This is a genomic window from Oscillatoria nigro-viridis PCC 7112 (assembly GCF_000317475.1).
In the GTDB taxonomy this organism is placed as follows: domain Bacteria; phylum Cyanobacteriota; class Cyanobacteriia; order Cyanobacteriales; family Microcoleaceae; genus Microcoleus; species Microcoleus nigroviridis.
The window spans coordinates 2071959-2186551 of record NC_019729.1 but is presented as its reverse complement, the minus strand read 5'-3'; the positions used below and the strand labels follow the sequence as shown (position 1 = coordinate 2186551).

116 protein-coding genes, 1 tRNA gene and 2 pseudogenes (1 of these 119 only partly in view) are annotated in these 114593 nt (G+C 45.6%); 52 read left to right on the top strand and 67 right to left on the bottom strand.

Features of this window, described 5'->3' with window-relative positions:
* The 6 genes from OSC7112_RS40880 to OSC7112_RS09415 form a co-directional block, all read right to left on the bottom strand.
* Positions 1–1604: the 5' portion of a hypothetical protein gene (locus OSC7112_RS40880; RefSeq protein ID WP_015175689.1), read on the bottom strand. Its footprint begins 7 nt before the window's first position; the window shows 1604 of its 1611 coding nt (coding positions 1–1604); its start codon is at positions 1602–1604; its stop codon lies off the left edge, out of view.
* 90 nt (positions 1605–1694) lie between these two features.
* Positions 1695–2894 carry a histidine kinase gene (locus OSC7112_RS09435; RefSeq protein ID WP_223300798.1) on the bottom strand — a complete coding sequence of 400 codons (1200 nt, stop codon included), beginning with the start codon at positions 2892–2894 and terminating at the stop codon, positions 1695–1697.
* Positions 2895–3176: 282 nt separating this feature from the next.
* Entirely contained in the window at positions 3177–4001 is an 825-nt protein-coding gene (locus OSC7112_RS09430) for a hypothetical protein (protein ID WP_190274356.1), read from the bottom strand.
* A gap of 315 nt (positions 4002–4316) precedes the next feature.
* Complete coding sequence (locus tag OSC7112_RS09425; RefSeq protein WP_223300797.1) at positions 4317–5525, bottom strand: histidine kinase; 1209 nt, start codon at positions 5523–5525, stop codon at positions 4317–4319.
* 439 nt (positions 5526–5964) lie between these two features.
* The gene (locus OSC7112_RS09420; RefSeq protein ID WP_015175685.1) at positions 5965–7287 is read right to left on the bottom strand and encodes a four-carbon acid sugar kinase family protein; all 1323 of its coding nucleotides are present in this window, start codon (positions 7285–7287) and stop codon (positions 5965–5967) included.
* A 215-nt stretch (positions 7288–7502) separates the two neighbouring features.
* Positions 7503–8171, bottom strand: a complete 669-nt coding sequence (locus OSC7112_RS09415; protein WP_015175684.1) for a hypothetical protein — start codon at positions 8169–8171, stop codon at positions 7503–7505.
* 96 nt (positions 8172–8267) lie between these two features.
* Between OSC7112_RS09415 and OSC7112_RS09410 the strand changes: the two genes are divergently transcribed.
* Positions 8268–9440 carry an IscS subfamily cysteine desulfurase gene (locus OSC7112_RS09410; RefSeq protein WP_015175683.1) on the top strand — a complete coding sequence of 391 codons (1173 nt, stop codon included), beginning with the start codon at positions 8268–8270 and terminating at the stop codon, positions 9438–9440.
* A 125-nt stretch (positions 9441–9565) separates the two neighbouring features.
* Here OSC7112_RS09410 and OSC7112_RS09405 read toward each other — a convergent pair whose 3' ends face one another.
* Together OSC7112_RS09405 and OSC7112_RS09400 are read right to left on the bottom strand one after the other, a co-directional pair.
* Positions 9566–10570 carry a glycosyltransferase family 2 protein gene (locus OSC7112_RS09405; protein ID WP_015175682.1) on the bottom strand — a complete coding sequence of 335 codons (1005 nt, stop codon included), beginning with the start codon at positions 10568–10570 and terminating at the stop codon, positions 9566–9568.
* Positions 10571–10677: 107 nt separating this feature from the next.
* The gene (locus OSC7112_RS09400) at positions 10678–11484 is read right to left on the bottom strand and encodes a C40 family peptidase (protein ID WP_015175681.1); all 807 of its coding nucleotides are present in this window, start codon (positions 11482–11484) and stop codon (positions 10678–10680) included.
* A 108-nt stretch (positions 11485–11592) separates the two neighbouring features.
* On the opposite strand from OSC7112_RS09400, the gene OSC7112_RS09395 reads away from it, so the two are divergent.
* On the top strand, positions 11593–12531 hold the full coding sequence (locus OSC7112_RS09395) for a serine hydrolase (protein WP_015175680.1): 939 nt from the start codon (positions 11593–11595) through the stop codon (positions 12529–12531).
* Between the two features lie 140 nt (positions 12532–12671).
* Here the strand turns inward: OSC7112_RS09395 and tnpA are convergent, their stop codons facing one another.
* Positions 12672–13085, bottom strand: a complete 414-nt coding sequence (gene tnpA / locus OSC7112_RS09390) for an IS200/IS605 family transposase (protein WP_015175269.1) — start codon at positions 13083–13085, stop codon at positions 12672–12674.
* 45 nt (positions 13086–13130) lie between these two features.
* On the opposite strand from tnpA, the gene OSC7112_RS09385 reads away from it, so the two are divergent.
* The 4 genes from OSC7112_RS09385 to OSC7112_RS09370 all read left to right on the top strand — a co-directional run bounded on the left by OSC7112_RS09385 (position 13131) and on the right by OSC7112_RS09370 (position 18488).
* Positions 13131–14534: an RNA-guided endonuclease InsQ/TnpB family protein gene (locus OSC7112_RS09385; RefSeq protein WP_015175679.1), complete on the top strand. Its 1404-nt coding sequence runs from the start codon at positions 13131–13133 to the stop codon at positions 14532–14534.
* A gap of 260 nt (positions 14535–14794) precedes the next feature.
* The gene (locus tag OSC7112_RS09380; protein ID WP_015175678.1) at positions 14795–16006 is read left to right on the top strand and encodes an RNA-guided endonuclease InsQ/TnpB family protein; all 1212 of its coding nucleotides are present in this window, start codon (positions 14795–14797) and stop codon (positions 16004–16006) included.
* A 465-nt stretch (positions 16007–16471) separates the two neighbouring features.
* Complete coding sequence (locus OSC7112_RS09375) at positions 16472–16924, top strand: hypothetical protein (RefSeq protein WP_015175677.1); 453 nt, start codon at positions 16472–16474, stop codon at positions 16922–16924.
* 337 nt (positions 16925–17261) lie between these two features.
* Positions 17262–18488 carry an alpha-1,2-fucosyltransferase gene (locus OSC7112_RS09370; RefSeq protein ID WP_015175676.1) on the top strand — a complete coding sequence of 409 codons (1227 nt, stop codon included), beginning with the start codon at positions 17262–17264 and terminating at the stop codon, positions 18486–18488.
* A 101-nt stretch (positions 18489–18589) separates the two neighbouring features.
* On the opposite strand, the gene OSC7112_RS09365 is transcribed toward OSC7112_RS09370, so the two are convergent.
* The 4 genes from OSC7112_RS09365 to alr form a co-directional block, all read right to left on the bottom strand.
* Positions 18590–18678 (bottom strand) — tRNA-Ser (locus OSC7112_RS09365).
* A 97-nt stretch (positions 18679–18775) separates the two neighbouring features.
* The gene (locus OSC7112_RS09360; protein ID WP_015175675.1) at positions 18776–19915 is read right to left on the bottom strand and encodes a patatin-like phospholipase family protein; all 1140 of its coding nucleotides are present in this window, start codon (positions 19913–19915) and stop codon (positions 18776–18778) included.
* 47 nt (positions 19916–19962) lie between these two features.
* The gene (locus OSC7112_RS09355; RefSeq protein ID WP_015175674.1) at positions 19963–20811 is read right to left on the bottom strand and encodes a mechanosensitive ion channel family protein; all 849 of its coding nucleotides are present in this window, start codon (positions 20809–20811) and stop codon (positions 19963–19965) included.
* A 297-nt stretch (positions 20812–21108) separates the two neighbouring features.
* Positions 21109–22311, bottom strand: a complete 1203-nt coding sequence (alr, locus tag OSC7112_RS09350; RefSeq protein ID WP_015175673.1) for an alanine racemase — start codon at positions 22309–22311, stop codon at positions 21109–21111.
* Between the two features lie 237 nt (positions 22312–22548).
* Here alr and OSC7112_RS09345 point away from each other — a divergent pair, with 237 nt between their 5' ends.
* A complete protein-coding gene (locus OSC7112_RS09345; RefSeq protein ID WP_015175672.1) occupies positions 22549–24129 on the top strand; it encodes a peptidoglycan-binding protein in 1581 nt (526 codons plus the stop codon).
* A gap of 95 nt (positions 24130–24224) precedes the next feature.
* Here OSC7112_RS09345 and OSC7112_RS09340 read toward each other — a convergent pair whose 3' ends face one another.
* The 4 genes from OSC7112_RS09340 to OSC7112_RS09325 all read right to left on the bottom strand — a co-directional run bounded on the left by OSC7112_RS09340 (position 24225) and on the right by OSC7112_RS09325 (position 28059).
* Positions 24225–25283, bottom strand: coding sequence for an S-layer homology domain-containing protein (locus OSC7112_RS09340; protein WP_015175671.1), 1059 nt, complete (start codon positions 25281–25283; stop codon positions 24225–24227).
* Positions 25284–25462: 179 nt separating this feature from the next.
* Positions 25463–26344 (bottom strand): hypothetical protein, encoded by an 882-nt coding sequence (locus OSC7112_RS09335; RefSeq protein WP_015175670.1) that lies wholly within the window; start codon positions 26342–26344, stop codon positions 25463–25465.
* A 97-nt stretch (positions 26345–26441) separates the two neighbouring features.
* Positions 26442–27047: a DUF1517 domain-containing protein gene (locus OSC7112_RS09330; protein WP_015175669.1), complete on the bottom strand. Its 606-nt coding sequence runs from the start codon at positions 27045–27047 to the stop codon at positions 26442–26444.
* Between the two features lie 466 nt (positions 27048–27513).
* Positions 27514–28059, bottom strand: a complete 546-nt coding sequence (locus OSC7112_RS09325) for a hypothetical protein (protein ID WP_015175668.1) — start codon at positions 28057–28059, stop codon at positions 27514–27516.
* A 357-nt stretch (positions 28060–28416) separates the two neighbouring features.
* Here OSC7112_RS09325 and rfbB point away from each other — a divergent pair, with 357 nt between their 5' ends.
* The 4 genes from rfbB (at position 28417) to hpsJ-A (ending at position 32280) form a co-directional block, all read left to right on the top strand.
* The gene (rfbB, locus tag OSC7112_RS09320; protein ID WP_015175667.1) at positions 28417–29523 is read left to right on the top strand and encodes a dTDP-glucose 4,6-dehydratase; all 1107 of its coding nucleotides are present in this window, start codon (positions 28417–28419) and stop codon (positions 29521–29523) included.
* A 381-nt stretch (positions 29524–29904) separates the two neighbouring features.
* Positions 29905–30756, top strand: coding sequence for a cyanoexosortase A (gene crtA, locus OSC7112_RS09315; RefSeq protein ID WP_015175666.1), 852 nt, complete (start codon positions 29905–29907; stop codon positions 30754–30756).
* On the top strand, positions 30756–31424 hold the full coding sequence (locus OSC7112_RS09310; protein WP_015175665.1) for a cyanoexosortase A system-associated protein: 669 nt from the start codon (positions 30756–30758) through the stop codon (positions 31422–31424). The genes crtA and OSC7112_RS09310 overlap by 1 nt, the downstream gene beginning before the upstream one ends.
* Positions 31425–31602: 178 nt before the next feature.
* Positions 31603–32280 (top strand): HpsJ-like protein, cyanoexosortase A-associated, encoded by a 678-nt coding sequence (gene hpsJ-A, locus OSC7112_RS09305; RefSeq protein WP_015175664.1) that lies wholly within the window; start codon positions 31603–31605, stop codon positions 32278–32280.
* A gap of 320 nt (positions 32281–32600) precedes the next feature.
* Here hpsJ-A and OSC7112_RS09300 read toward each other — a convergent pair whose 3' ends face one another.
* Together OSC7112_RS09300 and rpaB are read right to left on the bottom strand one after the other, a co-directional pair.
* Positions 32601–33242: a cofactor assembly of complex C subunit B gene (locus OSC7112_RS09300; protein WP_015175663.1), complete on the bottom strand. Its 642-nt coding sequence runs from the start codon at positions 33240–33242 to the stop codon at positions 32601–32603.
* A gap of 118 nt (positions 33243–33360) precedes the next feature.
* Positions 33361–34092, bottom strand: coding sequence for a response regulator transcription factor RpaB (gene rpaB, locus OSC7112_RS09295; protein WP_071587789.1), 732 nt, complete (start codon positions 34090–34092; stop codon positions 33361–33363).
* A gap of 165 nt (positions 34093–34257) precedes the next feature.
* Here rpaB and radA point away from each other — a divergent pair, with 165 nt between their 5' ends.
* The 10 genes from radA (at position 34258) to OSC7112_RS09250 (ending at position 39659) form a co-directional block, all read left to right on the top strand.
* Positions 34258–35814 (top strand): DNA repair protein RadA, encoded by a 1557-nt coding sequence (gene radA / locus OSC7112_RS09290; protein WP_015175662.1) that lies wholly within the window; start codon positions 34258–34260, stop codon positions 35812–35814.
* Positions 35815–35856: 42 nt separating this feature from the next.
* Complete coding sequence (locus tag OSC7112_RS09285; RefSeq protein WP_015175661.1) at positions 35857–36090, top strand: type II toxin-antitoxin system Phd/YefM family antitoxin; 234 nt, start codon at positions 35857–35859, stop codon at positions 36088–36090.
* Between the two features lie 102 nt (positions 36091–36192).
* Positions 36193–36369 carry a hypothetical protein gene (locus OSC7112_RS09280; RefSeq protein WP_015175660.1) on the top strand — a complete coding sequence of 59 codons (177 nt, stop codon included), beginning with the start codon at positions 36193–36195 and terminating at the stop codon, positions 36367–36369.
* An 87-nt stretch (positions 36370–36456) separates the two neighbouring features.
* On the top strand, positions 36457–36696 hold the full coding sequence (locus tag OSC7112_RS09275; protein ID WP_015175659.1) for a DUF2283 domain-containing protein: 240 nt from the start codon (positions 36457–36459) through the stop codon (positions 36694–36696).
* Between the two features lie 60 nt (positions 36697–36756).
* Positions 36757–37572 carry a WD40 repeat domain-containing protein gene (locus OSC7112_RS09270; RefSeq protein ID WP_051041501.1) on the top strand — a complete coding sequence of 272 codons (816 nt, stop codon included), beginning with the start codon at positions 36757–36759 and terminating at the stop codon, positions 37570–37572.
* Positions 37554–37706, top strand: a complete 153-nt coding sequence (locus OSC7112_RS42345; RefSeq protein ID WP_083888139.1) for a WD40 repeat domain-containing protein — start codon at positions 37554–37556, stop codon at positions 37704–37706. The genes OSC7112_RS09270 and OSC7112_RS42345 overlap by 19 nt, the downstream gene beginning before the upstream one ends.
* A gap of 86 nt (positions 37707–37792) precedes the next feature.
* Positions 37793–38014 carry a hypothetical protein gene (locus tag OSC7112_RS09265; protein WP_015175658.1) on the top strand — a complete coding sequence of 74 codons (222 nt, stop codon included), beginning with the start codon at positions 37793–37795 and terminating at the stop codon, positions 38012–38014.
* Between the two features lie 3 nt (positions 38015–38017).
* On the top strand, positions 38018–38347 hold the full coding sequence (locus OSC7112_RS09260; protein ID WP_015175657.1) for a type II toxin-antitoxin system PemK/MazF family toxin: 330 nt from the start codon (positions 38018–38020) through the stop codon (positions 38345–38347).
* A 56-nt stretch (positions 38348–38403) separates the two neighbouring features.
* A complete protein-coding gene (locus OSC7112_RS09255) occupies positions 38404–39258 on the top strand; it encodes a TIGR02587 family membrane protein (RefSeq protein WP_015175656.1) in 855 nt (284 codons plus the stop codon).
* Positions 39255–39659 (top strand): TIGR02588 family protein, encoded by a 405-nt coding sequence (locus OSC7112_RS09250; protein ID WP_015175655.1) that lies wholly within the window; start codon positions 39255–39257, stop codon positions 39657–39659. The genes OSC7112_RS09255 and OSC7112_RS09250 overlap by 4 nt, the downstream gene beginning before the upstream one ends.
* Positions 39660–39879: 220 nt before the next feature.
* On the opposite strand, the gene OSC7112_RS09245 is transcribed toward OSC7112_RS09250, so the two are convergent.
* From OSC7112_RS09245 to OSC7112_RS09220, 6 genes are all read right to left on the bottom strand, one after another.
* Complete coding sequence (locus OSC7112_RS09245) at positions 39880–40473, bottom strand: CPBP family intramembrane glutamic endopeptidase (protein ID WP_015175654.1); 594 nt, start codon at positions 40471–40473, stop codon at positions 39880–39882.
* Positions 40474–40519: 46 nt separating this feature from the next.
* Complete coding sequence (locus OSC7112_RS40875; RefSeq protein ID WP_015175653.1) at positions 40520–41779, bottom strand: DUF3326 domain-containing protein; 1260 nt, start codon at positions 41777–41779, stop codon at positions 40520–40522.
* A complete protein-coding gene (locus OSC7112_RS09235) occupies positions 41776–41967 on the bottom strand; it encodes a DUF8621 family protein (RefSeq protein WP_015175652.1) in 192 nt (63 codons plus the stop codon). The genes OSC7112_RS40875 and OSC7112_RS09235 overlap by 4 nt, the downstream gene beginning before the upstream one ends.
* Before the next feature lie 57 nt (positions 41968–42024).
* Positions 42025–42342, bottom strand: a complete 318-nt coding sequence (locus OSC7112_RS09230) for a 2Fe-2S iron-sulfur cluster-binding protein (RefSeq protein WP_015175651.1) — start codon at positions 42340–42342, stop codon at positions 42025–42027.
* Positions 42343–42610: 268 nt separating this feature from the next.
* Positions 42611–43156, bottom strand: coding sequence for a Uma2 family endonuclease (locus OSC7112_RS09225; RefSeq protein ID WP_015175650.1), 546 nt, complete (start codon positions 43154–43156; stop codon positions 42611–42613).
* Positions 43157–43427: 271 nt separating this feature from the next.
* Positions 43428–43838 carry a hypothetical protein gene (locus OSC7112_RS09220; RefSeq protein ID WP_041622448.1) on the bottom strand — a complete coding sequence of 137 codons (411 nt, stop codon included), beginning with the start codon at positions 43836–43838 and terminating at the stop codon, positions 43428–43430.
* 598 nt (positions 43839–44436) lie between these two features.
* Between OSC7112_RS09220 and ltrA the strand changes: the two genes are divergently transcribed.
* Positions 44437–46254, top strand: a complete 1818-nt coding sequence (ltrA, locus tag OSC7112_RS09215; protein WP_015174099.1) for a group II intron reverse transcriptase/maturase — start codon at positions 44437–44439, stop codon at positions 46252–46254.
* Between the two features lie 43 nt (positions 46255–46297).
* On the opposite strand, the gene OSC7112_RS09210 is transcribed toward ltrA, so the two are convergent.
* The 3 genes from OSC7112_RS09210 to OSC7112_RS09200 all read right to left on the bottom strand — a co-directional run bounded on the left by OSC7112_RS09210 (position 46298) and on the right by OSC7112_RS09200 (position 49074).
* Complete coding sequence (locus tag OSC7112_RS09210; protein WP_223300796.1) at positions 46298–47185, bottom strand: GTPase family protein; 888 nt, start codon at positions 47183–47185, stop codon at positions 46298–46300.
* 136 nt (positions 47186–47321) lie between these two features.
* Positions 47322–47861 carry a Uma2 family endonuclease gene (locus OSC7112_RS09205; protein ID WP_015175649.1) on the bottom strand — a complete coding sequence of 180 codons (540 nt, stop codon included), beginning with the start codon at positions 47859–47861 and terminating at the stop codon, positions 47322–47324.
* A 769-nt stretch (positions 47862–48630) separates the two neighbouring features.
* On the bottom strand, positions 48631–49074 hold the full coding sequence (locus tag OSC7112_RS09200) for a hypothetical protein (RefSeq protein ID WP_015175648.1): 444 nt from the start codon (positions 49072–49074) through the stop codon (positions 48631–48633).
* 144 nt (positions 49075–49218) lie between these two features.
* On the opposite strand from OSC7112_RS09200, the gene OSC7112_RS09195 reads away from it, so the two are divergent.
* The 3 genes and pseudogenes from OSC7112_RS09195 (at position 49219) to OSC7112_RS09190 (ending at position 50036) form a co-directional block, all read left to right on the top strand.
* Positions 49219–49431 carry a helix-turn-helix domain-containing protein gene (locus OSC7112_RS09195; RefSeq protein WP_006631112.1) on the top strand — a complete coding sequence of 71 codons (213 nt, stop codon included), beginning with the start codon at positions 49219–49221 and terminating at the stop codon, positions 49429–49431.
* 57 nt (positions 49432–49488) lie between these two features.
* Positions 49489–49701: pseudogene (locus OSC7112_RS35495) on the top strand (helix-turn-helix domain-containing protein).
* 26 nt (positions 49702–49727) lie between these two features.
* Entirely contained in the window at positions 49728–50036 is a 309-nt protein-coding gene (locus tag OSC7112_RS09190; protein WP_015175647.1) for a DUF2442 domain-containing protein, read from the top strand.
* Positions 50037–50250: 214 nt separating this feature from the next.
* Here OSC7112_RS09190 and OSC7112_RS09185 read toward each other — a convergent pair whose 3' ends face one another.
* The 9 genes from OSC7112_RS09185 to OSC7112_RS09135 all read right to left on the bottom strand — a co-directional run bounded on the left by OSC7112_RS09185 (position 50251) and on the right by OSC7112_RS09135 (position 58051).
* On the bottom strand, positions 50251–51204 hold the full coding sequence (locus tag OSC7112_RS09185; protein WP_015175646.1) for a F0F1 ATP synthase subunit gamma: 954 nt from the start codon (positions 51202–51204) through the stop codon (positions 50251–50253).
* 323 nt (positions 51205–51527) lie between these two features.
* Entirely contained in the window at positions 51528–53045 is a 1518-nt protein-coding gene (atpA, locus tag OSC7112_RS09180) for a F0F1 ATP synthase subunit alpha (RefSeq protein ID WP_015175645.1), read from the bottom strand.
* A gap of 118 nt (positions 53046–53163) precedes the next feature.
* Positions 53164–53709, bottom strand: coding sequence for an ATP synthase F1 subunit delta (gene atpH / locus OSC7112_RS09175; protein ID WP_015175644.1), 546 nt, complete (start codon positions 53707–53709; stop codon positions 53164–53166).
* A 3-nt stretch (positions 53710–53712) separates the two neighbouring features.
* Positions 53713–54240, bottom strand: a complete 528-nt coding sequence (locus OSC7112_RS09170; RefSeq protein ID WP_015175643.1) for a F0F1 ATP synthase subunit B — start codon at positions 54238–54240, stop codon at positions 53713–53715.
* A gap of 87 nt (positions 54241–54327) precedes the next feature.
* The gene (locus tag OSC7112_RS09165) at positions 54328–54795 is read right to left on the bottom strand and encodes a F0F1 ATP synthase subunit B' (RefSeq protein WP_015175642.1); all 468 of its coding nucleotides are present in this window, start codon (positions 54793–54795) and stop codon (positions 54328–54330) included.
* Between the two features lie 26 nt (positions 54796–54821).
* Positions 54822–55067 (bottom strand): ATP synthase F0 subunit C, encoded by a 246-nt coding sequence (gene atpE / locus OSC7112_RS09160; RefSeq protein WP_015175641.1) that lies wholly within the window; start codon positions 55065–55067, stop codon positions 54822–54824.
* Between the two features lie 140 nt (positions 55068–55207).
* On the bottom strand, positions 55208–55963 hold the full coding sequence (gene atpB / locus OSC7112_RS09155) for a F0F1 ATP synthase subunit A (protein ID WP_015175640.1): 756 nt from the start codon (positions 55961–55963) through the stop codon (positions 55208–55210).
* A 26-nt stretch (positions 55964–55989) separates the two neighbouring features.
* Positions 55990–56445 (bottom strand): ATP synthase subunit I, encoded by a 456-nt coding sequence (locus tag OSC7112_RS09150; RefSeq protein ID WP_041622446.1) that lies wholly within the window; start codon positions 56443–56445, stop codon positions 55990–55992.
* Between the two features lie 1156 nt (positions 56446–57601).
* Entirely contained in the window at positions 57602–58051 is a 450-nt protein-coding gene (locus tag OSC7112_RS09135; protein WP_015175636.1) for a nitrate reductase associated protein, read from the bottom strand.
* Positions 58052–58304: 253 nt separating this feature from the next.
* Between OSC7112_RS09135 and moaA the strand changes: the two genes are divergently transcribed.
* Positions 58305–59294: a GTP 3',8-cyclase MoaA gene (gene moaA / locus OSC7112_RS09130; RefSeq protein ID WP_015175635.1), complete on the top strand. Its 990-nt coding sequence runs from the start codon at positions 58305–58307 to the stop codon at positions 59292–59294.
* Between the two features lie 558 nt (positions 59295–59852).
* Here moaA and OSC7112_RS35490 read toward each other — a convergent pair.
* From OSC7112_RS35490 to OSC7112_RS09100, 5 genes are all read right to left on the bottom strand, one after another.
* Positions 59853–60026: a type II toxin-antitoxin system HicB family antitoxin gene (locus OSC7112_RS35490; RefSeq protein ID WP_071883977.1), complete on the bottom strand. Its 174-nt coding sequence runs from the start codon at positions 60024–60026 to the stop codon at positions 59853–59855.
* Positions 60027–60141: 115 nt separating this feature from the next.
* Positions 60142–60546, bottom strand: coding sequence for a DOPA 4,5-dioxygenase family protein (locus tag OSC7112_RS09120; RefSeq protein WP_015175633.1), 405 nt, complete (start codon positions 60544–60546; stop codon positions 60142–60144).
* Between the two features lie 261 nt (positions 60547–60807).
* Positions 60808–61029: a DUF5615 family PIN-like protein gene (locus OSC7112_RS40870; RefSeq protein WP_223300795.1), complete on the bottom strand. Its 222-nt coding sequence runs from the start codon at positions 61027–61029 to the stop codon at positions 60808–60810.
* A 310-nt stretch (positions 61030–61339) separates the two neighbouring features.
* The gene (locus OSC7112_RS09110) at positions 61340–61894 is read right to left on the bottom strand and encodes a hypothetical protein (protein ID WP_015175632.1); all 555 of its coding nucleotides are present in this window, start codon (positions 61892–61894) and stop codon (positions 61340–61342) included.
* A 678-nt stretch (positions 61895–62572) separates the two neighbouring features.
* Entirely contained in the window at positions 62573–62818 is a 246-nt protein-coding gene (locus OSC7112_RS09100) for a hypothetical protein (protein WP_015175631.1), read from the bottom strand.
* An 883-nt stretch (positions 62819–63701) separates the two neighbouring features.
* Between OSC7112_RS09100 and OSC7112_RS09095 the strand changes: the two genes are divergently transcribed.
* Together OSC7112_RS09095 and OSC7112_RS09090 are read left to right on the top strand one after the other, a co-directional pair.
* Entirely contained in the window at positions 63702–63983 is a 282-nt protein-coding gene (locus OSC7112_RS09095; protein WP_015175630.1) for a hypothetical protein, read from the top strand.
* Entirely contained in the window at positions 63984–64427 is a 444-nt protein-coding gene (locus OSC7112_RS09090) for a type II toxin-antitoxin system VapC family toxin (protein ID WP_015175629.1), read from the top strand.
* Positions 64428–64540: 113 nt separating this feature from the next.
* On the opposite strand, the gene OSC7112_RS09085 is transcribed toward OSC7112_RS09090, so the two are convergent.
* On the bottom strand, positions 64541–65812 hold the full coding sequence (locus tag OSC7112_RS09085) for a class I SAM-dependent methyltransferase (protein WP_015175628.1): 1272 nt from the start codon (positions 65810–65812) through the stop codon (positions 64541–64543).
* A gap of 60 nt (positions 65813–65872) precedes the next feature.
* The gene (locus tag OSC7112_RS39545; protein ID WP_015175627.1) at positions 65873–66028 is read right to left on the bottom strand and encodes a hypothetical protein; all 156 of its coding nucleotides are present in this window, start codon (positions 66026–66028) and stop codon (positions 65873–65875) included.
* A 668-nt stretch (positions 66029–66696) separates the two neighbouring features.
* On the opposite strand from OSC7112_RS39545, the gene OSC7112_RS09075 reads away from it, so the two are divergent.
* From OSC7112_RS09075 to arr, 3 genes are all read left to right on the top strand, one after another.
* On the top strand, positions 66697–69471 hold the full coding sequence (locus OSC7112_RS09075) for a phycobilisome rod-core linker polypeptide (RefSeq protein WP_015175625.1): 2775 nt from the start codon (positions 66697–66699) through the stop codon (positions 69469–69471).
* A 204-nt stretch (positions 69472–69675) separates the two neighbouring features.
* Positions 69676–69807 (top strand): hypothetical protein, encoded by a 132-nt coding sequence (locus OSC7112_RS41705; RefSeq protein ID WP_263053597.1) that lies wholly within the window; start codon positions 69676–69678, stop codon positions 69805–69807.
* A 27-nt stretch (positions 69808–69834) separates the two neighbouring features.
* Positions 69835–70269, top strand: a complete 435-nt coding sequence (gene arr, locus OSC7112_RS09065) for an NAD(+)--rifampin ADP-ribosyltransferase (RefSeq protein ID WP_015175623.1) — start codon at positions 69835–69837, stop codon at positions 70267–70269.
* Positions 70270–70333: 64 nt separating this feature from the next.
* Here the strand turns inward: arr and OSC7112_RS40865 are convergent, their stop codons facing one another.
* Positions 70334–70807, bottom strand: coding sequence for a substrate-binding domain-containing protein (locus tag OSC7112_RS40865; RefSeq protein ID WP_263053619.1), 474 nt, complete (start codon positions 70805–70807; stop codon positions 70334–70336).
* Positions 70808–70848: 41 nt separating this feature from the next.
* A complete protein-coding gene (locus OSC7112_RS40860) occupies positions 70849–71217 on the bottom strand; it encodes a hypothetical protein (protein ID WP_263053596.1) in 369 nt (122 codons plus the stop codon).
* Positions 71218–71389: 172 nt separating this feature from the next.
* Here OSC7112_RS40860 and OSC7112_RS09055 point away from each other — a divergent pair, with 172 nt between their 5' ends.
* The 4 genes from OSC7112_RS09055 (at position 71390) to OSC7112_RS09040 (ending at position 75655) form a co-directional block, all read left to right on the top strand.
* Positions 71390–72070 (top strand): type 1 glutamine amidotransferase domain-containing protein, encoded by a 681-nt coding sequence (locus OSC7112_RS09055; protein WP_015175622.1) that lies wholly within the window; start codon positions 71390–71392, stop codon positions 72068–72070.
* Between the two features lie 593 nt (positions 72071–72663).
* Positions 72664–74028 carry a P-loop NTPase fold protein gene (locus OSC7112_RS09050; protein WP_015175621.1) on the top strand — a complete coding sequence of 455 codons (1365 nt, stop codon included), beginning with the start codon at positions 72664–72666 and terminating at the stop codon, positions 74026–74028.
* Between the two features lie 116 nt (positions 74029–74144).
* Entirely contained in the window at positions 74145–75116 is a 972-nt protein-coding gene (locus OSC7112_RS09045; protein WP_041623012.1) for a shikimate dehydrogenase, read from the top strand.
* Between the two features lie 107 nt (positions 75117–75223).
* Entirely contained in the window at positions 75224–75655 is a 432-nt protein-coding gene (locus OSC7112_RS09040; RefSeq protein ID WP_015175619.1) for a hypothetical protein, read from the top strand.
* Between the two features lie 348 nt (positions 75656–76003).
* Here OSC7112_RS09040 and OSC7112_RS09035 read toward each other — a convergent pair whose 3' ends face one another.
* The 3 genes from OSC7112_RS09035 to OSC7112_RS09020 all read right to left on the bottom strand — a co-directional run bounded on the left by OSC7112_RS09035 (position 76004) and on the right by OSC7112_RS09020 (position 77448).
* The gene (locus OSC7112_RS09035) at positions 76004–76291 is read right to left on the bottom strand and encodes a YggT family protein (protein WP_006631083.1); all 288 of its coding nucleotides are present in this window, start codon (positions 76289–76291) and stop codon (positions 76004–76006) included.
* Positions 76292–76555: 264 nt separating this feature from the next.
* Positions 76556–76879 carry a ssl2009 family thylakoid membrane protein gene (locus OSC7112_RS09030; RefSeq protein ID WP_015175618.1) on the bottom strand — a complete coding sequence of 108 codons (324 nt, stop codon included), beginning with the start codon at positions 76877–76879 and terminating at the stop codon, positions 76556–76558.
* A 194-nt stretch (positions 76880–77073) separates the two neighbouring features.
* Positions 77074–77448 (bottom strand): YkgJ family cysteine cluster protein, encoded by a 375-nt coding sequence (locus OSC7112_RS09020; RefSeq protein WP_015175617.1) that lies wholly within the window; start codon positions 77446–77448, stop codon positions 77074–77076.
* A 350-nt stretch (positions 77449–77798) separates the two neighbouring features.
* Here OSC7112_RS09020 and psb30 point away from each other — a divergent pair, with 350 nt between their 5' ends.
* The gene (psb30, locus tag OSC7112_RS09015; RefSeq protein WP_015175616.1) at positions 77799–77939 is read left to right on the top strand and encodes a photosystem II reaction center protein Ycf12/Psb30; all 141 of its coding nucleotides are present in this window, start codon (positions 77799–77801) and stop codon (positions 77937–77939) included.
* 121 nt (positions 77940–78060) lie between these two features.
* Here psb30 and OSC7112_RS09010 read toward each other — a convergent pair whose 3' ends face one another.
* The gene (locus tag OSC7112_RS09010) at positions 78061–80181 is read right to left on the bottom strand and encodes a single-stranded-DNA-specific exonuclease RecJ (RefSeq protein ID WP_015175615.1); all 2121 of its coding nucleotides are present in this window, start codon (positions 80179–80181) and stop codon (positions 78061–78063) included.
* A 374-nt stretch (positions 80182–80555) separates the two neighbouring features.
* Between OSC7112_RS09010 and OSC7112_RS09000 the strand changes: the two genes are divergently transcribed.
* Complete coding sequence (locus tag OSC7112_RS09000) at positions 80556–81461, top strand: bestrophin family protein (protein WP_015175613.1); 906 nt, start codon at positions 80556–80558, stop codon at positions 81459–81461.
* Positions 81462–81776: 315 nt separating this feature from the next.
* Here the strand turns inward: OSC7112_RS09000 and lnt are convergent, their stop codons facing one another.
* From lnt to OSC7112_RS08985, 3 genes are all read right to left on the bottom strand, one after another.
* The gene (lnt, locus tag OSC7112_RS08995; protein WP_015175612.1) at positions 81777–83570 is read right to left on the bottom strand and encodes an apolipoprotein N-acyltransferase; all 1794 of its coding nucleotides are present in this window, start codon (positions 83568–83570) and stop codon (positions 81777–81779) included.
* Between the two features lie 188 nt (positions 83571–83758).
* Positions 83759–84841: a photosystem II reaction center subunit D1 gene (gene psbA / locus OSC7112_RS08990; RefSeq protein ID WP_015175611.1), complete on the bottom strand. Its 1083-nt coding sequence runs from the start codon at positions 84839–84841 to the stop codon at positions 83759–83761.
* Between the two features lie 550 nt (positions 84842–85391).
* Positions 85392–85739 (bottom strand): histidine triad nucleotide-binding protein, encoded by a 348-nt coding sequence (locus OSC7112_RS08985; RefSeq protein ID WP_015175610.1) that lies wholly within the window; start codon positions 85737–85739, stop codon positions 85392–85394.
* 56 nt (positions 85740–85795) lie between these two features.
* Between OSC7112_RS08985 and OSC7112_RS39540 the strand changes: the two genes are divergently transcribed.
* From OSC7112_RS39540 to OSC7112_RS08965, 3 genes are all read left to right on the top strand, one after another.
* Positions 85796–85954 carry a hypothetical protein gene (locus tag OSC7112_RS39540; RefSeq protein ID WP_190274355.1) on the top strand — a complete coding sequence of 53 codons (159 nt, stop codon included), beginning with the start codon at positions 85796–85798 and terminating at the stop codon, positions 85952–85954.
* Positions 85955–86012: 58 nt separating this feature from the next.
* Entirely contained in the window at positions 86013–87542 is a 1530-nt protein-coding gene (locus OSC7112_RS08980; RefSeq protein ID WP_015175609.1) for a YifB family Mg chelatase-like AAA ATPase, read from the top strand.
* A 1358-nt stretch (positions 87543–88900) separates the two neighbouring features.
* Positions 88901–90286 carry a hypothetical protein gene (locus OSC7112_RS08965; RefSeq protein WP_015175608.1) on the top strand — a complete coding sequence of 462 codons (1386 nt, stop codon included), beginning with the start codon at positions 88901–88903 and terminating at the stop codon, positions 90284–90286.
* Between the two features lie 216 nt (positions 90287–90502).
* On the opposite strand, the gene OSC7112_RS08960 is transcribed toward OSC7112_RS08965, so the two are convergent.
* Both OSC7112_RS08960 and OSC7112_RS08955 read right to left on the bottom strand, forming a co-directional pair.
* The gene (locus OSC7112_RS08960; RefSeq protein WP_015175607.1) at positions 90503–91345 is read right to left on the bottom strand and encodes a hypothetical protein; all 843 of its coding nucleotides are present in this window, start codon (positions 91343–91345) and stop codon (positions 90503–90505) included.
* Positions 91346–92047: 702 nt separating this feature from the next.
* Positions 92048–92446 carry a DUF4342 domain-containing protein gene (locus tag OSC7112_RS08955; RefSeq protein ID WP_015175606.1) on the bottom strand — a complete coding sequence of 133 codons (399 nt, stop codon included), beginning with the start codon at positions 92444–92446 and terminating at the stop codon, positions 92048–92050.
* 715 nt (positions 92447–93161) lie between these two features.
* Between OSC7112_RS08955 and OSC7112_RS41700 the strand changes: the two genes are divergently transcribed.
* Both OSC7112_RS41700 and OSC7112_RS08950 read left to right on the top strand, forming a co-directional pair.
* Positions 93162–93284 carry a hypothetical protein gene (locus OSC7112_RS41700; RefSeq protein ID WP_263053595.1) on the top strand — a complete coding sequence of 41 codons (123 nt, stop codon included), beginning with the start codon at positions 93162–93164 and terminating at the stop codon, positions 93282–93284.
* Positions 93285–93876: 592 nt separating this feature from the next.
* Positions 93877–95361 (top strand): sensor histidine kinase, encoded by a 1485-nt coding sequence (locus tag OSC7112_RS08950; protein ID WP_015175605.1) that lies wholly within the window; start codon positions 93877–93879, stop codon positions 95359–95361.
* 220 nt (positions 95362–95581) lie between these two features.
* Here OSC7112_RS08950 and OSC7112_RS08945 read toward each other — a convergent pair whose 3' ends face one another.
* The 4 genes from OSC7112_RS08945 to OSC7112_RS08930 form a co-directional block, all read right to left on the bottom strand.
* Positions 95582–95962: a hypothetical protein gene (locus OSC7112_RS08945; protein WP_015175604.1), complete on the bottom strand. Its 381-nt coding sequence runs from the start codon at positions 95960–95962 to the stop codon at positions 95582–95584.
* Between the two features lie 137 nt (positions 95963–96099).
* Entirely contained in the window at positions 96100–97068 is a 969-nt protein-coding gene (gene secF, locus OSC7112_RS08940; protein ID WP_015175603.1) for a protein translocase subunit SecF, read from the bottom strand.
* A 116-nt stretch (positions 97069–97184) separates the two neighbouring features.
* Entirely contained in the window at positions 97185–98582 is a 1398-nt protein-coding gene (gene secD, locus OSC7112_RS08935) for a protein translocase subunit SecD (RefSeq protein WP_015175602.1), read from the bottom strand.
* Between the two features lie 144 nt (positions 98583–98726).
* Entirely contained in the window at positions 98727–99710 is a 984-nt protein-coding gene (locus tag OSC7112_RS08930; protein ID WP_015175601.1) for an alpha-ketoacid dehydrogenase subunit beta, read from the bottom strand.
* A 218-nt stretch (positions 99711–99928) separates the two neighbouring features.
* Here OSC7112_RS08930 and OSC7112_RS08925 point away from each other — a divergent pair, with 218 nt between their 5' ends.
* A complete protein-coding gene (locus OSC7112_RS08925; RefSeq protein ID WP_015175600.1) occupies positions 99929–100669 on the top strand; it encodes a Uma2 family endonuclease in 741 nt (246 codons plus the stop codon).
* A gap of 57 nt (positions 100670–100726) precedes the next feature.
* Here the strand turns inward: OSC7112_RS08925 and OSC7112_RS08920 are convergent, their stop codons facing one another.
* Positions 100727–102094, bottom strand: coding sequence for an NACHT domain-containing protein (locus tag OSC7112_RS08920; RefSeq protein WP_015175599.1), 1368 nt, complete (start codon positions 102092–102094; stop codon positions 100727–100729).
* Positions 102095–102342: 248 nt separating this feature from the next.
* Between OSC7112_RS08920 and OSC7112_RS08915 the strand changes: the two genes are divergently transcribed.
* Entirely contained in the window at positions 102343–103185 is an 843-nt protein-coding gene (locus tag OSC7112_RS08915) for an SH3 domain-containing protein (protein ID WP_015175598.1), read from the top strand.
* Between the two features lie 72 nt (positions 103186–103257).
* On the opposite strand, the gene OSC7112_RS08910 is transcribed toward OSC7112_RS08915, so the two are convergent.
* The 3 genes from OSC7112_RS08910 to OSC7112_RS38000 all read right to left on the bottom strand — a co-directional run bounded on the left by OSC7112_RS08910 (position 103258) and on the right by OSC7112_RS38000 (position 105845).
* Positions 103258–103983, bottom strand: a complete 726-nt coding sequence (locus OSC7112_RS08910; RefSeq protein ID WP_015175597.1) for a M15 family metallopeptidase — start codon at positions 103981–103983, stop codon at positions 103258–103260.
* 298 nt (positions 103984–104281) lie between these two features.
* Positions 104282–105577 carry an adenylosuccinate lyase gene (gene purB, locus OSC7112_RS08905; protein WP_041622437.1) on the bottom strand — a complete coding sequence of 432 codons (1296 nt, stop codon included), beginning with the start codon at positions 105575–105577 and terminating at the stop codon, positions 104282–104284.
* Complete coding sequence (locus OSC7112_RS38000; protein ID WP_150111515.1) at positions 105531–105845, bottom strand: hypothetical protein; 315 nt, start codon at positions 105843–105845, stop codon at positions 105531–105533. The genes purB and OSC7112_RS38000 overlap by 47 nt, the downstream gene beginning before the upstream one ends.
* Positions 105846–105897: 52 nt before the next feature.
* On the opposite strand from OSC7112_RS38000, the gene OSC7112_RS08900 reads away from it, so the two are divergent.
* The 3 genes from OSC7112_RS08900 to OSC7112_RS08890 are packed head-to-tail and all read left to right on the top strand — an operon-like array spanning position 105898 to position 107178.
* Positions 105898–106362, top strand: coding sequence for a helix-turn-helix domain-containing protein (locus OSC7112_RS08900; RefSeq protein WP_015175595.1), 465 nt, complete (start codon positions 105898–105900; stop codon positions 106360–106362).
* A gap of 5 nt (positions 106363–106367) precedes the next feature.
* A complete protein-coding gene (locus OSC7112_RS08895; protein ID WP_015175594.1) occupies positions 106368–106934 on the top strand; it encodes a VapC50 family PIN domain-containing toxin in 567 nt (188 codons plus the stop codon).
* A 13-nt stretch (positions 106935–106947) separates the two neighbouring features.
* Complete coding sequence (locus OSC7112_RS08890) at positions 106948–107178, top strand: type II toxin-antitoxin system HicB family antitoxin (protein WP_015175593.1); 231 nt, start codon at positions 106948–106950, stop codon at positions 107176–107178.
* 189 nt (positions 107179–107367) lie between these two features.
* On the opposite strand, the gene OSC7112_RS08885 is transcribed toward OSC7112_RS08890, so the two are convergent.
* Positions 107368–107766, bottom strand: a complete 399-nt coding sequence (locus OSC7112_RS08885) for a DUF1036 domain-containing protein (protein WP_223300864.1) — start codon at positions 107764–107766, stop codon at positions 107368–107370.
* A gap of 131 nt (positions 107767–107897) precedes the next feature.
* On the opposite strand from OSC7112_RS08885, the gene OSC7112_RS39535 reads away from it, so the two are divergent.
* From OSC7112_RS39535 to OSC7112_RS08875, 3 genes are read left to right on the top strand one after another with little or no spacing between them, the layout of a single operon-like run.
* Positions 107898–108038: a hypothetical protein gene (locus OSC7112_RS39535; RefSeq protein ID WP_190274354.1), complete on the top strand. Its 141-nt coding sequence runs from the start codon at positions 107898–107900 to the stop codon at positions 108036–108038.
* Between the two features lie 20 nt (positions 108039–108058).
* Positions 108059–108607, top strand: a complete 549-nt coding sequence (locus OSC7112_RS08880) for a helix-turn-helix domain-containing protein (RefSeq protein WP_015175591.1) — start codon at positions 108059–108061, stop codon at positions 108605–108607.
* A gap of 11 nt (positions 108608–108618) precedes the next feature.
* A complete protein-coding gene (locus OSC7112_RS08875) occupies positions 108619–108843 on the top strand; it encodes a type II toxin-antitoxin system HicB family antitoxin (protein ID WP_015175590.1) in 225 nt (74 codons plus the stop codon).
* On the opposite strand, the gene OSC7112_RS08870 is transcribed toward OSC7112_RS08875, so the two are convergent.
* The 3 genes and pseudogenes from OSC7112_RS08870 to OSC7112_RS08855 all read right to left on the bottom strand — a co-directional run bounded on the left by OSC7112_RS08870 (position 108809) and on the right by OSC7112_RS08855 (position 112360).
* A complete protein-coding gene (locus OSC7112_RS08870) occupies positions 108809–109984 on the bottom strand; it encodes a DNA cytosine methyltransferase (protein ID WP_015175589.1) in 1176 nt (391 codons plus the stop codon). The genes OSC7112_RS08875 and OSC7112_RS08870 overlap by 35 nt on opposite strands.
* 381 nt (positions 109985–110365) lie before the next feature.
* Positions 110366–111179, bottom strand: a pseudogene (locus OSC7112_RS34425) (transposase family protein).
* 320 nt (positions 111180–111499) lie between these two features.
* Positions 111500–112360 carry an FAD-binding domain-containing protein gene (locus tag OSC7112_RS08855; RefSeq protein WP_015175588.1) on the bottom strand — a complete coding sequence of 287 codons (861 nt, stop codon included), beginning with the start codon at positions 112358–112360 and terminating at the stop codon, positions 111500–111502.
* Between the two features lie 193 nt (positions 112361–112553).
* Between OSC7112_RS08855 and ribD the strand changes: the two genes are divergently transcribed.
* Complete coding sequence (ribD, locus tag OSC7112_RS08850) at positions 112554–113729, top strand: bifunctional diaminohydroxyphosphoribosylaminopyrimidine deaminase/5-amino-6-(5-phosphoribosylamino)uracil reductase RibD (protein WP_015175587.1); 1176 nt, start codon at positions 112554–112556, stop codon at positions 113727–113729.
* Between the two features lie 52 nt (positions 113730–113781).
* On the top strand, positions 113782–114393 hold the full coding sequence (locus tag OSC7112_RS08845; RefSeq protein ID WP_015175586.1) for a hypothetical protein: 612 nt from the start codon (positions 113782–113784) through the stop codon (positions 114391–114393).
* Positions 114394–114593 lie beyond the last annotated feature (200 nt).

The window sequence follows — 114593 nt, the reverse complement described above, 5'->3', positions numbered from 1 at the left end:
GCCTGTCGCTTTTTCCGCAAAATATAGCGCATCGCAGCAAACCACAGCAGCATTCCCTTAGCCGCCAAAATACTCCCCGGTTCCGGTACAGCTTCCGCATCAATGGGCTTGGGAATTTGCCGCATCTTGAAACTTCCTTCCCGTTCCTTAAAAGCTAATTGAATTGGAAATGCTGTTTCTGCTGTCGGGCCAAATAATGAATCAATCCCAGTGATTCTAAAATTATCTACTGGATAACCCAACAAAGAAATAAAGTCTAATTTATCTCCCGGACTGAAATTACCGAGAATCGAGTCTCCCACTGCAACAGTAAATTCCTGGTCATCGCCCACAGGGAAATCAAGAATTTCAGTAAATAAAGTGTCTTCCAAAGATTGGAATTCAAAGCCGTAAGTAGTTGGGGGGTCAAACCAGCGGCAGCCGGGAACTTTGTTGAAGACTTGCCAGCCATTTTGGAGAGAATTGGGCAGGATGGGGTTTTGCTGTGTCAGGCCGCGCTTTTCTTTTCCGAAGCCGCCGCCGCCGCTAGTTGCTACGCTAAAATCTGGCGATTCTTGTGGGTCGTAAACATCAACAAACAGCTCGTAATTGCCTGTGTCTTGACCGCGAGCACCTCCACCAGCAGCACGGACATCGAGGTTGATATTCCCACTACTGCCCACAGTACCAGTTAGTGCGGAGGCAAAGCCATTTCCTACAGGGCTACTGTCGTCGTCAAATCCTAGCTGAAAACCTGAGTCATTGTCAGTGCTTAAGAATGTGTTGGGGTTGCAGCGGTTGGAGGGGAGGTCGTTGTTTGTCCAGGCTCTATATTTGGAACCTGGAGTAAGGTCAGAGAGGTTAAAACGGTCTACTTCCAAACCGGAGGCGAGGCTGTCGGAGAACTTTTTAGTGGTTTTAGGACGAGTGAATGTGTTTGTCCATCCCCATGAGATTCCGTTGTAAATTGAGACTTTATTGTCTGCTGTCTTCTCAACCAGATACAGTTCAGCGTCAAAGGTATGACCTATCGAGACATTATTCCTGAATGGATAGTCTTTGAATACACCTGGTTGTAACATTCCTGGAAACTGGAGATCGTAAAATGGATTACCCTGAAAAGATGGAACGTCAATGAAATTATTTGGCTCTCCTTTACGATCGTTTAAAAATTCATAGTTAGTTACCCGTTGAATCCAATGTAGATTGTTAATATTATTGTGAAAGCTGCTGGAAACGCCATTTTCTGCTATCTGGTAAAGGTAATTGAGTTGAAATTTAGCCCCTACGTGAGTAGCTTCGTCTGGGAAGTTAGCCTCTGGTGTGTAGTAAGGCTGATTTTCTACTATCTCAAATCTACCATCTATTGATACCGGATTAAATTCCCATCCTTGAAAAAGGGTTTGGAGGGTCCTCAGAAAGTCACTACTTTGAGCAGGTGGGTCGAGAAGTTTTACCTGTTTTACAGTTATTTTACCTTCAGCCTTAACCGGGTCTTTGTATGAAATGGTTTTAGAGCTAGTGTCACCGCCCAAACTAAAAGAGAATGCACTCGCTCCATAATCCATCAGCCAGAGCAGCAAGCTTGTTGTCAAAAATACCAAGGGATATTGTCGTAATCGCATTTTTTGTAACTCCTTACAAACCACTAATTTTAAAAACTATCAACCAGGGGTGAAATCCTACCTAACAGACAAGTGTGATGTCGTTAAAGTTTAATGCTCGACTAAGTTAAACCCTACAAAAGGCGTAGCTCCCAAGCCTTTCCATGTATCTCCTGAGAGCTCCTGTGTGCAGCTTACTTCTGCTCCAGGGTTGTACCCAATTCTTATCTGATACTTACCGGGCTTGAACTCATCAAAATAGATGAAGCCACCAGAGCGTTCAGAGCGTCCAAGTAAAAGCAAGTTATTTTCCCAGAAGAGTTTGGCATCTAGACTGAAAGTAACATTCTCTCCTGGCTCGACTAACGGACAGTTGTATCCTGCTAGCAAATTTCCTCCGCCGCGTCCTTTCCAACGAAGTTTTTTACCATCTTGTCCTAGAATCTGTAACGTTGTATTTAACTGTTGGAAGCGCAACGAGGTTACAGTTTTATTGGTAATCCGAAGAGCGAGTTTTACAAAAGTTGCAGCATTGGGCTGATTTGAGGGGATTGTCAGGACACGCTCTGGCATGAAAAGTTCAAAGCGAATGCCATCTATTTCAAGTGTATTGCTGTTAATAGATACAGGTTGAACCACTCGAATCGGTATGAAATTCGTAGCTCCCTCACCTTTTCCAAGTCCTTTTACTGTCATAAGCTTCTGCGTTTCTACGTCATAGCATGAAACTTTTCCACCAGGACTGTCATAAATGAATCGAAGCTGATACTCTCCGGGCTTGAGTTCGTCAAAATACCAAAAGTAGCCAAGTCCTGCATCACCTCTGAGTTGAAGCTTATTATTATTCCATGCAAGTCCGCCTGAGCGGAATAATCTTGTTGTTCCTGGCTCCACTAACCAGCACAAATTTCTCATTTTTGACTGTCTATCTCTACTTATTTGTAGTGGCAGCGATCGACCATCTTGCCCTACAAGTTCTGGAATCAATGTGTCGTTGTCAGCTCGAATGAAATTTTGTGTATTGTTGGCAATGCTAACTACAAAAGATAAAGGGCTACTGATATCCAGCTTCTTTTCCGGTATGGGTAAAATAAAGTACGGTACTGAGATATTCATAGAAATGCCTTCCCCTTCAACAGTCTTGCTGTCCGGTAAATCTACGGATTTCAACTCAGTCACCCTGGTTATTCCTATGTCAGAGGGCGCTGTCGCTCCTGCGGACACATGGCTCAGTGCCATTACACCCGAAATGATTAAAGCCAATAAAAACAAGGCAAAATGCTTAATCACATCAATTGGCTTTGCTTTCACAAAGTGACTCATCAATTATTTGGTTATATATTAGGACTAATTCATAAATGTTTTAACCGTAAAAATACTGATTTTTTACGTGATATTTTTCTGGTGCTACAATTAAAAATACTAAACTTCGATGCCTGCAAAAAAAGTATCTTACACTACAATATATAATTTATCAATAAAGTTTCGTAGGTTCATCAATTGTTGCGATAGTTTCATTTTTGACAACTCCTTTGTATGGGGTAGGAAATATCTGTCTCGGCTTGAAATCGAGTAAAAATTGGCTCTTAAGTTCTATTTAGATTCAGACTGAACGACGCGGAACTTCACAAAGGGTGTTACTATCTGACCCGTCCAAATCCCTCGTGTTAATTTGTATTCATATATCTGGGGTTCATCACAGAATAATACTGGTCTAGAATTGACGTATCTCAATCTAAGTTGATAGTTACCAGGCCTAATATCAAAAGTCCATCCGCCACCCAATCCATCATTGCCTCCAAATAGAAGCTGATTGCTCTGCCAAAAAAGTTCGGCTTTCAAGAAAAAGGTTAGACTTTCTCCTGGTTGAACTAAAGGACAAGCCAGTTGCGGAGATTTGCGAAGCATACCTCTACCCCCAGAACGCCGTAATAAATTGCCATCAGCATCCACTATTTCTAATGGAAATATCAGAAGGGGATCGAGTGGAGGAAAGCGAATCGGGTAAGGTGTATTGTTTGTAAGTTGAAAACCGATCCGAACAGGAGTAGTAGCATTTGGCTGATTTTCAGGTATGCGCCACACCCGGTCTGGTACTAAAATTTCCAACCGAATACCATTTCTTTCAACTGCATTGCTATCGATATTGCTATGTGTTGATTCAAAGGATGTCAATTCAGTTGCCCTCCCCAGTTCCGAATCAACAGCCCCAGCTAACAATCTGGGTACATGGCCGAGCGCGATTACACCATTCGTGTCAGGTTGTTTTTTGGGGAGGGTCAATACAGGCTCTGGCATTATGCTTTCAAAGCGGATGCCATCAATTTCAACTGCATTCTTGTTAGTCGCTTCTACAGATGTCAAGTTATATCCCCTCTCACTTTCCACCTCTTCGATCGCAAGAACTTCTCTAGGCACATTACTCAATGCCACTAATCCCGAAAAGATTAAAACAAATAAAAAAAGAAAAAAGTGCTTCATCACATCTATCGGCTTTGCTTTTTTAAAGTGAATCATCAACTACTTGGCTATATATATTAGAACTAATCGATTAATGTTTTAAGCGTAAAAATACTGAATTTTTGCGTTATATTTTCCCTCCCACCTGCATTAAAACCACTAAGTTGCACTCTCATATTAATTTTACAACCGCATATTTACTGATAATGCGTTCCGATCGTTCGACTTAATCAATAACAATTATTAAACCTGTTTATGCTTCCGCTGAAGTCGTTAAGGCTCAATCTCTACTAAGTTAAACTCTACAAAAGGCGTCGCTCCCAAGCCCTTCCACGTATCTCCGGAGAAATTTTGAGTGCAGCTTACTTCTGGAACTCCAGGGCTGTACCCAATTCTTATCTGATATTTACCTGGCTTCAGCTCATCAAAATACCTGAAGCCACCAGAGCGTTCAGAGCGTCCAAGTAAAAGCAAGTTATTTTCCCAGAAGAGTTTGGCATCTAGACTGAAAGTAACACTCTCTCCTGGCTCGACTAACGGACAGTTGTATCCTGCCAGCAAATTCCCTCCCCCGCGTCCTTTCAAACGCAGTTTTTTACCACCTTGCTCTAGAATCTGTAACGTTGTATTTAACTGTTGGAAACGAAACGAAGTTGCCGTTTTATTGGTAATCCGAAGAGCGAGTTTTACAGGAGTTGTAGCATTGGGCTTATTTGAGGGGATTATAAAGACACGCTCTGGCATAAAAATTTCAAAGCGAATGCCATCTACTTCAACTGTATTGCTGTTAATGGATACAGGTTGAACTACGCGAATCGGTATGAAGTTCGTAGCTCCCTGACCTCTTCTAAGTCCTTTTACTGTCATCGGCTTTTGCGTTTCTACGTCATAGCATGAAACTTTTCCACCAGGACTGTCATAAATGAACCGAAGCTGATATTCTCCGGGCTTGAGTTCGTCAAAATACCAGAAGTAGCCAAGCCCGGCATCACCTTTGAGTTGAAGCTTATTATTATTCCATGTAAGTACACCTGAACGGAATAATTTTCTTGTTCCTGGCTCCACTAATCCGCACAAACTTCTCGTATTTGACTGTCTATCTCTAGCTTTTTGTAGTGGCAGCGATCGACCATCTTGCCCTACAAGTTCTGGAATCAATGTGTCGTTGTCAGCTCGAATGAAATTTTGTGTATTGTTGGCAATGCTAACTCCAAAAGATAAAGGGCTACTGAGATCCAGCTTCTTTTCCGGTATGGGTAAAATAAAGTACGGTACTGAGATATTCATAGAAATGCCTTCCCCTTCAACAGTCTTGCTGTCCGGTAAATCTACGGATTTCAACTCCGTCACCCTCGTTATTCCTATGTCAGAGGGCGTTGTCGCTCCTGCGGACGCATGGCTCAGTACCATTACACCCGAAAGAATTAAAGCCAATAAAAACAAGGCAAAATGCTTCATCGCATCAATTAGCTTTGCTTTCACAAAGTGACTCATCAACTACTTGACTATATGTATTAGCACAAATACATAAATGTTTTAACCGTAAAAATACTAATTTTTTACGTGATATTTTTATGATGCTACAATTAAAAATACTAAACTTCTATCGCCTGCAAAAAAAAGTATCTTACACTACAATATATAATAATTTATCAATAAAGTTTCGTATGTTCATCAATTTACTAAGTGTAAGTCCACAAAAGGCATCGCTATCCAACCTGTCCAGACTTTTTCTAATACCTGTTCTTTGATGTTAGTTGCTCTTTGTGCGCCAATGAGGTATCTAAGTCCAAGATGATATGTACCGGGCTTGAGGTCATAAAAATAATAGAAGCCTCCAGCTTGGTATCGATGTTAGAACCCCGACTTCTTAGAGAAGTCGGGGTTCTGGGTGTTCTGTTTTTTGAGCTTAGTCTGCTGGTTACTTGCTAAGCCGCTTGTAAACCGTAGCCAAAGCATGGCTATCCCCCACATTTCCCGGAAACAAAACCACTGGTAAATTGGGAAACAGAGGATGGTCGGCCTCGGTTTTCACCACCGAACAACCTGCGATAATTTGACCGATTTGCCTGACACTTTTCAGCGACAAACCTGTACTCAAAACATCATTAGAAGTAATGCCGCCCTTGCTAATCAAAAACCCGATCGCGGCAGGCAGTCCCCGCACAATATCCATCAATAAAGCAGAAACAGCCTCTCCAAATTTTAACCTAATTTCTGCATTTTCAAATTGTAGTTCCTGGCGGCTGGTATAAATTACAGGCGTTTTACCATCGGCATGAGCAGTGCTGGCTTTTTCGAGAATTTCATCGAGCATTTGGGTGCGATACTCGGGTGAATCTTCTAACAAGTGAGATACATCTATTTCAATGCTAACTGTATTGGGTTCTTTTAACAAGCGCTCCAATTGTTCAGTAGTTTTCTTAACGTGGGAACCAACTATTACTGCACCCGGTTTGCCATCCCTCACGTATTTTGCCATTTCGTCGGCTGCGACTGGCTGCGGGCCGAGGTCAGCTAAGGATGTTAAAATACTCGCTGCGCTGCGGAATAAAAACTTTTTGCCTTGACTGACTGCATTGAGAATGTGTTTGGCAAATGTGTCTAAATCGCCTTGGCTTTGACCGTCAACAACTGCACATTGGTTGTCTTCCATCTCCATCAGTCGATCTAAACTTCCGTAGCGAATGTCTGCGAGTAAAATGCGATCGACTGCATCAGCCCGGATGCGACCTTTGGTTTTTTCTTCTACATAGTCTGGCAGGTAACTGTGACTGTAGCCGAAGACTGAATCTTTGGCAAATTCGGTTTCGTGTACTGGTGTCGGGACGCTGTTAACTATTAGGTAGTGGACGCTGTGGCGGGTAATTCTGCCTCCTTCAAAAAAGGCGGGAATTAGAAAATGGGCGTCGAAAGGGCCAAGTTCTTCGGCGATCGCGTCGGTTTCGATGGGATAGTGACCGCGCAGGGTAGAATCGGAACGGCTAACTATTAGGAAGTCTTCGATTTCTTCGCTGGCGATCGCCCTTTTGAGATTTTGGCACACTTCGCGGGTGACGGAGGCTGCTTTTTCGGGAGTTAGCGATCGAGTATTTGTCAGGATGAAGAAAATCGGACACTTGTCCCGCAGCCCCAAACGCAGGGTGTCTTCGTCCCAACGTGTCAGCAGCAAGCAACTGTGCACGGTTTGAGAACCAGTCGGATCGTCGTCGAGAACTATAATCTTGGGTTTAACAGAAGACATACTGACCTGGTTGTTAACGTCACCTTTCCAAGATATCCTTACCTGTTACGTAACAGGAAAAAATTTACAATAATTATGATATTTTTTCAACAATTCTCCTAATTCATAATTTTAAAAATGTCTTTGAGTTCGAGTGGAACAGGCATCCTGCCTGTTGCGGTTCAGTAAGCTGCATATTGCTACTGGGTAAGAGGCGCACGCAGCCGTGGACGCTACTAACTTTTGCCCTTTTTAAAATTAGCAGCGTTTCGATCTTGCAACTTTTTCATTTCTGCTTGAACTCCCACGGCTACCTGCAAAGCTTCGTTGAGCAATCGTCCCGGCTGGCTCGATCTATCGCTAATTTGCAGGGCATTCAAAGTTCTCAAATTATTGGCAAATAATTCGGAGTTAGTATCGACAAATTTTTTGTTTTCCCTGAGAATTCTCTCGGTTTTCAAAGCTCTAACTAAGTCGTCTCTGATTAGCTGCAAGGCTGCAATAACTTTTGCTCGATCGCCGATTTTGACTCCCGCATTGCCAGCATCTTCTATCCGATCGTTAATGGCAAGCGCTTCGATTATACCATTATAGCGATCCACATCATCAAAAAGATTGATTAAATCTTTGTTTTGCCGACTGCACCGAATTTTCCACGCATCCTCAAAGATTAAACCAACTATCGCAGCGAAGTGCAGGGCGAACCACAACAAATAAGCTCTAGGAAATATCGCAACCAGCAGCCAACAACTGATGAGAACCAAAAAAATTAAACCGACTGTTTTCAAAGCTTCGCGGGCAAACTTAGTCGCTGTCGGCGGCCGGTATACGCGATCGGGCCCGACGCCTGTGAGGTGCTTGAGCTCACCGACAGTAATTTCTAATCCCTGAATGTCAGCTCGCATAAATCTTCACAAATATTGGTTAATTATAAAGTTTTGTAGTAGAACAAGGGGCTCGTCTACAATAAACCTAACACTTTTTTCAACCAAAACAGCACTATGTCCGCACGTCCTATCTACCTCGACAACCACGCCACAACCCCCGTAGATCGACGGGTACTTGATGCGATGCTGCCCTATTTCACCGAACAATTCGGCAACGCAGCCAGTATCAACCACGCCTACGGCTGGGAAGCAGAAGCAGCGGTAAAACAGTCACGACAAATCATAGCAGAAGCGATCAACGCTTCCCCAGAAGAAATTGTTTTTACCAGCGGCGCCAGCGAAGCAAATAACTTAGCGATCAAAGGCATCGCCGAAGCTTATTTCAGTAAAGGAAAGCACATTATCACAGTAAAAACCGAACACAATGCAATTCTCGACCCCTGTACCTATTTGCAAAAATTGGGGTTTGACATTACTGTTTTACCCGTGAAAAGCGACGGGCTGATTGATATGGGCGATTTGATCAAAGCGATTCGGGCAGAGACTATTTTAGTTTCAGTGATGACGGCTAACAACGAAATTGGCGTCATCCAGCCGATCGCAGAAATTGCAGCAATTTGTCGCGGAAATGACATTCTTTTTCACACAGATGCGGCACAGGCGATCGGCAAAATTCCCCTCGACGTACAGGAGATGAATATCGATCTAATGTCCTTGACAGCCCACAAAATTTACGGGCCAAAAGGCATCGGTGCTCTGTACGTGCGCCGCAACAAACCGAGAGTGCAGCTAGCGCCGCAAATGCACGGAGGAGGCCACGAACGGGGAATGCGATCGGGAACTCTCTACCCACCGCAAATAGTCGGGTTTGCCAAAGCAGTGGAATTGGCAATTGCAGAAATGCCGTCGGAAACAGAACGAGTTGTTAATTTGCGGCAGCGTTTGTGGGAAAACTTGAGTGAATTGGGTGATGTTTTTCTCAACGGTCACGCTACGAAGAGATTGCCGGGGAATCTGAATATTAGTGTAGGCGGCGTTGACGGTCAAGCGTTGATGTTGGGTTTGCAAGCGGCGGCGGCAGTTTCTTCGGGATCTGCTTGCACTTCGGCGAAAATATCTCCATCTCATGTTTTAGCAGCGATCGGGCGATCGGACAAATTAGCTTATGCTTCAATTCGGTTTGGTATTGGCCGGTTCAATACCGAAGCAGAAATAGACGCAGTTTCCGAACACGCGATCGCAACTATTCAATCTCTCCGACAAGCTCAAAAAGTCAATCAATTTTAGATTTTAGATTTTAGATTTTAGATGGGAGAATTGAAGTTAGGAAGTAGTTTTGAGTTTTAAGTTAAATCACTTAAAACTCAAAACTTTTCCTCTTTTTACCACCGAGTATAATTGGGATCGATCCCTTATTTAGAACCAAACACCTCGCGCACCCGATAAATAGGTTTTCCCTGCGACTCGTGATAAGTCCGCATCATCACTTCCGCCAGCAAACCAAAACAAAATAACTGCACCCCAGTTAACAGCAAAACCACAGCCAAAATCAGCAAAGGACGGTTCCCAATACTTTCACCAAAACCCAATTTTAAGACTGTCAAATAAATTCCTAAAACCGTTCCCAACGTCATAGAACTCAGTCCCAAAAGTCCAAAAACGTGCATCGGTCGAGTCAGGAACTTTTTCATAAAAGAAATAGTTAACAAATCCATCAACACCCGAAAAGTCCGCCAAATTCCGTACTTACTTTGACCGAAACGGCGGGCGTGGTGTCGCACAGGCAGTTCTGCAATTCTCGCCCCTTCAATAAACGCCAAAGCAGGCAAAAAGCGGTGCAATTCCCCGTACAGATTCAAGTCGGCTACCAACTCGGATCTATAAGCTTTCAAAGAACAGCCGTAGTCGTGCAAATTTACGCCGGTAACGCGACCAATTAACCAGTTCGCAATTTTAGAAGGAATCAACCGACTGATAGTATTGTCCTGCCTATTTTTCCGCCAGCCGCTAACTAAATCGTAGCCTTCATCTAACTTTGCCAACAATAGCGGAATATCAGCCGGGTCATTTTGCAAATCGCCGTCAAGGGTAACAATAGCACGGCCGCGAGCGCGATCGAAACCTGCGGACATGGCAGCAGTTTGCCCGTAATTGCGGCGCAAAATTACAGCACAAAGGTCATCGCGACTGCTGGCTAACTGCTGGAGAAGTTCACCAGAACCGTCCTTAGAACCGTCATCTACACAAATAATTTGATAGCTGAGTCCAGATGGTTGGATAGAAGAGGCGATCGCCTCAATCAAATGAGGCAAACTTTCCACCTCATTATACACCGGTACCACCACCGAAACGTCGAGAACAACCTCAGCCTCAGCTTGCTGTCTCGCCAATTTTTCCAAAAATAATGCAGCGTCCATTTATTTATTCGATAACATTAGTAATCATCGGTCATTAGTCATTAGTCATTAGTCATTAGTCATTAGTTATTGGTTGTCCTATGTTTGTTCTTAGTTGTTGGTTTTAATTACCAATTACCAATTCCCGATGCCCGATGCCCGATGCCCGATGCCCGATGCCCGATGCCCAATTCCCTATTCCTAGGTTGATAACTTGCCACAACTTTACCATATCCCCGCAATTGCTGGTAATAAGCTTGACTGACTTCATCTCCATTCTCCGACAAAACATCGATACCGATACCGTTGCGACCTTGTGCTTGTCCCGAACTGTGAATGTAGCGATTATCTCCGAGATACAATCCTACGTGAGTTGCTTTTTCCGGCGTACCAAAAAATACTAAATCCCCCGGTTCTAAAGCACTGATACTAACAGGTTTAGTAAAAGCTTCCTGCTGATAAGCATCCCTCGGCAACCAGATGCCCGCTGCCACAAAAGCCGCTTGCATCAAGCCCGAACAATCATAATTTGGCCCGACAGTACCGCCCCAAAGATAATAATTGGATTGGTTCATAGCCTCGCGAGCGAAAGTAATTACAATTGGTAATTTTTCCTGGATTTGGGCCTCAGAAAGCACCAGAGGATGATACACGGTTTCTGTCGGATCGAGCAACTCAACATCTCGAATATCCAGCCATCCCGGATAATCATCTTCGCACAGCCGCACCATCACAGCCGTTGTATCCCTCTGAACCACCGAGTCTATGCCATTTATCCCCCCCTTAATAAGGGGGGGCTGGGGGGGGTCAACTACGCGCAACTGTCGCCCCAGCGCTGCTTGAGTTGCCAATCGATCGCACTTGGGGGAATCGTAAATATTTATGTGCGATCGGGCCCGGTACTCCACAACATCAGATAATTGATAATTGGCCATTGCTAATTGCTCATTGTTTGCTGTTAATTGTTCGCATTTATTGTTCGCATTTAACGATAGATTGCCATTAGCTGCTAGCCGTTAACCGTTAACCGTCAGCCATTAACCATGACATTTTTTCACAAAGACGAACAATTAGAAACCCTCGGCAGTAGCATTATAGACTCCGCATTGTCAGAATTTACAGGATTAAGTGGCGATCGTCTAGCCATTACCTGGATAGTCTACGATCCGCCGGTGCGAGTCAATACAGGTGGCGGGCTGAGTGCAGAAGAATTTTGGAAATATCAACCGCGAGGTTTTAGCGCCAGAGCTTCCGAACGAATTTATCCCGCCAGCATCGTCAAATTATTCTACCTCGTTGCCATCTGGGAATGGGCGCAAAAAGGCATGATTAAAACATCGCCAGAATTAGAACGCGCCGTCCGAGATATGATAGTTGATTCCAGCAACGACGCCACCAGTTTAGTAGTAGACGCGCTCACCGGCACCACCAGCGGCCCAGAATTATCACCAGGCCCCTTTGAAACTTGGAAACAGCAGCGAAACATCGTCAACCGTTACTTTCAATCATTAGATTGGCCGGAATTACAAAATATTAACGTCAATCAAAAAACCTGGTGTGACGGCCCCTACGGTCGCGAGCGAGCAGTTCTGGGAGAATTAATGGAAAATAGAAATATGCTGACCACAAATGCAGCGGCGCGTTTGCTGCACAGTATAATCGGCGGCGTAGCTGTTTCTGCCAAAGCATCGCAAGAAATGATGGGTTTAATGAAACGCAGTTTAGACCCAGCAGAATTACAGGCAGATCCCGAAAATCAAGTAACGGGTTTTTTAGGCGGCGGATTGCCAGAATCAGCAAAATTGTGGTCAAAAGCGGGACTGACAAGTCAAGTGCGTCACGATGCTGCTTATATTGAAATATCTGGCTTGCGGCCGTATTTGTTGGTTGTATTTACCGAGGGTAAAGACAATAGCAAGAATGAAGAAATTTTGCCATTTATATCGCGGCAATTTGTCGAAGCGATGAAAGTGCTTAATTAGCTAGACAGACGGGAATCCCCACACCATACCGATCAAGGTTGGTGTGGGATGAAAGGCGCGTGAGACGAGGATTCCATCTGTCCACAATCTCAAGGCGCAGCTTTGAGCGGTGGACAGATGGATGACGAGACGAACAAATCTTATTCTACAGGTCTATCTTGCCCCTCAATATACTTCTTTAATTGCTCAACCGTCACGCCACCACATGAAGCAATAAAATATCCATTTGTCCAAAAAACATCTTTCCAGTAAACTTTTTCAACTTCATCTACAAACTCTTTCCGCAAATAGCGACTAGATACAGTCTTAAGATTGTTGATAAGCTTACTTGGTTCAGTTTGCGGTGTATATTGAAGCAGCAAATGTACGTGGTCACGCTCACCATTAAATTCTACCAATCTTCCTTCCCATTTTTCCATTAAGTTCTTGAAAATTTCCTCAAGCCTAGACAACATTTGATCGGTCAGAACTTTCCGCCGATACTTGGTTGTCAACACTAAATGACACTTGAGATCGGAAACTCCTCTGGCTTTATGGATAAAATCTGTACTCATAGACTTGACACCAAACAACATTCTCTGATAAATTAACACTAATTAATGCGTATCGGCTACGATGCAATGAAAGCGACCTACCAGTACCAGTTCTATCCCGACACTAATCAAAAGTTAACCCTCAACCATTGGCTGAGAATCTGTCGCTATTGGTATAATCGACAGTTAGGTGATCGATTTGATTGGTGGGAGATGAACCGCACTGCTATAAATGCTTGTCCATTGATTGCTAGCATCTCTGCGCCCCGTGCGAAGCCCAACTACTACTCCCAAAAACAACAATTGCCCGTCATTAAGAAAGACCTAGTAAAAGTTTTTCATAGTGGCGAACTTTTGGATTTTAAGCAGGTAGATTCAACCGTACTGCAAGATGTCTCTAAGCGAGTAGACAAAGCTTTCGAGCGGTTTGTCATAGGGGATAGTAAGGGCGGAAGATCGGGTAAACCCCGCTTCAAGACTGAGGCAGACTACCGGACGATGACTTTTTCTACAGCTAACAGCGACTGGATTAAGTTGGTTCGTAAGAATTGGCTTTATATCCGACTGCCAAAGCTAGGCATCATAAAAGTTCGGATGCACCGTCTAATCCCTGATGGGTTTAGCGTCAAGCAAATCAGCGTAACTAGGAAGGCTGACGGTTGGTTCATCCAAATAATGCTTGAAGACGCTTCAGTACCGCAGTTTATTCCTGATAAAATTACCCCAAACTGGAACAACTCGATCGGGTTGGATGCGGTACTGCATGAAGATGTCTACCTGGCATCATCATCGGGCGAAAAGTTGCCTTCGTTAAAACCACTTCGTAAAAACCAATCTAAGTTAGACCGCATTTCAAGGAAGCGGAATAAGCAAAAACGTGGCTCTAAATCTCGACGAAAATTAGCCAAAAAAGAAGCGAGACAACACCAAAAAATAGCGCGTTCTCGCCAAGACTTCCATTACAAAACGGCTCACAAACTTGTCAAGTCTGGAGCTAAGTTTTTCTTTCACGAAGATTTGAACTTAAAGGGCTTAACAAAGCGGAATAAAGTTAAGCAAGACGATGAGGGTAATTACCTTCCGAACGGTCAATCAGCAAAATCAGGATTGAATAAATCTTGGTTGGATGCTGCGTTCGGTCAATTTTTCAAGACGCTGGAATACATAGCCGAAAAAGCTGGATCAGTCGTCGTTTCGCAAAAACCTGCTTATACTTCAATGGTTCTGTGCTATCGGAATGAAATCATTTTTACCGATTGTGGGATACGGAATTATTGGGATGAGCAAAACTCTCTGATGGTTGATCGCGATATTAATGCTGCGATAAATCTAAAGAGACTTGGGTTGGACATTTTCCCAAGTATAAAACGCCGTAGCGGGAATCTTTCTGTGGTGGGAACTATGGATGACCGTACCGTAAAGGAAATCTTGCACACCCTTCATCGGGCTGCTAAGAAGCCCACATCATAACTGTACTCAGTTTGATGTGGGAGTATGTCACAGCGAAACTTACGCAAAAACTGCTTTGCAACACTGTTATAAATAATACCCTGAAAACCCCGCGACTTTAGTCCGGGGATGAAAGGGACAAAGAGGCTTTAGCCTCCCAGTCTATTTTCTGAGCTCTCAGGATGGCGCTGTCAAGTAAAACCATGTAAATCTTTGTGAACAACTAGAGGGATGTTAAGCCGACTCTGGTAGCATAAGACTATCGTGATGAGGTCGAAGTCATGTTAGTTTTTGAGTTCAAAGCATACGGGAAAAAACAGCAATTTGACGCTGTAGATGAAGCGATTAGAACGGTGCAGTTCATCCGAAACAAAGCACTGCGGTTTTGGATGGAAAACGAAAAAGTTGATAAATACGCATTGAACAAGTATAGCGCTGTTTTAGCTAAGGAATTTCCGTTTTGCGATGACTTGAACAGCATGGCTCGACAATCTAGCTCAGAAAGAGCGTGGTCGGCAATCTCCCGATTCTACGACAACTGCAAAAAGAAAGTCCCAGGAAAAAAAGGGTTTCCGCAATTCCAGAAAGACAACCGCTCGGTAGAGTACAAAACTACGGGCTGGCGTCTGGCAGATGACCGGAAATCAATCACTTTTACCGATAAAAAAGGAATCGGCAAACTTAAATTAAAAGGAACCCGCGACTTGCATTTCTACCAGCGCAGTCAAATCAAACGAGTACGCTTGGTGAGACGGGCAGACGGATATTATGTCCAGTTTTGCATTCAAGTTGACCGTTCTGAAAAGATTGAAATCACGGGTAACGCCATCGGGTTAGATGTAGGACTTAAAGAGTTTTACACTGACTCAAATGGTATTGCAGTTGATAACCCGCGTTTCCTCCGCAAGGGAGAACGCAGGTTGAAGAAAGCCCAAAGACGAGTTTCAAAACGAGTTAAGGGTTCGCAAAACAGAAAAAAAGCTAGAGCAATTCTAGGAAAGCGCCACCTCAAAATAAGTAGACAGCGTAAAGATTTTGCCGTGAAGTTGGCAAGATGCGTCATCCAGTCTAACGACTGTGTAGTCTACGAAGATTTGAGGATTAAAAATATGGTGAAGAATCACTGTCTGGCAAAATCGATTAACGACGCTTCTTGGTATACGTTCCGAATTTGGTTGGAATATTTTGGCAAAGTATTCGGAAGAATTACGATTGCCGTACCAGCTAACGGAACAAGTCAAGAATGCTCTAGTTGCGGAACAATTGTTAAGAAAAGTCTCTCAACGCGAACCCACGCTTGTCGGTGTGGATGCGTATTAGATCGTGACTGGAACGCAGCTAAAAATATCCTGAGTCGGGGATTGAGTACGGCGGGGCACGTCGGAACTTGGATCTTAGATCCGAACGCTTGTGGAGAATTGACCGCTACCGATGTTGAAGTAATTCTGCACCGGCAAGTCGATTCTGCGAATCAAGAATCTCCTCGGCTTTAGCCAGGAGAGTGTCAATAGAGGTAAGGTGCGGAGTGCAAAGAACCCTCAAGAGAGAGTTTATGCGTCCAGAAGTAATATTTGCGATCTCACGGGGTGACAACGGCTCTAAAACCTTTATGGACTAGGCTTTGAGGCGATCGCTTGCATCTATTTTTTTGAGCGCGATCAGCTTAAAACCTTGTCAGCGCAAGCCTTTCAAATTGGTTGTCACCTCATGAGATTTGTGAGTCAGTGTTCTAAAAAGGTGATGGATAATACAGAAACTTAAAATGGATTGCAGTAAAACGAAGAATAAATTTTATAGCAATCCTAAATCATTTGTGAATTTCTTACTCCCTCCCCGAACCCGCGGGGAGGGTTGGGGTGGGGTAAAAATTTTACAACTCCTGCAATAATTGCTATATTTTGCAGATAACTCACATACAATAGAAACTGAAAATCCTACCCAAAAATATGAGAAATCTCATGTTACGGAAAGCTTTTATCGGCTTAATTTCTTTCGCACTACTTACCATCATTACTTTGAGCAGTCTGACTTCCCAAGTTAGTGCCATGCCTACTTGCTCAAATGAAACCCTGAAAGGACTTTATGTCCATACCTCTTCGGGTTTTCGTGGTACGGCTGCTCCATTTATTCCCTTGGCAACACTTAGAACTGCTGAGATTCAGAATGGAAAAGTAAAAGGACGCGGTACTTTAAGCCTTGGAGGTGATGTGAAGAATTACCGAGTTGAAGGTACTTATGAGGTTTCTAGCGATTGTACAGTCATTTTTAGTCATTCAGCCATTTCAGATGATGGCAGCATTAGCCAAGCTTCTAAGCACTTTGGGATTATTGTCGATCGTGGTAAGAAGGTGTACTACATCCAGCAAACTCCCGGTATAAATGAGACTGGGATTTATGAAAAGATAAGTTAATGTATCTAAAATTAGGTTGGCTCTCAATGTCGAAAACTGGCAATCTATAGGTCAAGATGATGGGTCATACCTTAAACCCGTTTGAAATTCTGAATTCTACTATCTCGATCACAATTTTTTTATTTAAGTATCGTTCATTAAATTTAAATTGTAAAATTAAAAAATATTAAAACTTTGGTGGTGCGAGCATCTCACACGCCCCAGATTGGTAACTTAATAGGTAAGGTGCGGAGTGCCAGCCTAGTTAGATAAACCTTTTGAATTCATTCACAATACAGCAACCCGAAAATAATATATTCAATTTATCTAACCACCACTAAAATTAATCAGTCAAAACATGACCAATCCTAAATACACAAATCAAAGTGAAACAAAGCGAGTTTTCGATGTTTTGGCAACTTTAGATAAAGATGCTAAGAATATTCAATCTCCCCTAAACATTGATACTGAAATCTCCAGTCAGTCAGTTTTAACTATGTCTTCTTTAGGACAACTGGGACGATTTGGAAACCAAATTTTTCAGTACGCTTTTCTGCGAATCTGTGCCCACAAAACAGGAGCTATAGTCGAATGCCCGCCCTGGATTGGTCAACTTTTATTTGGACATAATGACGCTCCAATTTCCCGTCGGCTAGAGCCGGCAATTGAGCGTAAAGAGGATGAAAAAAATTTATTCGATATAGTCCCAGAATTGGTCCCTTACGTTGAAAAAATTGCCGGAGCAAAGAGTCGTCGTCTTGGCTCAGAAGTCCTTGAAAATGGGATAGAAAATGTCGATTTGTGGGGATTTTTCCAGATATCAACTCGTTTACTTGCCCCCTACCAGGACTATATTCGCTCACTATTTCAACCTGTGAGTGAGTTGAATTTTTCATTGGAAGAAGGTCTAAAGATTCTTCGCTCTAAAGGCAAAACAATTGTGGGAATTCATATTCGCCGAGGTGATTACATTACTCAAGTACGAACAGGATTTACTTTAGTTTTCCCTGAAAGTTGGTATTGTGAATGGTTAGATACAATTTGGAATGATTTGGAAGACCCAATTCTCTTTCTATGTAGCGACGATATAGAGCGAATTCTGCCTGCTTTTGAAAAATTTTCTCCGGTCATAGCGCGAGATTTGCAGGTCAAACTACCTGAAGTAATGCAAGATAAAAACATAGAATTCTACATTGATTTTTTTATCTTGAGTAAATGCGATATCGTTGCTACCAGCAATAGTGTTTTCAGTTTTGCCGCTTGTCTATTGAATGAACATGGTCGAATGTTTGTGCGTCCACACTGGAACTTTTCCTCAAGGTTTATTGTTTTCGAGCCCTGGGACAGCGAACCATTGCTATGGATAGGAGATGGGCAACCGAAATTCTTTAAGAGTTTGCCTGAAGTGGTTTTTACTACATATGCTACCCAAGGTCTCTGGTCAACGCTCAAAAGTTTGTTTTTTTTCGCTCCTAGAAGCTACATAAAGGAGTTGGCAATCCGAGCTTACTTGGGTTACAAAATCCAAGGATTCGTCGGCGTATTTAAAACCTTTGCGTCTATCTTAGGTTGGTACTCCTGGTGAGATAGCTAGTGCAGTCTCAACATTACGTTGCAACGTTAAATTAATTAACGTTCGATCGCTTTCGATCGCGTCAGCCTTGATTAATAAATGATTAAATAGAACGGAGAGGGAGGGATTTGAACCCTCGAAGGATGTTAACACCCTTAACAGATTAGCAATCTGCCGCTTTCGACCACTCAGCCACCTCTCCAAGATGACAGTAACTAACTATAGCACACACATCTTCTTCTTGCCAACCCCTAATTTAAAAATTCCTCAATCCCTTACTCTGTATACTTTTCGCGACCTCAACCTCCAGCCTCTTCCCCAAAGCCCCTAGCCTTCAAGTGCTTCTCCCAACTAAAATTGGAGCTCAAAAAGAACCTCTTAGTATACAAATACCCCAAGCGGTACAGGTGAGCCTTGCGATCGCCATCGAGATTAAAGTCCGTTGTCGTCACCCCAGCTTCAGTCACATCAATATTAATCACCCTGCCCTTATCCATTTCTCGCTGGTGATAGCGGTCTCTTGCTTTCATCATCGTTCTGAACATCGCCGCCAGCATCGACAGGGGAGTATCAATCTTAACTTTACTCTCAATTCCAGTATCGACTAATCGAAACCCAAAGGTAAACCAGCGGGGCGCCACCGGAGTCGAACCGACGGATTGTTTGTCATAAATCCACAGGGGGAAATTGCTCAAAATTCCGCCATCTACAATTAAGTCATCGCCGAGTTTTCCCGGTTCAAAAAATAGGGGAATACTCATCGACAACCGAACGGCTTCAGCCACACTAAAATCTTCAGCGCTTTTGAGTCGCAACTGCTCGTACAAAGAATCGGAATCCGTCGATTCGCGTCTGTGTAAGTCGTCGGGCAGCACCAACATTTCACCGCGAGTGAGGTTGGATATTACTACTTTTAATTCCCGGTCTTTTACGATTTGTTTGACATCGGCAAAAGTGTGCAAGTTACCTCGACCGAGCATTGTTTCCAGCCACTGCCGGAACGGCTGCGCCGAATATTCTCCCATCTGACGGCTAATTGTGAGAAAAAGCAGCGTCCAAGCAGGAGATTGCAAGTCGTCGGCGGGGTCGCCGTTTAAAATTAGAGGACTGTTTTTTTGAGTTAAAAATATGCTGTAATCGAGCTGTCCTAAAATTTCCTCTAAATCATCAATTGACAAGTCGGTTGCCAATACTGCGGCAGTAATTGCACCTGCCGAAGTGCCGGCCAATTTTCGCCACCGGATGCCCAAATCGCTACAGCACCTGAGTGCTCCTAAAAACGCAACTCCGCGCACGCCACCGCCTTCAAAAACCCCGTCGGCATAGATTTGACCGTTTTCGTCGGGAGGGGGAAATTTGCTGAGAATTGTTTGTTTCTCCGTTGGGGTGATTCTGACACCGGGTTCTTGCAAAATTTGCTGCGGATACCACTGACTCATGGAAAATACCTCGGATCGATTTGGGATTTTATATTTTAGATAGATATCTATGGTTCTTGATTTTTGTCGGCATCCATTGCCTCTTTGACATATTGTTGAACTTGCGATCGCACTTGTTCGTAGGCGACCGACGCGCACCAAGGCCGGAGAGATAAAATAGTTGTATCGGGAGTAATCTCGGCCACCAAACAAGTCGGGGGCGGATTCTCCAAAACCAGGGGGTGAGAGTGGGCAATTTCTAATAACTCAGCTACAGTTGGACGAATTGGCCGATCGCCAATATCAATCTTCAAGTCTACTCGCCTCGTTCCCATTGCCGTTGTATTTTTCAGTGTACCGTTAAACAACTGATTGTTCGGGACAATAATTTTTATGCGATCGTCTGTCACCACGGTTGTTGAAAAAATCCCGATGCTGTCCACCACTCCCTTAACATCGCCAGCTTCAATCCCATCCCCGACTTCAAAGGGCCGCAAACTAATCAACATTACCCCAGCAGCAAAGTGCGACAAAGTATTTTGCCAAGCCAAACCGATCGCCAAACCCGCTGCACCAACTACCGCAACCACGCTGGTAGTTTGAATTCCCAACTGATTCAAAGTGGCGACTACTCCCACTACCAAAATCGTAATTTCAGCAGCTTGAACTAAGAATTTCCGCAGCGTGGCTTCGGTGCGACTCAGTGCTCGGCGAGTCACCCGCCCCACCACGCCGATCGCAAATCGCGTAATTAACAAAATGCCGATCGCCCACAGCAGTTGAGGTACAATTTTAAACCCCAATTCTACGAATTTTTTCGAGAATTCTTGGGCTACTGCCAAGGCTTGTGTTCTTTCTGTATCTAGCTGGGAATACAAAGTTTGAGCTATTGGTAAAAACGTCTGAATCACTGTCATATCAATTGGTAATTGGGAATGGCAAATTGAAAATTGCAGTCTCAGTCTTATCCCTTATTCCGAGAGTCCGACAGGGGTTGAAAACCCCTGTCTCATAGCGGAAGTCCTCTAGAAGAGGACTAAAGTCGATAATTTTATCCTTCTTCAAACTCTTGAGTCGGTTTCAACCGACTTTTGCTATGAGGCAGGAGTTTCAACCCCTGCCGGACTGTCGATAATTTTATCCTTCAAACTCTTGAGTCGGTTTCAACCGACTTTTGCTATGAGGCAGGGGTTTCAACCCCTATCGGACTATTGTTAATAGTGTACTGCTACGCGGGGCAATCGGTGTTTAAAACCGCAAAGAATTTCCCACGAAATAGTTCCTAAAATGACTGCCCAATCGTCAGCAGTAATTTGATTTTCCCCATCTTTGCCCAACAGAGTCACCACTTCGCCGACTTCTAAATCGGGAATATCAGTTACATCCAGCATTAATTGATCCATCGTCACGGCTCCTACTTGCCGCACGAACTGACCCCTGACTAAAACCTGTATTTTATTAGAAAGATTGCGCGGAATACCATCTGCATAGCCAATACCAATTACGGCAATCTGTGTCGGGCGCTGAGCTATAAATTGATAGCCGTAACTGACTCCGGTTCCTGCTTCAATTGTTTTCACCTGCGTTACCCTAGCTTTTACCTGCATTGCGGGCTTTAAATTGGCGATCGGCTGCAAGTGAGGCGCTGGATAAAGACCGTAGGTAGCTAAACCGACTCGCACTAAATCGTAGTGCAAATCCGGGTCAGCGAGGGCGGCAGCAGAGTTTGCCAAGTGGAGGCGAGGGGGGTTAATTCCTGCTATTTTAATTTGCTCGATCGCCCGTTGAAACCGCTGGTGCTGCTCTCTCATAACTGCGGGATCGGGACTGTCGGCTGTCGCCAAATGAGAGTAAATGCTGGCTAATTTTAAATTGGGCAACCGCTTGACTAATTGCACAAATTCTGTAGCTTCCTGCCAGGGCGTACCCAAGCGAGACATTCCCGTATCCAACTTAGCGTGAACTGGCAAAGATTGGTTAAGACCAGCGAGAACTTCCGAAAAAATTAGGGCTTGTTTGGCAGTACAAATAGTGGGCTGCAAGTGCCATTGAGCGATCGCCTTTACCTGTTGGGCTGTATGGGTTGCCCCCAACAACAAAATCGGCGCTTCTATGCCAGCTTCTCGCAATTCTATTCCTTCGGGAATTGTCGCCACTCCCAGCCAACTAGCACCTGCTTGCAATGCTGTTTGACTGACTGCAACAGCACCGTGCCCGTAAGCATCCGCTTTCACAACTGCCATCAGTTCTGTGTGGGGAGATAAGAGCTTTTTAAGCTGTTTTACATTGTGAGTTAAAGCTGCTAAATCGATTTCTACCCAAGCCCGCTGGCAAAGTTCCCCGTCACCGTCCCACAGCAACGTCTGGCGGGATTCTTTTGTCGGTGATTCTGCGGCTGTTTGTTCCCAACTCAACATTGTCGATCGCTCCTACTTGCTTACACCATTAAAAACTGCTCGGATATTTTACCCTACGTTTGATTATAATAAGATTTTTCCTTTAATCAATGTTATACAAGTTTAAAAAAAGAATGCAACTGCAGGCAAGCTGCAAACCCAGATTTCATCAGTCATTCCCCATCTAAAATCTCAAATCTCAAATCTAAAATGGTATTAACTGGTGTATCATAGCACCAAAAATACCCGGTAAAAACTATGGACGGACTGGCCTACCTACATTTAGCTGAAACTTGGGAAACGGTTGCGTGTCAAAGTCGATCGACCAACTCAAAAATGCACCTGAATTTAGCCTATACTCCTTTACTTTTCTTTACGATCGCTCTCACAATTTTCAATTTAGTCAATCCCGCACTCGCCCTCAAAAAAGGCGATTCAGGCCCGGAAGTAGCCGAACTCCAGAAAACTCTACAAAACGCAGGCTATTTTCGCGGTAAGGCTACAGGATTTTACGGTTCTGTCACCCAGGCTGCTGTGAAAAAGTTTCAAGCAGAGAAGAACCTGAAAGTTGACGGAATTGTCGGCCCTAAAACCTTGTCAGCGCTGAAAGGTAAGCCGGAAGAGGCGAGTATTGAAGCTGCGAAAAAAATCGCGCCAAACGTCGATCGACCGTCGCCATCTCCTAGCGCCACAGAAAACACAAACAAACTCGAAGATACAACTAAAACTCAGCCCCAAGAACCTCTATTTCAAGAACCTTCTTTGCCACCCTTTAAAACAGAAACTTCCGAGGATAAAAAAAGTGAATTACCAACCACCAAGCTAGTAAATCCTCCCGACAACACTCAAGGAAAAATGACCTTGAAAAAAATAATTTACGGCAAGATATCGCCAAAATCAATAGTTTATTCGGGAGCCGGTTTGTTTTTTGCCCAAAACATGATGTACAGCCACACAATCACAGTTTACGACAGGAACTTTAATTTAGTCAAGACTATTCCCGATACAGTAAACTTGTCGAAGTTCGGCTTTTCTAAATTCAAAGGCAATTATCAAGGTTCTCCCGTAGAAGCTGCTTTTTCAACTGACGGCAAATATGCCTACGTATCCAACTATCAAATGTACGGTTCGGGGTTTAGCAATCCGGGGAGCGACAGGTGCTCTCCAGCGGCAAAACACGACCAAAGTTTTATTTACCGCATCAATACCCAAACTTTAAAAATAGAAAAAGTAATTCCTGTAGGTGCAGTTCCGAAATTCAATGCTGTTTCGCCTGACAATCGCTTCGCGCTCTCTAGCAATTGGTGCAGTTGGGATTTGAGCGTAGTTGATATCAATAAAAATCTCGAAATCGAGCGGGTGAAACTGGGTGCATATCCTCGGGGTATTGTTGTCACTCCTGACTCAAAAAATGCTTATGTTGCCATCATGGGTTCTTCCGATATTGCGAAAGTGAATCTCATCGACTTTTCGGTAGAATGGCTGAGGAATATTGGCAATGCGCCGCGTCACTTGACGATCGATCCCAAGGGCAACTATCTTTATGCCACTTTGAACGGTGAAGGAAATGTGGCAAAAATTGACCTAAAAACTGGTAAAGTTGTAGACAAAGTTTCGACAGGAAAAGCACCTCGCAGCATGACAATTTCCGATGAGGGAAAACTGCTTTATGTGGTCAACTATTTCTCGAATACTGTTAGCAAAGTGAGGACGAGCGATATGAAAGTGCTGCAAACAGTGAAGGTTAATTCAAGTCCGATCGGGATTACTTACGATCCAGAAACTAATCAGGTTTGGGTAGCTTGCTATTCGGGCAGTATTATGGTGTTTCAAGATTAATTTAGCTGCTTCGCAGTGAAGGCTTCAGTCCTGACTACAAACAAGAGCGATTAAATGTTATTGTGGGGCGGCCGATGAGCAACGCCCCTAAAATATTACCTGGACAACTTTACAGGCTTCACGACATACTCAGAAGACTTAGCCGGTACTTTGCCTTTTTTGGCCATAGCTTGGTAAATCATGGCTGCTACTTCAGCGCGAGTTGCCGTTCTATTAGGCTGCAAAAGTGCGGGCTTCGGGTGGTTGACAACAATGCCAGCTTCCGTGGCTGCTGCTACTTTGTTAACGGCCCATTTCGGCACTTTTGCCCTGTCTGTATAAACCTGTAAAGTTTTGCTTGCTTTTGTTGATGGTTTCAGGCTCAAACCGCTCGCTAAAGCTGCGATGACTTCGACACGGGGAATATTTTTGTCGGGACGGAACTCATTGTTTGGGTATCCTTTAAGATATCCAGTTTTGACGGTGTGCTCGATCGCAGGAGCTAAAGGACTCTTGTCTTTTACGTCTTTAAAATCAATTGGTTTTCGGATCGGCTCTTTGTCCTCGGACATTCGCTGAATTAACCGCGCTAGTTCGGCTCGCGTTATCGGTTCGTCGGGACGAAATTTGCTGTCAGTGAAATCAGCAAAAATTTTCCGATCGACTAAAGCGACAATGAACGGACGCGCCCAATATTTGTCCGGAACATCGGAAAATATAACGGGCCCAACTTTCGGTTTATCGGCTTTCGGTTTATCGGCTTTCGGTTTGGTAATTGCTGGATTGGGAGTCGATCGCACAATTGGCTTGGGAGGCACAACGATTACACCCACCGGAGGATTTTGCGGTAAAACCGGCCCTAAAGGTGCAACAGGTGCGACATCCGGTTTTGAGGGAACGGGGGTTGTAGCGGGCGATTCCCTGCGGGATAGCTTCGCTTCAGGCAAATCCGAATTCGGCGGCGCAGGCGTTAATATTCCCGGGCTCGCAGGCGTAACAGCAGGTTGAGAGAAAACGGCTGGAAATTGCCAATTTCTGGCATTAAATCGATCGGGATTTTTACCTGTTACCCAAAATAAAATTGCTCCCATCGTGCCGAAGGCAACCAAGATTGCAATCAATTCATCCAATCCTAGAGGGTTTCTTTCCCCTGACGGGGGTTGTGAAGAAGACATATTGTCACCTACATACCAATGTAGAAATTAAATCACATATTTTTTGGGTCTGGGGGAAACAGAGAAGGCTAAATCAATTATTCCAAAGTTTTCATTCTCCCTACCTGCGGCGTGGCATCGGAAGAATATATAAAATCAACTTTTACCGATCTCAGTTGCTAATTTTAGCAATCTTTAACTCAGCGCCTTCTGCTGCCGAAAGAGCGAGTCCGACTCGGTTGACGAGAATTCCTGCCACTACCAAAACTCGGACTCCGCCTTTGCTGCGGGGAAGTTGAGTTGGGCGATCGCCTCAAAGTGCTGCCGCCGTAACCCGAACCGGTCGATCGATTGCCATTTGGACGTACTGAGGGTCTTACTGGCTGGTTGTACGTGGGCGATCGCAAGCGGCCGGTCGTCCTTAAAACTTGACGGTTTCTCACCTCCGGAGGCGGAGTTCGGTAGCGAGTTTGATACTGCTCAACAGCTTGGCCGTAAGTATTACCATACGCGCCATATCCTGTCATAATCCCCGGCTGATAGACTGGCGGCATATAATATTGCGGTCTAAATAACAAACTGCCGATCGCCTGACCGGCCACAGCTCCAGCAAACGGTGCCCAGAAGCCAGATTGCTGTCTCACTACTACGGTTTGGGGCTGACCGGTTTGAGGGTTAGTGACAGTTTCAGTCACGTTGTGAACGTACTCAATTTTAAAATCTTCTGTCAAATGCAAAACGGCTTTATTGTTATCCAGATTTAGATAACTTTTCTTGCCTGCCGATATTTCTTCCTCTGTTAAGCGAGCCATTTGCAAATCCCTAGTGCGGTAAACTGGGGAACTGCCGGCGGGAGTATTCAGCAACATTAAACTGTATTCACCATCCGCATCGTTGTAGGTAGCTTGCTGTACGGGATATTGACCTTGAGCCAAGTTATTGTTTGCAGCCGGACGCACCGTGTTAACATTACTATTTGCAGGCGGATTGGCAGGAGGTTGTGGGGTAGGAGAACCGCAGGCGGTTGCCGTCCATAACAAAGTTAAAGCCATTAAATAAATTGTCAGTTTTCGCAGCATCATAATAAATAGTAATTGGGAATTGGGCCTCGGGCATCGCGCATTGGTAGCAATTAACAATTAACAAATAACTAATAACTAATAACTAATAACTCCTTCCTTAAATGGGAATAAGTTCGGGGAAATTGACCAACACTTGGTCGTTGGTAAGTTCGTCTCCCAACTGTGCGGGAGAAAAGTGAACTTGCACAGCTCGGAGCCTTTCTTGGTAATGTAAATTAATCATTGCTTTTAAACCGACTTTCAGCGCGCTGATGTCAGCAAGGTCAGTTTCTAGGGCAGGAACTTCGCCTTCATAAGCAACTGTCAGCATCACTACGACATTTCTAGTTACCGGCAAAGACAAGGGGGAATTTTTATCGTAAACAGATGTGCTGTATTGAGGCTCGCTGAGATAGCGCTCGGCGGAATCCGTGAAAAGTTCATCCACATAATCGCCGGCTTCGCTTTCATTCCAAAAAACATCGCCTTCATTGGCTGCTGCTTGCCAGTAGTTGTCGTACTGCAACAGGTGATTGCAAATTTCTACAAGGCCTTCTCCTAAAACTGCTATGTCGCCATCGGCATCAATTGCTTGTCTGGCGGTGCGGTTGAGAACTCCTAACAGCGGTGCAACTTCTTCGCCTGTTAGGTGAACGAACACCCGGCAAACTGCCAATCTAGTTTTACCTGTAAATTGATTGAATCGATCGCGCCAAGCATTCATAATAACCTATAGTTGTAATCTGTAGGGCTATATTTCCCACCATAGCAGGGGAGTTGAACTCTTGCCGTCTACCCTCAGATTGATCTGAAGAGTATTTTTAGCGAGCGCCTCGGCAGCCTACTGTTTCGCTTTGACTCATCTAATTATATAGAAGTTTTCAATCGGATAAAATACAGTTGAAATACAGTAGGGAAACCGCACAGCCTTGTCCTGACGGAGAGCGGCAACTTTTAATAATTGGTATGAGATTGATGATTGTAGCAAGAGTTTTTTTAATTTATATTAATTCAGCGCTCGTTTGCTTAGCCGGAATATGATATTGTGTGCTATCGATTCATCTGTCTATTGTTTGCAGTGCTTCGCGATCGCAATGACAAGAAATTGTAGGGTAGATAATTTCTACTCAAAAAACCTCCAATCTTGGAAGATTGGAGGTGCGCTAAGCGAATACTTTGGTTTGAGATAACTATTTGACGATCGCGCTTTGGACTTGTTCGATCGCAATTTCAGAACTCAACTCGGCAACTGGCGAAACTGGCAAATCCAGCTCGCCGCCCGGAGCTTCTGGGTGTTCGCGAACGGCCGCAACCGCATCTGCTGACTCAGCTACAGCACCCGCCGGCGCCAAATCGAGCAACGCCGGAACTTCCAGGTGTTCGCGAACGGCTGCATCTGCGATCGGAGCGATCGGCTCTTCAAAAACTTCAAAATTATCTGTCATCGCAGCGCAAGCAGCAGAGGCGCGCTTGCCGGCACGGTAGCTCATGTAGGCCGCACCGCCACCCAAAACTCCAGCCAAACCGAGGAAACCCAGAGCTGCTGTTTTGTAGGATTTCCACGGATTCATGCGCTCCGAGCCGCCGGAACCGAGGAGGGTTGTCGCAGAACCAGATTTAGCCGCCCCAGATTTGCTGTAGGAACAGGGGAAAGCAGATGCAGCGTCACCTATGGCGATGCTGCTTGCGATCGCGACGACGGAAGCAATGCCAGCTAACACTTGAAACTTCTTCATTGTGTTCTGGAGATTGTAAAGGATAATTAAAAAATTAATGGTAACAGCTCTTTACAAATGTATCAACTCGGCGCGCCCTCCAAATCGCGGATCGATGGCAAAAGTCAGCTATAGCCTCACGCAATTCAAATTTAAAATTGCCAGCTCAAACATCTGGAATGGTTGCTCTGTAAGCGTTTTGGATAACAGAGCGGTAGAAGTTCAAGTTTTGTGAACCAATACTGCGATCGCGCCCAAATTACAAAATCTGAGGTGAGACAGTAGAAAATTTAGTTACAGAGCCGCAAACACTTGGTGACAAACTACTTTTAAGGCTACTTTTGTAAAGGCTTAGTTATTGGAATAACTCTTATTTTTATGACAGACAACGCGACTCAAGGCATGGAGCGATACCCTCGCCGATTGTTGGTGACGGGCGGGGCTGGATTTATCGGCTCGAATTTTGTGCATCACTGGTGCAGCAGCTATCCGGGCGATCGAGTAGTCGTACTCGACGCTTTAACCTACGCCGGAAACAGACAAACCCTGGCAAGTTTGGAAGGAGGCGAAAATTTTCGGTTTGTGCAGGGGGATATTTGCGATCGTAGCTTAGTCGATACCTTGCTCAAAGAAGAAAACATCACCACAGTCGCGCACTTTGCCGCAGAATCCCACGTTGACAGGTCAATTATCGGGCCCGCAGCCTTTGTTCAAACAAACGTTGTCGGAACCTTCACACTTTTAGAAGCCTTCCGCAAGCATTTTGAAGCAATTGATGAGGCATCTCTCAAAGCACAAATGCGCTTCCTCCACGTTTCTACCGACGAAGTTTACGGCAGTCTCGGTCCCGATGACCCGGCATTTACAGAAACAACTGCCTACTCGCCCAACAGTCCCTACTCAGCCTCCAAAGCTGGCAGCGACCACCTCGCCCGCGCCTATTTCCACACCTACGGCGTCCCGACAATTATCACCAACTGTTCCAACAATTACGGCCCCTATCACTTCCCAGAAAAGCTCATTCCGTTAATGTGCATCAATATGTTATTGGGCAAACCGCTGCCAGTATACGGCGACGGTCAAAACGTGCGAGATTGGCTCTACGTTCTCGACCACTGCCGCGCTTTAGATGCCGTTATTCACCGCGGCCAACCAGGGGAAACCTACAATGTTGGCGGTAACAACGAGGTAAAAAATCTCGATTTAGTCAAAATGCTGTGCCACCTAATGGACGAATTAGCTGAGGATTTACCCGCCCGTCCTTGCGAACAATTGATCGCATTTGTCAAAGACAGAGCCGGGCACGATCGGCGTTATGCTATTGATGCCACCAAAATTAAAACAGAGTTAGGTTGGACTCCCTCAGTAACAGTTGAAGAAGGTTTGCGACAGACTGTAGAATGGTACTTAGCCCATCGGGAGTGGTGGGAACCCCTGCTTTCGGAGGAATATCAAACTTACTACCGGAAAGTCTACTCTAACTAATCTACTCCTGGACGCACGGGCTACCAAAAACCAGAACCAGTAAGAAACGGGTTTTCCCGCTCAAGAGTGCGTCCAGAAAGGTTTCTGTCTTGCCTTCAAGCTTTACAACTCCAGCCGCAAAAACCCGGTTAGAGAAAGGAAAATTTTTAGTTGCGCGCGATCGATCCGAGTTAAAAAACCTGTTTTCTTTGGTCTTTGCTCCTAACTTCAGATTTAATTAGGTGCAGGTGACTATCACACATATTCGCCCTTGTCAATCTTTGTGAAGATTTAGTTAAAAATCACCCCAAACGCATAAATTTAAGTGTTTGTAGCTGATAATTTTAATAGAGTTACAAGATTCAGCATTTTAGAAGCTTTTAGTAAAAACACAAAGCAGCAATGACCGAAATCAACTGGCTCAAGCACGTCCAAGAACCTAAATACTGGCTGTTAGGCATCGCCTGCGGTTTGATTGCCCTACACCTAACTCTAACTTCCAGAACAAACGACACAGACCTGTTCGGTACAATGTTACTATTTTGGGGAGTCGTAGCATTTCTCATTTGGGAAAGGCACGAATCCTTAACTTTTGAAAGCGGAGTTTTCGCCAGCTTCTTTGGGACATCGTTAATTGCTTTAATATTGCTCAAAAGTTCGTCGATATCTGGATACGACTATTTTATAAGAGTTGTGCCGTTCTTATCTGGAATCAGTCTCGCATTGCTGGCTTCGGGAACAAAAGGACTGAAACAATATTGGCAGGAACTTCTAATTCTTGGCTATACAGCTATTCCTCCCGGATTGATCGGAGTATTCGTTGATGTCGCCCTATTAACAGCAAAATTTTCAGCTTTCCTCCTGCACTACCTAGGATTTGAAGTGGTGCGGAAAGGGGTTTTTCTAATCCTGGAAAAGGGCAGCGTGGAAGTTTATCACGGCTGTTCGGGGGTGAATGCGATGCTACAATTGTTAGGACTAGCTCTGGTTTTCTTACTGATGTTTCCTACCACTAAGGGTCAGAAAATAATATTGCCATTCGTGGCCGTAATTACTGCATTTCTAGTTAATGCCGCGCGAGTTGCTCTCCTGGCCGTGCTGGTATCGCTATCTCAACCCGAAGCATTTAAATACTGGCACGAAGGAAATGGTTCGGTAATATTTTCGATGATTGCTGTATTTATTTTCGGGTTATTCTGCTGGTTTGCAATTTTGAAAGACCAACCCCCAAATCAGGAAGGACAGAATTGCTAATGGCTATTACCTCTTGGAAACCAGTTAGGCTTTCCCTGTTGGCTGTTACTTTGGGAGGCGTTTTGTTGGTGGCCGGAAAATTGGTTTTCTATCCATCGGACGGCAAGAAGGTGGCAACCCCGTTTGAGTTTCCCGAGTCGGTGCCTCTAGCCGATTGGAAACTAAACAAGAGCGCGCCGATCGAACTTAGCGACAATTCAGAATTCAAAGCTGCCAGGAAATATGAATATCAAAAAAATAGCATGGCTCTAGAAATAGAGATGCGGTATGCGGTAAACACCATTGGGGATGTGGAAGGTATGATGAAAGGACATACTGTTCTCAAGTCGTATCCTGGTAAACTAGCATTGGCAAACACTCAAGGCGCGGGGTTTCACGGAATCTTGCAACAGCAAAATCGACTGTATTTGAGTTCGTGTATCAATCCTCGTGGCAGTGCTACAGTAACTTCCCAACAGTTTAGATATAATCGAAATACTCGCGATTGGCAGCCAAACCGTATTCTGTTTTGGTTGTTGGGTAGAGGAAATATTCAAGACCGGCGCTGTTTGTGGACTCAGATGTCTGTGCCTTTGGATAAAAAAACTCCAGAAGATGCCAAAAAAATTCTAGAGAATGCTTGGGTTTCTTGGTATGAGTGGTGGCAGCCGCGATTCCCCGATCCTTGACTCGATTCAGTCGATTTTAGCTTTTAGCTTTTAGATTTTAGATTTACTCCACAGGTGAATCTGGAAGCTTGAACAAGAGTCTAAAATTTTTGACTCTCTACGACTGTTGTCGGGAGCTGGTCTCCGTTATTGGGCGGGGTCAAGAGAGATTTTTCTTAACAACAACTCTGATTATTTTATGAATGACTTACAAGGCGAACAAGGTTTTTCTATCTACAGACTGCGTTGGATTGGCTACGGTCTATTAATTCTGTCTGTATTAGATGCGATTGCCGTTCTTATACCAGCCAATTTTGGCAATCGCCTCTGGGAATTGCAAACGATTGGGGCTGTAGTGGAACGGGTGCCAGTTCCTTTACTGGCAATGGCGCTGATATTTTTTGGAGAAGGGTACGACCGCAAAGGTTTGGAAGACGTTTTTTTGAAGGTTTTGTCTTGGGTTTGTCTGCTGCTGGCCCTGGTTTTTCTGTTGATGCTACCTTTGGGAATTTTTGGCGCTATCTACGTCAACAACCAAAACAACCAGCAAATTACTACTCAAGCAAACCAACAATTAGCTCAGTTGCAGCAGGTGGAAGATCGGCTAAAGAAGGGTAGTCCTGAAGATTTAAAGAATTTGGCGGGGGAACTTACTCGTTTGGGGGTACCAGCGGATACGCAAAACCCACAGCAATTGAAAGAGCAAATTCTTTCGAGAATTACTCCGGCTAAGGAACGGTTACAGACGCAAAGTGCTGCGGTTCAGTCAAATCAGCGCTTGGGGTTATTTAAAAATGCTATTAAGTGGCTGTTGGGCGCGCTGATTTCTAGTGTTTTGTTTTTTACACTGTGGCGCGGCACTGACTGGGCTCGGTAGTAGTGTTGAGTTTTGAGTTTTGAGTGGCGATTTGTGAGCTAGTAAGGTGCGCCTAGCGCACCCGGAGAGTCTTGTTGAGGACTAAGGTTAAGGTGCGCCCTGTACGCGCAGCCCGCGTCTTGGTGGTTAAGAAGAAAGAAGACCCTCAAACCCTTGAAATTTCGTTGGGGGGAATGAGGCAAATCCGTCGTTAGCGCAGCCCGCCCCTACGGGGGCTACGCCAACGAAGAGGATCGCACCTTGACAAGGCTGGCATTGTGAAATCCCAAATCCCAAATCTAAAATCCCAAATCCCAAATCCCAAATCTAAAATCTAAAATCTAAAATCGATTGAGGGTATTTTCTAGTTTGTCGGCAATGCCTTCAACCCAGTTTTCATCTTGTTTTGTATAGCTGCGGGGCGCGTTAGCACCTAAAATTAAAACGCCTTGGCTGCCGATCGGCTGACAGATAACTCCTTGAGTATTTTCTGGCAAATAGTCAAATTCTATTCGCCCAGGGTAAATATTGAGATTTACTAAATAAACTGGTTTATTTTTGTCTAACACTCGCTGCAAAATCGGCCCTGGTTTGACTTCGGGATTGATGCCTAAAATACCGCGCCGCAATAGGACTTTTCCCTGATACACAATTACGATCGACCTTGTGGCGGTATTTGTCAACAGCAAACGCGACGCCCAGGCTAGTTCTATTTTCACGGCCTCCGGCAAATCCGGCGCAAATTCAAAACCTTCTTCGCCGATCAGTTTTACGGAATCGGGCGATCGCGCTTGCACCTGCTGCCACAGCAAACCTGTTAAAATCAGCAAAGCGCTGACAATTACTCCCAAAGCGTCCGATCGAGCTTGAGAATCTGTAATTTGCTCTGTCAGCAAGCGGTTGACCATTAGCAGCGTACCTGCTAGCCCTCCTGCAACTAAGGGCAATTGTCGCAAAACTTTATTGGGATCGGATTTAGTCATTAGTCATTAGTCATTAGTCAGCAGTCATTAGTCATTAGTCATTAGTCATTGGTAATTGGTAATTGGTAGTTGGTAATTTAACTCATGCCAACTGCCAACTGCCAACTGCCAACTGACTTTATCCTACTTCTCCAATTTCGACAATTCGCTGGAAGAGATAGCCTGTGCCGCGGGCGGTGAGAATTAATTCGGGATTGCTGGGGTCGTCTTCCAACTTTGCCCTAAGCCGCGAGATGTGAACGTCTACTACGCGGGTGTCTACGTGGCGTTCTGGCGTGTATCCCCACACTTCCTGCAAAATTTCCGATCGCGAAAAAGGCTCTCCAGAACGGCTCACAAGCAGTTCTAACAGGCTGAATTCCATGCCCGTGAGCCGAATTCGTTCGTCGCCTTTGTAAACTTGGCGCTTGTTGGTGTCAATTCTAATATTGGTGACGTGGATAACTCCGGAACTGGGAATTCCCGATGCGCCGTTTTTGTCAACCCTCCGCAGTACCGAACGGATGCGGGCTTCAAGTTCTTTGGGAGAGAAAGGTTTGACGACGTAATCGTCGGCGCCCAATTCTAAACCGGTGATGCGATCGGCTACGTCTCCCAAAGCGGTTAGCATGATGATGGGTACGTCTGACTCTTTACGCAACTCCTGACAGACGCCGTAACCGTCTAGCTTCGGCATCATCACGTCCAAAACCACTAAGTCGGGTTCGGTGTTGCGAAACGTTTCGAGAGCTTCTTCGCCGTCAGCAGCGGTGACGACATCGTAGCCAATCATGGAAAGGCGAGTCTCCAGAATGCGGCGGATACTGGCTTCGTCATCGACTACCAGAATTTTTTCTTTATGGTTTTCCAAGTTACCGAGCACTCCTTAAGTTACATTTCAGATAATGTTATTTTTTTGTACCCTATCATAGAAGACACAAATTGAATCATGGGCGGCGATCGGTCTGAAAGCTTGATAATTGCTTTAACTCAGACTTTTCTAAATGTTAGGGTAACTATTTATCTATAGTAAACAATGCCTAAGCCTCGAATACAATATATTTGTCGGGAATGCGGGTATGATTCACCACAATATTTTGGCAGGTGTCCTAGCTGTCAGAAGTGGGATTCTTTTGACGAGCAGTTAGAACAACCTACTGTTGGTGTATCGCGGGCTGGTTTAACTGGGGTGACAACTAAGACAGCGGGCGGTTCGCCCCCTGATAAGTCGAAGGGTCAACCGAGGGTATCTTTTAGATTATCGCAGATTGCTGACCAAACTCAGTCTCGCTGGCCTTCTGGTTTCGGAGAGCTCGATCGAGTTTTGGGAGGTGGAATTGTTCCGGGCTCGCTGGTTTTGATTGGCGGGGAACCGGGAATCGGGAAATCGACTCTGCTGTTGCAGGTGGCGAATATGTTGGCGCGCAAGGATAGAATACTCTATGTGAGTGCGGAGGAGTCCGGTCAGCAGGTGAAGTTGCGATCGCAGCGTTTGGGTGTGGCTAATCCGGTTGAATTGTCAAGCAACGGCGGGCATAAATCTGGCACTAACGGGGAAGCTAAAAAGGATTCGGAGGACAATTCAGCGGAGAATTTCTATTTGCTTCCCGAGACGGATTTAGAGGTTGTTTTGCGGGAGTTGGAAGCGCTGAAACCAAATGTGGCGGTGATTGACAGCATCCAAACTATTTATTTTGCTAGTTTAACATCGGCTCCGGGTTCGGTGGCTCAGGTGCGGGAATGTACGTCTGCTTTGATGCAGGTTGCGAAAAGGGAAAATATTACTTTATTTATTGTCGGTCACGTTACGAAGGATGGAGCTTTGGCGGGGCCGCGGGTTTTGGAGCATTTGGTAGATACTGTACTTTATTTTGAGGGCGATCGCTTTGCTTCTCACCGGCTTTTGCGATCGATGAAAAATCGTTTTGGTGCGACTCACGAAATCGGTGTTTTTGAAATGGTAGCACACGGTTTGCGAGAAGTAGATAATCCGTCTGAGTTGTTTTTAGGCAATAAAGATGAGTTTTCGCCCGGTACTTCGACGACTGTTGCTTGCGAAGGAACTCGACCGATTTTAGTAGAAATTCAGGCGTTAGTCAGCCCTGCGAGTTTTGGTTCGCCGCGCCGTTCTACTACTGGTGTGGACAATTCTAGATTGCAGCAAATTTTGGCGGTTTTGGAGAAAAGGGTGGGGATTCCTTTATCTAAGTTGGATACGATTGTCGCGTCGGTGGGCGGGTTGAAGGTGGAGGAACCGACGGCGGATTTGGCAGTTGCGATCGCCGTTGTGGCCAGTTTTCGCGATCGGGTGGTTGATGCGCGCACAGTTTTGCTCGGAGAAGTGGGTTTGGGAGGACAGGTGCGGCCGGTCTCCCAATTAGAATTGCGGCTGAGGGAAGCAGCGAAATTGGGTTTCAAAAGGGCGATTATTCCGAAGAATCAACCCGTACCAGATTTGGGAATGCAGATTATTCCGGTGGCGAAGGTAATCGATGCAATTATTGCGGCGATTCCTGCTACACCGGCTCAGTTGCAGTCTGGCGATCTGGAGTTGCAGTCGGTTGATTTGGAGGAAGAGGATTTGTTTAATTGAGTTAGAAGGGTGATGTTATAAATTCATAGTAATGAGGCAGGAATGATGTATCAACTAGACATTATTGAGCGAAAAGAAAAGCTTGTGGAATTAATCGCTGCGGCGATGAGAGACGAAGAAATGGCGATTACTCAAGATAACCAGCCCGTTGTAAAATTGGTAGGAATACCCAAACAAGCTAAACCCAATCGGCAAGCAGGAAGTGCGAAAGGAATGGTTTGGATGTCCGATGATTTTGACGAACCGCTAGAAGAGTTTAAGGAGTACATGGAATGAGGTTGTTGTTGGACACTCATGCCTTTATTTTGATGCTTATGTGCGGCTGGGGTGAATTAAGTTAGTGCAAAAATAAAGAGGCAAAAAGGAGGTAATAGCAACGTGAGCGTTAGATTACATCCCCATGCTCAAGCACGATTGATTGAGCGAGGTGCAACTGAGGCAGAAGTAATTGCTACTGTTGAAAGTGGCACAACTTTTCCGGCTCAATTTGGCAGAACCGGATTTAGGCGCAACTTTTCCTTCAATGCTGAGTGGCAGGAAAAGTTTATGCTATGAAGAAAGTAGAGGCGATCGCAGCCCCAGAAGGCGAAGACTGGATGATTATCACTGTAATTGTCAAATTCTTTTGAGCAGGAGGTTCCCGTGAAACTGACTTACGATCCGAGATACAACGTAGCTTATATATACCTGCAAGAAAAAACCGTACAGGTAAACACTATCCAGGTTAGCGAGCAAATGAATGTGGATGTTGCCCCAGACGGTACTATTTATGGAATTGAATTACTCAATGTCAATCAACAATTAGGGGCGGATAGTCAAGGAAAACTGATTGTTGTCAACGAAGCTTTAGGAGAGTCTTCCGAGATTCAGCTTCCACTTTAATGGCATTGAAAACAATCAGTAAAAATGTGGTTGCTGGATGAATGCTAGGAGTAATATCAAATGCTTCAAACTAACTGGCAATGCGTACACACCCTTCACGGACATTCATGTTCGGTAACTTCTGTTGTCATCACTCCAGACGGACAGACTGTAGTTAGCGGAAGTTCTGATAGCACAATTAAGCTGTGGAACCTCAACACAGGGCAAGAACTTCACACTTTATCAGGACATTCACATGGAGTTACATCCATTGCCCTCGCCCCTGATGGACAAACTCTTGCTAGCTGCAGTAAGGACAAAACTATCAAACTGTGGAATCTCAGCACTAAAGAGGAAATTTACACGATCGCCGGACATTCAGACATAATTACTTCTGTGGCGATCGACCCCGACGGGAAGACTCTGGCAAGTGCCAGTGAAGACACAACTATCAAACTTTGGAACGTTAGCAATGGAGAAGAAATTCGGACTTTAAAGTGGCCAGTCGAAGTATATTATGGTTTTGATATTTTATTCAGTCCTGACGGAAATATTCTACTCAGTAGCAATGCAGATGATTATGTTTCTCTAAGTGCAGTAGCTTTTAATTTAACCACTGGAGATGAAATCTGGACAAAGAATTGGCAGGAGGGGAGGGACTGTGTTAATGCCCTGGCTGTCCGCCCTGATGGAGCAACTTTTGCTACCTTAGACTGTGCCGGAACTATCAAGTTGTGGAATCTTGATACAGGAACAGAAATTTATACTCTTGCGGAAAATTCAATGGGAAGCTTCTGCTTAGCTGTTAGCCGTGATGGTAAAATTATCGCAACTGGTGGAAGCGATTGTGAGAACGCTATGATAGTGAACCCGGAACGATCGAACTTTGGAATCTAGAGGCTAGAGAGAAGATTTGCACTCTTTTAGGACACACATGGGGAGTTTACTCTGTGGCTTTTAGCCCCGATGGGCAGACTCTGGTTAGTGGGAGTGATGACAAAACTATCAAGATTTGGCAAAGAGATTTATAATCGTAGGAGTTTTTTTATAATAACTCAAGGAATTAGAAAGTACATCACAAACTGAATAATGTTGTAAAAAAATCGACCTAAAAATTATGAAAGCATACGAGTTTCCCGCAAAAGTCACAGATGAAGGGAAAATAGAATTTCCCGATACCCTCTTAAAATACTTGGCAGCTAACCAACAAGTCAGAGTTATTGTTCTGGTGCAAGAACCAACTGACACAGAAGAGGAAAACGCTGCTTGGCAGATCCTTGCTGCTGAGCAATTATTGGCTGGCTACAGCGAGGAAGATGCTATCTACGACAATATTTGAAATATGCCAAATTATCAATCAGGAGAAGTTCTCTTACTGGCACTACCTTTTGCCGACGTAACAACATCAAAACTCCGTCCTGTGCTGGTACTTTTGGATGCAGGAGATGAAGATATTGTTGTTGCACGAGTGACAAGTCAAACAACTAGGACTGTTTTTGATGTTGAGATTGTAGAATGGGAGCAGGCAGGTTTGTTGCGTTCGTCAGTGGTTCGGCTGCATAAAGTGAACACAATAGAAAAGCGTTTGGTCAATCGTCGATTGGGAATTTTAACCGCTAGCGACTGGACGCAAGTTAGAGAAAGAATACAACAAATATGGTATTCTATTTGAGCTGGTTTAAAAAAATATTTACTTGCCCAATTTTTGAGGTGCGTTTTCACTAAAAAATGAACAAATCAAAAAGACGCAAAAATCAGTGGTCCAATGAACTAAACGACCTCATTCGAGGCGCATCTGGCGGGTTTTTGTTCGGAATTCCGCTGCTTTATACGATGGAAGTTTGGTGGATCGGTTCGCATACTAAACCAGCGGAAATGTCGATCGCGATCGCAACTACTTTTCTCGTCGTTTTCTTGTTGACTCGCACGGAAGGTTTTCGCAAAACTCAAGACATCCGCTGGCTAGAGGCTGCAATCGATACCGTAGAAGCGATGGCTATCGGCATTGTCTGCGCGGCTTTTGTCCTGTTTTTGCTCAGGGAAATTACGCCGGAGACTCCGCTGCAAGAAACTTTGGGGAAAATCATCTTTGAAGGTCTGCCGTTTGCCTTGGGAGTAGCCCTGGCAAACGGTTTCTTGAGCGGCGATCGCTATCAAAGCTCAGACAGCGAAAAGGAACCTACCATTAATGCAACTCTAGCAGATATCGGCGCTACTTTAATCGGCGCGACGATCGTTGCTTTCAACATCGCCCCAACTGACGAAATTCCCATGCTAGCGGCAGGTATTTCGCCACCTAGGCAATTAGCAATTATCGCCGCTTCGCTGCTAATTTCCTACGGTATTGTATTTATCGCCGGCTTTACTTATCAAGCAAAACGGCAGCAGCAGCAAGGGATTTTTCAGCGTCCCATCAGCGAAACTGTCATGGCCTATTTAGTGTCGCTGGCGGCTTCTGCATTTATGATGTTTTTCTTCCACAAACTCAGTTTGGACGACCCGTGGTCGATTTGGTTGAACTATACGTTAGTATTGGGATTGCCGGCGGCTGTTGGCGGCGCGGCGGGGAGGTTGGCGGTATGAGTGAAAGTAATAACGAACAGCAAAAAAAAAGAACTCCTGCTGAATGGGTGGCATTTGCGATCGCCTGTTCGATCCTTTCTATCCTCATCGGACTCGTACTCTACAACTGGATGACTAAAAAGCAGGAACCTCCGGTTATTTCTGTCACTCGGAACACGCCTGTTCGCGAAACTCAAGGGCAATTTTACGTGCCGTTTGCAGTAACTAATACGGGCGGCGAAACAGCCGAATCAGTGCAAATTATTGCCGAACTGCGCGTCAACGGTGAAGTTGTAGAATCCGGCGACCAACAAATTGATTTTTTGTCAAGCGGCGAAACTCAAGAAGGAGCTTTTATCTTCAGCCGCGATCCGCGTCAAGGTGAGTTGATTGTGCGATCGAGCAGTTACAAACTGCCTTAACACAGATAAAAATCGGCGGTTAAAACCTTTTCACCTCTGTGAACTCTTTCTCTTCCTACCCTACCCTTCACCGAACCCCTGCGGGGAACGGGAACGGCTTCGCCGAACGCGCCCTTAGCGTCTTCTCGGTTCGTTCAATCTCAAAACCCCCTTGCGCGTTGGTATTTATTGCTATAGTTCGCGCAGGCGGGATTTCAATCGCTTTGGAATTGCGATCGAGCTAACGCTTCACCGCATTCTGTTCCCACTTCCAAACACAGCTAGAAATCAAATTTGTACAAATATGAGCCGTAATTGGCACTAACAAATTTCCAGTAGTTAAAACACTGTAACCCAACAGCAATCCAACAGCCGTTGCCCAAACAGCATAAGGCCACTGATCCATGCCTCCCAAGTGCAGGATGCCGAAACAAAAACTCGATAAAACTAAACCGGTAACATTCAATCCCAAAGCAGACAGCATCACGCCTCGAAATAGCAATTCTTCGCTAAGTCCCGGCAGCAGTCCCAGCCAAATTAAATCCGGCCAAAACAAAGGTTTAAGCACTACTTCCAAGTAAATGTCTGCACTCCGGCGATAACCCGGCCAGAGGCGATAAACGATCGCACTGCCGCCTGTAATTGCCAGTCCGAGCGCACATCCTTTGAGCAAGTCCATTCCTATCAATTTGACTGGCAAAAGCGATACCGATCCAAATACCAACCACAATTTAGCTACCGCCAGCAACATAATTGCTGTCACGCCCATTGCTACTAAAACTTGGGTGCGCGTCAAGGGATCAATTTCACGATTTCTGGGAAGTTTTTCTGCCACTTAATCACTTTTAGATTTGAGGTTTGAGATTTTAGATTTGTTGGGTTTAGTCAGACAAACAACGCAGGGAGGAGATGTCTGCACCCAAGGAAGCTGGACTGATGCCGGCTCGCAAAGCGACCAAAACTCCGATCGCCTCTAAATATGAGTTTACCTGCAAAGCTTTGATTCCGAGTTTTTCTGGAGTCGCCTGCATCTGGGTTTTGTTGTCGCCCACAGCGATGATTTGTACCGACGATCGCGCGCTCAAACTCAGAATAGCGCTGCCGCCGCACGCTGTGGCGGGTATCACCACCGCATCGACTCGATCGGCCCACAAACCCTGGGACTCGAAATCTCGCCTGTTTGCATAGAATTTCTCTCTTGTGGGGTGGGCATCTTGCCCGCCCCATACCTGGGTGCGGGCATCTTGCCCGCCCCATACCTGTGACAGGCAAGATGCCTGTCCCACAGTAGGAGTGACAAACTGTGACAGGCAAGATGCCTGTCCCACAGTAGGAGTGACAAATTGTGACAGGCAAGATGCCTGTCCCACAGTAGGAGTGACAAATTGGGGAGCTTTGCCCAGGCCGGCAAGGACGCAAGGTAGGAAAGTATAGCCGATTTCCTCAGCAGCCGATCGCGGGGACAGGTGCGGATCGAGGGGAAGCGCAGACAGGGCGGGGGCGTGGGCGCAGGGGATTTTAAACGTCCTGACGATGAGGTGGCTGATGAGGGCTTCCGCGCCGGCGAGGGGGTCAACTCCTTTGCCGCGGCGGTAGTTTTCTAGGGCGAGGCTGCCTTCATCGTCGGGAAATCTCGCCACAACTGCGATCGCCTCTACTCTTGCTTGTTCGATCAATTTTTCCGCAGCGCGCAATAAACTGTCGGGATTGCCGATCGTCCCCCAGGATGCCCCTGATTCAGAAATACGCAATTCTACTTGCAGCGGGCGATCGGTTAAAACACAATCAGTTATATTCAAGCCCAATGTAGCTCTCGCTGCATCAGCCGCTTGCAAGTGCCGCAACTGCAAGTCTGGTTCGATCGCGGAATCTAGGATTAAGCCGATGCGATTTTGATGTACTGGTTGCAGTCCCCAGCATCCGGCAGCAAATTTGTCAAGGGCGTAACCTTCAACGTAGAGAGCGTTAGGTATCGGCCAATAAAGTTGAGCGCCGTTGAGGACGTTGGGGTGAGTGATCAGGGTGTCTGAAATTTGGGCGATCGCCCTAGCCACGGGCAGGGCATCTCCTGCAAACCCACCGATCGAGGCTCCAACGCCTGTGGGGACTATCAAAACCACTGTCAAAGGGCGCCGGTTCACGGTGTTGCGGGGGATGCTTCCACGAGCACGTAGCCTTCTACCACAGCCTTTTGCCGATCGACATCCACGTCTGTGACTGCCCACCGCAGGGGTTCGCCGTACTTTTGCAGTTCAATTTCAATAGCCGAGTGCAGTTGCTCGGCTGTCTCGTGGAGGTCAACTTCTGCGGAAATGAAATGGGTAGTCATCTGGCGATCCATAATGGTTTTACCGCTAGCGGTACTTAGGTCAATTTTAGCTTAGTCCTAAGATTTACCGAATTGGCGATCGTACACAATGTCTTCTTTTTCTGTTTCTATCTTCAAGTTCGATCGGGGATAAGCAACGCACAGCAACACATAACCTTCTGCCTGAAGTTCGGGACTAACGCCCATGCCATCAACTTGATCGACTTGACCCTCAATAATTTTAGCAGCGCAAGTAGTACAAACCCCCGCATTGCATGAACTCGGCAACTCAATGCCGGCGGCGTTGGCGGCGCGGAGAATTTGTTTATCTTCGGGTACTTCTAAGGTATAGGTAGAGCCTTGGTGGATCAATTCAACAGTGTAAGTCTTAGACATATTTCAATTATTGGTTTTAATTCCCCGATTGGAATTTACGCTAGATTTGGAAACAAAGCACTAAGTATTTTACCGCTGTTTGTACTTTTGTGCAATTTTACAACGGCATTTTTTATTGATAATTTTTTTTATTAATTGGCTGGGCGAGCGATGGCGTCCCGCCCTCGCCCGTGCTACGGCATTTTGTCAATGACTTTTTCACAAATTATTACAAACCTCACGGCGGAACTGTGCCACAAAGCACTTATACCTAATTAATTTTTTGCCTTCAAGCCAACAACTCATCAACCGCAACACTAAAACCCGGTAGCACTAGCTGAGTGCTGACTGTAGAACCCAAGTTAAAAGTTAACTTTTGAGTTTGAGTCATTATCAATATCCAGCGACTTTCTGGAAAAACAATCCAAGCTTCCAGACAACCCGAATCTAAATATTCTTGTGCTTTCAGAAAAATCTCTTCCGCAATATCAGTAGGAGAAACTATTTCTGCAATTAACGGCGGGCTTTGAGGCAAAGTAGGAACATCGCCATATTGAGCAACAAGTTCAGCAGTCAGATAAGCTACATCAGGACGGCGCACTCGCCTGTCTGTACGACAAGGAACTTCTGTATAAACTTCGCCGCCTTGTCCGCTAGATATCTTATAACTTCTCCAAGAATAATCGAGTTTGGATTGGATTCGACTGTGTTTTACTGTCATGCCATTTTTATCCACAATTTGCCCGTCCACCCATTCCATATCGTCCGGGGGATTAGCCATAAAGTCTTCTAGAGAAACATTTTCTGATAAAACAGCAGCAATTACCATAGCCATTTACTCTCTTTTGCAGAATTCACTCATATTGTAGCAATCAATTGGTAATTAATTGGTAATTAATTGGTAATTGGGAATTGGGAATAAGTTGATTGGAACTGAAATATTGTACCATTTTCAGCAACAGGCAAGATGCCTGTTCCACAATAAAATCCATATCTTTGTGGAACAGGCATCTTGCCTGTTCATAAAAGGCTTATTGAGAATGGTGCAATATCTCAGTTGGAGTAAAAAAATAACCCATACCCAATGCCCTATGCCCATTCCCCATTTACTCAATATTAATTTGATTCGGCGGCTTAGGTTGATTCTGTTTGTCATCCTTCAAAGTTTTGCGCCCCGAAGTCGCATAATCCTTATAAAAATCCACAAACATTTTGGTTAACTGCTGCAAAGAAAGTTGTTCCCCATTAATTTGAGATTTCATATAAGCTTTAAGCACTTCAATGTAAGCCAAACCGAGGGCAAGCGTGAGAGTTGCTGCCGTTGCACCGGAGATAGCACCGCCGACAACTGTACCCGCACCAGGAATCATTTTAATCAAATTAGTCACAATACTTCTGCCGACAGCAGTAACCCCGCCAGCGCCGCTAATAGCCGACAGCATCGCCGAAATAAAGTGCGATTCGTTCAGTCGAAACCGAGAAATTGGGGGATGACTGGCTTCTACAGGGTAATCCATGAGGATTGAGTTCGCACTTTAATCCCTTGTAGATGACAACTTCATAACCTTGCAGGTGAGCGTTAGTATCCTAGAAAACGATAAGTCCTGCCCCTCAGACGTAGAGGTGAAAGCATATCTCCCACTGTAGAGACTAGCCATCAATCGGTGAAGCGGAGATAAAAGCGGAAAGAGCCACTAGCCTAAAAGTGGTATCCCGTGAGCAAGTTCCTACGGATAGCAAATGCGAAGTCACTGCCTGAATCACCGTTACGGCGAACCAGCGAAATAAGGCTTTATGCGCTGGTAGTCCCAAAAGGGCATTAGTACAGGGTGGTATGAGAATTTTGCCCGACATACCTACGTTACCCAAAAACTCGGTGAAGAGGTGACATCCTAACGGAACAGACCAATGGTTATGAGGAACGAAGTAACCCACCTGATTACTCTCGAAGAGGTCGAATACTTCGAGCAGTCAGCTAAGACGAAACATCTGGACTTCCAGGTAACAGGTGGTAGAGATTGAGTCAAAAGCCAACGCCTCACTGCAATGGTGAGGATATGCTAACGGACTTACGGTAATACGGATGGTATAGCTACAAGTAGCAATGAATATGTTATGAACACGGTAGAAAAACCGATGTATGAATGGAACGATATCAACTGGCGAAAGCTAGAGCGTAACGTTTTTAAATTGCAAAAGCGGATATATCAAGCGTCTAATCGTGGTGATGTCAAGCTAGTACGCAGACTCCAGAAACTGTTGATAAGTTCTTGGGCAGCAAAAGCATTATCGGTTCGTCGGGTAACACAAGATAATCAAGGAAAGAAGACGGCAGGCGTGGACGGTGTTAAATCGCTGACCCCAAAGCAACGTCTCGCACTGATAGATAAAATATCATTGGGTTCAAAGGTTAAGCCAACACGCCGAGTTTGGATACCCAAACCAGGGACAGATGAGGAAAGACCGTTAGGCATACCGACAATGGAAGACCGAGCCTTGCAAGCGTTAGTCAAACTGGTGTTAGAACCAGAATGGGAAGCGCGATTTGAACCTAACTCATACGGGTTCAGACCAGGACGCTCGTGCCACGATGCAATAGGAGCAATATTCAGTGCGGTAAGTCAGAAATCAAAATATGTGCTGGATGCCGATATCAGTAAATGCTTCGACCGCATTAACCATGATGTACTTCTCTCAAAATTAAATACCTATCCTACCCTACGGAGACAAATCCGGGCTTGGTTAAAAGCTGGTGTTATGGATGGAAACAAGCTGTTCCCAACTGATGAAGGGACACCACAGGGCGGGGTGATTTCACCTCTACTTGCCAATGTCGCCTTACATGGGATTGAGGAATTGATTATGGGTTTAGCCCCAAAATTCGAGATGAGAGACTCTCGTGGTCATACTTATGGATTACGAGACAAAATCAAATCGATTTCACTGATACGATATGCGGACGATTTCGTAGTTCTCCATGAGGATGTAGAAGTTGTGAAGCTGTGTAAGGTTGAGATAGAGAAGTGGTTAAGTGACATTGGGTTAGAATTAAAGCCGAGTAAAACAAGATTAGCCCACACCCTGAATAAACTAGATGATGAAAAACCTGGATTTAACTTTCTAGGATTCAACATCAGGCAGTTTCCAGTAGGAAAACACAACTCAAGTAAGGGAACTAGAGGCACTTTATTGGGCTTTAAAACTATTATCAGCCCTAGCAAGGAAAGTCAGAAAAGGCACTACAGAAAAGTTGCGGAAGTAATAAATAAATCGCGTGGGTTAAACCAAGCGACTTTAATAAAAAATCTCAATCCTATCATTAGGGGTTGGTGTAACTACTTCTCAACAGTCGTCAGCAAGAAAATATTTGATAGGCTGTGGCACTTAGTGGTTTGGAAGCTTCTCAAATGGGGTCGCCATCGTCATAGGAACAAGGGCAGAGGATGGACACGCCTTAAATACTTCAAAACCGTAGAAGGCAATAACTGGGTGTTCGCAACCGGAGAGGGTAACAATCCTCTAAAGCTCATACAACATAGTTCCACTGAAATAAAGCGCTATGTAAAAGTAAAAGGGATGGCATCACCCTATGACGGTGACTGGATATATTGGAGTTCAAGAATGGGAGTACACCCAGAAATACCCGTAAGAGTAGCCAAACTACTCAAGCGACAAAAAGGGAAATGCGCTCACTGCGATAACTACTTCAAAGATGGAGATTCGATAGAGGTTGACCACATCGCCCCCAAATCGAAAGGTGGAAAGGAATCGTATGATAATTGGCAGCTACTCCATCGACATTGCCACGACACAAAGACTGCCAATGATGGCAGTCTTGGTAACAAATCTAGCTGCAAAAGTGCTAAACCTAAGCCACCAGTGGAACCAAGCCTTTGGGCTTGGGAAAACGATATGTTGGTAATGACGTACTGATGACAACAGCCGTTTTATTGAGGAGCGGAATGATGGGAAACTATCACGTTCCGTTTTGGAGAGCAGTGGAGGAGGCGACTCCTTCACTGACTTTAATCCCCTTATCAAAGGGCATTCCAAAAATCACAGTAATATTAGCAATCATTGCCGTTTGCATGGTCATCAAAATCGGCGCATCAGCAAAGGGTACAGGAGTCGCACCGACAATTGCAGAACCTGCAACATAAGCACTTAGATACTTAAATGCCATATCAGCTTTGAGCGCAATATTTGCAATTTGTTCTTTAACAAAAGCTTTTTTAGCTACTTCCGGCAGCAGTTGAAAAGTTGCATCTACCAACTTATCTAAACCGTGAGATTTTACTGTATAATCCTCATCTATTTCTTCCGGTTCAGCCATCACAGGGATGATTTGACTGACTGGCAAATTCATGTGTTCCAGTTGCTTGAAAAACTCGCTCTGCTTTTTAGATGTCGTCTGAGTCAGCACTAAAAGAACTGGTACATCTTTGACTTCCATTTCTTTTAGCCAGCTTTCCTCGACAGATTCTATTCTATTGGCGCTGTGATTGATGCAGTACCAGATGACGTGAATGTGTTCTTTGGGGTGCAGGAGTCTTTGGTCTTCAATTAGTTTAGCAACGTTTAATTGAATAACTTTAATTTGTTCGGCATTGAGTTCGAGTCCGGGAGTATCGTAGACTGTAATTGGGCAATTCGGTTTGGTATATTGGCGAATGCCTTGAGTGATGGGGCGGCCGACTCCGGTTTCTGCTAAGCGCTGGCGAAAAACGGAATTTATCAGGGTACTTTTGCCGACGCCGGTTTTGCCGATGACTAAAACATTGCACTGTCCCACTTGGTTTTCTGCGTCTTTGAAGGCGTAGTAACTTGTATTTAAAAGCTCGTCTAAGGAAAAATCGTCTGACATGGCGGTTTGCTCCGATAAGGGTGGGATATTAAATCTGGATTAAACACCACCGAATAGAATTCGGGGCTATACAAACGAAGTCCGCCTACGCGGACTGGGGGAGCCTTAAAGATATTGTAGCAATTTAGTTTGATGTTTAAGCTAGCAATCGATCGACATCAATGCTAAAACCTATGAGTATTTGTTGGGTGCTGGCGGTATCGCCGGATCGAAATGTCAATATTTGATTTTGAGTCATCACGAATATTAAACGACTTTCGGGAAAAACTAACCAGACTTCCTGACAGCTAGATTCTAAATATTCCTGTGCTTTGAGAAAGACATCTTCAGCGATATCGGTGGGTGAAACTATTTCGGCAATTAAAGGAAAACTTTGGGGTAAAGTGGCAAGATTGCCAAATTGTGCAACTAATTCGGGTGTGAGATAAGCGACATCGGGACGGCGAATTTGTTGGTTAGTGCGGCAAGGAACCTCGACATAAGCTTCTCCACCTTGTCCGCTGGAATCTTTGTAATCTCCCCAGTAACGACTTAGCTTTGACTGAATTTTACCCGTCTTTAGTGTCATGCCATTTTTCTCCACAAGTTGACCGTCTACCAATTCCATGTTGTCGGGCGGCTCGGTGACGAAATCTTCTAGAGCTAAATTATCTGATATTATGGTAGCAGTGACCATCGTTAGTTCCTCGCTTTTACAAAATTGACTTGTTACTATTATGGCTGATGGGGAAGGGCGATCGCACTTTGACCGACACTGCTGAAATTATACTGTAACGCCGTCAGGCCGAGCAACGCAGGCTGACTTGGTTCTAATAGCGACAGCTTTTAACCTTTCGGTTGTCGGCATTACGGGTATTTCCGGCGATCGACAAAAATCTTTAGCAATCGATCTGGAAATTAAACATCGTCAAGGATAAGCGACTTTTATGAACAATATCGGCAGTGTTTACCGCCAATTGCACCCAACAGAGAAAGCAATTAAGCAATATCCAAGCGGTCAGTATCTTGGGGGATGTGGATGATTTAGCAACCGCTTTATTTTGTATTTTATACTATCAGGAAAAGCAGGATAATAGCCGATAGCAAGCCCTGCGAAAAGCACAATTTAAGCTCCGTAACTTGACAGGAGATGAGTTCTATGGTAAATATTAACTGCCGTTAGAGGATTATTTTGAGCAGCAACAAAAAGGAGAAAAGCAAGCATAAATTGTCAAATATGTGCGATTTCGTTTAGATTTGCTTTGTCGGGAAACATTGCCTTTTGTTAGTCCCTATAATTGGGCGGGGTTTGTGTCCCAGGGTTTGGCGTAGGAGAAACAGTAGCATTTACATTCCTGGACAGATCAAAGCCACAGAAACCGGATTTTTTACCGTATCTGCAGGCTGTAACGCATCTTCTCGTCAAAAAAACCCGATTTCTAACCTCCCCTGCGTCTAGGACTAATTTAGAAATGTTCCAGCAGAGATTTCTCTTGTGCGTAAACCTTTCGCAGCGACTCCAGGGCGATCGCCCCCAACATCAATTTAATCACCCCCACCAATTCCCCCCACTCCAACAATTCAGAAACACAAACAGCTTTCTGAAATCTCGCCGCATAGAAATCCACCCAAAAATCCGGCGCGTGTCTCTGTTTCTGACTCGCCATCCGGCGCTTCCAATAACCAAAATCTAAACCAGAGGGCGATTCCACCCCCAAAACAGGCGGAAAGTCGGCATAACTGACAAACCGACTCATCCCTTTGGCGTGCACGTACAGGATATGCGCCCAGCACTCGAAGCGATATATTTGTTCTACCTTGATTTTCAGCAGCCGCGCGATCGCCTCTTTTGTCACAAACCGGCTCAATCTGTGTCTGGGGGTTGATTTTCGCGAAAATTTTGTTAACATGATGTTAAGCAAATCCTTTGTAAAGAGTACAAACTTTTGTAAAGGAATTGAATTTGGATAGGCGATCGCTTTTTAGTTTTCCAGACCTGGGGGCGATCGCTTTTTACGATATTTTTATTAAAAACTAAATCTAGTTTTTTGTCAATGGGTTTAATTAGATTGCGGGTTAAAGAATTTGCTGCTGAGAAAGGCTGGACGATCAAAGAGGTTTCTGAGCGATCGGGAGTCATTTACAGCACACTCACCACCTATTCACGTTCTCCGGGAATGGCAATGGTTGATTTTACTTGTCTGCTGAAGTTGGCACGTACTTTTGACGTGATGGTGGAAGATTTGGTTGAGGTCGTCAAAGAGTAGTCGCTCGCTTTTTACAGTACAATCGGATGACTTATATTAGTCAAGTGTCAATAGCTTATGGGATTAATTAAGTTGCGGGTTTGAGAATTCGCTGCTGAGAAGGGCTGGACGCTGAAAGAAGTTTCAGAGCGATCGGGCGTCGTCTACAGCACGCTCAGAACCTATGCCCGATCGCCCGGATTAGCAACAGTTGACGTGACAGCCTTGCACAAGTTGGCAAGGACTTTTGATTTGTCGATCGAAGATTTGTATGAAATTGTCCAGGAATAGTCGATCGCAATTATTAGCAGGTTGGAATGACTTCTTTAATGGTTGAGTTGCTAGAAATCCCCCAAGCACAAAACGTAGTTGTTACAGACGACGCGCTAACAGTCGATCTATCCGATGGTCGTACTATTTCTGTTCCTTTAGCTTGGTATCCTCGGCTATTGCATAGCACACCAAACGAACGCAATAATTGGCGATTTATTGGTGGAAATGAGGGAATCCACTGGCCTGATATTGACGAAGACATTAGCATCAAAAATATTATTCTCGGTAAACCATCTGGAGAAAGTCACAAGTCATTTCAGCGGTGGTTAGAGGAACGCGGGAAGATAGTCTAATCCAAAATTCGGTCATCGGAATTGATATTACCCACAGTCAGGACACGGCAGTGCCCTTGGACTACAATTAATCGGTGATGGTTACATCCCAAGCGAGAAAGATTGATTATTTTGGGTAGGGAAACGGCACGGTGCCGTGTCCTCCTTTGCTTAAAAAAAGCGCCTGAGTTTCCTCAGACGCTTACCATAAAATCAACAAATTGTCAACCCTAACCTAACCCTTCAAAGCCTCAGCACCGCCGCAAACTTCCAGGATTTCCTGAGTAATTGCCGCTTGCCGCGCCTTGTTATAAGTCAGCGTCAAAGTACCGATCAAATCGCTAGCATTCTCACTAGCATTGTTCATTGCCGTCATCCGCGCAGCCAACTCGCTAGCGGCAGACTCTTGCAAAGCCCGCAGCAATTGGTTGTTCAAATACAAGGGCAAAAGAGCATCCAGAATTTGCGCCGGATCTTGCTCAAAAATCATGTCGCGGGGCAAACTCTTCTTAGTAGGTGCAGCAACCTTTTCCCGCGATACTTGAAACTCTCCGCCTTTCGTAGTCAAGCGGAAGATTTCATCGTCTTGCACTTCAAAACCTTGGGGGTCGAGGGGCAGCAAAGTTTGAATTACCGGGCGCGAACTAATTAGCGACACAAACTTGGTGTAAATTAACTCAACTCTGTCCACAGTTCCCGACAGGAACAAAGAAAGCAATTCGTCAGCAATTTGTGCCGCTTCCGATGCTGTGGGAATTTGTTCCAAGTTAGCGTAAGTAGCATCGATCGGCTGTTCGCGCCGCTGGAAATACTGAGTAGCTTTGCGTCCTACCAACACGTATTTGTAGTCTAAGCCTTCAGCTTTGATTTCCTTAGCGCGATTTTCGGCGTATCTGATAATGTTGCTGTTGTAGCCGCCGCACAAACCCCGATCGCCCGAAACTACCAACAGTCCCACCGATCGCACTTCGCGTTTTTTCAGCAGGGGCGAATCCAAATTTTCAAACTGCAAGCGTTCCGCCAAACCGTACAATACCTCTGCCAGTCGATCGGCAAAAGGCCGAGTTGCAGTCACCTGTTCTTGAGCCCGGCGCACCTTAGCAGCCGCCACCAAGCGCATTGCTTCTGTAATCTTTTTAGTGTTCTTGACCGACTTAATGCGATCGCGAATAGTTTTCAGATTTGCCATAATTTTCTCCTTTTTTCTTAGCCTTTATTCTGAGTTCTCAGCCGCAGTAGGGACACTCCAAGAGCTCATTATTGTCAACTTAAGCTTTGAGTCCGCCAGTCTTTCCGCCCACCCGTTAGTCCGCCAGGGGTTTTAACCCCTGTCTAATAGCTAAAGTCCTCTAAAAGAGGACTAATGAGTTTAAAAATTCTTCTTCTGGGTCTTCAGTCCTCATAGCGAGGACTTTAGCTTTGAGGCAGGGGTTTCAACCCCTGCCGGACTATCGGTTTAACGTTAAGTTGACACCAATAGGCATTGCCGTATCCCTAAAGATTTCGTGCTAATTACGCAGAAACTAAGAAACTTTGCTTGTATTCAGCGATACCTTCTTTCAGCAGCTTCTCAGCTTCATCAGTCAAGGCCTTTCCGCCTTGAACAATTTCGCCGTACTTCGGCTTGCTAGTCCGCAAATAGTCGCGCAAACCAACTGTAAACTTGTTGACTTTTTCCACAGGAATGTCATCCATATAGCCGTTAATACCGGCATAGATTACAGCCACTTGTTCGTTCATCGGCAGAGGCGAACTTTGGGGCTGTTTCAACAGTTCCCGCAAGCGCTGACCGCGCGCCAATTGATTCTGAGTAGCTTTATCCAAGTCAGAAGCAAACTGAGAAAATGCTGCCAGTTCTTCAAACTGCGCCAATTCCAATTTCACCTTACCCGCTACTTTTTTCATCGCCTTAGTTTGAGCTGCCGATCCTACCCGCGATACCGAAATACCGGGGTTTACTGCCGGACGCAAACCAGCGTTAAACAAGTCAGAAGAAAGGAAGATTTGACCGTCGGTAATCGAAATTACGTTCGTCGGAATGTAAGCAGAAACGTCACCAGCTTGGGTTTCGATAATCGGCAAAGCAGTCATGCTGCCTTCGCCCAAATCGTCGCTCAATTTAGCAGCGCGTTCTAGCAAGCGAGAGTGCAGGTAAAACACGTCTCCGGGATAAGCTTCGCGACCGGGAGGACGGCGCAGCAACAGCGACATTTGGCGGTAAGCTTGTGCTTGTTTGGAAAGGTCATCGTAAATGACCAAAGTGTGCTTGCCTTTGTACATGAAATACTCGGCTAAGCTAGCACCTGTGTAGGGAGCCAAATATTGCAGGGTTGCGGGGTCGCTAGCGTTGGCTGCTACTACGATCGTGTAGTCCATCGCGCCCTTTTCTTGCAGGACGTTGACGATGTTAGCTACTGTAGAAGCTTTTTGACCGATCGCCACGTAAACGCAGATCACGTTTTCCGATTTTTGGTTAATAATCGTGTCGATCGCGATCGCAGTTTTACCAGTTTGTCTGTCACCGATAATCAGTTCCCGCTGTCCTCTTCCCACCGGAATCATCGCATCAATAGCGGTAATTCCTGTTTGCATCGGTTCGTAAACTGAACGGCGAGAGACAATCCCCGGTGCCGGAGATTCAATCAAGCGAGATTCAGTAGTTTTAATGTCTCCTTTGCCGTCAATCGGACGGGCCAAAGCATCAACTACCCGTCCCAACATTGCTTCACCCACGGGGACTTCAGCAATTCTGCCAGTAGCAGTAACTGCCGAACCTTCTTGAATGCCGAGGCCTTGGCCCATCAACACTGCACCCACGTTATCTTCTTCGAGGTTCAGTGCAATACCAACCGTGCCGTCGGCAAATTCTAGCAATTCCCCAGACATAACTTTATCTAAGCCATAAATCCGGGCAATGCCGTCGCCTACTTGCAGAACCGTACCGACGTTAGAAACTTTAACATCTTGGTCGTACTGCTCAATTTGCTGGCGAATAATGCTGCTAATTTCGTCTGGTCTGATTGCTGCCATGTCAGTTGTCAGTTATTATTTGTCAGTTATCCGTTGTCAGTTGTCAATTGTCAGTTGTTCCAAACTACTAACAGTTAACTCCTAACTCAATTAGCTAATAGTTATCAGCTATTAACTATTAAGAATTCAATCGAATTCCCAAGCGGCGCAATTGTCCTCGCAGGCTGGCATCAATCACTTGAGAGCCTACTTTAATCACGACTCCGCCGATTAAATCTGCGTCTATTTTGGTTTCAATTTCTACTTGCCTTGCGCTTGTCATCGCCTGCACTTTCTCGCGAACAGTTTGCTGCTGAGCGTCTGAAAGCGGGACAGCAGAGGTAACTTCCGCCAAAACAGTTTGGTTGAGTTCTCGGAGTTCGGCCAAGTATTTTTTACCAATTCCTTCTAAAAAAAGAATCCGTCCTTTGTCTACTAACAGCCGCAAAAAGTTCTGCATCAACGGGTGCATTTCTGACCCCGCTATTCGATCGATGACGGCTTTTTTATCCTGCGGATTCACCAGAGGACTGCCTAGAAACAGGCGCAGTTCCTCCGAATTTTCTAGCAGGTTCAGCAAGGAGCGGATATCTTCGCCGAACTTCTCTGAGAGGTTGTTAGACTTAGCCAGTGACATCAAAGCGGATGCGTAAGGCTGTAAGACTTCGGTGCTGACTTTACTCACTTTCTAGCCTCCCAGTAAGGCAATGCTGCGATCGATTAATTGGTGTTGAGCGTTTTCGTTCAAGCTAGTTTTTAGCTGGCCTTCCACCCTTTCTAATGCCATAGATACAACGGCAGATCTGAGTTGGGCGATCGCTCTTTCCCGCTCTGCTTCCAACTCTTGACCTGCTGTTGCTTTCATACGTTCAACTTCCTGCGCTGCCTGAGCTAGAATTGCTTCTTTGGCTTTCTTCGCATTTTCTTCAGCAGCGGATCGAATCCGTTCCGCTTCTGCTTGGGCCTGAGTCAATTTCTGCTGTTGTTCTGCTAGAGATGCTGCTGCATCTTTTTGGCGAGTTTCTGCTTCTTTAATCGCCTCTTCGATAGCGGAGCGTCTTTCGCTGAGGATGTTCCCTAAAAAGCCGCGCCCGAAGTAAAACAGCAATCCAATAACAACGATCAGGTTAATCAGGTTGGTTTCTAAAATATCGAAATTTAAACCGAAACCACCTTCCCCGCTAGCTTCTGTGGCTAGCAATAAAACAGTCCCCATGATACTCTTCCATAATTGCGCGTGCAGGTTTGGTGAACCGATTTTAGATTTGAGCGTTTACCCAAAATCTAAAACTGTTCGATAGAGCTATTTGACCAGTGCAGTGCCTAATAGCTTTTCAAGAATTTGTCGGCTCAGGACATCTACTTCTTGCTCCAGCGAGCGCATTGCCTCTTGTTTTTGTTGCTCAATCTCTTGTCCTGCCTTTTCTCGCGCCTCTTGAGCTTCTTTTTGAGCCTCAGCTACTTTTGCCGACGCGGTTTTTTGGGCATCTGCTTGAGCAGCAGCAATTACTGCTTGAGACTGCTTGCGAGTTTCTCCCAGTTTTTGTTCGTATTCCTGCGCTAATTTCTGAGCTTTCGCCAAGCGTTCCTGAGCCGACAGTTGAGTGGTGCGGATGTATTCATCCCGCTCGTCGAGCATCTTTGTCAGGGGCTTATAGAAAACAGCATTCAGGACTACCATCAAAACTAGGAACTGCAACGCCATAAAGGGCAAAGTTGCATCAAAATCAAACACTTTTAGTTCCTCCTTGGTTTTGGGGCGGAAAGACATCCGCCCCTTTTCGCAGTCCTTCAGTATTAAGCGAAGGGATTAGCAAACAGCAGCACCAATGCAATAACCAGACCGTAGATGGTCAGGGATTCCATGAATGCTAAGCTCAGCAGGAGAGTACCGCGAATTTTGCCTTCTGCTTCCGGCTGGCGGGCAATACCTTCTACTGCTTGACCGGAGGCATTACCTTGACCGATACCAGGTCCGATCGCGCCTAAACCAATAGCTAAACCGGCGGCGATAACAGAAGCAGCAGCAATTGTCGGATTCATGATAAATTTCCTTAACCTTGGTGTACAGATTGAAAAACAGATAGTGCGTAATTGGTAATTGGTAATTAGTCATTAGTCATTAGTCATTGGACTGCCGATCTCTGACATATCGCTATTAGGCATTAACCAATTCCAGAGTGTTAATCGTGGTGTTCGTCGCCGTGTCCTTCCAATGCTTCGTGAATGTAAGCTCCTGCCAAGGTGGCAAATACCAAAGCTTGAATCGCACTGGTAAACAGACCCAACATCATTACGGGCAGAGGTACAAACAGGGGAACTAACAGCACCAGCACCGCTACCACTAATTCATCCGCTAAGATGTTACCAAATAAACGGAAGCTCAGGGAAAGAGGCTTGGTGAAATCTTCCAAAATCGCGATCGGCAACAAAATTGGGGTTGGTTCGATGTACTTAGTAAAGTAACCCAAACCCCGCCTGCTGAAACCCGCATAAAAATATGCCAGAGAAGTCAACAAAGCAAGTGCTACCGTCGTGTTGATGTCGTTGGTCGGAGCTGCTAGTTCGCCTTCTGGCAACTTAATTAGTTTCCAAGGAACTAAGGCCCCCGACCAATTCGATACAAAAATAAACAGGAACAAAGTGCCAATGAATGGCAACCAGGGACGGTACTCTTTCTCGCCGAGTTGATTTCTAGCCAAGTCTCGAATGAATTCTAAGGCGTACTCCATGAAATTTTGCATTCCGCGCGGAATTCTCTGCATATTGCGAGTTGCCGCCAGGGAAGCTATCAGGAGTAGAGCAATCACAATCCAGGAGGTGATGAATACCTGCCCGTGCACTTTGAGATTACCGATGTGCCAGTAGAAATGCTTGCCAACTTCCAACTCTGCGAGGGGAAAAGCATTAAAGGCATTTAAGACATTTAGCATTTCCATTCACAACAAATTCACACAGTGAGGGTTCACCGACTGCCTGACCCGTTTTGCGGGTCGGGAACGAACAGGCCTTGCAGCATATAAAAGACGAGCGCGCCCTTATATGTCAGAAATCCCAAAAATACGGGCAAAATGTGTAGCTGATTCCACTGAGTTGCTACTACAATCAACCCAATAAATACAGCCAACCGATTTTTACTCAGACTCCTCTTTTGCGGGCCGAGGCGCTCAACGTCTTTGGCCAACATTCTCAAGTAAACCACACCTACGATCGCCCCAATCAAGTAATTTAGGGCAATGTTGAGCGAATAAAAAATCCACACAGAAATAAAAATTATTCCCGTGAAAGCGAGTGTGACTACAAACAACTGTTGCTGAAGTTTGTAGAAATCTTGCATAGCATCAGTGGACTCCGGTTCGGACGAACCTGTCTGAGAGATGTCCTGCGTTTGGGCGGTGGATGCGCGAGATTGATCTGACAAGGTTACTTGACTTTCAAAGCAGTCGGTGTTAGTTGACTCCCACTACAATTAATTCGGTTGAAACCGTCTTGTAGCGACAAGTGTGACAAACGTTACAGCTCGCACACTTCACATCGAATAATACCACGTGCAGGTAACATAACTTAAAAAAAAATGAATTTTTTTGCTGGTTTCTGAGAAACGTAGATTCGAGGCTCAGCCTCGCTTGGGAGTCCTGCCGGGCACAGTCGAGGGGTTGAAATCCCTGTCGGACTTTTGGATTGTGCGATTGTCCCGAAGCCCGACAGGGAATTAATTCCCTGTCTCATAGCACAAGTCGGTTAAAAACCGACTGACATCAGCAATCATTTTCAATTAGTCGTCTTCAGACGACTTTCGCTATGAGACAGGGGTTTAAACCCCTGTCGGACTATCGGGCCATCGGGTTGTCGGATTGTCGCGAAGACCGCTGAACGCACATACCAAAGAAACCGGGTTTTTTATCGAGATTAAAGGCTGCAACAAAGTATTTTCTCTAAAAACCCGGTTTCTGAATCTAGGGCCGTACATTCGGTTCGATCGATCTTGCACCACCGAATCGCACTTGTCGAGCGATCGCCCGTAGGGTAAATTCGAGGCAGAGCCTCGCTTACCTGCATTATCAGGCACAGCCTGGTGAACGATGTATTTGTACTTACAATCGATTCATAAAATAGGGAGAAGTGGTGATGCTCGATATGAAGTTGATTCAATCTTGTCTTTATGTGTTAGATTGTGCTCGCATTGAATATGATGCCAGCCAACTCAAGTTTTCTCAATAAAACTACGAATTAGATGAGGAAGAAGAAGCGCGACGGGAACCTAATGCAGAAGTTACTATTTGGATTGACGGGCAAAAACCTGGTGAACCAGCCCGTTATGTTGAGTTTACCGCTTGTGACTATTTTATTGCATATTGGGAGTTGTGCCTGCGATACGAAAACGGTAATGTACGAGTGTTACAAGAATCCACTGATTTTATTGAGGATAAAGTTTGGTCTGAGTGGGATTGTCGCTACGACGATTGATATTAATTGCTTTAATTGCATTTAAACGGTTGCGCCCTGAGTACCTTATTGCTTGAAGTAGAAGTGTTAATGAGGACTGAAGTCCTCACTACGAACTTTTTGTCTGAGGATTATGCAACGAGGTGAAACTCTCGAACAGCCGGAAGGAAGTTTCTATTTTCGTGGCTCGATCGACTAAGCTTAATCAAAGCAAATCGCTGTAGAGGCTGCAAACTCGCCCACTGTGCCAAAGTAATTGTCACGCCGAACTCTTGCGCTTTGGCAGAAACCGACTCCGGTACAGTTGCAGCATCCATCCACGGGGGATTTTCATCAACCGCCAAATCAGTTCCCGGTTTGCCTGTGTGTAGAATTAATATTTTATTTAGCTGTTCTCGGTAATCAATAATTTCTGCTGGTGTCAAGCAAGGTTTCTCTACAAGGATTTGACGTTCTGCTTGAGTAAAATGATTCCAATCCTGCAACTTTAATTTAATACCGCAAGTATCTAACTTGAGACGTACCTGCATGGGGATACAGCGCAAAGCTTCCACAAAATCAGCTTCAAATTCAAAAAACATAGGTAAAAAGCTTAAATATTAAATTGATACTTATTATGAATAATATCATATTATATTGTTTTTTTTGCAACAGGCTTTCCGGCCTGTTCCACCAACAGACAATTTATCGACTTTGGGAAATTTGCAACAGGCTTTCCGGCCTGTTCCACCAACAGAAAATTTATCCACTGTGGAACGGGCATCTTGCCCGTTCATATTAATTGCAGAATCTCGCATCAGCGCTTACAATTAAATAATATTACAAACTATTGACATGAATCCCGTAGACTACCTTCGGATTAGCTTGATAGACCGCTGCAACTTCCGCTGTCTCTACTGTATGCCGGAAGGTAGCGAGTTGGACTATGTATTGCAGCAGCAGTTGTTAACTCACTCGGAATTGCTAACTCTGCTGCGGGAAGTTTTTATACCCGCGGGATTTACAAAGTTTCGGTTGACGGGTGGGGAACCGCTGCTGCGGCCTGGGGTGGTGGAATTGGTAAGGTCGATCGCCTCGATGCCCGAAACGCGAGATTTGTCAATGACAACCAACGGTTTTTTGCTGGCGGGAATGGCCGAAAATCTCTACAATGCTGGTTTGCGCCGGATTAATATTAGTTTGGATTCCTTGGAACCGGAGACTTTCGATAAGATAATTGGCAGTCGGGGTCGATCGCGGTGGATGCAAGTTTGGGAGGGAATTCAAGCGGCTTATCAAGCAGGATTCGACCCGCTGAAACTGAATGTTGTGGTAATTCCCGGTGTCAATGACGGCGAAATATTGGATTTAGCGGCGTTAACTATTAACCGGAATTGGCACGTCCGATTTATTGAGTTTATGCCGATCGGCAATGGGGATTTATTTGGCGATAAAGGTTGGGTAGCATCAGCCGAATTGCGGCAACAAATTAGCGACAAATACGGGTTAGCCGAGTCGGGGGTTCGCGGAAATGGGCCGGCGGATGTGTTTCAAATTCCGGGGGCGAAGGGCACTTTGGGATTTATCAGCCAAATGTCCGAGTGTTTTTGCGATCGCTGCAACCGGATGCGTTTGTCTGCTGACGGGTGGCTGCGGCCTTGTCTGCTGAACGAAACGGGTCAAATTGACTTAAAAACTGCTCTGCGTGATGGGACTCCTATCAGCGAATTGCGCGATCGAGTGCGGCACATATTAGAGATTAAACCGGAGATTAATTTCAAGCAGCGAGATTCGGGAACTACTCAAGGAAATTACAGCCGCACCATGTCTCAAATCGGCGGGTGATATCAATTCCGATTTTAGTATTCCCTCGATATTCTCTCCCCCTCTCTGTAATCTCTGCGTTCTCTGTGGTTAATTATAAATCAGGTATTTAACGATGAACACCATCTCGATCGCCATTTCAGACCGGCTGATGCTGAAGCTACAAAAAGTTGCTGCCCAGATGAATGTATCCATCGAAGAATTAGTCTTGATGAACATTGAAAGCTCGATCGCGCAACGAGAAAATCCCGCAGCAAATACCGATCGAGATATTTGCAATCAAAATGCTGAAATTGCGATCGAGGTAATTGACAAATTTTATACTCTTGCTACGGAATGGCAGAGTGAAGTTGCGGGAATGTCTTCGACAGCTCAAATGTCTCAGCATCCTGCATATCAAGAAATTATTAATATGGGTTCTCAAATCGTGCCGCTGTTGCTAGCGGAACTCAAAAAAAATCCCCTTTACTGGTTAGCTGCATTGAATGAAATTACGGGTGAAAATCCCATTAAACCGGAACAAAGGGGAAGGGTAAAACAGATGGCATCAGCTTGGATAGAGTGGGGTAAAGAGCGAGGCTACGCGATTGCTTCACGACTATTAGCAACATCGAGCCAACCTTCAATCGCATCTTTTAAATTAGCCATCACTTCTTCCATAGTATCTCCTTCGGTAATGCACCCAGGAAGTGCGGGAACTTCTGCCCAATAGCCACCTTCTTCTGCGGGATGGATGATTGCTCTAATTTTCATACATTTATTCAGTCATTGGTTAAGGATATTATAACTATTATTAATAAATACAGGAAATTATAGTCGCCGCACTATGTCTCAAATCGGCGGCTAATTATCTATTATCAGCGATAAGTCACTCTGGAGTAACGCCCTCGCCTTGGGCGCGGATCGATCGTAAGCTGGCGTTGGCTGTCCTAGGTCGCAGGAATTCGACATTCAACTCTAGTTTTTCTCCCAGCCACAAAGAATGTTTCGTGTGGTCGGCCACATCGTCGCCTGTTTCAGGGTGAATGAGAATATCGAGCCCCTCACGATTCAGCATTAACCAGGGAACGACTTTGCCAAACTGGTCTGGTAAAAATGCAACTTGATACATCGCTTGGGGGTGGGGGCCAATGGGTTTGTCATGCCAACGCCCAAGCTGCACCTCAAACTGAGTCAATCCTTCTCGTACACGCGCTGCGGCATCGCGATTATCAGCGTCGAAGTAAATATGTGCATGAAAACCAACGATGTTAATGGTGTCTTCTTTCATCATTTTTAGTGGATTATTGAGCAGAAATCGACAGCTTTATATTAGCTTAACTTGCTGGATATTTTGTTCACTCCTGTAAACTCCTTAAGTTGATATCTCCTCAGTGTTTGCTTTTTGGGTTTCATACTACGACAATACCAGTATACTCTCTGCTTCTCTATCTCCAAACTGACTAATGATGTCGATTTCATCTCGCAGAATTTGAACGATTTTAGATGTTGAGCAATTGCCAGCACGGAGATAAATAAATTTGGGAGGATGACCCTAAAGTAAACTCCGTTGATGAAAGTCAGAATCTTTGGAAACAATCACAAAATCATTTGCCTTTGCATATTCCCAAATTTCTGCATCATCAGTATTTGTGAGTCCTAGGGTTTTGACATGAACAGAATCGGGATAGAAACCGATAATTCTCTGAGTAGTTGGTCTGAGAGGTTTTCGTCCAACAGTAGTTTCACAGGGATGCCAGAAATAACTTTTTTTCACGATCTGCGGCAAAAGCAAGGCAGGCTTTGATGTCTGCCGAATTTACTAGGGTTTTCCACCAATAAGACTCCAAAATTGGTGGCAGTCCGATCGACACGGGGCGATCGTCTCGACATCACGGACGGCTGACACGGCTCAAACGGCTTCAAAATTGCACCGTCTAGCGCGGTCTAGGGGGTTTTCGGTGATGGAAAGTGAATCCGCACGGAACCAACAGAAAACCCGCTGCAATGTAGTTGTAGCGGGTTTTTTAGGGTGGGGTCTTTATGTCAATGTTCTCTACACAATCTATAGCAAAGAGTCATTCTACTTACTTGACAACACACTGAATAAAGTAGTTGTAACCTGGCATGCTCTTACATTCTGTATTGTTGACTAACGCAAACATATTGTTACCAGTACCACCCACATTTTTAATCTGGTACGTTGTGGAACCACTTCTAATCTGTAGCACGTCACCTTGGTAGCTCATGTTTTGAACATTCATTCCCTGTGAACCTAGCCGATAATTATATCCTTTGGCTGAGTCACCATTTGGTGTTAAAGCAAACATATTTTGACCACCACCTCCAGTACCTTTAATTTTAAAAAGCATTGGTTTATTGCTACCTTCCAAAACACCTGCTACAAAAAGAACATTGTGTTCTTGAACCCACATCATGCTCCCAAAAGACTGGAACTTTTGTTCCCCTAACCACTTTCCTGTAGATGGTTGTGTTTTTGTGAGTACAGTGCCTGAATTATTGATTGAGAGACTAACGTCTCCAATTTTCAAGCTCGAATTTGAAGATTGACTATCGGCAAACACAGGAATTGCCGAAAAACAAATTACTGCAAAACCAAGAATAGCTGCTTTCTTAGACATAGAATCCTTTGAGTGAAAACTAACGTGAACCTTTACTACTCGAATTGAACTCAATCTAATCTCCCTAAGCCTGCTTTGTCGGTTGGAGAAAGTCAGGCAAAAGTCAGAGAAAAGTCAGATGCACTCCACAAACAAACCTCTAACTGAACTTGTCATAAAATAATCAGGTTTGATGATCGCACCCTAATAAGGATTCCAGTTTGTTTGTGCAACAGGAATTGTAAGGTTGAATGGTTGATAGCGAACCATTCAGCACTCGCTCAAGTCTGCTAGCCCCCCGGCTTTGGCTAGAATTATTCCGATCTTACTTCCATCTTGCAAGTTGCTGCCAATTGCTTTGTACCAATTGGGGGAAATTTTGGTGCTATTAGTTGTGCCACTTTTATCTAAGTGGCATATACGTAAGTTTAATTTTAATAAAGTCGTGTATAGTTCTATGCCAAAATTACATATTTTGATAAAGCTGTAGCCTTTCAAGCCTTTACATCAGGAAATTACCGTTTCCTGATTTAGTAAAGTAACGTGCCTGATATTTGTTGGTCTTCTTAACTGGTTCCCAGGCTCTAGCCTGGGAACCGAGATCCAGAGGCTCTGCCTCGCTAACGGATAAAAACAAAAACAGGAGGCAGAGCCTCATGGAATGCGTTCCCAGGCTCTAGCTTGGGAACGAGCAAACACCTACGCTTTGCGCTTCCGACGGCGAATCAGCACACTCATCACTTGCTTCGGATTAGCTGCACGCTGTACGGGACTCCAATCGCCAACTTGGGCAAATCCCAGGCGGTATAAGGTGAGTATGGTTTCCCTGACACCCTGGGGCGAACCTGTCACCGTTACACACACCACATCCTGTTCCGATTCTGCTGCTGAGCCGTCATTTGGCCGTGCAAATTTGTTGTCGTCAGGCAAGAATTCCTGTGACATAATATATGTTCTCCTGGTTTTAGGTTTTCTAGAAAAACCCAAAAACCCAGCCGCCCCGCATTTCAACACATAGCAGGGCGGCTACAGAGAATGTTAAGATACTCCGTTAGCCTCCAGACTGCTTGTCCCAGTTTGGCGGTTATGCTGTCCATTGCTGCTACCAACAGCTTTGGGCAGTGCAACTAGATTTTTGGGCGACGCGGGCTACTTCCTCTACAAGCAAAGCAACCTCTAACTTCAAAGCGTAGCCGCAGACGGGGGCCTGTGTCAATCCATTTGGGATTTGGGATTTGGGAAAGGTGCGTCAATCGATTTTAGATTTTAGATTTTAGATTTTAGATTTTAGCATTGACCCCACGGATCGAGTCGGGGGCTCCTTTATCGGATACAGGTTTTTTATTTCTGGACGGATGAATCCGGGGGCTTGTATCCTGGATGCTTGATTGTCAGCTTTGAGATTGCTTCACTACGTTCTCTTCGGACAGAAAATCCTAGTACGTGCATCCAGGATTAACTGGTTCTCAGGCTGGAGCCGATTCGTGACAACTTAACGTCAAACCCAATCACAGACTGCTGTTTGAGTATTAAGCTCAGATCCCCCCTAGCCAAGGGCGGGCACGGGGGCACCGCCCCTACGAAGGGGGGGACAAGAGTCTTCTCAAAGTCCCCCAACAATCAGGGGGATTTAGGGGGATCTAGACTTAGCTAAATGCGAGATTTATCAATGGTTTCAGTCTTAAGTTGTCACCCGTGGGCTGGAGCCTGGGAACGAGCAATCGCCTACTTCCTAGGCTTTGCGCTACAGTTATAATATTAAAATCAATTTAAAAAGTGCGATCGACCCCGCTCTCATCAGCCCAAAAACTTGCACTCAAGGATAATTATGCTGCACAATCTTCAGCAATCTCACCAACAAGAGATACAGACGATTACTCAAGTTTTGGGAAAAATCACCAACCGCACGGCGGATCAGATTAAACCATTACTAGATGCGATGCTCAAACAGCTAATTGAACCTCAACAACCTCCATTTTATGAAACAGCTACCCCAACAGAATGGTCGCTCGCATTTCAAGAATGGGTTGACAGTCATCGTACCCTAAATCTCCCCACTCTTTCAGATGAAGCTATTAGCAGAGAGAGCATTTATGGAGACAGAAGTTAAATGCCGTTTCTCGTAGATACAAACATACTGCTGCGTAGCATCGATACAGCACACCCAATGAATCCTGATGCTGTCAATGCCGTGATTACTCTGCGCGATCGCGGGGAACAACTTTATATTGTACCCCAAAAGTCGATCGAGTTTTGGAACGTTTGCACTCGCCCGATCCAGAGAAATGGATTAGGGCGTACTGCAATAGAAGCAGAGGCAGAAATTAATCGCTTAAAACAGCTTTTTCCTCTGTTGTTGGATACCGAAGCAATTTATCAAGAATGGGAGCGACTGGTGATAACACATAAGGTTGTAGGTGTTAACGTTCATGATGCGCGGCTAGTTGCTGCTATGCTAGTTCATGGTTTAACCCATATCCTAACTTTTAACATTGCTGATTTCGCTCGTTATTCACAAATTACGGCTGTTAATCCTCCAACTGTAAAGCCTTGATTAATTGGGCATTTAACAGAAATTATACTCCGAGCCAAGAACAGGCAAGATGCCTGTTCCACAAAAAGCTAATTTGATTGTGGGGAGTAGGAGTTGGGCCGGAGAGCCCGCCCTTAGATTTTACCGGGTGTTAGCAAAATTAGCTGTTTAGACAAGATAGATCGCACTTCATCCAATCCCATCTCCACATCCGCCAAAATCTCCCCAACAGTCTTCTCTCCTTTACCTTGCCCAAGCGAGGTTCCCTCTTTCTCCCCCCCTTGATAAGGGGGGGCTGGGGGGGGTACACAACCTTGCAAAAACTCAAATTCCGCACTTGACAAATTGACCAATTGGTAGTTGCAATCAAAGACTTGTTGACTCGGCCAACCGTGCATACAACCACTCAACTCTGGAATTGCCGCCAAAAGTGCCTTATCGTCCGACCAATCAATTTTATTAACAGGCTTTTTGCCCAAGAAAAACTCGTAATGAGTGATTTCCGTATCCAACAATTCAATTAATCGATAAAGCTCTCTTTCCGTCAAACCCTGAGCTCTTTCTATCAATTCCGGCGCTTTCCCCAAAAGTCTTTCTAACTGCCAATATCCCGGATTTGAGAAACCAATAAATTCCAATCCCGAAGCGTCAATTAACTCGAACAAAGTCTCAATATTGTAGTCAATTTCCTGCGGGTGAACGTACATATCAGCAAAACATTCGTCTCGCTGATTTTCTCCCGCCCAACGCTGTTTTTCGTACTTGACAAGACGGTTGTTTTCTGGTAAAGAAGCAAAGATTTGACGACCGACTTTCACGCCATCGGGATAGTCACCTTTCTGGCTGCCTTGGAGTAGGGCGATCGCCTTTTGCATGAGTTGAATTTCCCAGCGTCCGAGCTCAGCATACACAAAAATGTGCATTAAACCGCCCGCCGCCAACTTCGCCGCCAGCGCTTGAATGCCCCGGATCGGATCGGGTAAGTGGTGCAGCACGCCGACGCAGTTGATCAAATCGAACTCGCCCTCTAACTCGGCGGCATCGTACAGGCTGAGGTGGCGAAAATCAGCTTCGCGCGCGCCCGTTAGCGAAGCCCTCGAAGAGGATCGGCGACAGCGTTCTTGTGCTACCTTCAAAGCACCCTCGCTCAGGTCGATCGCCGTTACCGAAGCTTCTGGATTGAGGTGAATCAGATAATCGGTGCTCGAACCAGTCCCGCAGCCAGCATCTAAAATCCGAATATCGAGTTTTGGCGGCTTTTGGCCGGTGCAAAAATTGTAAGCATCAGGCCAACTCCAGCGCCAGTTGTACCCTGGCGGCGGTTCGTCGGACAAAGGATCGGGCGGGAAAGGGAAAGTATCGTAAAGCCGCCGCACGGCAGCGCTGATATCAGGCGTAGTATCCATAGGTGAGGTAATAGTGCGTGGGTTTTGAGATTTGTTGTCAGTAGCTACGGGCAAACAGCGCTAGGCCATGCACTTCTGTTGCTGCGTTACTGGCAACAAAAGAGTCGCTTCGCGATAGTTGGGCAAGCCTGCAACAGAGGGATCGGGCGATCGACTAACCCCTGACTGCCAAGCCCTGACAGCTTGTGCGTAATAAAACTTATCATTTTTTCTCATATAAGCTCTCTTAAATCTATACAATAAATCTCGACAGGCTTTTTAACAAACAAGGACTGTCAATAACCCACCGCGGAACTGTCGGGTAAAGCGGAGGCGTCTTTCAAGAGAGCAAGAGGCCGCGAAACAGGCAGAAGAAAATTTTTTATTTTCTTTTCCTTTAATTCAAGGCACTGGCTGCAATCGCCCAAAGGCAACTCTCCTGCCGAGTCTTTTTTTCCACGGGTGTACGGGCGGAGCGCAGCGGAGGGAGTACCCCGTGCCTGCCTTCGGACCGGACATTTCCCGGCAGGCAGAAAGATGAAACCAAAACATTTTAATCTAAGAAAGTAAGCGCGCCCGAACCTCGTGACAGGTAAAGGCAAAAAGTAAACAAAGCAAAAATACCTAGTTTGACCTTTTACCCAGAAATTGGGTTTAAAGCCCCGTCCTTCCAGGACGGCTTCGGGAAAGACTGGCAAACAAATACCGTGGGGCGCACGGAAATTTAAGCTTGAGGAGTGAGTTGTAAGACTCAAGAATGCTTCGTAAGACCAGAGGGGACTAATGGCAGAATCAGCCCAAGAATCACCGCACGTTCGATCGGGCGGTGAGCGTCAACTGCATGAGAAGGCAGGGTTAGTCTGGGTAAATGCTACAACGATTTAGATAGGGAGCGAAGGAGTCTAATGACTGTAAAGGCAAGTGGTGGAAGCTCGGTTGCGCGTCCGCAACTATATCAAACTGTACCGGTCGCAACAATTTCGCAAGCAGAACAGCAAGACCGCTTCCTACAGCGGGGCGAACTCAGCGAACTGGCAAGTTATTTCAGTTCAGGGACTCTGCGGATCGATATCTCTGCGACGCTGACCCAAAACTCGGAACTGATAGTATCCCGCGCAGCCAACCGGATTTTTACCGGCGGTTCCCCGCTGGCATTTTTGGAAAGACCGCAAGAACCTGCGATGGCTGTAGCAGGCGCGGCTCGCGGCGGCTCGGGGAATGTCTCTGAAGGCATGAAACTGGGAACTGTTACCTACGTTGAAGGTCGCGCAGGCGGCGGCAACGGCGGTGGCGGCGGCGGTTTCTTGGGGCTGGGAAATCTGTTTTCTGGCAACGGTGGCGGCTACAGCGGCCCAATCCCAGCAGGATTTCAGCCGATCAATGTCTCGCGCTACGGCCCGGGCAACATGACCAAATCTCTGCGCGACTTGAGCTGGTTTTTGCGCTACATCACCTACGCGATCGTAGCTGGCGACCCGAACATTATTTCGGTGAACGTGCGCGGATTGCGGGAAATCATCGAAAATGCTTGCTCTTCGGCGGCCACAATTGTGGCAATGCAGGAAATGAAGGCAGCATCTTTGGGCTATTTCAGAAACAATGCAGAGGCAAGTGCCATCGTCGGACAGTATTTCGACGTAGCAATTACCGAATTCAAAGCTCCCACACCTTCAGACAAGGTGCGGCAGCGCGAAAGCAAGGACCAGCAAGGCTTGCAACTGCCTCAAATTTACTTCAACGCAGCCGAGCGACGGGCGAAATTCGTCATGAAAACCGGCCTGTCTTCGGGGGAAAAGCAAGAAGTAGTTAAAGCAGCTTACCGCCAAGTATTCGAGCGCGACATTAGCCGCGCATACAGCCAAAGCATTTCTGACCTGGAATCCAAGGTCAAAAATGGCGAAATCTCGATGAAAGAGTTTATTCGCCGCCTTGGCAAATCTCCTCTGTACCGCCAGCAATTCTACGAGCCGTTTGTCAACAGCCGTGCTGTAGAATTGGCCGCCCGTCACTTCCTAGGCCGCGGTTTGAGCTCGCGGGAGGAATTTAGCAAGTATTTTGCGATCGTCACTAAAGGCGGGCTGTCAGCCCTCGTAGACGCGATGGTTTATTCCCAGGAATATTCCGACTACTTCGGCGAAGAAACCGTGCCTTACCTGCGCGGTTTGGGTCAAGAAGCTCAGGAATGTCGCAACTGGGGCCCGCAAATTGATTTGTTCAATTTCAGCGCTCCGTTCCGCAAGGTTCCTCAGTTCATCACCTTGTTTGCGGGCTACACTCAGCCGCTACCAGACCAGCACGTTTACGGTGTTGGCAATGACCCCTTAGAAATTCAGTTCGGCGCGATTTTCCCGAAAGAAACTCGCAACCCCAAGAACCGTCCAGCTCCCTTCGGCAAGGACACCCGCCGCATCCTGATCCGTCAAGGTGCAGGTATTGAAAACCAATTGAGCAACCCGGAAGCCCGCGGTAAGGCTCCAGGCTCCCTCGGCCCCAAGGTCTTTAAACTAGACCAGTTGCCGGGCGGCTATGTGGCTTCCAAGAAAACTGCCCGCGGTGTCTCTAGCAGCTACAGCAACAGTTCCAGTGTCAAATTTACCGAAAGTTCGACTCAAGCGGTGATTCGGGCTGCTTACCTGCAAGTGTTCGGTCGCGACGTGTTCGACGGCCAGCGCCAAAAGGTGGCGGAAATTAAGCTGGAAAACGGCGACATCACGATGCGCGAGTTTATTCGGATGTTGGCGAAGTCTGACGTGTTCCGCAATATGTACTGGAGCAAGCTTTACGTTTGTAAGGCGATCGAGTACATTCACCGCCGACTCCTGGGACGCCCTACCTACGGCCGCCAGGAAATGAACGCTTACTTTGACATTTGCGCCAAGAAGGGTTTCTACGCGCTGGTCGATGGCATCATGGACAGTCTGGAGTACAACGAAGCTTTCGGGGAAGATACAGTGCCCTACGAGCGCTATGTAACTCCCGGTGGTTTGTCGATGCGGACGATGCGATCGGGTTCTGTCGCCGAGCAAAATCTCCAAGCTCAGACGCCGGAAACTCCTCGGTTTATCGAACTCGGTGCAGCAGGCGATCGGGGCGGTATCGAGTTGCAAACTCGGATTGCTCAAGGTGTCAGCAAGCGGCGCGAACAAACTAAGGTTTTCAAGCTGACGAATACTTCGGACAAAGTAGGTTTGAAAACTTTAATTCAAGCTGCTTACCGTCAAGTTTTTGAACGCGACTTGAATCCCTACGTTGTGAAGAATGAATTCACGGCGCTAGAAAGCAAACTTGGCAACAATGAAATCAATCTGAAGGAGTTCATTGAAGGTTTAGGTTGTTCCTCGCTGTACGTCAAACAGTTCTATGCACCTTATCCAAATACTAAGGTGATTGAGTTGGGTACAAAGCACTTCTTGGGCCGCGCTCCTCGCAATCAGGCGGAGATTCGGAGTTACAACCAAATCTTGGCAAGTAAAGGGATTAAGGGCTTTATCAACGCGATGTTGAACAGCGTTGAATATGCTGAGGCTTTTGGTGAGGATACTGTTCCTTACCGCCGCTTCCCAACTCTACCGGCTGCTAATTTCCCGAATACTGAAAGACTGTACAACCAGTTGACTAAGCAGAACGGTGAAATTGTGGTTCCGAGTTTTGAGCCTGTGGCTGCGATCGACAGAAGCTAACAACAAACTGCAAGAAAGTTGATTTTGTAGGTTGACAAAAATCCCTCGCTATAGTTAGGCTGTAGCGGGGGATTTTTGGTGATGTTACCCTAATTTTGAGTCGGCGATTGAAATCGCTTCTACAAAAACAAAGTCCGGATGGTGCGCGGACTAAGATATACATGGATTTGGCATCTTGATAATAAATTATGCGAATGCGCCCCGGTGAGTGAGGAAACACTCAACCGAGACGACTTCTCCAAAGTCCGACTATTCGATGGCTACTTCGAGTTTTCACCTTCTCGCATGGATTTAACGCAAGGCGACTATTTCTATGAGGAAAAAGAAGAGGCCTAAACTGACATTCACAAAAATATAACGACAATGATAACAAACAAAAGTGAGGACAAGTCAATAGACCTAAGTTCACAAAGGTTCTATCATGGCACTAAGGCAAATCTGAAGCAGGGAGACCTGATTGAACCCGGCTTTAATTCAAACTACGGTAAGAGGAAGAAGGCATCCTATGTCTATCTAACCGCCACCTTGGATGCTGCTATTTGGGGAGCTGAACTTGCCTTGGGCGAAGGACCAGACAGAATTTATATAGTAGAGCCGACTGGTCCGATTGAAGATGACCCCAATTTGACGGACAAGAAGTTCCCTGGAAACCCAACAAAGTCATACCGTTCTCGGAATCCGCTACGGGTCTCTGGTGAGGTTACAGATTGGCAGGGGCACACCCCAGAACAGCTCAAAGCCATGAAGGAGAATCTTGAGCGACTTAAGCAACTTGGTATTGAGGCAATCGAGGATTGAGCAAAAATGTGAAAATAAAGTCGCAATTCACTTTTCCCCGCGAGGGGATTAAAACTTTATAGACTTATTGAAATTTGCAAAATTCTAACATCCGTTTGATTTTTGGCAACGGTCTTTCAGATTTCCGAAAAGCCAGCCAAATCCGATTAGTAACAGCCTGCATAGGTTTGAGGACGAGTGTCAAGCAATTTTCTGTTACCAAATCTGCACACAAGTAGTCGGGAAGCACGCTCAAGCCAAATCCCAATACAACCGCTTGTCCGATCGCTCTTAAATCGGGAATAATTAGTTTGGGATGAACGTCGATTCTTCTGCCAAACACCGCGCGCCAAAAGCGGCGGGCGATCGGCAATTCTTCACTGCAAGCAATCCAAGGTAGAGTTAACAGCCATTGAGACAGCGGGTTTAAATCTGCTTGACTGATTCCTTCCGCAATCGGAATCGCAATATTTGGCGGCCCGACTAGCCAGAAATTTTCCTCAAATAGTAATTCATATTCGATATCAGACAAAGTAATTTTTTGTGTAGCAATTACAATGTGTAGCTTTCCTGCTTTGAGTTGTTGGATTAACTCTGCTGTTAACCCAAATTGTACGGTGTAAAAAGTGCGATCGTCCTGCGGTAATTGACTGAGAATTCGTTCTGTGCAAAATTATTGGGGCCGACCGATTCTGATGGTTTGCGGAGTTTCGGCGGTTGAGTTTTTGTGGGGAATTGATTCGAGTTTCTCGATCGCACCTGCAACTTGAGTATAGAGTCTTTTTCCCGCTTCTGTGGGAACCATCCGTCTCGGAGTCCTTTGAAACAAGGAATTTCCCAAAGCTGACTCTCTTGCTGCGACGTGTTGGCTAACAGCCGGTTGCGTGAGGTGGAGAACTTGCGCTGCCCCGATACAGTTCCCACGCGGTAAACCTCGATAAAACTGCGATACCATTCAAAGCTAATCATCAGGAAAGCGCTCTAAGAGATTTTGACACGGATACACGAATTAACTGTCGAGCATTGGCATTTGCTATAAGTAGATTTATAGTTACACGAAACTTTCATAATTTGTATTCTAGATCAATTCGGTCTAGGATGAAAATAACAAGCACAAAGACACCCGCAAAAGGAATAGACTATGACTAGCCAAAAAGTTCTGATTGTTTTAACCAGCCACGATACTCTCGGCGACACTGGTAAAGAAACTGGTTTTTATCTCCCAGAGGTGACGCATCCCTTGGACGCATTTACTAAAGCCGGATTAACGGTAGATTTTGTGAGTCCAAAAGGCGGCAAAGCTCCAATGGTTGGGGTTGATTTAGAAGACGGGCTAAATAAGGCTTTTTTAGAGGATTTGCAACAGGTTGCGCGAGTGGAAAATACGCTCAATCCTGCACAAATTGACCCCGCAGAATATGGCGCTATTTTCTACGCTGGGGGACACGGTACAATGTGGGATTTTCCTGATAACCAGGAACTGACTGGGATTGCTGCTGCTATTTACGAAGCAGGTGGCATTGTGGGTGCTGTCTGTCACGGGCCGGCGGCGTTAGTCAATCTTAAGTTGTCTGATGGTGAGTACCTGGTTGCAAATAAGACTGTGGCTGCTTTTACTAATGAAGAGGAAGCCGCTGTGGGATTGACTGACATAGTGCCGTTTTTGCTGGAGTCAAAATTAATTGAACGCGGCGCTAATTTTACGAAAGTTCCTAATTTTCAGGCTCATGTTGTCGCGAGCGAGAGGCTCGTCACAGGCCAAAATCCCGCTTCGGCAGCAGGTGTCGGTCACAAAATGGTAGAATTGCTCCAAAATAAGTAGATCCCCAAAAAATATCACACCGAGAAACCCGGTTTTTTAAACAACACCTTCGCGTCTAAGTCAAAATGCTTTAAGAAAGTAGGTTGGCTTGAGGCACTCGTACCCAACGCCATCAATTTTAGATTTTGGATTTGAGATTTGAGATTTGAGATTGGAGCAAAAATCTCAAATCTCAAATCTCAAATCTGTTGTTGGTTTCGCTTCACAAGGGCTCTACGTGCTGTAAAAATGGCGAAGGTATTATAAAAAAACCTGGTTTCTGGATACCTAATTACTACCTATTTGTTATTCGGTTAACCGTACTCCAATAGCCACTTTTATTCGAGAACATTTCTGGCAAAATTTCGTCTGTGATGCCAATTAAGTCGCGCTCGCTGTACGAGGATAAATTACTTATTTATGGGGTATTAGTGAATTGCATTCATTCCCTGTACGAAAAAATTAGGTATAATTTGGGAGTGCTGATTTAGCGAGCCATCAAGATATTGAAATCCCCATAAAACATCAGAATAAGTTGCTAACTTGTGCTGATTATTACCAGAGCGAAACGAATAAGCGATTAGGGCATAATGTTGTGAAAGATGGAACAGGGTATGGAATTAAATTTACAGAAATTTTATAGCGCCTGCAATCCCAGCTACACCCTGGCAGTAGCAAATCAAGAAGACCGACAATACTATATCGATTTCTCATCAGTGCGGGGCGGCACAATTGTAGAACAATTGGAGCGCACCATCAGCCGTCTGTCCCCCGATGCACCTACCTGTCAATTATTCACCGGTCACATCGGCTCTGGTAAATCAACAGAATTGCTGCGGCTGCAAGCTCAATTGCAGCAACAAGGATTTCATGTTGTTTACTTTGAGTCGAGTAAAGACTTAGACATGGCAGATGTAGATATCACTGACATTTTGTTGAGCGTTGCTCGTCAGGTGAGCGAAAGCATCGAGAAAAGGAAAATTAAGCTGCAACCGACGGGTTTTAAAGCTTTACTCAAAGGGGTTGCTGATGTTTTTCAAACTCAAATTGACTTGAGGGCTGAAGCTACTGTCCCTGGTTTTGGGGAAATAAATGCCAGCACGGAGGGAGAATTTTCTCTGGCGTTGGGAATTGGCAAAATTACTGCTAAGGCGAAAGATGCTCCGAATCTGCGATCGGAGTTGAGGCAATATTTGGAGCCGCGAACTAACGTAATTTTAGATGCGCTTAATAAGGAGTTGCTAGAACCGGCTAACCAAGAACTCAAACGCCAAGGGAAACAAGGGCTTGTAGTAATTATCGACAATCTCGATCGCATACACCTGTGCGCGAAACCGACGGGGCGGCTGCAGCCGGAATACCTGTTTGTCGATCGCGGCGAACAATTGGCAAGACTAAATTGCCACGTCGTGTATACAATTCCTTTGGTGCTGATTTTCTCTAACGATTTGGGCCAGTTGACCAATCGATTTGGGGTAGATCCGAAGGTTTTGCCGATGGTGCCGGTGCAGTTGAGCGACGGTTCTGAGTGTTCTGAGGGTGTGGAATTGCTGCTGCAGATGGTTCTGGCGCGGGCTTTTCCGACGGTGCAGCCTTCGCAGCGCTATGCTTTGGTTGGCAAAGTTTTCGACTCTGCGGAAACTCTCGATCGCCTGTGTCGAGTCAGCGGCGGTCATGTCCGCAATTTGCTGCAACTGCTGTATAGCTGTCTGCAGAAACAAGACCCTCCTCTGTCGCGGGAAACTTTGGAAAATGTGATCGTCCAGCGCCGCCACCAGCTTACTTTGGCGATCGAACCTGATGAGTGGGAATTGCTGCGCCAAGTATCCGCTACCAAAACTGTGAGTGGGGAAACTAAATACCAAATCTTGCTGCGTAGTCTCTGGGTGTTTGAATACCGTTACGGCGAGGATTACTGGTTTGATGTCAATCCGATTTTGGCTGACGCTAAAGAGTTTCGGGAAACAGTTGAGAGTTGAGAGTTGACAGTGGATGGTTGATGGTTGAGAGTTGATGGTTGATGGTTGAGAGTGATCTCCGTCACTCGGCGATTGAAATCGCCAAATCAGAAACAGTCAACAGTCAACGAACAAAAATGATTAAAGGCACTACTAAACTGTTGGGAGTAATTGGTCATCCCGTCGAACATTCTCTGTCGCCGGCGATGCACAATGCTGCTATTTCCCATTTGGGAGTCGATTTTGTTTACCTGCCGTTTCCGGTAAAACCAGGGGATTTAAAAGCTGCTCTTGCAGGATTTGCGGCGATCGGCGTTCGGGGATTTAGCATCACGATTCCGCACAAACAAGCAATCTTACCGCTGCTGTCGGAAGTTTCTCCGATCGCCCGATCGATCGGCGCAGTCAATACCGTATACATGACCGATCGAGGTTGGTGCGGTACAAATACTGACGTTGAAGGCTTTCTCGCGCCGCTGCAAACTCCCCCAACCCCCCCTTACCAAGGGGGGGCTAAAGACGCGATTTCTGCCTTAGAAAGGGGCAATACGGCTGTCGAATCCTGTCCCCCCCCTTCTGGGGCTAGGGGGGGTTCCGATTGGAGCCAGAAAGTAGCGGTAATTTTGGGGAATGGCGGGGCGGCGAGGGCTGTTGTGGCTGGGTGCGCTCAATTGGGATGTGCAGAGATTCACGTTGTCGGTCGCAACGAACAAAATTTAGGGGAATTTCAGCAGAGTTGGGTCAATTCTCCGATGCCCGTGCAGAATTTGCAGGTGCATACTTGGGATAATTTGTCAAGGTTAATCTCCCAGGCAGATTTGCTGGTGAACACGACGCCTGTGGGGATGTACCCGCAGGGGGAAAAGTCGCCGGTTGCGGCTGGTGAGATCGATCGAATTCCAGCAGGTGCGATCGTCTACGATTTAATTTACACCCCTAATCCTACCCAGTTTCTCAAAGATGCACAGCTTCGGGGAGCGCGAGCTATTGACGGACTCGAAATGCTAGTTCAACAAGGAGCAGCCGCCTTAAAAATTTGGCTGAACAAAGAATCCGTCCCAGTCGATGTGATGCGCCAAGCCTTACGTCAGCATTTAGGTCTAGACTAATGGCATTTCTTAAAAAACTAGCTGTAGTTTTCAGAATTCCTATAAGTAGGAATTTGAGGCTGAATTCGCGCTAAGCTGAGAATTAAAATATACTGGCCTTGCCATTTATGAAATTTCGAGCTATCAGCCTTTTTTTTGCTACTTGCCTAATCGGAATTTTTAGTTTGGTATTCACTCCACCTGCTTGGGCTCTGACGCAGATTAAACTTTCCGACCTTTCTTATCGCGAATGTCCGGCAGAAATGGGAGAAGGAACAGTCACCAGCGGCAGTTCTATGGAAGCTAACTGCTTTTTGATTACTGGGAAAGCTGAAAATAGCACGGGCAAACCAGTTGTCAATGCCGATATTTTCGGTCGCATTTATGATGCCGACGACAATCCGGTGATGCAAAACCGCACTCGCTTGGGTTCTATAGAAGAAGTTCCTCCCGGAGTTAGCGATTTTCAGCTCAGAATTTCGGTTGCAGCAAATCAGAGAACACCTTTGAAGCTCAAGCAATTTAAAGCTACAGGTTTTACTGGCGTGGTTCGCCGCTAACGAAACTCTTGGACATTTTAGATTGCTGAGAAAGAGATTTTGGGTTGGCTGCCCGTGAAACCGCAATGCAGTTTGAGATTTGAGATTTGATATCGTTTCCGATTGGATGGGAATGATAAAGTCAAGCTCAATAATTCCACATTTCCCAACTCCCTATCATTCCGGTAACACCGGAATTGATAGGAGATTGTTGAGTGGCCCGCAATTTCTCATTTCTAATGTACGATGAACTCCCCAGCTTTTCAACCGGGGAGTTGATCTCAAAATGTCAAATCTAAAATTTAGTTGCCGACAGCGAGGGCTGGCAAACAATTTACGCTTGATGCTGAAAAACTTCAGCTTTTCAAACTACAAGGATGTTTGCAAGCTAGTCAAAAGACCGATCAAGAATTCCGAGCCGAACTGCAGTACAAAAAACGCAATCAGCGGCGAAAAGTCAATCCCTCCCAAGGGGGGGATAATCGAGCGGAATAGATTGAGGTAAGGATCGGTTAACTGACTCAAAATCGAAAACGGGGGGTCGTACCAATTGATATTGGGGAACCAGCTTAACAGCACCCGAAAAATCATCAGGACTAGATAGATTTGCAGAAATGTCGCTAGCGTGGTTGCCAAAAGGCCTATTGAAGAACTCATAAATTTTGCTTGTAGTTTGAGTAAAGTTTACAGACACTTTAAATGTGAGTTTAGCATAGCTGGGGGAGTGAGAGAGGAGGGAGAGGTGGGAGAGGGGGAGCATCAGGCTTTTTACGGGCGGGCATGATAGGATACCCAACCCCGACTCCTCACAATAAAATTCACTCTGTGTGGAACAGGCTAGGGAAGCCAGTTGTGGAGAATGGCGCCAGATGTTAGTAGCCCCCATTGAGCTGCCAGACTAATCTAAAATTTTAAATGGATTCAGGAGTCTGGGGCGATCGAACCCTCGCTGCCCGGCGCCGGTGCGTTGCCGTTTACGTCGCCGAGTTGCAGCCGCACGTCATCTATTGCCTGATTTAGCTGGGCAATTTTATCTTCTAAACTCAGCCTTGCTACTTCCATCCCTTCGGCTTCGAGTTGGCTGGCTTTCCTCTGGCGGATTTTTCTGGTTTTTGTGTCTGAAGGTTCACTCAGCAAAGCTTCAGCAGCGCGCCGCGACAGCACCGCGCCCAAAACTGCACCCACCAAGCCGCCAACGGCTGCTCCGGCAATAAATCCCCCTGTAAAACCCTCTCGATTACTCATAGCTCAACTCAACTGCGCGATATTTCCTTGATTTGTTTATTTTGACACTCTCCCGGTGAGAAACCGGGAGATTGTTAGTTGTCAGGTGTTGCACAATTTGAGGAGGATGCTTGTGGGGTGTCCCGCCTGCTGTGAAAAGACACGCCTTCGAGCTCAGGGGCCCATCCCCCAAAACAATCAAAATCATCTCGCAATTATGCAACACCGTCAGGTAAGGCGAGAATTCCGACTTCAGAGTTAAAGCGGATCATTTCCAAAGATCGATCGCCATACAGATCTTCAATGTGTTCCAAGCAGCACTCGATCGCGAAATCGTTCAATTGGGCCGGCTCAACGCCGTACATATCCTGAAACACCTCTGAGTCTACCCGACAAAAGCGCGGTCGATCGGCGTAAATTCCGCATTCTCGCGTCTCTTTGTCAAAATTTATACACCAACCGTCGTCTCCGACTAAGCTCAAGTAGAGCGCTAATTCCTCTTCAGATAAATACTCGTCTAAGTTAGGGCGCTCTGTTGGATCGAGGTAACAACAAGCACCACACTGCTTTACGCAACGCCAAGTAGCCATAGTTAGATTTTAGATTTTAGATTTTAGATTTTAGATTTTAGATTCGGAGCATTATGTGGAAAATGCCAAACTTTAGGAGACTGGAGCTCTTCAAGTATATCAATTGCCAGCGCCGGAGACGGAGATATCCAAGGGGCGGTTCTATTTTAGATTTTAGATTTTAGATTGGGGGGACTTTTCGGGAAGGGGCGTCAAGTCCCTGGTTTCCTGTGACTGAGAGGTCGATCGTAGTTTACATTTTGTTGAATTTTGTAAAGTTCCTTAAAAAATATGGTCGATCGCCCGGTAAAATCAGAAGCGGATTTTCTAATGCAACAATCTAGACTTAATCACTACAGTCAGGAGGACAAATGGACTTTATAACCGATCTTTTCAGTGGTCTGGGTGGTGTAGACTACCAACTCATTGTTCAGGTAGCTTTGCTCGCAGCCGTCGTGCTTTCTGGCCCGATCGTGATTTTTCTCTTGGCAGCTAAAGGCGGCGACCTGTAATTATAGCACGCTCCGGGGCGATCGAGACTTGGGAGTTTTGAGTTTTAAATTATGCAAAATTCACAACGCTCGATCGCCAATTTTCCCTGCTGCACGAGCTTTGTGATCGAATACCGAGTTATCAAATACCGAGGGCGTGTTTAGCAGTTTGAATCAAATTCTCAAAAAAAGGTAGAGATACATCGACTTCTCTAGCATCTTTGCGGGAGTTGCCCAACAAACCGATGTTTTGTCCGGGTGCAACAGCCAAAACTTGTCCTTGAGAGTTGCGAATTCTCAATTCCTCGATCGAGCCTGCAGGAGACAGACTGCAAGAATAAGTGCGATCGCAATAATCAAACTCAACTTTTCCGAACCTCGGCGGCTTCGAGGTAGCAGCATTTGCCGGTAGCCGGACACCCAACAATTCTAACTCAACCGATGTCTTGCCATTAAAACTATTTTCCCGCAATCGGTAAGCAATATCAACCCGCCGAGGCAAAGGAAAATATTCGCCCCAACGCCAAGCAATCGCCTTCACACTAGCCGATACATTTCCTTCTTGAGTTGCAGTTAGTTTAACGTGACCTCCTTTACCCACAATTTTCTGTTCAGTTATGCAAACATTAGGCGTCCAAAATACAGGAGCCTTATTTTCAATCCCGCAAGGTTCCAGAGCATCAATTTGTCGGTAAAGGTCGAGATTAATCTCAGCCAAATCCGCTCGCACATCTACTGAAACCAGCGGTTTTAGGTGTTCCGGCTGCAAACATTGATTGGCAAAAATTGAGAGTTGATTGCGGAATTGTTCGAGATTCTGGGCCGGCATAGAAAAACCGCCCGCCGCTTTGTGTCCGCCAAATTTAGTTAATAAATCCGCGCAAAAATTCAGCCCGTCAAATACATTAAACTCAGGAATTCCCCTCGCCGAACCCCGCACAATTTTAGCGGGCGGGCACGGGGGCACCGCCCCTACAGCCTCATCCTCAAAAGTACCAATAAATACAGGTACGCCGTAGCGTTCCACCAACCGAGAAGCTACAATCCCGATCACCCCGTGGTGCCAACCCGGTTGCACCACAACTAAAACTCGTTCTTGCTGCAAGTCTATCGCCCTTTCCTCGCACCAAGCAATGGCTTCCTGCTCAATTTCCTGGCACAACTCCTGCCTGCGCTGATTGATTTGTTCGCACTGCATCGCGTTTTTAAGAGCCAATTCGCGATCGTCTGCAGTCAGCAACTCTATCACAATTTGAGGGTCAGCCAGCCGCCCCACAGCATTTATCCGGGGCCCAAGTCGAAAACCAATATCTTCAGGCTTCAACGAATTTTGAGTTGTAGGGGCGGTGCCCCCGTGCCCGCCCTTGATTTTTGAGTTGAGAATTGAGGGATTTTCGGCGCTTCCCGGCTGCACTCCCGCCACGTGAATCAAAGCCTGAATACCCGCCAATGTCGAGTGAGGTAACAGCCGCAAACCACGCTTCACCCAGCGGCGGTTAACTCCAGTCAAAGGTGCTAAATCCGCAATAGTTCCCAACGTAAATAACTCCAGCAGCGGATTCACCAATCCCCCCACTTTTTTCATATCCTGAGCCAAAGTAATCGCCAAAACATAAGCAACGCCTACGCCAGCCAAACCGCGATAAGGCGAAGATTCTGCAATTAATTTCGGGTTGAGAATAGCATCGGCCGGGGGCAGTTTTGGCGGCAAATCGTGGTGGTCTGTAATAATAACTTTGACACCGAGTTCTCGCGCTCTGGCAACCGGGCCGTAGGCTGCAATTCCGTTGTCAACCGTGAGAATGAGAGCGACACCTTCCGAGTGAAATTCTTCTACAATGCGATCGTTAATCCCATAACCTTCTCGCATCCGGCTGGGAATAGCATAATCCACATTCGCCCCCAGAACCCTGAGAGCTCGCAGCAACAAAGCCGTGCTCGTCATCCCGTCAGCATCGTAGTCGCCGCAAATCGCAATTTTTTGCCCTCCCGAAATCGCCTCCCGCAACAATTTGACACTCGCAGCCAAATCTGGAAACTCATCGGTTGGCGCCGGCAAAACCAGAGATTCCGGTTCGATAAACCCTTGCACTTCTTTAACCGAATCGATGCCCCGGTTAATCAGTACCTGTGCCAGCAAGGGCGACAAACCGATTTCGGCGGCAAACTCTTCGGCTTGCTGTCGTTGAGGCGAATAAATTTGCCACCGTTGGTTTGGCAATCGGTGAAAATGCGGGGGCACAGATGTCGGTTGCTCTTGCACGGAAGCTGAGGTTTAAAGATACATAGTTAATCTTACCGAATTAATTCCCTCCGTCAATCAATTGTAGATTGTAGATTTGAGATTTTAGATTGAGCGTAAAGATGAGTTTTTTGGGTAAAATCCAAAGGTTGTTTGTAGGAAAGCTTTTTTCGGAACCTCTCACCGCACCCAAATAGGGATAGAAGCCCTCACAGCAGTCGTGGAGACCCAAAAATTTTAGACAAAAGTTCAAACCCCCCAGATTTATCTGTGGAGTCAATCTAAAATCTCGAATCTCAAATCGACTGGCGACGGGAGCTGAAGAACTAAGTTTACCAGGCATTTGCGCTGCCCGCGCTAGGGCGGGGTTCATTTAATTTAATCAGGAGACTTGCATGAGTGGCGATCGACCACCTTGGTTTAAAATTGCATTACAGGTTCGAGGGTCTGTCATTCCCTCAATTTTGCCCCGGGTTTTGCTGTGCGGCGGCTTTGGAGTTTTTATTTCCCTGCTGCACTTTTTAAAGTTGCCGGTTTCCTTGCCAATTTTGTCGAGTATTGTACCCAGTATTGTCCTGGGTCTACTGTTAGTTTTTCGGACAAATACAGCCTACGAAAGATTTTGGGACGGTCGAAAATTTTGGGGAACTTTGGTCAACAACGTCCGCAATTTGGCGCGCCAAATCTGGGTAGCCATTGAGGAAAAAGATCCGCAGGATATCGAACTCAAAAAGTCAGCCCTGCGCCTGTTACCTGCCTTTGCAGTGGCGATGAAACTGCACTTGCGGCAAGAATCTGTAAATCCAGAATTGGAACCGTTAATGTCCCCAGCGCAGTACCAAAAGCTCAAATCAATGAACAATCCGCCGCTAGAAATTGCCTTTTGGATTGAGGATTATATGCACGAGCAGTACGAGCGCAATTGCCTGGATGTCTATCAATTAACAGGTATGAATGAGTTGCTCAATTCTATGATAGATGTATTAGGCGGCTGCGAGCGGATTTTGAAGACGCCTATCCCTTTGGCTTACGCGATTCACCTGAAACAACTATTGTTGCTTTACTGTTTGGCACTGCCCTTTCAAATGGTGAAGGATTTGGGTTGGGGAACCGGTCCTGTTGTGGCTTTAATTAGTTTTACTTTGTTCGGCATCGAAGAAATCGGCATTGAAATAGAAAATCCCTTCGGGCTCGATGCCAATGATTTGCCTTTGGACAATATTTGTGCTGCCATGCAGCGCAATATCGACGATTTGATTTCTTTATCTCCTAGCGTTCACGAACACGTGAAAGATAAGTAGAGTCAGTCGATTTTAGATTTTAGATTTTAGATTTTAGATTGGTATATACAGCATATTCCATGTAGATGTAGATCGCGATCGACCGGGTTTCGAGCAACTGAATCAGTAATGATGCGATCGCTGTAAATAAACCAGGTCGATCGGGTGTATTTCACAAACCTGGAATAGGCTGTAAAATCTAAAATCTTCTGGTTAACTTTTAACAATAAACAGCATTAATCCAGCCCATACTAACAATTTTAGATTTTAGATTTTAGATTTTAGATTTTAGATTTTAGATTGGTATCGAAAATCTAAAATCGTATAACCTAGTAGTTAATTTCTAACAATAAACAGCATTAACCCCGCCAATACTAACAATAAAGGCGTCAGCCAATCTCCCCACCGCACGTATAAAGTCCGAGTTTGCCGCCGATAAATAGTAGTATCTCGGACTTCATAAGTATTAATTCTCGACTTCCAAACCGTCTCGCCGCGAGGATTTACAAAAGCAGAGTAACCCGTATTAGTTGCGATAACTGCCCATCTATCAGTTTCAATTGCCCGCATTACATCGAGAGCGTGATGTTGAGCCAGCATGGGCGGTTTGTAATGGGCATTGTTGGAAGCTGCGATCATAAATTCGCCTCCATTCGCCGCCTGATATCGGAAGATTTCAGCAAAGGCAGAATCGTAACAAATTCCGACAATGGCGCGGCCAAACGGCGTATCAAACAATTGTTTAGAATTACCGGGTACTAAATGAGCATCTAAGGGAGAAAGCCGATTAATAATCCCGCCTAAGATTTCGTAAAAAGGGATATATTCGCCTAAAGGCACTAGCTTTAGTTTATCGTAGCGGCCGACAATTTCTCCACTGCGATCGATCGCCAATAAGCTGTTAGTGATACTATTCTCTTGCTGTCCGAATCCTCCCACCCAAGCCACAACGCCGCGTTCGAGTATAGCTTGGTAAAAAGAAAGAGTAGAACGCTGATACTCGTTTGTCCAGATAAAAGGCAAAGCCGTCTCTGGAATTAACACAGCATCGACTTTTCTGTCTGCTAGCTGTTTGTATCCAGTGGTGTAACCTTCCAAAGCGCGCTTCCAACCCGCTGAGTCAAACTTAATCTCGTTAGGAATATTGCCTTGAATAACGCCAATTTTTAAAGCGGTTGCAGCTTCTTGATTCAAAGGACGGTTGTATAAACTCCATCCTGCAATATGCAAAACTAAACACAAACTCGCAGGCAAAATATAAGGAATCCAATTCTTCCTTCTGACTTCTTCTTTCTTCCTTCTTCCTTCGAGCCAAGCTTCTGCGATTAAGCCATTTACTGCTACAATAGCGGCTGTTACTGCGCTGGGCCCGGAGAGTTGACCGAGGTGCAATATTGCTAAATTGTGCGGGCTTTGCGTATATGATAGTGATGTCCACCACAGCGAACCTGTACTCCAAATACTTTCTAAGGCGCACCACAAAGCTGTGCCAATTAAAACGCGAGTTAACGCTGAGAATTTAGAGCTGCTCCCGCCAACCACCCGTTGTAAAGGGGGAGAGTTAAGAAGAACAAGATCGGAGCTACCCCCCCCAACCCCCCCTTGTAAAGGGGGGGAGTTAAGAATAAGAATTGAATTTTTTCCTGGGAAACTGAAGGAGTTGAGAATTACAAATAGCCACGCCCAAAGGGCGACTAAGGCTGCTCCCCAGAGGGTGATGAATGCCCAGCAAAAAAGTGCGATCGCCAAACTCGGCCACCAAGGAACTCCCAACCAAGTCATCGGGTGAATTCCAATAATCCAAGATAAAGCTAATCCGTGATAGCCAATTCCCCAGAGTAAAGGAAGAAGGAAGTTCGGCCACGAGCACTGTACAAGATGTAACGGATGGATGTTGAGGAAAGAAGGAAGAAAGAGAAATTTTTGTTTTTGTTCTTCTATTTTTGGCTTTTCATAACTAACAACCAAAATCCACAGGGGAGCTAATGCTACCCAAGCCAATAGCCAAGCATTTACTGGTGCGGTTGCCAATGCCATCAAAATGCCGCTGAAAAGTGCGATCGCCCAGGCTAATGTTTTGGATTTATGAACCGCGAGTTTTTCAAATTTGTGCCTGTTAAATATCGCCACTTTGATGATTGCCAAAAATAATAATTCTTAATCAATATATCAGATCGATCGGGAAGTTCGGCAAGGCGCAGTGTATGGGATTTAACGGATTTAACGGATTTAACAGAAAAAAATCTCTCAAATTCTACTTGCCAAAACAAAAAGCGCCCCTATTTCTAGGAGCGCTTTTTGTTAATCAAAAGCTAAATTTAGCCGTTGATGGAAGGAGCAACCATTGCTACTGGGGTGACTTCACCGGCGGCCAAGTCGAGCGGGAAGTTGTGAGCGTTGCGCTCGTGCATTACTTCCATACCCAAGTTAGCGCGGTTGATGACATCAGCCCAAGTATTGATGACGCGACCTTGAGAGTCGATAATCGATTGGTTGAAGTTGAAACCGTTCAAGTTGAACGCCATCGTGGAGATACCCAAAGCGGTAAACCAGATGCCGACTACTGGCCATGCACCTAACAAGAAGTGCAAAGAACGGCTGTTGTTAAAGCTCGCGTATTGGAAAATCAAACGACCGAAGTAGCCGTGGGCTGCAACGATGTTGTAGGTTTCTTCTTCTTGACCGAATTTGTAACCGTAGTTCAAAGATTCAGTTTCGGTTGTTTCGCGAACCAAGCTGGAGGTAACAAGAGAACCGTGCATGGCGGAGAACAGAGCACCGCCGAAGACACCCGCAACTCCCAACATGTGGAAGGGGTGCATCAGGATGTTGTGCTCGGCTTGGAACACGATCATGAAGTTGAATGTGCCGGAGATACCCAAGGGCATACCGTCAGAAAAGCTGCCTTGTCCGATCGGGTAGATCAAGAATACTGCGGTGGCTGCTGCTACTGGTGCAGAGTAAGCGACGCAGATCCAAGGACGCATTCCCAAGCGGTAGGACAGTTCCCATTCGCGACCCATGTAGCAGAAAATGCCGATCAGGAAGTGAAATACTACCAATTGGTAGGGGCCGCCGTTGTACAACCACTCATCGAGGGAAGCAGCTTCCCAGATTGGATAGAAGTGAAGCCCGATCGCATTCGATGAAGGCACAACAGCACCTGTGATGATGTTGTTGCCGTACATTAAGGAACCTGCTACTGGTTCGCGGATGCCGTCGATGTCCACTGGTGGGGCAGCGATGAAGGCGATGACGTAGCAGATGGTGGCGCTGAGCAAGGTGGGAATCATCAAGACGCCGAACCAACCCACATAAATGCGGTTTTCGGTGCTAGTTACCCACTCGCAGAACCGTTCCCAAACGTTGCCGCTTTCGCGACGCTGTACGGTTGTTGTCATTTGGTTTATGATGGCTTAATTGAATTTTCAAGGTTCGTTGTGGGGATGCCCCACGTTTATATTAGTAACACCATTCACTAAAGTTTGCCAAGGGATTACGGCTGACAATTTAAAGATTTTACAAACATTTACAAAAACTTGCTTCTTGGTAAATATTTATAGTTTTTTACAAAGTTATATTACATACCTAACAGGTTAAATATAGCGACCTGAAGAACTGAATATATTGGCTGTAGCTAGATCCAGCAATTCTGGCAAATTATTTGTTGTTCAGCTCGATTCTCTTTCTATCTAAATATTTGTTAATTAAGTATTGAAAATATAATTTTTAATATTTATTTACATCTCATCGTTGAATTCTGCGACGGGAACTTTTTATCGGGAGAATAGTGAAAAGCTAGTTTTGAGTGCGATCGGGCTGCATTCTCAATAATCTCCAATCAACCGGGTTTCTTGACGAAAAAAGAAACCCGGTTTCTGAGGCGCTTGGCAATAGAAATCAACCGGGCTTCTGAGGATGAGTCCGCAATTTATGCGTACAAATTAGCCTTTAGCCTGGGGGCCAGTTCATCTCCCGACCGCCGAGAACGTGAAGGTGCAGGTGGTCTACAGTTTGGCCGCCGTCGCTGCCGCTATTAATGACGACGCGATAGCCGTTGCTAAGTCCGAGTTGTTCTGCTACCCGTTTGACAGTCAGCAGCAAGTGTCCCATGAGAGCACGATCTCCCGACTCGGCATCGGCTAATTTGGCAATAGGCTGTTTGGGAATGACGAGGATGTGGACGGGCGCTTGCGGATGGATATCTCTGAACGCGAGGGCCAAGTCGTCTTCATAAACGATGTCTGCCGGAATCTCTTTGCGGATGATTTTGCTGAAAAGCGTTTCTTGAGTTGTCATGGGTGTTAACGAAGTTCGGCAACGAAGCAGTGTACAAGATGTAACGGATTTAACGGATGGATTTTGACGGAAGAGGGAAGAAGGAAGTGGGAAGAAGGCGGAAGTGGGAAGAGGGAAGGGGAAGTGGGAAGAGGGAAGACCCAGCAGGAGAGAGGGAAGAGGAGAAAAAGAAGAGGCAAGGAAAAGTTTTTCTTGCCTCTCCCGATATTCATTAGTCATTGTTAATCATAATAGATGATGAATCAAGGACAGGCAAATTAAGGATAAAGAAAAATGCTTGCTAGGGTTTGGAGTGCATCGATCGTTGGAATTGACGCGGTAAAGGTGGGTGTTGAGGCTGATGTGTCAGGGGGGCTACCGAAAATTGTGGTTGTGGGATTGCCAGATTCTGCGGTGCAAGAAGCTAAAGAAAGGGTTAAGGCTACGCTAAAAAATTCGGGATATGCTTTTCCGATGCGGAGTATTGTGATTAATTTGACTCCGGCGGATTTGCGGAAGGAAGGGCCGAGTTTTGATTTGCCGATCGCCATTGGCATTTTAGCAGCATCCGAACAAGTCAGCGGTCAACTTTTGGGAGATTATTTGTTTTTAGGGGAACTTTCTTTAGATGGGAGTTTGCGGCCTGTGGCTGGGGTTTTGCCGATCGCCGCTGCTGCTCAAAAAATGGGTATTTCAGGATTAGTTGTACCGGCTGGTAACGCGCAAGAAGCGGCTTTGGTACACGGAATATCTGTTTATGGTTTTGAGAATATTTTTGCAGTTACTGATTTTTTGAACAATCCTGAAGTGTATTCGCCTGTAGAAGTAAACGGTAGAGAAGAGTTAGCAAAAACGCGGTTTTTGGGTCTAGATTTAAAGGATGTAAAGGGGCAAATTCACGCTCGGCGGGCTTTGGAAATTGCGGCGGCGGGGGGACACAATTTAATTTTTGTGGGGCCGCCAGGGAGCGGTAAGACGATGTTGGCGAGGCGTTTGCCGGGTATTTTGCCGCCGCTGACCTTTGATGAAGCTTTGGATGTGACTCAAATTCATTCAGTGGCGGGGTTGTTGAAGGATAAGGGAAGCTTGGTGGGCGATCGACCTTTCCGCAGTCCTCACCATTCGGCATCCGGCCCTTCTTTGGTAGGTGGCGGCAGTTTTCCGCGTCCGGGTGAAATTTCTTTAGCACATCGCGGCATACTTTTTCTGGATGAATTAACTGAGTTTAAAAGAGATGTTTTGGAGTTTTTGCGACAACCGCTGGAAGATGGTTATGTGACGATTTCTCGCACTAGACAATCGGTGATGTTTCCGGCGCAATTCACTTTAGTTGCAAGTACGAATCCTTGCGCTTGCGGTTATTACGGCGATTCGATCCAACAGTGTACTTGTTCGCCGCAAAAGAGGGAGCAATATTGGGCAAAACTTTCGGGGCCTTTGATGGATCGGATCGATTTACAAGTGGCCGTTAATCGTTTGAAACCCGAGGAAATTACGCGACAGCCGACGGGGGAAGAGTCGGAACCGGTGCGGGTGAGGGTGCAGCGGGCGCGAGAGCTCGCAACTCGCCGTTTTCAGTCGGAATCTAGTTTGCGCTGCAATGCCCAGATGCAAAGCAGTCACATTAACAAATGGTGTCAGTTGGATGATGCTTCTCGGAATTTATTGGAGATGGCGATTCGGAAATTGGGGCTGTCGGCGAGGGCTAGCGATCGCATTTTGAAGGTTGCTAGAACTATTGCTGATTTGTCGGGGGATGAAAGCTTGAAAACGAATCATGTGGGGGAGGCGGTGCAGTATCGGACGATCGATCGGATGCAGTAAGGAATGAAAAATAAATAAGGTGACTAATAGAGCAATAGTTTACCTTGGATCAAGGCTTCTGGGGTTTAATTGTGCAAGTTATTAATTTTTCATTCCTAAGTCAATCGATTGCGCGATTTTCGATTTTAGATTTTAGAGGCGACCCCACGGATAAATGCTCTTTCTTGAGGATTTTCGATTTTGGATTGATTCCACGGATCGATCGCGTGGCGGGTACCACCTTTGAAATTCGCTTGTCAGCAACGGCTCAAAACACACAATACCCCGATCCTCAACTACTTAAAGAAGTTGGGTATTTAACAGTGGATTCGGCGATTGAAATCGCTTCTAAACATACGAATTCCCAGCAGAGGGGGAGTAAGGGATTAAGGGGGTATTTAAGCTAGATTGATGTTGTCTAATTATTTAATTGAGCCACTGAAACGCCCCGATTTTCCCATATTTATTGTCGGATATTGTGCGGCATGGCGCCAGTATCACTTGTGACCGAAAGCATCCAGGATACCCGCCACGTGATTCATCCGTGGATAAATCAAAAACCTGTATCCGAGAAACTTGCCGAACGTATTTATCTCGCGCAAGTCAATGCTTCAATTCTTTAATCTAAAATCTCAAATCGCGCAATCGATTGACAGTAGTATCACTTGTGACCGAAAGCATCCAGGATACCCGCCACGTGATTCATCCGTGGATAAATCAAAAACCTGTATCCGATAAAGGAGTCCCCGAATTTATCTCGCGCAAGTCAATCTAAAATCTAAAATCTAAAATCTAAAATCTAAAATCTAAAATCGATTGACAGTTGTGTAAGTTCTGTTAGTGTTAGATTGGGCGAGGCTACAGCAAACCTAGGCAGCAGTTACAGTGGCGATCGAAGAAGCTTTAGACCAACTGCCCGAAAGCTGAGTAACTGAAGTGTATCAGCGCAAATATCGAGAGTTTTATCACCACGTCTGCGAATCTTATTCTGAGGCCACACGCAGTATTTATACCACTGCAGCTTGAAGCTGGTGTCAGTGCCACCCACCCACAGCTTTTGTCAAAAATCCCTCATAATTTCATCAAAAATTCATCAAGTTTTTACTCAATTTTTGTAAGTTTTACTGTAATTTATGATACCGATCGCCCAAGTTGCGGGAATCTCCACAACGGCCAAATTTTTAATATTTAATTTCTCGCTCTCCCTCTCCCTCCTTCTCCCTCCCTCTTCCTCCTTCTTGCTCTTTCCCTCGCCCTCTCTCCCTGTTTCACAATAAAATTTGAAATTTTTGAGTGACAAATCATGGCAGGATCGCAGCGCGTTTTGATACCATGCAATCAAGCGCAAGACAATCAGGGAATGCACTGGAGGTGTGTAAATGGAGCTTTTCGCAGAACAAAAACGGTGCTTGGATTGCTTGGTAAGCTCGATCGAGCAATTAGGAGGTCGAGTAGATATTCCAAAGCTGGAGCAGATAGCTGAGCTAATCATTCAAGCGATGAGAGGGCCTTGGCGCTCCTTTCACACGTCGGAACACATTTTTGAGGTCGGGGGGTCAGTCGATCCGATCGAGGTGTTAGCGGCCCTATTTCACGACCTAGTGTACGTGCAAGTCGATCAGGGCGTTAGTTTCAATATTAGCAGCGCCCTTTGTCCTTTTGTCAAAGAAGTGCGATCGCAGTTAGTTATTAGAGATGAAACCGAACTGCCCGACGATGCCATGTATCAGCTAGTGGCCTCAGTATTTGGGTTTATTCCCGGCAAGACTCTCTCTCCGTTTGGCGGCCAAAACGAATTTTTGAGTGCCGTTATTGCTGCCAAATCTTTGGAGCCTTTTTTGCCACCGAGTACGATCGCTGAGATAACAGCTTGCATCGAAGCTACTATCCCTTTTCGTCCGGTTGCGCCCAGCGGTTTGAGCGCGATCGAACTTTTGCACCAGCGTTTGATAACTATAAATCGCGATTTTCACTTGGGATGGAGCCATGCAGAAATTGTAGAAATTGTCAAGCGTTCTGTCAGGTTAGCAAATAGAGATGTCGAGAATTTTGCATCTCCAAATTCCTCTAATTTCTTAGACAATACCTGGAATTTGATGCCAGAAACCAACCACGAATTGACCAATGTTAATTCCTATACTGTTGCCGGATATCGCAAGTCTCTGCAAAAAATGGAAGGATTTTTGAACTGCCTCAAACCCGAACTGGTTTTCCAGCAGTTTATGCAAGAGCCGGACGATGAAACCTACGCTAACCTGATTGCCCGAACTCGCAAAAATATCGAAGTTGCTAAACTTTATCTGGGGGTCAAGCTAATTACCATCGCCATTTTAGAAGCTCTTTCCTACCGCTTGGGGCGCGATATTCCGCTTTCAACTATGATGGGAGAATTGCGCGCACCAGGATTTAAAACCTCGGTTTTGGAGGATTACTTGCCCAACAAACAGATCGCCTACCCATTAGAAAGTCAGTTGCAAAGAGAAGTGTTAGACCTGCTAGAAATAGGACGCAATCAAGAATCGCGCTATGATATTAAAAACTCCCCGGTTTCTACGTTTATTATCAAATCTATCGGCTTTGCTGAAACTGAAAACTTTTTGAAGAAAGCTCAAGATTTTTTTGCCGGTCATATTTCGTCGGAAGAGTTTTTGTCTTACTGTTCTCCCGATGTCATCGAGACCATCTCCTCCGGCGTGATGAAACTTTTTGACAGCAGGAAGACGGCTTTAGGGAAAGTTAAATTAGTTCACCAAACTGTTTCTTAGGATAGGTTGGCACAATCTTAAAACGTTTTCCATCGCAGAAACCAGGTTTATTAAGTTCAGCCAAAATGTCCGGTTAGTGTGAGATGTTGCACTATTCTCGCTCGCACAGCCCCGAAAGCCTGTCCGAGCGAGAATGGTGCCAGATATCGGCTTTAAAGGACTTTAGCTGTGAGTCTGGGGTTTGAACCCCTGGCGGACTAATTCGACATCCAACTTCTATTGCGGTGAAGCAGTCGCACCCTCTGCGCCGGAGTTGCTATTAGGTACAACCGTATCCGTAGGATTAGAATCGCTCTGGCTTTCCCTATTAGTTGAGCCGCTCGTACCTGCTCCAGAAGCACCATCATCTTGAGTTGGAGATGGACTAGCTGAACTCTCAGGTGCTGGAGTTGGCGGAGTGGAAGCTGGCTCATCCTGCGGATTCGGAACCGTAGTATTGGTATTATTTGACGGCGAAGATGGAGACGGCGCTGCTTGCTGAGCGGGTGCATCTTGCTGCTGTGAATTTGGAACCGTAATATTGATATTGGGAGCCGGATTTGCTTGAGGAGCAGGTGTTGCCTGTTGAGCTGGACTTGGTTGAGGAGCAGGTGTAGCCTTTTGAACTGGAGATGGTTGAACCGGAACCGGAACAATCTTTTGAATGATCGTTTTTTCTTTCTCTACAGTCCGAGTCGGAGCTGGTGTTGCTGAAGGCTGATTCGCTTTGGGTACAACAATCACAGTATCAGAAGTAGGAGTAGGAGCCTCCTGAGCCCGATTGAAGTAATATACAGTACCCAGAACTAAGCCTACCAAAGAAGTAAGAAGAATCCCTAACAGCAACCCGCGACCAGCATTCTCATTATCGCGGGCTTCTTGGACTCCAAGTTGGCGGTGGTTTTCCGCCATTTGACCCTGTACGTAACCTTGGTGATGAGCTGCTTCTTTAGAAGCATTCGCAGTTGTACTCGGAACATTTGTAGTGGTTCGCGTTGTACTGACGTGACCGTTAGTTGCATCTGTGTGAACTTCTTGATGAATTTCACGGCTAGAGCTATTTTGTTCGTTAGGTTTCATAATTATCTTCGCCACAACTCTTCAAAAAATATTTGTCTGTAGGAGATGCTCTGGTTGGAAAACTTGAGCTAAGCTGTTCAGCATTTAAATCACTTACTTCGATTCACTGTCAAGATTCAGGCAAGATTCATGTGTAAGCATTTGGCGTTTTGGTCATACCCAGTTTAAATGTTTAACAGCTTTCTGCTTAGGGAGTTTAGAGAACTTTTGGCTTTTCCTTCATCTGTATCGAATCTAACTGGCCAAGGTATTAAGCAGGCTCTACCCCCAGAGTGATTGTCCGAGTCCCCAAAGGAATAGGGTTAGCCGGACTTCAACAAAGAATAAGCTGTTCTGTATTTAAAGAGTATTTCAAAAAAAATTAAAGTCATGTGGGGTGGGCGTCCCGCCCGCCCTGAATATACAATTTAAATGCGCGACAGCTTACTCGCTAAATGAGTGATTTATAATGCTTGCTGTGCAAGCATATAGCAATCCTAAACGAGTCGTAAAAAAAATACGACTCATTTAGGATTGCTATATTTATAAAGCCAGTTTATGCTTGAAATTTGTTGAAGTCCGGTTAGATAACCACAATTAAGTTTTTAGTAATAAAGGCAAGTTTTTTCTCATCCATCAACAGAGGATAGTCGTACTCACTACCAACAAGCTTTATTACGGGAAATTAACCGGACAGGAGCATTACTAACAACTGAATTTTTTTTATTCTGTTCTTTCAATGATGATGGTCATGTGAGCGACTAATGCACCTATCGCTCCTACTGCTGCAATGACTGGAAACAATGCCGCACCGATGACTCCACCGACTACTCCCACCGTCAGAGGAACTTCTACTAAGATCCGTCCCTCTTCATTTTTGATAATGATGCGGCGGATATTTCCTTCGTGAATCAGTTCTTTAACTTTAGCAACCAAATCGTCGCCGTTAATTTTTACCTCCTCGACGCTCACTTTTTGCTGAGTATAAGCAGGGGTTTCTAAAGGAGTCGTTTCAAAATTAACCTCAGTAACTTTTTGGGCAGAAACTTTTTCAGATACAGGTATTGATTCGAGTTCTCTTGTCCCGACTGGTTCTTGTTCGCGATCTGTAGGTGTGTCCATTTTTTGTTCTCCTTTTAGGTAAAAGTATTTTTGTATAGAATTATATAGAAACATAACACGCAACTTTTTTTCGATCAATCATTCTTTTGGGTGATATTGCTGTGGGTGCTATGGTGCTTTTCTCTATCGATCTTTGACGGTGAGAGGCTAAAATCCTTCCTCGGTGGGCGTTAGCGACCGAGTTCCCTTGTGCCGTTTGGTTAACTGTCTGCTTCTGGCCCTCGCACCGCCCCACCCTTGAAAAACCTCCAATTCAGACAGGCAAAGGATGAGAGCGACTTTCACACTCTCACAGACTCAGACTCAACAGGTGTACAGGTTGAAATACTGACATTGTACTGAAAGTACGATCGTCCCGCCGTGTATAGAGTTACCACCTCTAGTTCGGGAAACCGCACATGGAAACCGTCGCTTACTTTCCTCAAATGTCATTTCAATTTAGCTCAGTGCGATCGCCAAATCAAACCCGACCCCCCGAGGTTCCTCAAATCAACATCTTGGAGTTTCTAATGAGAATTGCCTAAAATCAAGGGGGAGGAGAAATAATCACGATCGAAATATTATCGTCACCAAACCAACTTCGTCAAATTGAAGTTGAAGTTGGGGAAAAGTCGGGTAAAATAGAATTATTTATTTCTGCTTCCTCTTGATTCTCAGTGGCGGATTTGCCAGCGAGAGAATTTGAAGATCGAGTTCGTGGGCTGACGGTACTTGTGTGGAAACTTTTAAGGTACATGAAGCGGATGTGGGGAATGTGAGTTTTAGTTGCGATCGCACAACTTTAGCATCTGCCGGGAAAAAATTCGTCGGTGAAGCTTTGGAGTCTCGATGCTGCTAAAGTATAAGCTGCCGAACTTGACAAATTGCTCGCAATCGGCAGTCCCTGGCTCGGAGACTACCTACAATACAATCTTCGGCTTGAGTGCGATCGGCATTTGTGCAAAAAAAACTGACAATTGAGATTTATTGGCAATTGCCGGAAACCAGTTTTGCCTGAATTTTCAAATCGGGCGATCGGCTGCTGATTTGTCGCTATTCTTGTCTTATTGTAATATAATTTTACGCAAGGGGTAATACGAAATGTACTGCCACAGGTCGCAGATGTCTATCCATCTGAACCAAATTAATGTCATCAAACATTAAAAATAGTTATGACTGTTATATTCGGATTAGTACAATCTTGGATATATAAAATTTCCTACATAGTCAGGTTTCAAAGGGGTGTCTGCTGTTAAATCAATCTAACCTGCAATATCGTTTCGGGGGACACCAGCACGATTTAAGGCAAAAAAATCCTGCTGAATTAACTGGATTCCAGGGAGCAGAGGGAAGTTGATAACTAAGCTATAAAAAGAGTTGAAAAGGCCGTCTAAATAGTAGGCAAGACTCCAGCAGCCAACCGCAACTGCCAATTACCAAAGGAGGGAGCAGTGTATGAAACTGACGGGTTGAGTCCCCTAAAATCGCCGCTTGGTTTGCGATCGACTCTACAGGAATTAACCCTGTACGACTTTCTCCTAGAATCTGAGTGTCCGGGGGCCGAAGTTGCTAAAATTTTTCAAGCAAACCCTTTAGTTCCGGGCATCATCATCACTCAGCAAGGAAAGTTTATAGGGATGATTTCGCGGCGGCGTTATTTTGAACACATGAGCCGCCCCTACAGCTTGGAGTTATTTTCTCAACAGCCTTTGTTCATACTCTACCGCTTTACTAAAACTGATATGTTGGTTCTCGATCGCGAAACCTCAATTATGACGGCAGTGCGGCAGTCTTTGGAGCGATCGCCCGAACTAATCCACGAACCAATTGTAGTACAAGTAGAACCGGAAACTTACAAACTTTTAGACGTACACCAACTGCTGCTTTCTCAGTTGCAAATTCACGAGTTATCAACCGTGGCGATGCGCGAGTCGCAAGCGCAATTGAGACATCAAGCCCAACAGCTCGAACTTGCCCTGCTGGAACTTCAGCGCACTCAAACTCAACTAATTCAAACAGAGAAAATGTCTTCTTTGGGGCAGTTAGTAGCAGGAGTAGCTCACGAAATCAACAATCCCATCGGCTTTATTTACAGCAATTTGCACCACGCTAAAGAGTACACGCAAAGTTTAATGCGGATGCTCGACATCTACCGACAGCACTGTCCCGAACCCATCGCAGCAGTTGAAGCGGAAGCAGAAAAAATCGAATTCGATTATTTGCTAGAAGACTTGCCGAAAGTCTTAAATTCTATGCAGCAAGGTGCAGAAAGAGTGCGCGACATCGTTTTGTCGCTGCGGAATTTTTGCAGGTTAGACGAAGCTGAAATGAAGCAGGTCAACATTCACGACGGTATCAACAACACGATTATGCTGTTGCAAAGCCAGCTTAAAGGGAAACCGGGGCAGGAGGCGATAGAAATTTACAAAGAATACAGCGACTTGCCGCTGGTGCAGTGCTATCCCGGACAGCTCAATCAGGTATTTATGAATATTTTACTTAATGCAATTTACGCTCTTGTTGAGTCTAATAAACACGAAAAAGTCGATAAAAAAAGCCCGAATAAGTCGCAATCATGCGAGCAAAAGCAGTCTTGTATAAAGACTCAATTATCACTTTCTAACTCTACCCGCCTGATTCCTGCGATTTGGATTCGCACCGAGTTAATTGAGAAAAAAAAGGTAATAATTAAAATTTCTGACAACGGCCCGGGGATGACAGAAGATGTTCGGAAGCGGTTGTTTGACCCTTTCTTTACTACTAAGCCGGTCGGCCAAGGAACGGGTTTGGGACTGTCGATTAGCTATGAAATTGTTGTCAACCAACACGGCGGCGCATTGAAGTGCTTTTCGGAACCGGGAAAAGGAGCAGAATTTGCGATCGAAATTCCGCTTCAACAGTCTTCCCTAGCACAGATTTTGCCTCGCTTTGCGTGATATAGCAGAAGGAAGTTCGGCAACAGATTCGCTTTCTGAGGATTTAACAGATGTCAAGAAGGAAGAAGGAAGAAGGCAGAAGGAATGAGAAAGAAGGAAGGAGGAAGAAGGCAGAAGGCAGAAGGAAGAAGCAATAAAAGTTAGGGACTCGGCCGTTGAAACCGCTTAAGAGTCAAACTTTCGTCCCTCTCGCTCGAGACTAAAGAATAAAGCCCGTCAGCTACCGCAAACCTTTGCAAACCCACTTCCACAAAGGATGACTCGGCCCCTGTTGGCGAATGCGGCGAACTTGTTGTTCCAAACCCTGTTTTTCCCGCAGGGGCAATCCTCGCACCATATTGCGACTTTGCCAAGTTAGCACTGCTAAAGTCATTCCCAAGCACAAACCCAAACCGAGAGTCGGCCAGCGATGAAAAGATAAACCGTAGCGCACCGCCGCCCAAGTGAAGTGTTCTAACCACAAAGCGATTTCGCGGCGCAAACCCCAAATGCTCAAAGAACCGACGGTAATCCACAGCAATATCACTGTTAACCAGCGGCCGTAAACTGTTAGTTTGTGAAGCCTTTGGACTTCAATTTGAAAAGTTTCGTCAGTAGTCATTTGTTATTTGTTATTTGTCATTTGTCATTTGTCATTTGTCATTTGTCATTAGTTATTGATTATTGAGGATTTATTATGAGTCAGTCAACCGTTAACCGTCAACGGTTAACCGTCAACAGTTAACCGTCAACCGCCAATTAAACTTCCTCTGACTGGTTGATTCCTTCTGCGGGGACGGGGATAGAGTGGCCGGTGCGACTGCGCCACCAAGCTAGCAGCGTACTGGCAATGAAAATACTCGAATACGCACCCGCAATAAAGCCGACAATCAAAGCTAAAGCAAAGTATTTGAGGGTTTCGCCGCCAAACAAAAAGATTGAAAACAAAGTCAGCAGCGTTGTCATCGTCGTGTTAATTGACCTTCCCAGCGTCTGCATGACCGCATCATCGACAATTTGATCGATCGACTGTCCCGGATTTAGCTTGATTACTTCGCGCACGCGATCGTAAATTACCACAGTATCGTTAACAGAAAAACCGATGATTGTCAAGATTGCCACGACAAATAAACTGTCAACTTCCACACCTAGAACTAAACCTAAAATTGAGAAAATACCAACAGTAATGAACACGTCGTGAAACAGAGCTACAAAAGCAAAAAAGGCATAATCTAACTGAAATCGAAATGTCAGATAAATAGTAATGCCAACAAAGGAAAGCAATACAGCTAACAATCCAGAAGTAAATAATTGTTTGCCGAGGGTAGGCCCAACCGTATCAATTTGAGTAGATTTCGGGGCAAAAGCGCCTATTTTATCCTTCAATGCTGTTTGCAACTTAGTGCGTTGTTCGACATCCAAAGTTTTCGTTCGTAGCGACAAACCTCGCTGTTCTTTGCCGATAACTTGAATGCTGCTGCCTGCCAAACCTTGGGCGTCCAGGACTTGGCGGACAGCAGCAATATCGATGGGTTTACAATTTTCCGGTTTCGTGCAGTCAAGTTCAAATTGCAGGCGAGTGCCGCCGATAAAATCTAAACTGGGGCGCAGCGGTGCGCGAATGTCGGGACGAGTCCAAGAAATCGCCATCGACACTATACCTGCGAGGATTATAGCGGCGGAAATACTCCACCAGATCGATCGCTGTTTGATTACACTGAATTGCATAATTTAAAAGAAGAGGGAAGTTCGGCAACGAGCAATATACGGGATGTAACGGATGGAAGAAGGAAGGAAGAAGTTAGTTAACAAATCACCAACAGTCAACAGTCAACAGTCAACAGTTAACTATTAGCAGTTTTCGACAAACCGGGACAGAACCACTGAGGTTTCCGCAATCCTGGAAAGCTCAATACTACGAACAGCAGAGTGCGGCTGCAAGTGAGCGCAGTAAACATACTCACTCCCACCCCCAATGCCAGAGTTACAGCAAACCCTTTAACTAAACCAGCGCCCAACCAAAACAAAGCAGCACAAGCAATAACTGTTGTGACGTTACCGTCTAAAATGCTGGAAAAAGCGCGGTAAAAACCCGATTCGACCGATCGATAAAGCGATTTCCCCGCCCGCAACTCTTCCCGCGTGCGCTCAAAAATCAGCACGTTAGCATCCACGGCCATCCCGATGCTGAGCACGAAACCGGCAATTCCCGGCAGCGTTAATGTCACTCCCAACAGCACGAAAGCTGCCCAAGTTAATAGAGCATAAATTAACAGCGCAATATTAGCAATTACGCCGGGGAGTCGATAGTAGGCAACCATGAAAATCAAGACCAAAATTAAGCCGCCGATACCTGCGTTAATACTGCTTTGAATGCTGTCTTTACCCAAGCTGGCGCCGACAGTGCGGTTTTCTACAATTTCGACCGGCACGGGCAAAGCGCCGCCCCGCAATTGCACTGCTAAATCGTTGGCTTCTTGCGTTGTAAAGTTGCCTTGAATTACGGCACTCCCACCAGTAATTCCTGTCTGAGCAAATTCAACGCCGACGACTGGAGAACTGATCATTCTTTCGTCTAGGAAAATACCGATACTGCGTCCGGTGCCGGCTAAATTTTTAGTGAGTTGGGCAAAGAGTTCGCCTCCTTTGGTATCGAAAACAAGAGCAACGTTCCAGTTCTTCCCAGCCGCCAAGGGTTGAGGTTGAGCGTCTTTGAGGTTTTCGCCACCGAGGCCGCTGCTTTTGAAGAGTTTGGCGATCGCCTCATTGCTTCTTTTCAAAGCAGCCTGATTTTCTTTAATTGCTGCCTCATTATTGCTAGTTTTCAATGCTGTTTGTTTGACCAGCAATTCCTGCTGCAACTGCCTTTCAATGGCTAATTGTGTTTCTGTTCCGGGCAGTTGTTCCAGAAATTCTAGCTTTGCCGTGCCGCCCAAAACTCGTTCTGCTTGCTGCGGGTCATTTACTCCGGGCAACTGCACGAGAATTTGGTCTTCTCCTACTGTTTGGACTAATGCTTCGGAAACGCCCAAACCGTTGACGCGGTTTTCGACAATCCGCCGCACTGCTTCTAACATTCCCTGGTCAATTTTGGGAATTGTGGGGGTAGTTTTTACTTGAATTGTGAGTTGCGACCCTCCTTGCAAGTCTAATCCCAGCCGCGTCGGAATTGTTACTATTACAGTAATGGCGGCGATGATTAAAACAAAAATTAGGGCTAATATGGAACGTTGTTTTTGCATATTTAATTATTAGTCATTGGTCAGTTGGCAGTTGTCAGTTGGCAGTTGGCGGTTGGCAGATTTTAGTCAACAGTCATCAGTCATCCGTCAACAGTCATCAGTCAACAGTCAACAGTCAACCAATGACTATTGACTAATCACTATTTATACTCGCAAAGCTACCATTTTTTGGACTGCTTCGACAATTTGAGTGGGCTGGACAATGGTCAGTCTTTCCAAATTCCCGTTGTAAGGTGTGGGAATATCTTGTGAAGACAGGCGCAAAACCGGTGCGTCGAGTTCGTCAAAAAATCGATCGCTAATCGAAGCAATTAGTTCGGCACCGATGCCTCCTGTTTTCATGCACTCCTCTACAATAATTACTTTGTGAGTTTTGCGAATGGATGCGCCGATGGTCTCCATGTCCAGGGGTTTGAGAGAAATTAGGTCGATTACTTCTGGATCGTAACCTTCTTTTAGCAGGGCGGGCACGGCTTGCATGACGTGGTGTCGCATCCTGGAATATGTCACGATTGTGACATCTTTGCCCGATCGCACGATTTCTGCTTTGTCCAGCGGCACTAAATATTCTGTTTCTGGCAAATTTTCTTTGAGATTGTAAAGAAGAACGTGCTCGAAAAACAGAACGGGGTTATCGTCGCGGATGGCTGATTTTAAGAGTCCTTTGGCGTTGTAGGGAGTCGAACAGGCGACTATTTTCAAACCCGGTACTGCTTGGAAATATGCTTCTAAGCGCTGGGAGTGTTCCGCGCCGAGTTGCCGCCCCACGCCGCCGGGCCCGCGAATTACCATTGGCATTTTGAAGTTGCCGCCGGAGGTGTAGCGCAGCATTCCGGCATTGTTGGAAATTTGGTTGAAGGCCAGCAGCAAAAAGCCCATGTTCATGCCTTCGATGACCGGCCGCAGTCCCGTCATTGCTGCGCCTACTGCCATGCCTGTAAAGCTATTTTCGGCGATCGGGGTGTCGAGCACTCTAAGTTCGCCGTATTTGTTATAGAGGTCTTTGGTTACTTTGTAGGAACCGCCGTATTGACCTACGTCTTCGCCGAGTACGAATACGGCGGAGTCGCGGGCCATTTCTTCGTCTAACGCCTCGCGGAGGGCGTTGAAAAGTAAGGTTTCTGCCATAGGAGGTGAAGCAATGATTGCAGGAGGGTCAGATTAGAATCTTAACCTTTTGGGGGTGTCGATCTAGGAGTCGATCGAACATTTTGTACTTAAAGCGTGCAGAATTGGCAATGCCATTATCATGTTTGGCTATTTTTGTCAAATCATTGAAAAACTATTCTTTTGTTCAAGAGTAATTTGCGTTTATATAATATGAATTAGTTTTGAGGAAAGCAGCAATGTTACAGTACAACTTGCCGAGGAACTTGCCCTCAGCCGACGAACTGCCAGACTCGGATGAAACGCCTGTGGATAACGAACTGCAAGAACTAATACCGGGGTTGTTAAAAGCAATCTTGCTGATACTTTGGTCAGAACGCATGGACTGGTTTTTTGGGATAGATATGGGTATTTACTATCACCCTGACAAGCCAGCTATTGTCCCAGATGCTTTCTTGAGTTTAGGAGTAGAACGGTTTTACGACGAAGAATTGCGTCCCAGTTACGTGGTGTGGGATGAAAATGTCATGCCGCTGTTCGTGCTAGAAGTTGTTTCCCAAAATTATCGCAAGGAATACAGCACGAAATTGGAAGAATATCAAGCTTTAGGCGTACTTTATTACGTGATTTATTCTTCCCGCCGCCGTCGCAAACCGCGTTTGGAAGTACACAAGTTAGTCAATGGCAAGTATGAACTGCAGTCAGGAAATCCTGTTTGGATGCCAGAAATAAGTTTGGGAATTGGTTGTGAAAGGGGAAATTATTCTGGGGTGACAAGGGAGTGGTTGTATTGGTACGATGCCGATGGCAAACGCTATTTGACACCTGAAGAACAAGTGAAGCAGGAAGCGCAGCGCGCCGAACAGTTAGAGCAGCGCGCCGAACAGTTAGAGCAGCGCGCCCAACAATTAGATCGGCGCGCCCAACAATTAGCTCAAAGATTGCGAGAGTTGGGAGTAGATCCAGACAATTTGAACTAATGGCAGTCAGTAATTCGATCGATCGCTATTTTGTTTCAGGTAGGGGCGCTCGATAATTTATATTTCAGCAAAATGTTTTTGCAATAAATCGTGAATAAATCGGTAGCGCCGATCGCCAGTTTTTTGCAGCAGCAGGCGATCGCCCGCAGCATCGAGAAAACGCCTGTAATCCCAAGGAATGTAGCCGCTAGACCACAGCACCACGCGCAAGATAAAACTTTCAATCCCCGGAATTCCCGGCAAAAAAGCACTAATTACCGCAGCAACAGCACCCGCAATTATTCCCCAAATTGACCCGGAGACTAGGCTGGCAATTAATCCCAAAATCACCCAAATCAGCCCGCCAACCAGCTTAACTCCCAACTGATACTTGCGCCGTTCCTCCTCTGTTTGCAGCCAGCTAGACGGTATGCGATCGAGGTAAAATTCTTGAATTCCTTGCTGTTCCATCCTTCTGGCCAACCATCCCAGCCAGTGGCGAATTTGTTCGGGCCGCAGTTCCTTACCTCTGGGATACTGCTTGACTTGCCCGGTCATTTGGTGGCGAATATAGGCAGTTAACAGATATTTGCGCTGTTCTTCTGCGGAAGTTATGCGCTTCCAAGCTTCAATTAAAATATCGTCGTAAGCCAAAGCCATCATGCTCAGAAGCAAGGGAACTTTTGCCAATTTCAACAATTCCGGTTCATGCTCAATGCTGTACCAAAGTTCGCGGCTTCTGGCTTCTAGCAGATAATTTTGAATTTTAGTTTCTGTTAAAGGTTTCAATAAAACCGCTGCTTGCAGGCGAAATCTAGTATGGCAGTTTTTGTAAGCTTCAAAACTGCTGCAAGCTACTAAATGTTTGGGTTTAAATTCGCTTTCAACAAAGTGATTGATTGCTTGAATGCAGATATTTTGGCGGTGGGTTTCCACTTCGTCCAAGCCATCTAGGAGAGGCAGCAATTTTTGTTCGGCAAGCCATTTTTTGCCGACAGCAGGAGAGATGCCGTATTTGAACTGAAGTTGAGCAATTAACCAATCGGCGATCGGCCCGGATTCTGCTTTCCACGATCCGAGTTCAAACAGCACTGGTACGGGCAAACTAGCATCTTTTTGGGCGCGGGAAACTAACACCCGAGCTAATTCTAGCAGCGTCGTAGTTTTGCCTGCACCCGTCGCTCCCAAAATTACCAATTTGCCACCAGTGCGATCGAACACTTTGGCAATGCTGGCTTTGGGAGGAAGCCGAAAACTCGGACGGTTGCCGGCTTTCACTTCCACATCCCAACAGCGGTTAACCCCCGTTGGCGGCGAGTCTTGGCTGAGGTTAGCTAGCACAGCAGCGTGCAAAGACTGCAACCGTCCTGCTTGGACTTCCTGCTTCACCTCCTCCAACAATCGATCGCGAGGCGGTTGTAATCTCAGAGGAATCAATTTTGACATTTTATGTACCTCGCGCTGAACGCTTACTTTCGCAAATTTGCGCGCAAATACCCCAGAGCAAGATTACCATCAGTACAGGCGTCCAGTATATATTATTGACTCAAATTATTGCGACAATTATGGATCTGAAATTTTATACAAAAATCCTGACCCTGTGGGTAGCACTAGGTATTTCCACTATAAATTAACTGGCGATCGCCCCAACTCCCAAATAAAAATTATTAGTATAGATACAGAGAGGGTTTTTTATGTCATTTACGAAGGGTCAAATCATCACAGTAAGCTTAGCAGGAGTGGCAACAGCGGTGGGAGTGGCTGTTGCAACTATACAGTCGGGTGCGATGAAACAATCCCATCTTCCCCTTGCAGAATCGCCGGCATCCACCAGAAACCAGATTGCAGGGCCGGCGAACAACCCTGAATCTCGGCAACCAGAACCTCTGCAAGCACAAACCCAGGCTAGGGAATCTCCCCCATCTCAATCTCAACCAGCCAAAAGCCCAGCACTTCAACCCTCGCGAGTTGCAGGAGTCTCTGGGGCAAAAGTTGAGCCAGTAGTTGTCACACCGCCAACTTCGGGTTGCAAAATCAGCCAAGCTGTAGTCAGCGATCCGAATCCACCGCTAAATGTGCGATCGATCCCGCAAGTAAGCGGCAGCCAAATAGTAGGAAAACTTAAAAATAATACCTTTGTTTCAGTCGCCGAAGAACAAAACGGTTGGCTGCGAATTACCGATCCAGTTCCCGGTTGGGTTGCGAAAAGACGCACCGAAAGCAGTTGTTCTAAAGTCAACCAGCAGATTAATTTTCTGCCGGGAGGAGATGAGGCGATCGTTAAAGGTCGAATCATCGGCGGCGGCAGTCATTCTTACATAATTCGCGCCCGAAAAGGTCAAACTATGACTGTTAGGAATCGGAAAGATGTTTTCCCGCAAATTATAACTCCTCGTGGCAAACTTTTAGCAGGAGATCCTTATCAAGGCAATGAAACAGAGTGGACTGGAAAAGTTCCTGTAACAGGGAATTACACATTACAATTAGACTCTAATTTCCGGGGATACGAATACGAATTTTCGGTTAAATTGCGATAATTTTCCTGACATCTGTAGGAACAGGGCACTGCCGTGCCTACCCGGAGCTGCGACTTTTAATAAATAGTATAATTAAGGAATCTCGGCAAGTGATATATCAAGAATCGCAAATTTCTGCCAATCTTCCGAATCAAAGTGCCACCATTCTGTTGTGATACCGATAAATCCCTGTTTTTTCATCGCATCCTTAAGCACTTGACGGTTTTTCCGAGATTCCGCGCTGCCGCCTTGATAATCTCCGTGAGCTTTTTCGGTAAAATCATCGTAAGGTGTTGGCATTTCTAATTCTTTGCCAGCGCGATCGACTAAAGTCAAATCAATAGCAGCACCGCGATTGTGCCGCGAACCCCTAGCAGGATTAGCAACATAGCGCGGATCTGGCCAAGCTTGCCACATTTCCTTAGTCACAGAGAAAGGCCTGTAGCAATCGTAAACTTTCAAACCCAATCCAATTTTTTCCAAATCTGTTTGAACTAGCGCTAACTTTTGAGCAACAGAACTTCTCAAGGCGCATTTCGATATAGGGTAAAGTTTTCGTTTCAAGAAATTGTTAGTAGTGGCGTACCGGATATCGAGGCGAATGTTGGGATTTACGGTGCGGATGTCAACCAGTCGCGCCGCACTGGGAAGTTGACTCATGAAAATACTTTCAGGTACTACTGGGTTTGGTTCTGGTTGGGTAATTTGCACTTGTGGCGGCTCCTGGGCGCGGACAAATGTTGTATAATTCTGTGTGGTTGTAGATAGTAATATTAGGATGAATAGAATTAGATATCTTGTAAATCGACTAAGTTTCATAACTTTGTTAATTTGAGGTTTTATATGGGCTTTCACAATTCATATCTTCGGGGATTTTCGCGTTTTTCGTCTTGTCTGCCAGCCCGCCAGACCGACAAGGGTTGAAACCCCTGTCTCATAGCTAAAGTCCTCTGAAGAGGACTGAATATATTTCTCTAAAACTTTTATTTTATGAGTCTTTCAGTCGGTTTTAACCGACTTTAGCTATGAGACGGGGGTTTTAACCCCCGGCGGACAGTGGGACAAGCGCGAGAATGATAAATCACTTCTCGAACTAATTTTTAATTGTTAATTCTCCTCAAATTCCCAAGCGCTGATACACTAAATCTAAGTGCCTCAATTGATACTGCGGATCGAAACAATCATCAATTTCTTTGGTGGTCATCTTAGCTGTTACCCGATCGTCCTTAGCAATTAAATAGTAGAAATTGCCGCCCGGTTTGTTCCAAGCTTCGTGAGCACAAGATTGCACAATTTTGTAGGCTTCTTCGCGACTCGTGCCTTTTTCTACTAAAGCTAACATCACGCGCTGGCTGAAGATGACTCCGCCGTAAAGGTTCATGTTTTGTTTCATGTTTTCGGGATAGACTAGCAGGTGTTTTACTAAGTCTGTGGTTTCTACTAACATGAAGTGAGTTACTGTAGAACTGTCGGGCAAAATCATCCGTTCTACGGAACTGTGAGAGATGTCTCTTTCGTGCCAAAGTGCCACGTTTTCTAAGGCGGCGACGGCGTTGGCGCGAACAATTCTCGCCATCCCTGTGAGTCTTTCCGATCGAATCGGGTTGCGTTTGTGGGGCATGGCGGATGAGCCTTTTTGCCCTTTGGAAAAGAATTCTTCGACTTCGAGAACGTCGGTGCGTTGCAGGTTGCGGATTTCTACTGCAAAACGCTCGATCGATGCTGCTAAGAGTGCTAAGGTTTGGACGTATTCGGCGTGTCGATCGCGGGAAATGACTTGAGTGGATGCACAATCGGGTTCGAGTCCGAGGTTTTGGCAGGCGATCGCTTCAATTCGCGGATCGATATTAGCATAGGTTCCGACTGCGCCGGAGATTTTGCCGACTGCGATGGACGATCGCAAATTCACCAATCGGGCGCGGTTGCGAAAAACTTCGGCCAGCCATCCTGCTAGTTTAAAGCCAAAGGTGATGGGTTCGGCGTGAATTCCGTGCGATCGGCCGACCATGACGGTATTGCGATGCTGTTGAGCCTGATAGCGAATAGCTTGACTCAATTCTTCGACACGTTCTAACAAGATATTGACGCTAGCGACTAATTGCAGCGCCAAAGCGGTATCGAGCACGTCGGAACTGGTTAAGCCGAGGTGAATGTAGCGGCCGGCATCGCCTACATATTCGTTGACATTTGTCAAGAAGGCGATCATGTCGTGGCGGACTTCCGCTTCTATTTCGAGGACTCGTTTGGGGTCAAAATTAGCCTTAGCTTTGATTTCTTCGACTGCGGCGGCGGGGATGTAGCCGAGTTCGGCTTGAGCTTCGCAGACAGCGATTTCTACTTGCAGCCAGGTTTTCAGTTTGGCGGTTTCAGTCCAGATGTTGCCCATTTCGGGCAAGGTGTAGCGCTCTATCACGGTGGGAGTTGGGGAATGCGATCGTCCTATTGTACATCTGCGAGGCATCCGTCTTGAGTCGGGAGGGGGAATTTGGAGCGATCGAAGCAGAGGCGATCGAACTGTCACAGTAGGCGCTTTGAATATTTCGCGTGTTGCGGATATTGCGTTTATGTGCGGCAAGTGTTACCGTGAAGAAAACGATCGAGTATGCACCGGACGAATGCTGACAAACCCTTTCTGGTGCTGTAAGGGTTTTGCGCGATCGTACTTTTAGCCTGCTCAGCATTACATCAACTCACCGTAACTCAGAGAAAAACACATCAAAAAATAAAGTTGCTATGTTGAAGCAAAAAGCGTCCCCTAAGTCAGTTTTAATTCCCGAACAAGAACAAGAAGCAATAGCAAAATTAGATCAGATTCTCAGTCTCGAATCAGCACAGCCAAAATTAGTCGGAAGTAACGGAGAAGAAATTATAATTCCGCGATCGGTTTACAATTTACTCGGTCAAGTTGTGCGCGCAATGGCATCCGGTCAAGCTATTTCCCTAGTGCCTCACAATCGCGAAATCACCACGCAAGAAGCTGCGGATATCCTGAATGTATCGCGACCCTTTCTCGTCAAGTTACTGGAAAAAGGCGAAATTCCCTACATCAAAGTTGGTTCGCACCGACGCATACTTTTCCAAGATTTAATGACCTACAAGGAACAGCGGAAAATTCAGCGCCGCCAAGGACTTAAGGAACTAACTCAATTTCTTCAAGATGAAGGTTTTTACGAAGAATCTGTATCGGATGCGAGTTAAGTAGTATGGAAGTTCCTTCGGTTGTTTTAGATTCCTGCGTTATTTTCCCTATGCCTTTATGCGATACGCTGCTGCGTGCTGCTGAGGCTGAGTTGTACTGCGTTCACTTTTCACAAGAAATTCTAGATGGTGCTACCCGCAATCTTGTAAAAAAAGGCAGAATGACAGAGGTCAAAGCAGCACGTTTTCAGGCGATGATAAAAAACACCTTTCCTGAAGCAACTGTCGAAGTGCCTGCAAGTTTGGTGGAAGCAATGACAAATCATCCGGGCGATCGTCATGTTGTAGCTGCTGCGATCGTAGCCAATGCTAAGGTCATAGTTACAGATAACCTCAAACATTTCCCAAAAGAGGCTTTAGAAACTTACGGCATTGAGGCGCAGCACCCCGATATATTTCTAACTGAACTTTTCGATAAATATCCAGAGTCAATGGTTGAGATAATTCAGCAGCAGTTTGAATATCTCAAACCACCACCTCATACAGTTGCAGAACTTCTTGAAAAACTAGAAAATAACAATAGAGTACCGGGATTCGCTAACAGAGTTCGCCTAAGAATTTACCAGCAATAAAAGGATCTACAAGATGAATAGCCATTACAGTCTCATCATCGAGTGGTCAGAAGAAGATCGACTTTTTGTTGTCAGCTTGCCGGAGTTTACCGATGTCATGCAGCCTTGCACTCACGGACACACTTACGAGGAAGCGGCAAAACACGGACAAGAATTGTTAGAAACATTGATTGAACTCTATCAAGAAGATGGCAAACCTCTACCAGAACCCCAGACTTTGGGAAAACGATTGCAGATTGCGTAAAGTTGTTAATACCAAGGATTATCAATCCAAACGCATACTATTTCATTTTTACTGAGCGATCGCGTCCCTTGAGTTAGTTGGATGACTGGTAAAATAAGTGCGATCGCCTCCTTTGTTAGTGAAGTAAGTGAGGAGCGAGCCCAGTATTTTTGAAGATGCCGTACTCTGCTAATAACGCACCCTACTTTACTAATCAAACACTTCATACGTATAGTCAGGGCTGCTACCAGTCCGGATCATCTCGAAAGCCTTCATTTCTCTTCCTTTTCCTTGACAGCGAGTGGGATTACCAGCCTCCCGTATATTCCATGAAGGTTCAACCTGCACCCAGATTACGCATCTACGAGTATTGCCTGCTACGATCCCTCCACTCAAAGTTTCTGCATAAACTCCAATTTCTGCATTGCTAACTCTTGTCTTTAAAGCTGAACCACAAGCTCCTGGTTGAAGCTGTAACCATCCTCTAGACCACGTTTGTCCTTGTGGATCGGTCCACGACACTGCTACAAAAGCTTTCTTAGCCGCCCTATTACATACAACAAAATCTGCACGCGCTGGAGCAGTAAACACTAAACCTAGAGAGGACATAAATACTCCAGTTATGGTTGCGATGGCCGCGGAGCCAAGAATCTTCAACTTCATTGTTTTATCCTTGAATGAGGTCTAATAATTAATAACCCACCCCGATCGCCTTAGTTAAGACTGACCCGTAATATAAGATGGAGTCATTTTTTATACTTTATTATTTCCCGAATCTCAAAGGTATCAGCATTTTTGAGTGGCGGAAAATGGCGGAAAAAGACGGGAGTTTTATTAAGAATATTTACAAGGGGCGGATTTTAGCGGATAATGACGGATAGAGTAAGATTTTTAACAGACTATGGACGTAACAAAGGTGTTGAAATATTTAGACGAACAGGTTGTCGCTCAAACAGGTAAACACCTCGATAGTCTGCAAATAGCAATTCTTAAAGGCGTTCTCAACAGTCAGAAATACGCCGATATTGCGAAAGAATATCAATGTACGCGAGGTCATGCAAAAGATGAAGCTTACGCACTTTGGCAGATTCTTTCTGAAGCGTTGGGAGAAGATTTGAATAAGTCAAATTTTCGTGCTTCTATTGAAAGATTAGGAGTTGACAAATCTCATTATAAAAGTCAAATTATTGGTCATTATGTTATTGGTGGTAATATTAATCCCTGCTCTAATCCTTCAGAAGTAAAAGAAAAATCTAAATCAGAAAATTTTGAATTTATCAGTAGAGAAACTTCCACACATCTTACTAGCAAGGATGACAATATTGAAACTGAGCGAAAGCTAGCTAAACTAGAAACGATACCGCGATTGGTAAAAATTGGATTAACGGCAGAACAAATTGCCCAAGCTCTCGATTTGCCCTTAGAGGAAGTAGAACAAAAGATGCGATAAGTTAACTAACCATGAAATATACAATTGTTATCCAATGGTCTGAAGAAGATCGGTGCTTTGTCGTGTTTTTGCCGGAATTTGAGGATGTCATGCAGCCGGTAACTCACGGAGATTCTTATGAAGAAGCTATCTACAATGCGCGAGAGGTGCTAGAGTTACTAATCGAGAGTTACCAAGCTGAAGGTAAACCATTACCAGCAACTAAGAAGCTAGAAGGATTATTTCAGGCTGCTTAAATTTGTTCAAAGCAATATCAGTCAAATATGGAATAAGTGCAAAGCCGATACACTCTGCTAAGCGGGGCGGCACCGCATTTCCAATTTGCCACATTGCCTTTTTCATTGAACCTTCAAAAATAAATGAATCCGGGAAAGTTTGCAATCTAGCCATTTCGCGAGCTGAAATCACGCGGTTGAGATAAGGATGAATATGAGTGCCACCGTGATTTTCTTTAACAGTCATACTCGGTTTTCCCGGATACTGTCGCTTGAAAGCATCGGCGTAGCTTTCATACAAAGAACCGCCTGGTGGAACTTTAGCAAGTCTTGCCATGTACTCAACAGAATGACGAGTCCATTCGTGGTTAATTTCTGGTATGGGAGTATACTCTGGTAAATCATCAATTGCTGACTCAATCGCTTTGTATTGTTCGGGCAACAATTGCGCCTTCGGATAGGGATTTTGCATCCCAAATCTATTGGCAATAAAAATAGCTCGCGGGCGGATTTGCGCGACTCCATAGGCGGCGGATTCCAGAACAGCAACGGACATATCGGGATAGCCAATTTCCTGAAAAGCCTCGCAAATCGCTTGCTTAACAGCTCCTTTTTGTATAGTCAATATTCCGGGTACGTTTTCGATGACAACATACCAAGGACGTATTTCAGAGACAACGCGGACAAACTCTCTAAAGAGGCGATTTCGAGGGTCGTTGGGGTCGCGTTTTCCTGCAACTGAGAAGCCTTGACACGGCGGCCCGCCTACAACAACATGAACTTCTGGCGAACCAATTTCAGCGAGCAACTTTTGGGGATTTAAGTTTTTTATATCGTCGCACAAGTGATGGCAAGCGGGAAAGTTTTTTGTATGAGTTGCCGAGGCGATGGGATTAATTTCAACGCTTGCTACTGGTCGAAAACCTGCTTGCAATAAACCTTGGGTCATGCCGCCCGCACCGCAAAAAAGATCGACAAATGTATAGTCTGATTTTGGCACTGACTGAGATTTAACATCAATGAATATCTTGTAGGGGTCGCAGTCATTTGCTTCTAGTTCGCGTTGGATGCGTTCGTAACGCCCTAATTTTGCTTTCTTCTGCTTTTTGACAGGAATTGTTTCTGACTCATTTGAGAATAAAGACAGTTGTATTGCTTCCATTTTATATTTTTTTACTGCATTCTATCTGATGTTGCCGACTTGGGGCAGGGTGTAGAGATCGATCGCACTTAGAGTCGGAGAGTGCGATCGTCCTATTGTACCGCTATGTGGCATCAAGGAAAGCTCAGGTTAGCAAGGGCGATCGGGTCAAAGGGCGATCGAGTATAATAGACCTCTTGCAAAAAAGATATATGTTATAATCAGAAGTTTTAAATTTAGCCCCCTAGAGCTAACTCATAATTGTAAATTTCTGAAAACAAATTACAACGCAGACCGTAACGGCGACGGCGATTTCGAGGGAGCATCTCAATGAAAGCAGCCCTCCGCTAGAAATAGGAGTTAGGAGTCAGGAGTCAGAAGCCAGGAGAAAAGAGTCAGAAGTCAGAAGTCAGGAGCCAGAATCAGTGTTTTTACAAATATGAGATGCTCCCGATTTCGATAACGACTCGACAATATTTTAAAAATTTTGAGACTCCGATTGACGTGTTCAATCATAATTCGCTCCTGTGTTATAAATCGATTGTAGTCTTTTTCTATTCGAGAAAGTTTCCCCTTTTTTGGTTTTTTTCTAGGGATATAACTATTAGGGCGATCGTCCTCGATCCCTTGATAGCCACTATCTTGTCAGCTATTTGTTTCGGGATGAAAATGAATTTTACTTTTTTAAAATAAGTTAAAGTCATGGCAATGCCCGGTCCAAAAGCAGTGCAAATAATTTCTCTGGTCTCTTGATTAATTACCAATTGAGTTTTTAGAGTCTGACATTTTTTCTGGCATGAGTAATATCTTTTCTGTTTTTTTTGGGTCGTTCAATCGCTGTTTCTGTGACATCCATCACCACGACCTCTGGATAATCAGAGTTTTTGAGTAATGCCTTTTTCCCAGGAATACGGAACTTTCCCGTTTTCATTAAAGTTGATTCGATATCAGTTACAATTCGGCTGCTGGGTTGATTCAAATACTCCCCAACTTGTCCCAATATGAAAATATGTGCGATATTCTCGCCAATATTAATCGGCGACTAAGACCTGTTCTTCGAGAGCGCCGGATGGTGCGACCTCCTCTTCTGTCTTTAGGATTTTCTACAGCCAAGTTTACGCTTGGCATTAACCATTGCTTTTAGGGTTTGAATCTTGATACCAAATCTACGTTGAAATTGATCGGGTTTCAAATTTAGGTAAAATTGATTTTTCATGATTTACTTATTTTGTAACGACCAACAGAACTTTCTAGCATCTTATCCTGTTTCTAGCAAGACAAGAGTGCAAATAAGTCAGGAGTTGGGATTCAATCAACTCTCAGCAAAAAATTTCATGATATCATAAAACTATTTTGCAAGAGATATAATAAGCTGTCGCGCATCTAAATTAGATTTTTAGGACGGGCGGGACGCCCACCCCACAAAACTTTTAATAAAAATTACTAGACAAATTAGATGCACGCCAGCTCAATCAATAACTAATAACTAATAACCAATGTCCCATGCCCTGTTTGGCCTGTTTTGCCAATAACTTTTTAATTTCTGCGACCTTTTTTAGGGCGTTCCCAACTTTTAGAACCGCCGCTGCGATCGACCTTTTCTCCATGAGGAAACAACTTCCCTTCCAAATATTCGTAAGTTCCCTCAAAATCGCATTGCCCGTACAGAGGACAATCGCGACAATAAACCGCCTTAGTGTAACGCTCCAAATTTTCCCGATTAAAAAAATAAGGTTTGTGACTAAAAGTGCTTGCTACCCACTGCCAAGAAAGATTATTGCTCGCCGGATCTCCATCTAGCAAATGTTGCAAAAACCAGCGAGCTCCGGCTTGCCAGCGCACGCGGCGCCAGTGTACCAGATAAGCGGCAGTCCACATCCGCTGGTGATTGTGCAAATAACCAGTTTCTCGCAACTCGCGGCTGAAACTGTCGATGCAAACCAAACCAGTCGTGCCCTCGACGACATCCTGCGGCAGAGTTTCGCTGTAATCTTTAGCAGTGTAACCAGTTTTGTAGGCTTCCCGGTCTTGCCAAATCCCGTTGCCCAATTCGGCGTACAGTCGCTGCCAATAATCCCGCCAACCCAACTCGTTGACAAGTTTCACTGCCTCTTCTGGATTCCGCACCTTCTCCAGTACGGCATCCCGGACTTCGGCAAGACTCAAAACGCCGTAGCGCAAATAGGGCGACAAGCGCGTTACCGCACCGTTGAGGAAATTGCGGGTTGAGGCGTACTTGCCGGGGTCAATTTGTTGCAGGGCTGTCTCGGCTGCTTTCCGCCCGCCTGGGGTTGGGGGTACGCTGCTGTCCCGGGCGGCGGCTTCGGGGAACTGTTGGCGCACGTAGGCAATTAATTCGTCGCGGCTGGCAAATTCCCGCTTCATGTCCTGACTCATTCTTTTCTCAAGCACCTGTTATTGTTTCTTAATGTTAAAGCTATGCGATCGATCGTGCGGGGTCGATCTGCCTAACTTGCCCGCTTGCTCCTGGTAACGTACAGTTTGCCCCAGCAGGAATTGATCGTCGGTTCGCAGCCAAAATTAGCATCAAAGTCAGTACACTCAGGGATAAATATCATACCAAAATCTCATGGAAACTTTTCCGGCGGACGCTCAAGCGATCGCCAGCTTAGCTAACCGACAGCAGCAAGGTACAAAACAACTGGAAAACAGCGAAGTTCAAGAGTTCGATCGAGCCATGATGCGCCGCTGCATAGAATTGGCTCGTCGTGCTCTCGGCAAAACCGCACCCAACCCCCTTGTCGGTTCTGTAATTGTCCGAGACGGCAAGATTGTCGGCGAAGGGTTTCATCCCGGTGCCGGTCAACCTCACGCCGAAGTTTTTGCGCTCCGGGAAGCGGGGGAACTCGCCGAAGGAGCGACCGTCTACGTGAACCTGGAACCCTGCAACCACTACGGCCGGACTCCTCCCTGTTCCGAAGCTTTAGTGAAGGCCAAGGTGGCAAAAGTAGTGGCTGGCATGGTCGATCCGAATCCTTTGGTAGCTGGCACTGGGCTAGCCCGGTTGCGAGATGCTGGCATTGAAGTGGTGGCGGGAGTGGAAGGGGAAGCTTGCCAAAAACTCAACGAGGCTTTTGTGCACCGGATTTTGTACCGCCGGCCTTTTGGAATTTTGAAATATGCAATGACTTTGGACGGTAAAATTGCTACCAGTAGCGGCCACAGCGCTTGGGTAACAGGCGAGGAGGCTCGGAGCGAGGTACACCGGGTGCGCGTCGGCTGCGATGCTGTGATTGTTGGGGGAAATACGGTGCGTCTGGACAATCCCCTACTGACGAGTCACCAGCCTGACAGGAATAATCCCCTGCGGGTGGTGATGAGCCGCACTTTGGATTTGCCGAAGTCGGCGTGGTTGTGGGAAACCTCTGTGGCGGCTACTTTGGTGCTGACTGAGCCTGGGGTTAACCCGGAATTTCAGGAATTTTTGATCGCCAAAGGGGTGGAAGTTGTGGAGCTCTCGCCTCTGACACCGACTAATGTTATGGCTTATTTGTACGATCGATCTTTTCTTTCTGTACTGTGGGAGTGCGGCGGCACCTTGGCGGCTCAGGCAATTACTGAGGGTGCAGTTCAAAAAATTATGGCTTTTATTGCTCCTAAAATTGTCGGCGGCCAAGGCGCTCCAACTCCTGTAGGAGATTTGGGGTTTTCCGCAATGACTGAGGCTTTGACTTTAGAGCGGGTTTCTTGGCGCGCGGTGGGTGCAGATTGTGTGGTAGAAGGCTATTTAAAAATTAAAGATTGAAAGTTAAAAGCGAGTCTTTTGAGTTTTTGATTTTTAACTTTTAACTCCTTTTATGGTTGAAATTCTGATTTGGAGTTTGATGATTGGCAGTCTCGGCTTGGAGACTGCGCTTGTGGGTCTTTTGGTGAGCCGCGAGCAATTGGCTGCGGGGCAAAAATGCGATGAGGAGGAGGAAGTTTTGACTCGGTACGAATCTCAAGAGGATAATTTTAGTGCGCCTGAAAATGCGCCATCCAATGGCACTCCGAAATCTGATACCAATTCTGTTGATTTGACGGTTTGGGAGTACAAGATTGTACGGGCTAGCAACGATTTGTTCCGCAATCCTGCGATTTTTCACAAGCTGTGCCGGGAAGAGGCGGAAGTTGGCTGGATTTTGCTCGAAAAGCTAGACGACAGGCGGGTGCGGTTCAAACGTCCGATCGCCCTGCGGGACGCCCCGATGCCTAATTTACCAATGTTTGACCCTTACCGCACTCATTACGGCCCGCTCTCGAATGCAATGACTTGGGCTGCGGCGATCGTGTTTCTGAGTGCGATCGTGCTTCCTGCTATTTTGGGCTATGCTTTGGTGTCTACTACTCTAACCAGAAGTCGCTCTAATTGGCCTCCGACACCTGTTCAATCTTTGCCCTCTCCGGGAGGGCCAGCAACTAATAAGTGAAGTCTCGGCATTCAGGAAGATGAAAGATGGAAGAATGAAGAGAGAACAGTTTTTTTAATCTCAAGTCCGGTCAAAAAATTATAATTAAGTTTGTAGTGAGGACTTTTGTCTTCTATTCTCTTAAGAAGCTGACAACAAACTATTATATTGTAAGCAATTAACCGGACAACATCTAACTGACAAACCAGCAGAATTATTGA

Excerpts from the sequence above, each read along its gene's own strand:
- OSC7112_RS08875 (WP_015175590.1), top strand. The coding sequence starts at position 108,619 with ATGAAATATACAATTGTTATCCAATGGTCTGAAGAAGATCGGTGCTTT.
- OSC7112_RS09170 (WP_015175643.1), bottom strand. The coding sequence starts at position 54,240 with ATGGGGACTGTTTTATTGCTAGCCACAGAAGCTAGCGGGGAAGGTGGT.
- OSC7112_RS09355 (WP_015175674.1), bottom strand. The coding sequence starts at position 20,811 with ATGACAGTGATTCAGACGTTTTTACCAATAGCTCAAACTTTGTATTCC.
- OSC7112_RS39545 (WP_015175627.1), bottom strand. The coding sequence starts at position 66,028 with ATGAGAAAAAATGATAAGTTTTATTACGCACAAGCTGTCAGGGCTTGG.
- OSC7112_RS08915 (WP_015175598.1), top strand. The coding sequence starts at position 102,343 with ATGTCATTTACGAAGGGTCAAATCATCACAGTAAGCTTAGCAGGAGTG.
- OSC7112_RS09370 (WP_015175676.1), top strand. The coding sequence starts at position 17,262 with ATGACCAATCCTAAATACACAAATCAAAGTGAAACAAAGCGAGTTTTC.
- tnpA (WP_015175269.1), bottom strand. The coding sequence starts at position 13,085 with ATGAGTACAGATTTTATCCATAAAGCCAGAGGAGTTTCCGATCTCAAG.
- OSC7112_RS09265 (WP_015175658.1), top strand. The coding sequence starts at position 37,793 with ATGAAAGCATACGAGTTTCCCGCAAAAGTCACAGATGAAGGGAAAATA.
- OSC7112_RS08925 (WP_015175600.1), top strand. The coding sequence starts at position 99,929 with ATGTTACAGTACAACTTGCCGAGGAACTTGCCCTCAGCCGACGAACTG.
- OSC7112_RS09375 (WP_015175677.1), top strand. The coding sequence starts at position 16,472 with ATGTTACGGAAAGCTTTTATCGGCTTAATTTCTTTCGCACTACTTACC.
- OSC7112_RS08985 (WP_015175610.1), bottom strand. The coding sequence starts at position 85,739 with ATGACAACTCAAGAAACGCTTTTCAGCAAAATCATCCGCAAAGAGATT.
- OSC7112_RS09410 (WP_015175683.1), top strand. The coding sequence starts at position 8,268 with ATGTCCGCACGTCCTATCTACCTCGACAACCACGCCACAACCCCCGTA.
- OSC7112_RS09095 (WP_015175630.1), top strand. The coding sequence starts at position 63,702 with ATGCTGCACAATCTTCAGCAATCTCACCAACAAGAGATACAGACGATT.
- OSC7112_RS09325 (WP_015175668.1), bottom strand. The coding sequence starts at position 28,059 with ATGAAGAAGTTTCAAGTGTTAGCTGGCATTGCTTCCGTCGTCGCGATC.
- OSC7112_RS09230 (WP_015175651.1), bottom strand. The coding sequence starts at position 42,342 with ATGTCTAAGACTTACACTGTTGAATTGATCCACCAAGGCTCTACCTAT.
- OSC7112_RS08960 (WP_015175607.1), bottom strand. The coding sequence starts at position 91,345 with ATGAAACCTAACGAACAAAATAGCTCTAGCCGTGAAATTCATCAAGAA.
- arr (WP_015175623.1), top strand. The coding sequence starts at position 69,835 with ATGATAACAAACAAAAGTGAGGACAAGTCAATAGACCTAAGTTCACAA.
- OSC7112_RS09190 (WP_015175647.1), top strand. The coding sequence starts at position 49,728 with ATGACTTCTTTAATGGTTGAGTTGCTAGAAATCCCCCAAGCACAAAAC.
- OSC7112_RS08945 (WP_015175604.1), bottom strand. The coding sequence starts at position 95,962 with ATGACTACTGACGAAACTTTTCAAATTGAAGTCCAAAGGCTTCACAAA.
- OSC7112_RS09090 (WP_015175629.1), top strand. The coding sequence starts at position 63,984 with ATGCCGTTTCTCGTAGATACAAACATACTGCTGCGTAGCATCGATACA.
- OSC7112_RS09055 (WP_015175622.1), top strand. The coding sequence starts at position 71,390 with ATGACTAGCCAAAAAGTTCTGATTGTTTTAACCAGCCACGATACTCTC.
- OSC7112_RS09035 (WP_006631083.1), bottom strand. The coding sequence starts at position 76,291 with ATGAGTTCTTCAATAGGCCTTTTGGCAACCACGCTAGCGACATTTCTG.
- psbA (WP_015175611.1), bottom strand. The coding sequence starts at position 84,841 with ATGACAACAACCGTACAGCGTCGCGAAAGCGGCAACGTTTGGGAACGG.
- secD (WP_015175602.1), bottom strand. The coding sequence starts at position 98,582 with ATGCAAAAACAACGTTCCATATTAGCCCTAATTTTTGTTTTAATCATC.
- OSC7112_RS09260 (WP_015175657.1), top strand. The coding sequence starts at position 38,018 with ATGCCAAATTATCAATCAGGAGAAGTTCTCTTACTGGCACTACCTTTT.
- OSC7112_RS09120 (WP_015175633.1), bottom strand. The coding sequence starts at position 60,546 with ATGATGAAAGAAGACACCATTAACATCGTTGGTTTTCATGCACATATT.
- OSC7112_RS08980 (WP_015175609.1), top strand. The coding sequence starts at position 86,013 with ATGCTTGCTAGGGTTTGGAGTGCATCGATCGTTGGAATTGACGCGGTA.
- OSC7112_RS08930 (WP_015175601.1), bottom strand. The coding sequence starts at position 99,710 with ATGGCAGAAACCTTACTTTTCAACGCCCTCCGCGAGGCGTTAGACGAA.
- OSC7112_RS39535 (WP_190274354.1), top strand. The coding sequence starts at position 107,898 with ATGGAGTCATTTTTTATACTTTATTATTTCCCGAATCTCAAAGGTATC.
- OSC7112_RS09200 (WP_015175648.1), bottom strand. The coding sequence starts at position 49,074 with ATGTTAACAAAATTTTCGCGAAAATCAACCCCCAGACACAGATTGAGC.
- ltrA (WP_015174099.1), top strand. The coding sequence starts at position 44,437 with ATGAACACGGTAGAAAAACCGATGTATGAATGGAACGATATCAACTGG.
- OSC7112_RS08895 (WP_015175594.1), top strand. The coding sequence starts at position 106,368 with ATGGAAGTTCCTTCGGTTGTTTTAGATTCCTGCGTTATTTTCCCTATG.
- crtA (WP_015175666.1), top strand. The coding sequence starts at position 29,905 with ATGACCGAAATCAACTGGCTCAAGCACGTCCAAGAACCTAAATACTGG.
- secF (WP_015175603.1), bottom strand. The coding sequence starts at position 97,068 with ATGCAATTCAGTGTAATCAAACAGCGATCGATCTGGTGGAGTATTTCC.
- OSC7112_RS09270 (WP_051041501.1), top strand. The coding sequence starts at position 36,757 with ATGCTTCAAACTAACTGGCAATGCGTACACACCCTTCACGGACATTCA.
- atpE (WP_015175641.1), bottom strand. The coding sequence starts at position 55,067 with ATGAATCCGACAATTGCTGCTGCTTCTGTTATCGCCGCCGGTTTAGCT.
- OSC7112_RS09395 (WP_015175680.1), top strand. The coding sequence starts at position 11,593 with ATGACATTTTTTCACAAAGACGAACAATTAGAAACCCTCGGCAGTAGC.
- OSC7112_RS09220 (WP_041622448.1), bottom strand. The coding sequence starts at position 43,838 with ATGGATTACCCTGTAGAAGCCAGTCATCCCCCAATTTCTCGGTTTCGA.
- OSC7112_RS09285 (WP_015175661.1), top strand. The coding sequence starts at position 35,857 with ATGATGTATCAACTAGACATTATTGAGCGAAAAGAAAAGCTTGTGGAA.
- OSC7112_RS09415 (WP_015175684.1), bottom strand. The coding sequence starts at position 8,171 with ATGCGAGCTGACATTCAGGGATTAGAAATTACTGTCGGTGAGCTCAAG.
- OSC7112_RS09050 (WP_015175621.1), top strand. The coding sequence starts at position 72,664 with ATGGAATTAAATTTACAGAAATTTTATAGCGCCTGCAATCCCAGCTAC.
- OSC7112_RS38000 (WP_150111515.1), bottom strand. The coding sequence starts at position 105,845 with ATGCTGAGCAGGCTAAAAGTACGATCGCGCAAAACCCTTACAGCACCA.
- OSC7112_RS09195 (WP_006631112.1), top strand. The coding sequence starts at position 49,219 with ATGGGTTTAATTAGATTGCGGGTTAAAGAATTTGCTGCTGAGAAAGGC.
- OSC7112_RS09110 (WP_015175632.1), bottom strand. The coding sequence starts at position 61,894 with ATGTCTAAGAAAGCAGCTATTCTTGGTTTTGCAGTAATTTGTTTTTCG.
- OSC7112_RS09345 (WP_015175672.1), top strand. The coding sequence starts at position 22,549 with ATGGACGGACTGGCCTACCTACATTTAGCTGAAACTTGGGAAACGGTT.
- OSC7112_RS09385 (WP_015175679.1), top strand. The coding sequence starts at position 13,131 with ATGCGTATCGGCTACGATGCAATGAAAGCGACCTACCAGTACCAGTTC.
- OSC7112_RS09000 (WP_015175613.1), top strand. The coding sequence starts at position 80,556 with ATGAGTGGCGATCGACCACCTTGGTTTAAAATTGCATTACAGGTTCGA.
- OSC7112_RS09420 (WP_015175685.1), bottom strand. The coding sequence starts at position 7,287 with ATGTCTTCTGTTAAACCCAAGATTATAGTTCTCGACGACGATCCGACT.
- OSC7112_RS09250 (WP_015175655.1), top strand. The coding sequence starts at position 39,255 with ATGAGTGAAAGTAATAACGAACAGCAAAAAAAAAGAACTCCTGCTGAA.
- OSC7112_RS08890 (WP_015175593.1), top strand. The coding sequence starts at position 106,948 with ATGAATAGCCATTACAGTCTCATCATCGAGTGGTCAGAAGAAGATCGA.
- moaA (WP_015175635.1), top strand. The coding sequence starts at position 58,305 with ATGAATCCCGTAGACTACCTTCGGATTAGCTTGATAGACCGCTGCAAC.
- OSC7112_RS08955 (WP_015175606.1), bottom strand. The coding sequence starts at position 92,446 with ATGGACACACCTACAGATCGCGAACAAGAACCAGTCGGGACAAGAGAA.
- atpB (WP_015175640.1), bottom strand. The coding sequence starts at position 55,963 with ATGGAAATGCTAAATGTCTTAAATGCCTTTAATGCTTTTCCCCTCGCA.
- hpsJ-A (WP_015175664.1), top strand. The coding sequence starts at position 31,603 with ATGAATGACTTACAAGGCGAACAAGGTTTTTCTATCTACAGACTGCGT.
- atpA (WP_015175645.1), bottom strand. The coding sequence starts at position 53,045 with ATGGCAGCAATCAGACCAGACGAAATTAGCAGCATTATTCGCCAGCAA.
- OSC7112_RS09205 (WP_015175649.1), bottom strand. The coding sequence starts at position 47,861 with ATGGTCACTGCTACCATAATATCAGATAATTTAGCTCTAGAAGATTTC.
- OSC7112_RS09405 (WP_015175682.1), bottom strand. The coding sequence starts at position 10,570 with ATGGACGCTGCATTATTTTTGGAAAAATTGGCGAGACAGCAAGCTGAG.
- OSC7112_RS08910 (WP_015175597.1), bottom strand. The coding sequence starts at position 103,983 with ATGAAACTTAGTCGATTTACAAGATATCTAATTCTATTCATCCTAATA.
- radA (WP_015175662.1), top strand. The coding sequence starts at position 34,258 with ATGCCTAAGCCTCGAATACAATATATTTGTCGGGAATGCGGGTATGAT.
- OSC7112_RS09040 (WP_015175619.1), top strand. The coding sequence starts at position 75,224 with ATGAAATTTCGAGCTATCAGCCTTTTTTTTGCTACTTGCCTAATCGGA.
- OSC7112_RS08965 (WP_015175608.1), top strand. The coding sequence starts at position 88,901 with ATGGAGCTTTTCGCAGAACAAAAACGGTGCTTGGATTGCTTGGTAAGC.
- alr (WP_015175673.1), bottom strand. The coding sequence starts at position 22,311 with ATGTTGAGTTGGGAACAAACAGCCGCAGAATCACCGACAAAAGAATCC.
- OSC7112_RS09300 (WP_015175663.1), bottom strand. The coding sequence starts at position 33,242 with ATGACTAAATCCGATCCCAATAAAGTTTTGCGACAATTGCCCTTAGTT.
- OSC7112_RS08845 (WP_015175586.1), top strand. The coding sequence starts at position 113,782 with ATGGTTGAAATTCTGATTTGGAGTTTGATGATTGGCAGTCTCGGCTTG.
- OSC7112_RS08855 (WP_015175588.1), bottom strand. The coding sequence starts at position 112,360 with ATGAGTCAGGACATGAAGCGGGAATTTGCCAGCCGCGACGAATTAATT.
- OSC7112_RS39540 (WP_190274355.1), top strand. The coding sequence starts at position 85,796 with ATGGATTTTGACGGAAGAGGGAAGAAGGAAGTGGGAAGAAGGCGGAAG.
- OSC7112_RS09185 (WP_015175646.1), bottom strand. The coding sequence starts at position 51,204 with ATGGCAAATCTGAAAACTATTCGCGATCGCATTAAGTCGGTCAAGAAC.
- rfbB (WP_015175667.1), top strand. The coding sequence starts at position 28,417 with ATGACAGACAACGCGACTCAAGGCATGGAGCGATACCCTCGCCGATTG.
- OSC7112_RS09135 (WP_015175636.1), bottom strand. The coding sequence starts at position 58,051 with ATGTTTTTTGAATTTGAAGCTGATTTTGTGGAAGCTTTGCGCTGTATC.
- OSC7112_RS09380 (WP_015175678.1), top strand. The coding sequence starts at position 14,795 with ATGTTAGTTTTTGAGTTCAAAGCATACGGGAAAAAACAGCAATTTGAC.
- OSC7112_RS09330 (WP_015175669.1), bottom strand. The coding sequence starts at position 27,047 with ATGAATGCTTGGCGCGATCGATTCAATCAATTTACAGGTAAAACTAGA.
- OSC7112_RS09235 (WP_015175652.1), bottom strand. The coding sequence starts at position 41,967 with ATGACTACCCATTTCATTTCCGCAGAAGTTGACCTCCACGAGACAGCC.
- OSC7112_RS09255 (WP_015175656.1), top strand. The coding sequence starts at position 38,404 with ATGAACAAATCAAAAAGACGCAAAAATCAGTGGTCCAATGAACTAAAC.
- OSC7112_RS40860 (WP_263053596.1), bottom strand. The coding sequence starts at position 71,217 with ATGATTAGCTTTGAATGGTATCGCAGTTTTATCGAGGTTTACCGCGTG.
- OSC7112_RS09340 (WP_015175671.1), bottom strand. The coding sequence starts at position 25,283 with ATGTCTTCTTCACAACCCCCGTCAGGGGAAAGAAACCCTCTAGGATTG.
- OSC7112_RS08880 (WP_015175591.1), top strand. The coding sequence starts at position 108,059 with ATGGACGTAACAAAGGTGTTGAAATATTTAGACGAACAGGTTGTCGCT.
- OSC7112_RS09045 (WP_041623012.1), top strand. The coding sequence starts at position 74,145 with ATGATTAAAGGCACTACTAAACTGTTGGGAGTAATTGGTCATCCCGTC.
- OSC7112_RS35490 (WP_071883977.1), bottom strand. The coding sequence starts at position 60,026 with ATGAAAATTAGAGCAATCATCCATCCCGCAGAAGAAGGTGGCTATTGG.
- ribD (WP_015175587.1), top strand. The coding sequence starts at position 112,554 with ATGGAAACTTTTCCGGCGGACGCTCAAGCGATCGCCAGCTTAGCTAAC.
- OSC7112_RS09335 (WP_015175670.1), bottom strand. The coding sequence starts at position 26,344 with ATGATGCTGCGAAAACTGACAATTTATTTAATGGCTTTAACTTTGTTA.
- OSC7112_RS09020 (WP_015175617.1), bottom strand. The coding sequence starts at position 77,448 with ATGGCTACTTGGCGTTGCGTAAAGCAGTGTGGTGCTTGTTGTTACCTC.
- OSC7112_RS08900 (WP_015175595.1), top strand. The coding sequence starts at position 105,898 with ATGTTGAAGCAAAAAGCGTCCCCTAAGTCAGTTTTAATTCCCGAACAA.
- OSC7112_RS08885 (WP_223300864.1), bottom strand. The coding sequence starts at position 107,766 with ATGTCCTCTCTAGGTTTAGTGTTTACTGCTCCAGCGCGTGCAGATTTT.
- OSC7112_RS09310 (WP_015175665.1), top strand. The coding sequence starts at position 30,756 with ATGGCTATTACCTCTTGGAAACCAGTTAGGCTTTCCCTGTTGGCTGTT.
- OSC7112_RS09360 (WP_015175675.1), bottom strand. The coding sequence starts at position 19,915 with ATGAGTCAGTGGTATCCGCAGCAAATTTTGCAAGAACCCGGTGTCAGA.
- OSC7112_RS09165 (WP_015175642.1), bottom strand. The coding sequence starts at position 54,795 with ATGTCTTTCCGCCCCAAAACCAAGGAGGAACTAAAAGTGTTTGATTTT.
- OSC7112_RS09100 (WP_015175631.1), bottom strand. The coding sequence starts at position 62,818 with ATGTCACAGGAATTCTTGCCTGACGACAACAAATTTGCACGGCCAAAT.
- OSC7112_RS09030 (WP_015175618.1), bottom strand. The coding sequence starts at position 76,879 with ATGAGTAATCGAGAGGGTTTTACAGGGGGATTTATTGCCGGAGCAGCC.
- OSC7112_RS09075 (WP_015175625.1), top strand. The coding sequence starts at position 66,697 with ATGACTGTAAAGGCAAGTGGTGGAAGCTCGGTTGCGCGTCCGCAACTA.
- OSC7112_RS09085 (WP_015175628.1), bottom strand. The coding sequence starts at position 65,812 with ATGGATACTACGCCTGATATCAGCGCTGCCGTGCGGCGGCTTTACGAT.
- OSC7112_RS09225 (WP_015175650.1), bottom strand. The coding sequence starts at position 43,156 with ATGGCTATGGTAATTGCTGCTGTTTTATCAGAAAATGTTTCTCTAGAA.
- psb30 (WP_015175616.1), top strand. The coding sequence starts at position 77,799 with ATGGACTTTATAACCGATCTTTTCAGTGGTCTGGGTGGTGTAGACTAC.
- OSC7112_RS08920 (WP_015175599.1), bottom strand. The coding sequence starts at position 102,094 with ATGTCAAAATTGATTCCTCTGAGATTACAACCGCCTCGCGATCGATTG.
- OSC7112_RS08870 (WP_015175589.1), bottom strand. The coding sequence starts at position 109,984 with ATGGAAGCAATACAACTGTCTTTATTCTCAAATGAGTCAGAAACAATT.
- OSC7112_RS09400 (WP_015175681.1), bottom strand. The coding sequence starts at position 11,484 with ATGGCCAATTATCAATTATCTGATGTTGTGGAGTACCGGGCCCGATCG.
- OSC7112_RS09210 (WP_223300796.1), bottom strand. The coding sequence starts at position 47,185 with ATGTCAGACGATTTTTCCTTAGACGAGCTTTTAAATACAAGTTACTAC.